Source organism: Sorangium sp. So ce296 (assembly GCF_051529605.1).
Classification (GTDB): Bacteria; Myxococcota_A; Polyangia; order Polyangiales; family Polyangiaceae; genus Sorangium; species Sorangium cellulosum_D.
Map to the genome: position 1 here is coordinate 3,282,774 of NZ_CP150325.1, position 115,343 is coordinate 3,398,116.

71 protein-coding genes (1 of these 71 only partly in view) are annotated in these 115,343 nt (G+C 70.8%); 27 read left to right on the forward strand and 44 right to left on the reverse strand.

From position 1 onward, the window contains the following. A protein-coding gene (locus tag WME98_RS12400; RefSeq protein WP_061629806.1) for a hypothetical protein crosses the window boundary here: on the reverse strand, window positions 1-214 show its 5' portion. The gene continues 155 nt to the left of window position 1, outside the view; only the first 214 of its 369 coding nucleotides appear in the window; it begins with the start codon at window positions 212-214; its stop codon lies beyond the left edge, outside the window. 221 nt (window positions 215-435) lie between these two features. Here WME98_RS12400 and WME98_RS12405 point away from each other — a divergent pair, with 221 nt between their 5' ends. From WME98_RS12405 to WME98_RS12425, 5 genes are all read left to right on the forward strand, one after another. Continuing rightward, on the forward strand, window positions 436-2,340 hold the full coding sequence (locus tag WME98_RS12405; RefSeq protein WP_437951518.1) for a chloride channel protein: 1,905 nt from the start codon (window positions 436-438) through the stop codon (window positions 2,338-2,340). A 465-nt stretch (window positions 2,341-2,805) separates the two neighbouring features. Continuing rightward, window positions 2,806-3,273: a response regulator gene (locus WME98_RS12410; RefSeq protein WP_020740151.1), complete on the forward strand. Its 468-nt coding sequence runs from the start codon at window positions 2,806-2,808 to the stop codon at window positions 3,271-3,273. Window positions 3,274-3,328: 55 nt separating this feature from the next. Next, window positions 3,329-4,957 carry a circularly permuted type 2 ATP-grasp protein gene (locus tag WME98_RS12415; RefSeq protein ID WP_437951519.1) on the forward strand — a complete coding sequence of 543 codons (1,629 nt, stop codon included), beginning with the start codon at window positions 3,329-3,331 and terminating at the stop codon, window positions 4,955-4,957. Next, complete coding sequence (locus WME98_RS12420) at window positions 4,954-5,988, forward strand: alpha-E domain-containing protein (protein WP_437333515.1); 1,035 nt, start codon at window positions 4,954-4,956, stop codon at window positions 5,986-5,988. The genes WME98_RS12415 and WME98_RS12420 overlap by 4 nt, the downstream gene beginning before the upstream one ends. 21 nt (window positions 5,989-6,009) lie before the next feature. After that, complete coding sequence (locus WME98_RS12425; protein WP_437951520.1) at window positions 6,010-7,755, forward strand: class II glutamine amidotransferase; 1,746 nt, start codon at window positions 6,010-6,012, stop codon at window positions 7,753-7,755. Window positions 7,756-7,794: 39 nt separating this feature from the next. Here the strand turns inward: WME98_RS12425 and WME98_RS12430 are convergent, their stop codons facing one another. From WME98_RS12430 to WME98_RS12440, 3 genes are all read right to left on the reverse strand, one after another. Further along, a complete protein-coding gene (locus WME98_RS12430) occupies window positions 7,795-9,921 on the reverse strand; it encodes a glycosyl hydrolase (RefSeq protein WP_437951521.1) in 2,127 nt (708 codons plus the stop codon). Between the two features lie 373 nt (window positions 9,922-10,294). Further along, window positions 10,295-10,882 carry a peroxiredoxin gene (locus tag WME98_RS12435; RefSeq protein WP_437951522.1) on the reverse strand — a complete coding sequence of 196 codons (588 nt, stop codon included), beginning with the start codon at window positions 10,880-10,882 and terminating at the stop codon, window positions 10,295-10,297. Window positions 10,883-11,054: 172 nt separating this feature from the next. Further along, window positions 11,055-11,918, reverse strand: coding sequence for a DUF2515 family protein (locus WME98_RS12440; RefSeq protein ID WP_437951523.1), 864 nt, complete (start codon window positions 11,916-11,918; stop codon window positions 11,055-11,057). Window positions 11,919-12,180: 262 nt separating this feature from the next. On the opposite strand from WME98_RS12440, the gene WME98_RS12445 reads away from it, so the two are divergent. From WME98_RS12445 to WME98_RS12460, 4 genes are all read left to right on the forward strand, one after another. Beyond that, window positions 12,181-13,365 carry a thiolase family protein gene (locus WME98_RS12445; RefSeq protein ID WP_437951524.1) on the forward strand — a complete coding sequence of 395 codons (1,185 nt, stop codon included), beginning with the start codon at window positions 12,181-12,183 and terminating at the stop codon, window positions 13,363-13,365. Then, complete coding sequence (locus WME98_RS12450; RefSeq protein ID WP_437951525.1) at window positions 13,362-14,237, forward strand: MBL fold metallo-hydrolase; 876 nt, start codon at window positions 13,362-13,364, stop codon at window positions 14,235-14,237. Before WME98_RS12445 ends, WME98_RS12450 begins: the two co-directional genes overlap by 4 nt. Before the next feature lie 868 nt (window positions 14,238-15,105). Further along, window positions 15,106-16,050: a hypothetical protein gene (locus WME98_RS12455; protein ID WP_437951526.1), complete on the forward strand. Its 945-nt coding sequence runs from the start codon at window positions 15,106-15,108 to the stop codon at window positions 16,048-16,050. An 88-nt stretch (window positions 16,051-16,138) separates the two neighbouring features. After that, entirely contained in the window at window positions 16,139-16,225 is an 87-nt protein-coding gene (locus tag WME98_RS12460) for a hypothetical protein (RefSeq protein WP_437953975.1), read from the forward strand. A gap of 28 nt (window positions 16,226-16,253) precedes the next feature. On the opposite strand, the gene WME98_RS12465 is transcribed toward WME98_RS12460, so the two are convergent. Both WME98_RS12465 and WME98_RS12470 read right to left on the reverse strand, forming a co-directional pair. Beyond that, window positions 16,254-16,976 (reverse strand): hypothetical protein, encoded by a 723-nt coding sequence (locus tag WME98_RS12465; RefSeq protein WP_437951527.1) that lies wholly within the window; start codon window positions 16,974-16,976, stop codon window positions 16,254-16,256. Between the two features lie 221 nt (window positions 16,977-17,197). After that, a complete protein-coding gene (locus WME98_RS12470) occupies window positions 17,198-18,568 on the reverse strand; it encodes a hypothetical protein (RefSeq protein ID WP_437951528.1) in 1,371 nt (456 codons plus the stop codon). Window positions 18,569-18,909: 341 nt separating this feature from the next. Between WME98_RS12470 and WME98_RS12475 the strand changes: the two genes are divergently transcribed. Genes WME98_RS12475 through WME98_RS12485 form a run of 3 tightly spaced genes read left to right on the forward strand, consistent with a single transcriptional unit; the run spans window position 18,910 to window position 22,191 of the window. Beyond that, window positions 18,910-19,284, forward strand: coding sequence for a HEPN domain-containing protein (locus WME98_RS12475; protein ID WP_437951529.1), 375 nt, complete (start codon window positions 18,910-18,912; stop codon window positions 19,282-19,284). Between the two features lie 13 nt (window positions 19,285-19,297). After that, a complete protein-coding gene (locus WME98_RS12480) occupies window positions 19,298-20,692 on the forward strand; it encodes a tyrosine-protein kinase family protein (RefSeq protein ID WP_437951530.1) in 1,395 nt (464 codons plus the stop codon). Next, window positions 20,689-22,191, forward strand: a complete 1,503-nt coding sequence (locus WME98_RS12485; protein WP_061626476.1) for a hypothetical protein — start codon at window positions 20,689-20,691, stop codon at window positions 22,189-22,191. Before WME98_RS12480 ends, WME98_RS12485 begins: the two co-directional genes overlap by 4 nt. Window positions 22,192-22,506: 315 nt before the next feature. Here WME98_RS12485 and WME98_RS12490 read toward each other — a convergent pair whose 3' ends face one another. From WME98_RS12490 to WME98_RS12500, 3 genes are read right to left on the reverse strand one after another with little or no spacing between them, the layout of a single operon-like run. Then, complete coding sequence (locus WME98_RS12490) at window positions 22,507-24,078, reverse strand: hypothetical protein (protein WP_437951531.1); 1,572 nt, start codon at window positions 24,076-24,078, stop codon at window positions 22,507-22,509. 37 nt (window positions 24,079-24,115) lie between these two features. Next, on the reverse strand, window positions 24,116-25,771 hold the full coding sequence (locus WME98_RS12495; protein ID WP_437951532.1) for a hypothetical protein: 1,656 nt from the start codon (window positions 25,769-25,771) through the stop codon (window positions 24,116-24,118). Window positions 25,772-25,788: 17 nt separating this feature from the next. After that, on the reverse strand, window positions 25,789-26,901 hold the full coding sequence (locus WME98_RS12500) for a PEGA domain-containing protein (RefSeq protein ID WP_437951533.1): 1,113 nt from the start codon (window positions 26,899-26,901) through the stop codon (window positions 25,789-25,791). Between the two features lie 216 nt (window positions 26,902-27,117). Here WME98_RS12500 and WME98_RS12505 point away from each other — a divergent pair, with 216 nt between their 5' ends. The 3 genes from WME98_RS12505 (at window position 27,118) to WME98_RS12515 (ending at window position 29,239) form a co-directional block, all read left to right on the forward strand. Then, window positions 27,118-28,218 carry an RNA polymerase sigma factor gene (locus tag WME98_RS12505; protein ID WP_437951534.1) on the forward strand — a complete coding sequence of 367 codons (1,101 nt, stop codon included), beginning with the start codon at window positions 27,118-27,120 and terminating at the stop codon, window positions 28,216-28,218. A 71-nt stretch (window positions 28,219-28,289) separates the two neighbouring features. Continuing rightward, window positions 28,290-28,820, forward strand: a complete 531-nt coding sequence (locus WME98_RS12510; protein WP_437951535.1) for an RNA polymerase sigma factor — start codon at window positions 28,290-28,292, stop codon at window positions 28,818-28,820. Between the two features lie 101 nt (window positions 28,821-28,921). Next, the gene (locus WME98_RS12515) at window positions 28,922-29,239 is read left to right on the forward strand and encodes a putative quinol monooxygenase (protein ID WP_437951536.1); all 318 of its coding nucleotides are present in this window, start codon (window positions 28,922-28,924) and stop codon (window positions 29,237-29,239) included. On the opposite strand, the gene WME98_RS12520 is transcribed toward WME98_RS12515, so the two are convergent. The 3 genes from WME98_RS12520 to WME98_RS12530 form a co-directional block, all read right to left on the reverse strand. Continuing rightward, window positions 29,220-30,122 carry a LysR family transcriptional regulator gene (locus tag WME98_RS12520; RefSeq protein ID WP_437951537.1) on the reverse strand — a complete coding sequence of 301 codons (903 nt, stop codon included), beginning with the start codon at window positions 30,120-30,122 and terminating at the stop codon, window positions 29,220-29,222. The genes WME98_RS12515 and WME98_RS12520 overlap by 20 nt on opposite strands. A 73-nt stretch (window positions 30,123-30,195) precedes the next feature. Continuing rightward, window positions 30,196-30,996, reverse strand: coding sequence for a hypothetical protein (locus WME98_RS12525; protein WP_437951538.1), 801 nt, complete (start codon window positions 30,994-30,996; stop codon window positions 30,196-30,198). Between the two features lie 291 nt (window positions 30,997-31,287). Continuing rightward, window positions 31,288-35,289 carry a protein kinase domain-containing protein gene (locus WME98_RS12530; protein WP_437951539.1) on the reverse strand — a complete coding sequence of 1,334 codons (4,002 nt, stop codon included), beginning with the start codon at window positions 35,287-35,289 and terminating at the stop codon, window positions 31,288-31,290. A gap of 1,063 nt (window positions 35,290-36,352) precedes the next feature. Here WME98_RS12530 and WME98_RS12535 point away from each other — a divergent pair. Next, window positions 36,353-36,754, forward strand: coding sequence for a hypothetical protein (locus WME98_RS12535; RefSeq protein ID WP_437333541.1), 402 nt, complete (start codon window positions 36,353-36,355; stop codon window positions 36,752-36,754). Between the two features lie 265 nt (window positions 36,755-37,019). Here the strand turns inward: WME98_RS12535 and WME98_RS12540 are convergent, their stop codons facing one another. From WME98_RS12540 to WME98_RS12610, 15 genes are all read right to left on the reverse strand, one after another. Further along, entirely contained in the window at window positions 37,020-37,856 is an 837-nt protein-coding gene (locus tag WME98_RS12540) for a LamG domain-containing protein (RefSeq protein ID WP_437951540.1), read from the reverse strand. A 344-nt stretch (window positions 37,857-38,200) separates the two neighbouring features. Then, window positions 38,201-39,058 (reverse strand): cyanophycinase, encoded by an 858-nt coding sequence (locus WME98_RS12545; RefSeq protein ID WP_437951541.1) that lies wholly within the window; start codon window positions 39,056-39,058, stop codon window positions 38,201-38,203. After that, the gene (gene iadA, locus WME98_RS12550) at window positions 39,033-40,187 is read right to left on the reverse strand and encodes a beta-aspartyl-peptidase (protein ID WP_437951542.1); all 1,155 of its coding nucleotides are present in this window, start codon (window positions 40,185-40,187) and stop codon (window positions 39,033-39,035) included. Before iadA ends, WME98_RS12545 begins: the two co-directional genes overlap by 26 nt. After that, window positions 40,187-42,871 carry a cyanophycin synthetase gene (gene cphA / locus WME98_RS12555; protein ID WP_437951543.1) on the reverse strand — a complete coding sequence of 895 codons (2,685 nt, stop codon included), beginning with the start codon at window positions 42,869-42,871 and terminating at the stop codon, window positions 40,187-40,189. Before cphA ends, iadA begins: the two co-directional genes overlap by 1 nt. A gap of 24 nt (window positions 42,872-42,895) precedes the next feature. Next, entirely contained in the window at window positions 42,896-43,705 is an 810-nt protein-coding gene (locus tag WME98_RS12560) for a cyanophycinase (RefSeq protein ID WP_437951544.1), read from the reverse strand. 363 nt (window positions 43,706-44,068) lie between these two features. After that, on the reverse strand, window positions 44,069-44,941 hold the full coding sequence (locus WME98_RS12565; RefSeq protein ID WP_437951545.1) for a DNA-formamidopyrimidine glycosylase family protein: 873 nt from the start codon (window positions 44,939-44,941) through the stop codon (window positions 44,069-44,071). 78 nt (window positions 44,942-45,019) lie between these two features. Beyond that, a complete protein-coding gene (locus tag WME98_RS12570; protein WP_437951546.1) occupies window positions 45,020-47,788 on the reverse strand; it encodes a hypothetical protein in 2,769 nt (922 codons plus the stop codon). A gap of 39 nt (window positions 47,789-47,827) precedes the next feature. Beyond that, window positions 47,828-49,276, reverse strand: coding sequence for a pectinesterase family protein (locus tag WME98_RS12575; protein WP_437951547.1), 1,449 nt, complete (start codon window positions 49,274-49,276; stop codon window positions 47,828-47,830). A 187-nt stretch (window positions 49,277-49,463) separates the two neighbouring features. After that, on the reverse strand, window positions 49,464-50,228 hold the full coding sequence (locus WME98_RS12580; protein ID WP_437951548.1) for a phytanoyl-CoA dioxygenase family protein: 765 nt from the start codon (window positions 50,226-50,228) through the stop codon (window positions 49,464-49,466). Then, window positions 50,225-50,524, reverse strand: coding sequence for a hypothetical protein (locus WME98_RS12585; protein ID WP_437951549.1), 300 nt, complete (start codon window positions 50,522-50,524; stop codon window positions 50,225-50,227). Before WME98_RS12585 ends, WME98_RS12580 begins: the two co-directional genes overlap by 4 nt. Window positions 50,525-51,516: 992 nt before the next feature. Further along, window positions 51,517-52,311: a caspase family protein gene (locus WME98_RS12590; protein WP_437951550.1), complete on the reverse strand. Its 795-nt coding sequence runs from the start codon at window positions 52,309-52,311 to the stop codon at window positions 51,517-51,519. Next, window positions 52,308-53,075 (reverse strand): DUF4384 domain-containing protein, encoded by a 768-nt coding sequence (locus WME98_RS12595; RefSeq protein WP_437951551.1) that lies wholly within the window; start codon window positions 53,073-53,075, stop codon window positions 52,308-52,310. The genes WME98_RS12590 and WME98_RS12595 overlap by 4 nt, the downstream gene beginning before the upstream one ends. A 530-nt stretch (window positions 53,076-53,605) precedes the next feature. Continuing rightward, entirely contained in the window at window positions 53,606-54,745 is a 1,140-nt protein-coding gene (locus tag WME98_RS12600; RefSeq protein ID WP_437951552.1) for a PAS domain-containing protein, read from the reverse strand. A 340-nt stretch (window positions 54,746-55,085) separates the two neighbouring features. Then, entirely contained in the window at window positions 55,086-55,796 is a 711-nt protein-coding gene (locus WME98_RS12605; protein ID WP_437951553.1) for a hypothetical protein, read from the reverse strand. 332 nt (window positions 55,797-56,128) lie between these two features. Further along, on the reverse strand, window positions 56,129-57,049 hold the full coding sequence (locus WME98_RS12610; protein ID WP_437951554.1) for a LysR substrate-binding domain-containing protein: 921 nt from the start codon (window positions 57,047-57,049) through the stop codon (window positions 56,129-56,131). A 90-nt stretch (window positions 57,050-57,139) separates the two neighbouring features. On the opposite strand from WME98_RS12610, the gene WME98_RS12615 reads away from it, so the two are divergent. Then, entirely contained in the window at window positions 57,140-58,033 is an 894-nt protein-coding gene (locus WME98_RS12615; protein ID WP_437951555.1) for an SDR family oxidoreductase, read from the forward strand. Window positions 58,034-58,078: 45 nt separating this feature from the next. Here WME98_RS12615 and WME98_RS12620 read toward each other — a convergent pair whose 3' ends face one another. Both WME98_RS12620 and WME98_RS12625 read right to left on the reverse strand, forming a co-directional pair. Then, the gene (locus WME98_RS12620; protein ID WP_437951556.1) at window positions 58,079-58,603 is read right to left on the reverse strand and encodes a hypothetical protein; all 525 of its coding nucleotides are present in this window, start codon (window positions 58,601-58,603) and stop codon (window positions 58,079-58,081) included. Then, entirely contained in the window at window positions 58,600-59,907 is a 1,308-nt protein-coding gene (locus WME98_RS12625; protein ID WP_437951557.1) for an AAA family ATPase, read from the reverse strand. Before WME98_RS12625 ends, WME98_RS12620 begins: the two co-directional genes overlap by 4 nt. 178 nt (window positions 59,908-60,085) lie before the next feature. Here WME98_RS12625 and WME98_RS12630 point away from each other — a divergent pair, with 178 nt between their 5' ends. Both WME98_RS12630 and WME98_RS12635 read left to right on the forward strand, forming a co-directional pair. After that, entirely contained in the window at window positions 60,086-61,423 is a 1,338-nt protein-coding gene (locus WME98_RS12630) for a DNA polymerase beta superfamily protein (protein ID WP_437951558.1), read from the forward strand. Beyond that, entirely contained in the window at window positions 61,420-62,199 is a 780-nt protein-coding gene (locus tag WME98_RS12635; RefSeq protein ID WP_437951559.1) for a nucleotidyltransferase domain-containing protein, read from the forward strand. The genes WME98_RS12630 and WME98_RS12635 overlap by 4 nt, the downstream gene beginning before the upstream one ends. Before the next feature lie 136 nt (window positions 62,200-62,335). Here the strand turns inward: WME98_RS12635 and WME98_RS12640 are convergent, their stop codons facing one another. The 10 genes from WME98_RS12640 to rtcR all read right to left on the reverse strand — a co-directional run bounded on the left by WME98_RS12640 (window position 62,336) and on the right by rtcR (window position 76,697). Next, window positions 62,336-64,117, reverse strand: coding sequence for a serine/threonine protein kinase (locus WME98_RS12640; RefSeq protein WP_437951560.1), 1,782 nt, complete (start codon window positions 64,115-64,117; stop codon window positions 62,336-62,338). A 222-nt stretch (window positions 64,118-64,339) separates the two neighbouring features. Further along, window positions 64,340-64,936: a TIGR00725 family protein gene (locus WME98_RS12645; protein ID WP_437333568.1), complete on the reverse strand. Its 597-nt coding sequence runs from the start codon at window positions 64,934-64,936 to the stop codon at window positions 64,340-64,342. 135 nt (window positions 64,937-65,071) lie between these two features. Beyond that, complete coding sequence (locus tag WME98_RS12650; RefSeq protein WP_437951561.1) at window positions 65,072-66,385, reverse strand: SGNH/GDSL hydrolase family protein; 1,314 nt, start codon at window positions 66,383-66,385, stop codon at window positions 65,072-65,074. A 546-nt stretch (window positions 66,386-66,931) separates the two neighbouring features. After that, window positions 66,932-67,999: a ChaN family lipoprotein gene (locus WME98_RS12655; RefSeq protein WP_437951562.1), complete on the reverse strand. Its 1,068-nt coding sequence runs from the start codon at window positions 67,997-67,999 to the stop codon at window positions 66,932-66,934. Between the two features lie 50 nt (window positions 68,000-68,049). Beyond that, window positions 68,050-68,532, reverse strand: a complete 483-nt coding sequence (locus WME98_RS12660; RefSeq protein WP_437951563.1) for a hypothetical protein — start codon at window positions 68,530-68,532, stop codon at window positions 68,050-68,052. 221 nt (window positions 68,533-68,753) lie between these two features. After that, window positions 68,754-69,911, reverse strand: coding sequence for a hypothetical protein (locus WME98_RS12665; protein ID WP_437951564.1), 1,158 nt, complete (start codon window positions 69,909-69,911; stop codon window positions 68,754-68,756). Between the two features lie 536 nt (window positions 69,912-70,447). Next, a complete protein-coding gene (locus WME98_RS12670; protein WP_437951565.1) occupies window positions 70,448-72,238 on the reverse strand; it encodes a tetratricopeptide repeat protein in 1,791 nt (596 codons plus the stop codon). A gap of 3 nt (window positions 72,239-72,241) precedes the next feature. Then, window positions 72,242-72,823 carry a 4Fe-4S single cluster domain-containing protein gene (locus WME98_RS12675; RefSeq protein WP_437951566.1) on the reverse strand — a complete coding sequence of 194 codons (582 nt, stop codon included), beginning with the start codon at window positions 72,821-72,823 and terminating at the stop codon, window positions 72,242-72,244. Window positions 72,824-72,831: 8 nt separating this feature from the next. Next, window positions 72,832-74,178 (reverse strand): hypothetical protein, encoded by a 1,347-nt coding sequence (locus WME98_RS12680; RefSeq protein ID WP_437951567.1) that lies wholly within the window; start codon window positions 74,176-74,178, stop codon window positions 72,832-72,834. Window positions 74,179-75,056: 878 nt separating this feature from the next. Beyond that, complete coding sequence (gene rtcR, locus WME98_RS12685) at window positions 75,057-76,697, reverse strand: RNA repair transcriptional activator RtcR (protein ID WP_437951568.1); 1,641 nt, start codon at window positions 76,695-76,697, stop codon at window positions 75,057-75,059. A gap of 233 nt (window positions 76,698-76,930) precedes the next feature. On the opposite strand from rtcR, the gene WME98_RS12690 reads away from it, so the two are divergent. From WME98_RS12690 to WME98_RS12705, 4 genes are all read left to right on the forward strand, one after another. After that, on the forward strand, window positions 76,931-78,157 hold the full coding sequence (locus WME98_RS12690; protein WP_437951569.1) for an RtcB family protein: 1,227 nt from the start codon (window positions 76,931-76,933) through the stop codon (window positions 78,155-78,157). 49 nt (window positions 78,158-78,206) lie between these two features. Continuing rightward, window positions 78,207-79,226 carry an RNA 3'-terminal phosphate cyclase gene (rtcA, locus tag WME98_RS12695; protein ID WP_437951570.1) on the forward strand — a complete coding sequence of 340 codons (1,020 nt, stop codon included), beginning with the start codon at window positions 78,207-78,209 and terminating at the stop codon, window positions 79,224-79,226. 234 nt (window positions 79,227-79,460) lie between these two features. Beyond that, window positions 79,461-80,396 (forward strand): ornithine carbamoyltransferase, encoded by a 936-nt coding sequence (gene argF, locus WME98_RS12700; protein WP_437951571.1) that lies wholly within the window; start codon window positions 79,461-79,463, stop codon window positions 80,394-80,396. A gap of 605 nt (window positions 80,397-81,001) precedes the next feature. Next, a complete protein-coding gene (locus WME98_RS12705) occupies window positions 81,002-82,141 on the forward strand; it encodes a BON domain-containing protein (RefSeq protein WP_437951572.1) in 1,140 nt (379 codons plus the stop codon). Between the two features lie 66 nt (window positions 82,142-82,207). Here WME98_RS12705 and WME98_RS12710 read toward each other — a convergent pair whose 3' ends face one another. Continuing rightward, a complete protein-coding gene (locus WME98_RS12710; RefSeq protein ID WP_437951573.1) occupies window positions 82,208-84,667 on the reverse strand; it encodes a PAS domain-containing protein in 2,460 nt (819 codons plus the stop codon). A 274-nt stretch (window positions 84,668-84,941) separates the two neighbouring features. On the opposite strand from WME98_RS12710, the gene WME98_RS12715 reads away from it, so the two are divergent. Next, window positions 84,942-85,502, forward strand: a complete 561-nt coding sequence (locus WME98_RS12715; RefSeq protein ID WP_437951574.1) for a hypothetical protein — start codon at window positions 84,942-84,944, stop codon at window positions 85,500-85,502. 185 nt (window positions 85,503-85,687) lie between these two features. Here the strand turns inward: WME98_RS12715 and WME98_RS12720 are convergent, their stop codons facing one another. The 3 genes from WME98_RS12720 to WME98_RS12730 all read right to left on the reverse strand — a co-directional run bounded on the left by WME98_RS12720 (window position 85,688) and on the right by WME98_RS12730 (window position 89,982). Beyond that, entirely contained in the window at window positions 85,688-87,382 is a 1,695-nt protein-coding gene (locus tag WME98_RS12720) for an MYXO-CTERM sorting domain-containing protein (protein WP_437951575.1), read from the reverse strand. Window positions 87,383-87,838: 456 nt separating this feature from the next. Then, window positions 87,839-88,960 carry a DUF4419 domain-containing protein gene (locus tag WME98_RS12725; RefSeq protein ID WP_437951576.1) on the reverse strand — a complete coding sequence of 374 codons (1,122 nt, stop codon included), beginning with the start codon at window positions 88,958-88,960 and terminating at the stop codon, window positions 87,839-87,841. 539 nt (window positions 88,961-89,499) lie between these two features. After that, a complete protein-coding gene (locus WME98_RS12730) occupies window positions 89,500-89,982 on the reverse strand; it encodes a hypothetical protein (protein WP_437951577.1) in 483 nt (160 codons plus the stop codon). Window positions 89,983-91,333: 1,351 nt separating this feature from the next. Here WME98_RS12730 and WME98_RS12735 point away from each other — a divergent pair. Further along, window positions 91,334-112,888, forward strand: coding sequence for a hypothetical protein (locus tag WME98_RS12735; protein WP_437951578.1), 21,555 nt, complete (start codon window positions 91,334-91,336; stop codon window positions 112,886-112,888). Here the strand turns inward: WME98_RS12735 and WME98_RS12740 are convergent. After that, window positions 112,885-113,688, reverse strand: a complete 804-nt coding sequence (locus WME98_RS12740; RefSeq protein WP_437951579.1) for a helix-turn-helix transcriptional regulator — start codon at window positions 113,686-113,688, stop codon at window positions 112,885-112,887. The genes WME98_RS12735 and WME98_RS12740 overlap by 4 nt on opposite strands. A gap of 72 nt (window positions 113,689-113,760) precedes the next feature. Between WME98_RS12740 and WME98_RS12745 the strand changes: the two genes are divergently transcribed. After that, complete coding sequence (locus WME98_RS12745) at window positions 113,761-114,645, forward strand: SDR family oxidoreductase (protein ID WP_437951580.1); 885 nt, start codon at window positions 113,761-113,763, stop codon at window positions 114,643-114,645. 74 nt (window positions 114,646-114,719) lie between these two features. Further along, entirely contained in the window at window positions 114,720-115,319 is a 600-nt protein-coding gene (locus WME98_RS12750; protein ID WP_437951581.1) for a hypothetical protein, read from the forward strand. Window positions 115,320-115,343 lie beyond the last annotated feature (24 nt).

Sequence of the window (115,343 nt, forward strand, 5' to 3'; positions counted from 1 at the left end):
TCTTGCCCTGCACGTAGTCCGCGTCGATCAGCGGCCCCAGCGCGCCCGTCAGGATCTCGGCCGCCAGGTCCAGCGCCACCACGGGCGTGACCACCGTCTCGGCCGTCGTGCGGACGCTCTCGTCCGTCGTCTGGACCGCCGCGTCGCCCATCGCGACGCTCTCGTCTCCGGTGATGAGGGTGCCGTACTCGACGGTGATCCGATCGGTCGTCATGACTCCACCTCGTCCGCGCCCGGAACGGTCCGCAGACCGGACCCGCACGGCCTTCCTTCCACGCTATGGAGCGGTGGAGCGCCGATCGGAAGCCGACGACAGGGCGCCCACGCCGGAGAAGTCGCTCCCGGCGGCGATTTCAGGCGGCAACCCGCGGCCAGATCAGGGAAGCTACCGCCCCTGCCAGGCCCAGCGGCGGGGGGACGCTGGCCCCCGAGATCATGATGTCATCCCCCGAGGACCACCACGCTTCACGCCCGAGCCGCATCGGGGCGGCGGTGCGCACGCCGATCCCCAGGGCGCAGGGGCTCATCGCGTTCCAGCTCGTCGGTCGGGTGCTGCTCCACGCGATCCTCGTCGGCGTGGCGGCCGGCATCGCCGGCTCGCTGTTCTTCGCCGCCCTCGAGCTCGCCGAGCACGAGCTCCTCGTCGCGCCCACCGGCTATAGGCCGCTCCGCGCGAAGGGCGAGGCGGTGCTCACCGGCGTGCACACCGGGCCGTTCCGGCCGTGGCTCGTCTGCCTCGTGCCGGCCCTCGGCGCCCTCGTCGGCGGGCTGCTCACGGCCAAGCTCGCGCCCGAGACCCGCGGCGGCGGCAGCGACGCGTTCATCAACGCGTTCCACCGGCTCGGCGGCAACATGCGCCGCCGCGTCCCGATGGTGAAGGCGATCGCCTCGATCTTCACGCTCGGCTCGGGCGGCTCCGGCGGGCGCGAGGGGCCGACGATGCAGATCGGCGGCGCGATCGGCTCGATCATCGGGCGCGCCCTCCGGGTGGGCGCGCGCGAGCGGCGGATCCTGCTCATCGCGGGCGCGGCCGCGGGCATGTCGGCCGTGTTCCGGACCCCGCTCGGGGCCGCGCTCCTCGCCGTCGAGGTGCTGCACCGCGACGACTTCGAGGCCGACGCGCTCGTGCCGTCCATCCTCGCCAGCGTCGTCTCGTACTCGGTCTTCATCTACTTCTTCGGCGAGTCGACCCTCTTCGCGCACGCGCCCCGCTACCCGTTCATCCCGGCCCACCTCCCGATCTACGCCGCGCTCGCGCTCGTGGTCTCGCTCGTGGCCACGGTGTTCCTCCGGACGCTGCACACCGTGGAGCACACGATGCACCAGATCCGGCTGCCGATCTGGGCGAAGCCCGCGCTCGGCGGCCTCGCGCTCGGCGCGCTCGTGGCCCCGCTGCTGATGCTCCTCGGGCCGCGCTTCGACCGGCCGGGGCAAGGGTTCGGCCTGCTGGGCGCGGGGTACGGGGCGGCCCAGGTCGCGATCACCGGGGCCTCGTGGATGCCCAGCGGGTGGACGGGGGTGCAGCTGCTGCTCGTGCTGCTCGCGACGAAGATCGTCGCGACCTCGCTCACCGTGGGCTCGGGCGGCAGCGCCGGCGACTTCGGCCCGTCGCTCGTGCTCGGCGCGCTCACCGGCGGGGCGTTCGGGCGCGCGGCGGAGCTCCTCCTCGGCGACCCGCGCATCGACCCCGGCGCGTTCGCGCTCGTCGGGATGGGCACGTTCTACGGCGGCATCGCGCACGTGCCGATCGCCTCGCTCGTCATGGTCTGCGAGCTCGCCGGCAGCTACGACCTGCTCGTGCCGCTCATGCTGTGCGAGGGCATCGCCTTCGTGGCGCTGCGGCACAGCACCCTGTACCGCGCGCAGGTCGCGACGAAGCGCGAGTCCCCGGCGCACCGCGACGAGCTCATCGTCGACGTGCTCCGCAGCATCCGCGTCGCCGACATCGTCATCCGCAGCCGCCCGTTCGTGTCGTTCGAGGCGCGGACGCCCGCGGCGGTCGTGGTCGAGCGCATCGCGGCGTGCGAGTGGCAGGACACCTTCCCGGTGCTCTCCGAGGAGGGCAAGGTCATCGGGACCATCGACGCCGAGATCCTCCGCGCCACCGCGATGAGCCCCGAGCTGTCGGGGCTCGCGATCGCGCACGACATGATGGCGAGCCCCGCCTCGGTCAGCGAGACCGCGGACCTGCACCGCGCGCTCCAGGTGCTGCTGGAGCTCCGCGTGCGCGAGCTCCTGGTCACCGACGGCGACGGCAAGATCGTCGGCATCCTGGACGAGTCCGACGTCACGCGCGCTTACCACGACGCCACGGCGCAGCTCGAAGGTACGGCGCAGTAGGAGCCGCGCGCGTCGACGGCCCGGCGCGCGTCGTGGGCGTCCTCCGCGCGCGTCATGGGCGTCGGCCGCGCGCGTCATGGGCGTCAGCCGCGCGTCATGGGCGTCAGCCGCGCGCGTCATGGGCGTCCTCCGCACGCGTCACGGGCGTCCTCCGCGCGCGGCGCGAATACCGGCCGAACGCGTCGGCCGGGGCGCGCTCCCCCGGGAAAGGCAAGTTTTCGGCGCCCGCGGGCCTCGCCGCGAACGCCCGGGCTTCACGTGCGCGCGGGCGGGCGGATGTCCTGGTCGCGCCGCGCCGGCGATCGCGGTCTCGGGCGCAATGCCCACGCGCAGGTCCGCCGCCCGTTTCGGGAGTCTCCTGAGCTTTCAATCTTGGATTCCACGCAGCGACGGAACCAGGGGCGTGGGGGATACTCTGGTTCATCCCTGGAATTCGATCCGGAGAGCGCGCAGGGGAGAGTGGGCATGCTGGTCGATACGCTCGGAGGTCGGACGGTGCGGCGCAACGCAGAGGTACGAACACGCTCGAGCGCGCCGAACAGCCGCGCCAAGCTCGTGGTTGTCGTCGACGATGAGCCCAGCATCCAGGAGGTCGTGAGCATGATCCTGGAGAGCGAGGGCGGCTACGAGGTGCGCTGCGCCTCGAACGGGGAGGAGGCGCTGGCGCTGCTCGACCAGATCGCGCCGCCGGACCTGCTCGTCGTCGACATCATGATGCCGGTGATGGACGGCTGGGGCCTGCTCACGGCGCTCCGGCACAACGAGAAGACGGCGCGTATACCAGTCATTGTTTCATCCGCGTCTTCAAAACATGACGCGACGAGCCTCGGTGTCGCTCGCGTGCTCCCCAAGCCGATCGACTACGACGCCTTCCTGGCCGCGGTCGACGAGCTCACGCACTGCCGGGAGCGCCAAATCCTCGGCGCCGAGTAGCCTCCGCCGCTCACGAAGCGCGCGCTTCATCCAATCGAAACAATCGAAACCGCAAATGGCCCATGGACCTCGAGGGCCGTCCAGCGGTAGCTTCACCTCAGTGTTGTTAGAGACCCCGGGTGCCGGCCTCTTCGCCGGCTACGCTCCCCTCCCCGGCGCCTACGACGAGCTGTTTGGCCGAGACGGCGCCCCACGACCCGAGTTCCTGCGCACTGCCACGCTCCTCGGCGCGTTCGCGCCGAGCGAGTTCGCGCGCGCGCAGCAGCTCGCGGAGCTCGCCCTGCTCAACCAGGGCGTCACCTTCTCGGTCTACGCGGACCAGCGCGGCGCGGAGAAGATCTTCCCGCTCTGCCTCATCCCCCGGATGCTCTCCGCGGCCGACTGGGCCCACATGGAGCGCGGCCTCGAGCAGCGGGTCCGCGCGCTCGGCCTGTTCCTCGACGACGTCTACGGGGACCAGCGCATCCTGAAGGACGAGCGCGTCCCCCGGGACCTCGTGCTCGGCTCGGGGCAGTACCTGAAGCAGGTCCACGGCCTGCGGCCCCCGGGCGGGGTGCGCATCCACATCGCGGGCGTCGACATCATCCGCGATCCGGCCGGGACCTTCCGCGTCCTCGAGGACAACCTCCGCACCCCGTCCGGCGTGTCCTACGTCCTGGAGAACCGGCTCATCAGCAAGCGCGTGCTGCCGCACCTGCTCGACAAGGGGCGCGTCCAGCGGGTCGACCATTACCCGGCCCGGCTCGCCGAGACGCTGCGCTCGGTGTCGCCCGTGAGCCCGAGCGGCACGAGCGCGGTCGTGCTCACGCCGGGGCCGTACAACTCGGCGTATTTCGAGCACAGCTTCCTCGCGCGCACGATGGGGCTCGAGCTCGTCCAGGCGCCCGACCTCTTCGTCGATCAGGACCAGGTCTTCGTCCGGACGACGCGCGGCCCGCGCCGGGTCCACGTCATCTACCGCCGCATCGACGAGGCGTTCCTCGACCCCGAGGCCTTCCGCCCCGACAGCCTGCTCGGCGTGCGCGGCCTGATGCGCGCCTACGCCGCCGGCAACGTCGCGCTCGCGAACGCGCCCGGCAACGGCGTGGCCGACGACAAGGCCGTGTACCCCTTCGTGCCCGAGATGATCCGCTACTACCTCGGCGAGGAGCCGATCCTCGAGCAGGTCCCCACCTACCTGTGCATGCGCGACGACGATCGCCGCTACGTGCTCGAGCACCTCCACGAGCTGGTCGTCAAGGCGGTCGACGAGGCCGGCGGCTACGGCATGCTCATGGGCCCGCAGTCGACCGCCGCGCAGCGCGAGGAGTTCCGCGCGCGCATCGAGGCGACGCCGCGCCGCTACATCGCGCAGCACCGGGTCGAGCTGTCGACGAGCCCCACCTGGGACCCGGCCGCCAGGGTCGCGGTCCCGCGCCGGCTCGACCTCCGCCCGTACGTGCTGACGGGCCGCGACGGCCCGTGGGTGCTGCCGGGCGGGCTCACGCGCGTCGCCCTCGTGGCCGGCTCGTACGTCGTCAACTCCAGCCAGGGCGGGGGCTCGAAGGACACCTGGGTCCTGAAGGGCCCGGGGGACGGCGCGGAGCGGCCCCCGTCGGTCGGCGCCGCGGGCCCCGCGCCCGAGGCCGCGAGCAACGGCGCGTCCGGCGCGCCGCCCCCGTCCGACCCCACGGAGGCCCCGTGATCTCCCGCGTCGCCGATCACTGTTTCTGGTTCGGCCGCTACCTCGAGCGGACCGAGAGCGTGGCCCGGATCCTCGCCGTCACGCAGAACCTCGCGCTCGACGCCGAGCTCTCGCCGCAGCAGTGCTGGCTGCCGGTCATCATCGTGGCCGGGCAGAAGGCGCACTTCGCCGAGGTGCACGGCGAGGACGCCGCGGCCGACGGCGAGCTCGTGCAGCGCTACATGAGCCTCGACGAGGACAACCCGACGAGCCTCCGCATCTCGAGCTCCGCGGCGCGCTACAACGCGCGGTCGATCCGCGAGGTCGTCAGCCTCGAGGCGTGGGAGACCGTCAACGAGCTCCACCTCTGGATGAACAGCGACCAGGCGCTGGAGGAGTTCAGGTCGAGCCGCTACGCCTTCTACCGGCGCGTGCGGCAGCTCACCCAGCTCTGCCTCGGGCTCACCCAGAGCACGATGCTCCACGACACGCCGCTCGACTTCATCTGGCTCGGCGTGCTGATCGAGCGCGTCGGGCAGACCGCGCGCACGCTCGACGTCCACCATCACGCCCTGACCGCCGTGGAGCAGCCGACGTCCGCCAGAAGCGGCGCGGGGCAGGGCGGCGCGCCCCGGCGCCACCGGGTGGTGGAGACGGCGCTCTGGCTCTCGCTCCTCCGCGCCTGCTCCGGGTTCGAGCCGTTCATGAAGCTGCACCAGGGTCAGGTGAACCCGCAGGCGGTCGCACAGTTCCTCCTCTTCGAGCCCCGCTTCCCGCGCTCGATCCGGCACTGCGTGCACGCGGCGTTCGCCCGGCTCTGCGAGATCCGGCCGCCGGAGAGCGCGACGCTGCCCGGGGGCGAGAGCCTCACGCGGCTGCACCTCCTGCACCAGTGGGTCGCCGACAGGGCGGGCGAGCCGTTCGATCCGCTCGCGGTCCACGCGGCGCTCACCCATGTGGTCGACGAGACAGCCACGATCTGCGACGGTATCGGTCGCGAGCTGCTCGGTTACGGGCCGCCCGACAGCAGTCCCTCCGGAACGAGCCAGTAGCCAAGACCCGCCGACGTATCCATGCCGAACCTCCTCGCGATGTCGTTCGAGGGCGAGCTCGCCCCGTGCTTCGATCTCACGTGCCTGCGCCCCGGGGGCAAGCTGCCCGACGGCTGGGGCATCGGCTACTACCCGGGCGGCGAGCCGAGCGCCACGGTGCTCAAGGAGCCGGCGCCGCCGCAGGGGAGCATCCGCAGCGAGCTCGTGAAGGCGTGGGAGCACCTCGAGTCGTCGCTGCTCGTGCTGCACATCCGCACGGCGACGTGGGGCAGCATCAACGACGCCAACACGCAGCCGTTCAGCCGGAGCTGGGGCGGGCGCGACTGGCTGTTCGCGCACAGCGGCAGCCTGGTCGACCGCATCGAGGTCGATCCGAAGTCGCTCTTCCAGCCGGTGGGGTCGACGGACACGGAGCTCATCCTGTGCGAGCTGCTCCGCTGGATGGCGTCGGAGGGCCTCCGGAGCCTCGGCGACATCGATCCGGCGGTCCTGCGCGACTGGTTCGACGAGATGAACGAGCACGGCCCGCTCACGTCGGTGCTGGCCGACGGCCGCGACCTCGTCGTCTACGCGGATCGCGATCGCGAGGGGGACGCGTTCCTGTGGGAGGTGCTGCCGCCGTACGAGCGGCTCGCGTTCGGGGACGAGGACCTCGAGGTCGATCTCAGCCGCCGGGGGGTCAAGAGCCGCAAGGGCGTCATCGTCTCGTCGGAGGAGCTCAAGGTCCACGCGGGGGCGCAGCCCGCGACCTGGACGCGCGTCCCGCCGGGCCACCTCGTGGTGCTGCGGCAGGGCGCGCTGCGGGCCAGGGCGACCCCGCGCACCGATGGCCGTCGGCCGTCGCCGTCGGCGCCGCCGCTCTCGTCGCGCCCGGTCCGCCGCCCGACGCACGCGCCGATCCGCCGCTTCCAGGTGGTGCACCGCACGGCGTACCACTACGCGACCGCGGTCGAGCGCAGCACGCACCTCCTGCGGCTGACGCCGGCGCACGACCGGCTGCAGGCGCTGCTCCACAACGAGATCAACCTGTCGGTCGAGGGCCAGCAGCGCGATTACGACGACGTCTTCGGCAACCGCGCGCGGCGGGTGCTGCTCGACACGCCGTTCAAGGAGCTCATCATCGAGTCGAAGTCGCGGGTGGAGCTGCTCGACACCGATCCGCTGAGCTTCCGCCCGCTGCGCGCCCGCTCGACGATCCCGCTCGTGTGGATGCCGTGGCAGCGGCAGATCCTGCAGCCGTTCCTCCTGCCGCCGGAGCTGGCGGAGAGCGAGCTCGCGGAGCTCATCGAGTACGCGATGACGTTCGTCGAGCGGAACGACTACGACCTGCTCGACACGCTGCTCGACCTGAACGCGTCGATCTTCCAGGAGTACGAGTACAAGCAGGGGGCGACGAACGTGTTCACGACGGCGTTCGACGTGTACGCGAACCGCCGCGGCGTGTGCCAGGATTTCACGAACCTGTTCATCTGCCTGACGCGGCTGCTCGGCGTTCCGTCGCGCTACGTGTGCGGGTACATCTACACGGGGCCGAAGCACGAGAACCACCGGCAGAGCGAGGCGTCGCACGCCTGGGTGCAGGTGTACCTGCCGGAGATCGGCTGGAAGGGCTTCGACCCGACGAACGGGATCCTGACCCAGACCGAGCACATCCGCGTCGCCGTCGGGCGCAACTACATGGACGCGACGCCGACCTCGGGCACCATCTTCGTCGGGGGTGGTGCGGAGCGCCTCGAGGTCGACGTGCGGGTCGAGCCGATCGATTGAGGGAGAGCGCGGCTCAGGGCCGCTCGGGGAGAGCGCGGCTCAGGGCCGCGTGGCGATCCAGTAGAGGAGCGCCGTCCGGCTGAGGCCGTCGTCGAGCGCGGTCTGCTCCTGCGCCTCCTCCCAGGCCGCCTCCTTGTCGATGGTCGCGTGCGCCGCGATGAGGAAGGCGTTCCACGGGTCCTCCGCGCCCTTCGAGACAGCCTCCATCGCCGGCCACGCGTAGCTGATCCACGCCTTCGAGATCAGCGACTCCGAGATCGGCGTGATCGGGAGCAGCTGGATGCCATAGACGTACTCCGGGTTCTCCCCGAACCACGTCCCGAAGTCGGCCTTCGTGGACCAGAGGACGCCGACGGCGCCGTTCTCCTTGAAGGGCACGTCGTAGACGGTGCCGTTCGAGGTGATCTGCCAGTAGGTCTGCGCGGAGGCCGTCTCCATGGCGAGGAGCACCCGGCCGATGTTCTTCACGTCGTCGTTATCGAGCGCCTCGCCGAGCAGCTTCAGGCTGTACCAGGCGTTGACGGCCTCGGACGTCGACTCCTGGTTGCGGCCGTCCGCGAACGGGAACAGCCCCGAAGCCCACGAGTGCCCCCTGAACCAATCCATGTGGCGGAACGGGGTGAAATGCGGGTCCTTCGCGCTCGGGTTCGCGATGTCGCGGACGAGCCAGAGCACCTTGTCGGCGTACTCGTCGCGCCAGTCCGCGTCGGACTTCGCCAGGACGGCCGCGGCATAGAGGAAGTAGCCGTAGTGGAAGTGGTGATCGTTGTAATACCCCTGGCCGAAGTCGGCGGTCTCGCTCTCCAGGCCCTTGGTCGTCACGATGCCGCCCCAGGACGTGTCGTAGACGAAGGGGTTCTCGTTCTCGCCGTTGAGCCACGGGTTGAGCTGCGACTTGAGCCGCGCCCTGAGCTCCTCGGCGAGGTCCTCCTTCGCGACCGACTCGGCGATCTGCGCGAGGCGCGCGAGCTTCGCGATCTGCTTGCCCCCGAAATAGGGATCCACGCCGGCGACGTCCTGAGCGGGGGTGAACGACCGCTCCTCCTCGAGCGCGTCCGCGACGATCTCGCTCCAGTCGTCCGAGACGCGGCGCGGCGAGTCCCAGCCGATCGTGCTGAGCGGGTACACGAGCTCCCAGCTCGCCCCGGAGATGCCCTTCATCTCGCCGATCACGGTCGGGTACGCGATGTCCGCGCCCTTCACCTTCTCGAGCCGCTCCAGGTGGTGCGGCAGGGCCATGGTCAGGAGATCGCCCTCGCCCTCCGTCTTCCAGACGAAGCGCACCGAGGCGGTGTCCTCGGTGACCGTCGCCTCGACGTCGCCGCCGACCGGGATGGCGGCGGCGTGCTTGTCGAGCTCCGCCTCCGCGTTCGGCCCCGGCACGAGCGCGAGGCGGAGCGAGCCCTCGTACGGCGCGCGCGCCACCATGGAGAGCGCGTCCCACTCGAGGGTGATCTCGGGGAACGCGTAGAGGACCCACGTCTGGCCGTTGTTGAGCGAGATCTCGAATCGATCGCCCGTGACCTCGGTCGGGCTCGTCGACTCGCCGTTCACCGCGGTGATCGCCACGCCGTCGCCGGCGCGCACGGAGGGGCGGAGCCCGGCGTACGTGGTCGTGACATAGGGCATCCCGTAGACGATGGGCGCGGTCATGGTGCCGCCCTGCGCCTTCCACTCCACGGTGACCGAGAGCAGGTCGGACGACGTGACCGCGTGGCCGGAGAAGGCCTCGCGCGCGCTGAGGCCGAGGTGCGAGACGTCCGCCGTCGTGACAGCCTTGCTCGCCACCGCGACGTCCGGCCGGGCGATCGACAGCCCCTGTCCGAGCGCCTTGAGGTCGTACGGCGCGGCGTTGATCCGCTGATCGCCCGCGCCGAGCACGAAGTTCATCCAGGTGGCGTTCGTGGGGAGCGGGGCCTTCAGGCGGGACAGGGCGTCGATCGGCTCGAGCGCGTGCGCCGACTGCTCGAACTCCGGCTCGACCTTCGACAGCGGCTTGTCGCGATCGAGCTCCCACGTCTCGACCATCACGCCGCCGGCGCCGCCGTCGCCCCCTCCGCCGCCTCCCCCGCCGTCATTGTTGGTCGGCGGGGGCGGCGGGGTCTCGTCGTCGCCGCAGGCGGCGATGGCGCACAGGCAGCTCAGCAACGTGAAAGTCCGTAGCATCGGATGCTTCAACATCATTCTCTTGCTCCCTCGCTCCAGCGCTCATCGCTCCACCTGATGTGAAGCGGATCGAGAGATGAGCCCTGGTGTCGTGGTAATTTCATCGATCTGCAAGCAACGGAGCAAGATTCTTTCACGAAGCGCCGGGCCCGTCCAGCCTGGCGAGCTCGGCGGACGCCGCGCGCGAAGCCGTCGCGACCTCATCAATCCGGCGATCGCCGTCCCACAGGCCGCGAATCGCTACGTCATTGTCCGACGGTCGCGATCGCGCCCGCCAGGAGGTGAGCTCGCATGAAGGCGGTAAACTAGCAAGTTTGTTGATATTTCTTCGCACATCCCCGCCCTCGTGTCCCCGCCCGCGTCGGGCGGCGCGTCACCGGGGCTTGGCAGCGGGCTTTGCGGGCGCCTTGGCGGCGGCCTTCTTCGCGGGCGCCTTGGCGGCGCTCTTCGCGGCTGCGCTCTTCGAGGCGTCGCGGCGCGCGGGCGGCGCCTCGTGCGCGTCGCCGCCGCGCACGAGCGCGAGCACGGCGTCGGCGTGGCCGTCGACCTTCACGCCGCTGAAGACGTGCTTCACCTTGCGGTCGGGACCGATGATGAACGTGCTCCGGATCGTGCCCGTCACCTTCTTGCCGTACATCGTCTTTTCGCCGTAGGCGCCGTAGGCGTTGTGCGCGACGAGGTCCGGATCGCTGAGGAGCGTCACCCCGAGATCGTATTTGTCCCTGAACTTCCGGTGGCGATCGACGGAGTCGCGGGAGACGCCGAGCACGACGGCGCCGGCCTCGGCGAACGCGTCGAGCCCGGCGGAGAAGGCCTGGGCCTCCCGCGTGCAGCCCGGGGTGTCGTCCTTCGGATAGAAGTAGAGGACGACCGTCTTGCCCGGGAAATCGGCGAGGCCAACCTCCTTGCCGCTGTCGCTTTCGAGGGAGAAATCCGGGGCACGGTCGCCTACATTCACCATCGCTCGCTCGCTCCTTGTCTGATCGGGCGCAGGGAGGACTGACCCCCTCCGGCGCCGCGGCGGGCACGATACACGCGGCGTCGCCGGCGCACCACAGAGCTGCCCCGGGACCGCGCCCGCGGCCGGTCCGAGGCGGCGAGTCGGCGAGGCCTCGGCCCCCGAGGCGCGGGCGTCAGGGCCAGCCCGGATCCGGCTCCGGCGGAGCGTGGATTCCGTCCCAGAGCGCCCGCACGGCGGGCGCGGGCCACGCCTCCCGGAGCCGCGGCCGCGGCGGGCCGCCCCACGGCGCCCACGAGCCGTCGTGCGGGTGCCGACGCGCCCACTCGTACATCGCGTCGCGCGCGGCGCGGTCCGCCATGGCGCCGTAGATGCGCATCCCGGCGGCGATGCGCCGGTCGAGGGACGCGAAGCCGCCGACCCGGATCGGCGCCCGCGCGCACGGCAGCACGACCGGGGTCTCCTGCCCCAGCGCCTCGGCGAGCGCGAGGAGCGCCCGCGCGTTGGAGAACCGGGGGTGGTGCACGACGCGGCGCTCGATGACGTTCTGCTCGTTGGTCACGAGATCTCGCACGAGGGCGCGCTCGAGCGCGCCGTGCGGCTGGCCGGCCCGCCGCGCGGCCTCGTGCCTGGCCCACGCGTCGCGGATGAACTGCGAGCACCGGCCCGGCGGGAGCTCGGCGCTCTGCCCGAGCAGGTGGTGGAGCACATGATACCAGGCGTCGAAGAAGATGAGGTGATTGGCGCGCTCCAGGAACAGGAAGCTCTCCCGCAGCGCCGACGGCGCGATCGCGCCGTCGCCGCGGTCCAGGGCCGCCGCGATCTCGGTCATCAGGGCGCCCGCGTTGCGCGACACGAGGTGCGCCATGAGCAGCCAGGGCAGATCCGGCGGATGGGCGCGGGTGAGCGCGTAGAGCTCCAGGTAGCTCTCCGTGCGCGCCACATTGTCGACGTTTCGCGCGTCGAGCTCGTCGAGCAGCGCCGCGAGGCGCGCTGTGCCGACGCGGCCCGACGCTTCCGAGCACACCGTCTCGACCATGCCGGGCGCTCTGCATGAGGCCGGCCACGTCGACTCCGCGGCTTTCCGGGTTTCCCGTGTAGGGGAGAGCCCGGCCGGCGGGGAGCGCCGAGGGCGAGATGTGGCGACGCGAACGGCGCCGGGCGGCGCGGCGGAGGAGCGCCCTGGGCCGGCTTGCCGCAGCGGGGCCGCCGAGGTACCAACAGGCACATTCGCACGACGCGCCGGACCGCGTCATCGCGCGTCGTCGAAGGAGACGACACCAGCGCCGCCGGAGGAGATCATGACCCTACCCGTCCCCGTGTACATCGTCGCAGCGGCCCGGACGCCGATCGGCGCGTTTCAGGGAGCGCTCTCGCCCTTGCCCGCCCCCCGCCTGGGCGAGGTCGCCATCCGGGCGGCCCTCGAGCGGGCGAGCCTCTCTCCCGATGCCGTGGGGGAGGTCTTCCTGGGCAACGTCCTGTCCGCCGGCATCGGGCAGGCTCCGGCCCGGCAGGCCGCCATCTATGCCGGCATCCCGAGCAAGGTCCCGGCCACCACGGTGAGCAAGGTGTGCGGCTCGGGGCTCCAGGCGGTCATCTTCGGCGCGAAGACGGTGGCGCTCGGCGACGCGGACGTGGTGGTCGCCGGCGGCATGGAGTCGATGTCGAACGTGCCTTACTACCTCCCGCAGGCGCGCTCCGGCTACCGCATGGGCGACGGCAAGCTCGTGGACGGGATGATCCACGACGGCCTCTGGGACCCGTACGGCAACTTCCACATGGGCACGGCGGGCGAGGCGTGCGCCAAGGAGCACGGCTTCTCGCGCGAGGCGCAGGACGAGTACGCGAAGGAGAGCTTCCGCCGGGCGCTCGCGGCGCAGCGCGAGGGGCTGTTCGCCGCGGAGATCGCGCCCGTCGCCGTCCCGCAGAAGAAGGGCGACGCGGTGGTCGTGAAGGACGACGAGGGCCCGCCGGCCGGCAAGCCCGAGAAGTTCGCCTCGCTGAAGCCCGCCTTCCAGAAGGACGGGACGATCACCGCGGCCAACGCCTCGTCGATCAACGACGGCGCGAGCGCGCTCGTCCTGGCGAGCGAGCGGGCCGTGAAGGAGCACAAGCTCACGCCGCTCGCGCGGATCGTCGGCTACGGCGGCGCCGCGCAGGCGCCCGAGTGGTTCACCACGGCGCCGGCCGCGGCGATCGCGAACACCACGAAGAAGCTCGGCCTGACGACGGACCAGATCGACCTCTACGAGGTGAACGAGGCGTTCGCGGTGGTGGCGCTCGCCGTGAACAAGCTCGCCGGGATCGACGCCCAGCGGGTCAACGTCCGCGGCGGCGCGGTCGCGCTCGGCCACCCGATCGGCGCGAGCGGGGCGCGCATCCTGACGACGCTGCTCTACGCCATGAAGGACCGGGGCGCGAAGCGCGGGCTCGCCACGCTGTGCATCGGCGGCGGCGAGGCGCTCGCGGTCGTCGTGGAGCGGTGATCCGGCCGCGGGCCATCGCGGCGGGCGCGGAGGCGTTCGCCGCGCGCACGCCGACGCTGCCGCCGGCGACCCACACGAACAGCTACGCCCTCGGCGGCCGCGAGGTGCTGCTCGTCGAGCCGGCCACGCCCTACGAGGACGAGCGCCGCGCGTGGCTCGCGTGGGCGCGCGGCCTCGCCTCGCAGGGGCGGTCGATCGTGGCGATCGCGGTGACCCACCACCACGCCGACCACGTGGGGGGCGCGCGCTTCTTCGCGGCCGAGCTCGGGGTGCCGATCTGGGCGCACGCCGAGGCGGCCTCGCGCCTCCCGGGCGTCGCGATCGCGCGCCGCCTCTCGGACGGGGAGGTGGTGCGGCTCGACGGGCCGGCGCCGACGGCGCTGCGCGTGCTCCACACGCCGGGGCACGCCCCCGATCACCTCTGCTTCCTCGACGAGGCCGAGGGGGTCCTGGTCTGCGGCGACATGGTGGCCGGCGTGGGGACGATCCTCATCGATCCCCGGGAGGGCGACATGGCGGAGTACCTCGCGCAGCTCGAGCGGCTCGCGGCGCTCGGCGCCCGGGTCGCCCTGCCGGCGCACGGCGAGCCGATCGACGCGCCCGAGGCGCTGTTCCGGCGCTACATCGCGCACCGGCTCGGGAGGGAGCAGCTGGTGGCCGCGGCGCTCGAGGGGGCCGGCGCGGGCGGCGATGGCGGCGATGGCGGCGCGACGCTCGAGGAGCTCCTGCCGGTCGCCTACGCGGACACGGCGCCCCTCCTCTGGCCGCTCGCGCGGCTGAGCCTCGAAGCTCACCTGATCAAACTGGAGCGCGAGGGGCGGGCCGTGCGCCGCGAGGACCGGTGGCGGCGCGCTGGGGCGACGCGCGCATGACGCATAGCGGCGGAGCCCGCGCTTCGTCCCGCCCGTCGCCGCGCTTGCTGTACGATGCCGGTGATCTCTGCCTGGCAGGCCAGGGCTCTTGCGCTCGAGAGAGATGGGATATCGCCGTGTAGAGAGCGATATCGACGCTGGCCCTCTTCGATCGAGATAGTACCGCATCGCCTGAGCCCATCCCTGGTTGCGCGGGAGTGGTTGCGCGGGAGGTCTTGCCGAGCTGCCCGGCCCGAGGAGCCCCTGTTCGTCGCGGAACCAGGGGCGAATTTGGGGTACGCAGCGCCTTCATCACGACATGCCGCCTCTGCGCCGTGACCATCCCCTGCGACATGACACGCAGGCACAGTGCCATGACACGCAGGCACAGCGCCATGGCACGCAGGCACGGTGCCATGGCACGCAGGCACAGTGCCATGGCGCTGTGACGGCAAATCTGCGAGCTCATACCAACGGACGGCGCCGCGATCCTGGACGGCGCGCGATGGAGGTGGCTCGCCTTGGCTGCATTCACGGCGTCTCGGCGCGACGAGAGCCCAGCTCGGCGCCGCAGCGGGTGCATGAACGTGAGCGGGTCCGATCTGGCATGCTCGCTGCACCAGGGGCGCTGCCTCGCGGGTCCGCGGCTGGCAAGACAGCATCTCGGCTTCACTAGGTAGCAGGGCACAAGGGTGCGCCGACGATGCCGGGGGCTGTCCACCCGATGACCGACAAGGCACGTACGCTGAACGTGAGGGCGTGCGCGGCCGAGCGCGGCGAGCTCGGCAGACCAGCGCCACGACGGAGCCCGCCCCAAGCGAGGGCCACGCCATCCGTCGAGCTCGGCGCGCGCTTCCATCTCCAATGTCCGAACCATGAGACAAATACAATGAAGACCAATTCCATCCTGACCGCTTCGATCCTCCGTCGCCTTGTCTGTGCCAGCTCCGCGTTGCTCCTGGGTGCGCTCTCTCTCGGGTGCGTCGCTGCCCCAGGGAGCGACGCGGAGGCGGGGGAGATGGTGGGCGAGGCCGCAGACGCGCTGACCGGGTATGGTTTCTGGGGCACGTCAAACGATGCGAATGTGGACATGGGGCTGACATCCGCTGGCACCTGCGTCCTCAGCGGCGTCGCAGGGAACCTCAGCAGGGGTTTCCAGTGGTATCTGCACGACGAAGAGACGGTGGCCGCCGTGAAGAGAAGCGGAGGAAAAAACTGGCTCGTCGTGCACCAAGGCTCCGTTGACCGCGTTAACCCACCGTACGGCCTCGGCAACGATCTTGCCGCCCATGCCACGTGTTTCCCCACCACCACGAACGTGCAGACCGCGCACTGGGAAGCCAACGTCAACGACTACAATGGCATGCCAGGACCCGTCAAGATCGCCGATTCGGATCCCAACGGCCGCCGGCGATGCTTCATCAGCGGCCTCAGCGGCGTTGAGGGTGCGTGGGATCACAGCTGGAACTTCGCCCGCGTGCAAGAGTATGCGGCTGACTTCACTCATCCGACGGCTGGATGGTATCTCGAAGGCTACCTCTTCTCGAGCGACGTCGACGGATCGACGCCGGGGATCGACGCCACGTGCGTCGACTTCCCCGAAGGAACAGTGTTCAACTCGGGTGATGTGGTTTCTAGTGCAGGGCAGACGACCACCGCGACGATCACCTCGGGCACGGGTACCAAGGCGTGCGGTCTCACCCTCATCGTCGGCCCGCTCAATCACGACAGCTACACCGATGGCGTCCTGATCCACCAGCCCGTGGCGCCTAGCACGCAGTGGACGATTGTCGCCAAGAACGGCGCGGATGGCGCTTATACGTGCGCGAAGTGATCTTCGAGGGGCGAACGCTCGCGCGCGGACACGGCGCCCCTCGTCTGGCCGATCGCGCGGCTGAGCGCTCGAAGCGCACCTGATCAAGCTGGAGCGCGAGGGGCGGGCCGTGCGCCGCGACGGCCGATGGCGGCCGGCGGCGGGCCATGACGCCAGGCGGGCGGCGCGGGCATGACGCCCGGCCGCGCGGCCTGACGGAGGGCTCACTTCGCGGCGGCGGCGTCCCTCGTCGCGCGCTGGGCGTCGCGCTCGCGCTGCCGCTCGGCGACCCGGCGCGCCCGCTCGGAGCGCTCCGAGGCGATCTGGCTCGGGGACTTGGTGCCCGCCTTGATGGACTGGGCGGCCCAGAACTTCGCGGCCTCCTTGCTCGACATGGCGCACTCCTCGCCCTCGTTGCAGGCCATGCGGGGGCTCTGCCGCTGCGCGGCGTCCCGCGGCGCGGCCGCGCGCTCCTTCCCCTGCGCGGCCGGCGCCCCGGCCGACCGACCGGCCCACGCGCGGCGCGCCCCGGCGCTCGAGGCGGTGCACTCCCCCGCGTCGCTGCAGCGCATGCGCGACTCGGCCTTGCTCCTGAGCGGCGACGGCTGCGCCGCCCTGCGCCCCGCCGCATCGGCGCGCGCCTCCGCGCGGCTCCTGTGGATCGCCGCGCGGGAGGGGCAGTCCACGCCGGTGTCCGAGCAGCGGATCCGCTCCTGCGCGTGCCCGCGGGCGACGCGGACCGGCTCGGGGCGCTCGGCGCGCGCGTGCCGCCCGGCGGCCTGCTCCCGCGGCGCGCGGTGGTGATAGACCCGATCGACCAGGTCGCCGCGCGACCTGAGGACCTGGAGGTGCCGCGGCTCGCGCGGAGCGCGGCTGCCCTCGGCGAACGCCACCCCGGCGCACAGGGACACCGCGACGAGGGTGGAAACCATTGCGGATATTTTCATTGGTGCTCCTCGCTCTCCACGCAGCGTGGGTGGACGACCCACGTCGTTTCCGGCGAGCACGCCATGCTCGCGGGTGCTCGCCCGCCGAGATCGAGGCGCAAGCAAGAGAGGCACCAGCACGGAAGTACAGGAAATTATGCGATTCTCGGCGGGACCGTCACATCGCTAACGCCGCTGGGCGCGCGCGGGACGAGGCGGCGTACCGGCGGCTCAGGTCGGGCTCACAGGGGCACGGGCGCGTCGGCCTTCGTCGCGCGGCGCTTGGCCTCGGCCCGGCGCCGCCGCTCGTAGGCGCTCGTCGACTCGCGCACGATGTCCGGCCGGTCCCGGAACACGAACCGCGCCGCCGCGCGCACCGTCGATATCCGCGTGTTCAGGAGCCCGATCACCTTGTTGCGGAGGACGAGCGCGTCGCGCGCCTTTTCACCGAGCCCGGCGCTCTGGGTGACGTGCGCCCGGAGCGCGGCCGCGAGGTCCTTGGCCTCATCGAGCATGGCCGCGTCGAACCCGCCGAGGCCGTCCATCGCCTCGCGGTGGGGCGCCGCGAGGGCGGCGTAGTCGTCGAGGGCCAGCGCGAGCGCGTCGGCGGTGGCGGGGTCGTCCGCGTGGGCCTGTCCGAGCTTGGCGAGTCTCCTGTCGTTCTCGTCCTCGACGCCGTCGTCGAACAGCCATTCGAGCGTCGCGGTGATCTCGTCGAGGACGACCTGTCCGCGCTCGAAGGGGCTCGCCTTCTTCGGGTCCACGGCGAGCAGGTAGCGCGTGCCCGCCTCCACGGCGGCGCGCTGGAGCGAGAGGATCTCCTCGCTGGTCTTCGCGGTCAGGGCGTTTGCGTTCTTCTTCTTGCTCGCCGCCATTTCGAGGCCGCGGCGCACCACCTTTCCGTCCTTCACCTCCGGCTTCCAGTAGGCCTTGTGGAACCTCGCGACGTCGACCGCCTCGCCGAACAGCACGTGAAGCGGCACGGAGAGGGAGAGCTCGCCGTCTCCCGGAGCGGCGAGCGCCTCGTTCATCCACAGGTCCAGATCGGTCTTGGCTTTGGGCATCGGAATCTCCTGATGTACCGAGTGGGGTTGTTCATGGGGAATGACGTTCTCCCCGAGCGTTCCTCGGTTAACGACGTCCGCGAGGAGCGACAAGAGGTCGAGACGGGGTGGCGCGGGCAAAGCAAGAAGTTGGCGAGCGTGATGAGGGGATGATGTGAAGGAGCGATGAAGGAATCCAGCGATGGTGTCCAGGAACCGCTCTGCCCCGTCCAGGAACCGCTCCGCCTCGTCCAGGAACCGATCTGCCTCGTCCAGGAACCGATCTGCCGCGTCCAGGAACCGCTCCGCCGCGTCCAGGAACCGATCTGCCGCGTCCAGGAACCGATCTGCCGCGTCCAGGAACCGCTCCGCCTCGTCCAGGAACCGCTCCGCCTCGTCCAGGAACCGCTCCGCCTCGTCCAGGAACCGATCTGCCGCGTCCAGGAACCGCTCCGCCGCGTCCAGGAACCGCTCCGCCTCGTCCAGGAACCGCTCCGCCTCGTCCAGGAACCGCTCCGCCTCGTCCAGGAACCGCTCCGCCTCGTCCAGGAACCGCTCCGCCTCGTCCAAGAACCCGGCGGCGTCGTCCAGGAAGCGAGCGGTGGCATCGCGGGCCCAGCGGAGGTGCGAGGCGCCAGAGCCAAGCCGGGCGAGGCGTGCGGTCGTAAATAAGGTGGTCCGGGAGTGTCGGGCGAAGATGCAAGCGAAACTTGAAGGCGATCTTGGCGTGTACGAGGAGACGCGGCCGCGACTCCGGAGCGCGGGACCCCGGTGGGCGGGGCCTCGGGCGGGACGGAGAGCGCGGCGACTCGCATCCGGGGCGCGCCTGCGGTATGAGCACGTGCGACATGCCCCCGCCCCAAGGAGACAACTTCGCTGCCGCAGCCCGGAGGCACCTCGTTGACAGCGCGGTGCTCTTCGAGCGGCAACGCTGGGACGGCGCCGTCTACCTGTCGGGTTACGTCGCCGAGTGCTCGCTGAAACTCCTCGTCGAGAGATGGCTGCTCGTGGTCGGCAGCGAGTTCTCCCACCGGCTAGGGAAGCTCGAAGCGGCGGCTTCCGGTGCCAGGGGGTTCGAGCTGCTGGTGGCCCTGTCGCCTGCGATGCGCCCCCTGCGCCTGTGGCGGACGATCGCAGGGACCGTGCTCGACCAGGACCATCCTGACCGGCGCTATTTCACCGACGGTTGGACCGCCCACGAGGCGGAGAGCGCATTGGAACTGGCTTCAGAAGTGTACCAAAGAACCGTTGCCGAAGACGTGCTCGACGGCAGGATATCGTTCTAGGCAGGTGATCGGCATGATGTTTCGTGACGTCCTCCCGGCGACTGTGAATGAGCTACGTAGTCTCGCCGTGCTCGCGCAGCGTCACGAGGTCACAGTCGTCCGCGACGTCGAAGGACGCATACGAATCATCCTTGGCACCCACGATCCAGCGACCGCTCCGCTCCCCGACCAGCCCACGCTGCAGGCGATGGCGGCGGCTCTCGGCGCACGCCTGGGAGCGTGGCTATCCGCCGCGCCCATCTGGCTGGACAGTGCTCCTCATCCCAAGAAGAAAATGGAGCCGGAGAAGAGGGCGGAAAATCTCGCGCTCCAGCTGGCTCGTACGTATCGAGTCCCCGCGCCCTGGGCCTCCCAGGCCAGTGATCCTTCCTGGTTTCTCCTCGAGCGCCATGCAGCGAAGCGAGCCTGGGTTGGCGAGGTGGAGCCGAACCCCCCGTGGACCATCGGGGAAGTGGACAGCTCCCAGAAGCCTCCAGTCCTGACGTTCTTCTCACACAAAGGGGGTGTGGGGCGGTCGACGGCGCTCGTGGCGACGGCGCTCCACCTGGCGCGCGCAGGCAAGAAGGTCGCCGTCGTGGACCTCGACATCGAGGCGCCCGGCCTCGCGTCCCTCGTTCTTCCCGGCGAGCCATCCGCCGGCGCCCTCGACTACCTCGTCGATGGCGGCGCCGCGACGGGGACCAGGGTGAGCGATGTAACCTCGTTCGTCTCGGACACGAGCTTCGTCGAATCCGGTCCAGGTTTGCAGGTGGTCTCGGCGGGGCCGGTCGACGATGCTTTCCTGGAGATGCTGGCCCGGATCGACCTCCAGGACGCCGCGGCAAGCAGCGCGCTGGCAGGCCGGATTCGCCAGCTCTTCCTCGATCTCAACGCGTCGAGCGTGGACAGCCCTCCTGGCCTCGGCCCGTTCGATTTCATCTTGGTCGATGCGCGCGCCGGCCTGCACGAGGTGGCCGGGCTCATGCTGGCAGGTCTTTCCCACGGAGCGGTGGTCGTCGCGACCGGCTCGCCGCAGAGCTGGATGGGGGTCAAGCGGGTCGCGCGCATTCTGTCGGCTCCCTACGTACGCAGCGGGAGGGATCCCCGACCTCTGCTCCTGGTCCATGGCATGGCACCTTCCGCGACAGACCCGAGGCACGAGATGGAGACCAAGGAGTTTCGCACAAAGGCCTATGACGAGCTGTGCGCGGACTACTACCCGAACGATCAGATTCCCGACCAGAACGACCCCGAGAGGCCGCACTGGCCGGTCGTCATCCCGTGGAGCACGGATCTGCGCGGCGGCGGCGGGCTCCTCACGCCTCCTATCATCGAAGTGCTGATGGGCAAGCCGTACCGCGAGCTCGCCGTGCGGCTAGGTAGGCTGTTCGGGCGGAGCCTCAGGTGGAGCGGGGAGGGTGCATCATGATGGGGCCGATACACCTCCCGTGGTCGGAGCGTGAGCCGATCCTGGCCGCTCTGGAGGCGATCGCGCCAGGGGATGGACAGGCGGAGCATGAGTCGAACGACCCGAAGACCTTGCTGCGGTTCTTCCTCCCCACGCCGTCGTTCCGCAGGGCGCTGGATCCCAATGCGATCCTCATCCTGGGAGAACGGGGGGCGGGTAAGACCGAGCTGTTCCGTGTCCTCGGTACCGGTCAGGGATTTGCGGCGCTGAGCGCCATTCGGCCCGGGGAAGAGCTTCGGCTCATCGCCGGCTTCGGCCGGGTTCTGCAGCAGCAGACCGATCAGCCCTCGGCGGCGTCGGTTCAGAACCTCATCGATCACGACGACGCAATCAAGTGGCGAGCGTTCTGGCTGGGGATGCTGGCGGCCCGGCTCCTAGCCCAGGGCGAATCGCTGGATCTGCCCGCGAACGTCGCGACGGCCCTGCGGAGTCCCGCTCGCCTCGATGGGTGGCTCCCCGAGGTGCTCCGGGACTTCGATCCGGTCCTGTCGGCGCTGGACGGGCTCGACATGCGGCTCCGGGAGCGCGCGCACACCATCGTCGTTGCCTATGACGAGGTGGATCGCATTGTTCCCAGCTATGCCGGTCTGTTTCCTCCCCTACGCACCCTCCTCGCGCTATGGCTCGACTGGTGGCGGCGTTGGGAGCGCCTCCGGCCCAAGATCATCCTCCGTACGGATCTCTGGGAGTCGCGGCTGCTGGCGTTCCCGGATGCCTCGAAGCTGGCTGCTCACCGTGTCGAACTGACATGGCAGCGGCTGTGGCTCTACCAGATGCTGGTTAAGCGAATGCTGAACCAAGGCGTCGCGCTCGCCAACTTCGTTCGTGATGGCTCCCGGCGCTTCGGGTATCCGCTCGAAGAGCAGCACGATCCTTTGCTCGGAGCCATACCGGCGCTGGACGAGGATGCCTTCGCGGCGATCGTAGCCGCGCTGGTAGGTGAGTACATGGGCGCCAATCCACGCAAGGGCTATAGCTACTGGTGGATTCCGAACCATGTCGCCGACGCCCGTGGTCGAGCGCTCCCCCGTCCCTTCCTCCAGCTCATTGCGCTCGCCGCTCGCTCTGCGAGGGAGCGGGCAGCGCGCTCCGGCGAGGAGATAGGGCCGCTGCTTGTCCCTTCGGATTTCTTCGAGGGCATGCCGCACGCTAGCGAGATTCGATTGAAGGAGCTGGAGGAGCAGCGGGTATGGCTGGAGCCGATACGCCGTGCGTTCGAGGGGGGCACCGTCCCGATGGATCGAGCGGAGGTCATCGAGAGGCTGGGGGCGATCCCGTGGCCGCCAGAGGATGATCTGCGCGCTCCGCCGACGACGGATCCTGAGCGTCTGCTCCACGACTACCTAGGGCCGATGGGGTTGATAGAGATGCGCGTGGACGGGAGGATCAACGTTCCTGATATCTATCGCCACGCGTTGGATCTGCGGCGCAAGGGAGGAATCGCCCGTCGGCCCACGTAACGGTCGGGCGCCAGCATGGTGAGACGACCACTGCAGCCCTGAGGCGAACGCGCCGGCTCTTCATCCTTCGTTCGCGCCGACGTGCTCGTCGGACCGTCGCCCTCCCGCAGCCGCCAGCGTCGCCCGGAGAACTGCTTCGCGCTCTACCCCGCACGCCGCGCGAGCCTCGGCGCGCACCCCGCTCCGCTCCCATCGCACCCCCCACTGGGGGCCGAGCCACGCTCGTCGCCGCCGCATCTCATCGCGACGGGAACAGGTAACCGGTGCCGCCGGTGGGTCGGGTGCCCTTGGCTGGACGCTTGACGCCCAGGTGGCTCACTCGGGGAAGCGCAATGTCTCGACCGCGACGCCGTCCTCGCCCCAGGTCGCGGCATCCGCGGGGTTGCCGATGCCGCCCGCGCCTGGCTGGCCGAGCTCGAACGTGACGTTCTCCAGCACGAGCTCGGTATCGTCGAGGTGGGCGATGCCGATGGAGTCCCCGCCGCGCCCGCCGCCGCCATAACCGCCCGGGCCCCCCAAGCCGCCGGCGCCGCCGTTGCACGCGCGGTCGTACCCGTTGGGCGAGTAGGCGCCGCCCCCGCCGCGCCCCCCGCGGCCGCCGCTCCGAGGCTCCCCGCCGTCCGCGCCAGGCATGGCCGAAGCCGTGACGATCCGGCTGCCGCGCACCGTGACCTTGGCGTGGAGCGCGAGGATCCCGATGCTCGGCGTGCCATTGCCGCCGCCCTTCCCGCCCTTGCCGCCGCAGCCGCCGCCGCCGCCCGAGCCTCCGGACGGCCCCGATCGGGAGGCCGCGCCGCAGAGGGCGGCGCTCCCGCGAAGACCGCCGCCGCCGCCGCCCCCCTGGCCCGGCGCCCCCCTGCGTCCGTCCCCGGCCCGGGCGCCAATCCAGCCCTCCTCGCCGAGACGCCCGATGCCCTGGCCCGGCGCCCCGTCGACGCCCGGCGCGCCGCTTCGCCCCTGCTCCCCGTCCCCGCAGCGGCCATCGCCGCCGTCTCCGATGCCCCCGGCGCCCCGGGGATAGGGATCCTCGGGATCGGGGCTCGGCGCGGGCGCACCGTCGCCGCCGTCGCCGCCTCCGGCGATCCCGCCGTCGCCGCCCTTGCCGCCCATCGACACGGCGCCGTCGTCGCACGGGCTCATCACCGGAGCCCCGCCGGCCGCGGGGGTCGCGGCGCAGCCCTCCCCACCGCCGTTGCCGTCCGCGCCGTCGGGCGCCAGCGGAAACTGCGGCGCGTCCTCGCCGCCCTCCGTCCTGAAGCTGTACTGCCCCTCGATCCCGCCACGAACGATCTCCACGGCGGTACCGGACCGAACGAAGAGCCCGACCTCGTTTCCGCTGTCCAATCGGACGTCGACGAGCGTGGACACGCCGTCGGCGGCCCCTGTGTCGCCGGGGCTCGCGGGCTCGATGGTCAGCGCGATGGTCCCCTTGCGCGTCGTCTGGAGGATTGCATCGTTGAGGTCGCGGGTGCCGGGGATCGCGGTCCCCCGCTTCCAGTCGTTCAAGCAGTTGAAGCCCCCCACGATATCGACGCCGGAGGGCAGCTTGATCTCGCCGTCATGCGCGCCGCAGAAGAACACGCGACCGCGCCCCGTGCGCGCGAGCTCGATGCCGCGCGGCAGGGTCCGCACCGGCGCGTCCCGCGTGCCGGGATGTGCATCGTCGCCCACGAAAAAGTGGACGAACACGCCGCAGCCGGCCTCCGGCTGGTCGGCGGTGAGGTGCGCGCGACAGACCGACTCCGGCGGAGGAGCAGGCGCGCACGACGTCGCGCCGCCGCACGGCGGAGGGCGCTCCTCGTCCTCATAGGGACCGAGATCGATCCCGCACGCCGCCGCCGCGAGCGGCACCAGCAGAAGCAGTCGTTGGGCTTCAACCATCCTCATGGTGCCTCTCGATGTCGTGCGCCGTGCGTGGGAATCTTCATCGCGGTGGCTCCTCGGCGTGGGCCGCCGCAGCGAACACGACCCAGGTTTCCGATTTACCCTGCCCACCCTCGCCCTCGTCCTCGCGGATAGCCCCCCCGGGGCCGCCGTTGCCAGGGCCTCCGAGCACGAAATTCGGATGTCGTTCAAAGCTCACGTTGGTGATGCCCACGGTGGCAACGCCGATCGAGTGTCCACCCAGGCCACCCCCGCCGTTGCCACCGTTGCCGCCGTTGCCGCCATGTCCCCCGTCGCATGCATGCCAAGCCGTATAGTTTAGATATTCGCCACCATCGCCACCCGCCGCGCCCCTGCCACCGAGCTGGCCTGTCCCGCCGGCCCCGCCATTGCCACCTCGGCCGGTCACCACCGTACCGGCCTCGACCGTGATCTCGGCACCCCCCAGCGCCACGATTCCGATGCTCGAGCCCCCGTAGCCCCCTCCCTGGCCCGCCTTTCCACCACAGCCGCCGCTGCCTCCGGAGCCGCCGGCAGCGCCGCCCACAGGAGCGCCGGGACGGCACTGGATCATGTCGACCCTCGATCGACTACCGCCGCCGCCCCCGCCGCCCCGGCCGATGCCCCCGAGGGCGCCATCGGCACCTCGAACGCCCACCCACCCGGTCACGTCGAGGCTGCCAAGGCCGCTCGCACCGGGGCCATGCCGGCCGGGCTCACCGTCCGCGCCCGGCGCTCCGGCCGTGCATCGCGCGCTGCTCGCGCCGAGCCCCCCCTCGCCGGACATCGGATTCGCCGCCGAGGAAGGCGCGCCCGGCTCGCCGCCGCCACCTTCCTCGACGTACCCATCGCCGCCCTGCCCGCCGGTGGACTCGATGCCACCATCGCACTCGGTGACGACGGATGACGCGCCCGTCGCGACCTCCGCCGTGCACGCGTTCACCCCATCCTTCCCGTACTCCCCGTCCTTCGCCCGGAGGCGCGGAGCGTCCTCCCCCGGCTCCCCGTCCCGCCCGTCGGCCGCGTGGACGTGGCTCTCCACCACCCGGACCTTCGCCCCCTGGCTCAAGATCATCCCGATCGACGACTTCCCGTCGCTCGCCGACCCCGCGGCGGCCACGACCCGGACCCCGAACACCGTCGACCTCGCCCCTCCCCCGTCGAGGACCCGGACCGGGACCCCCGCCGGCCCCGGGGCGATGGTGGTCAGCTGGTCGGCCCCCCCGAACGACCACCCGAACGACCAGTCCCCGTCGGCGCAGCGGCGGCCCCCCCAGAGGTCCACGCCCGAGGGCAGCACGACCGCCTCCTCGAACGTCTCGCCGCACGCGTACACGCGCCGGGTCGGCGCCTCCCCGTCGCGCCGCCCGCCCGCGGCGAGCACGATGGCGCGCTGCAAGGTCTTCACGGGCCTCTCCCGCGTACCCGGGTTGCGGTCGTCGCCCTGCGCGCGCACGAACACCCCGCAAACGTCCAGCGCCGGCGCCCTCCCGGGATCGCCGTCGCACGGCGAGGCCGCCGGCGGCGGCGCCGGCGGGGCGGGCTCGTCGCAGGTCTGCTCTTCCCAGCAGTGGTTCCCCAGGTACATGCACCCCGAGACCACGCTCGCGCCGCACGCGCCCAGCGCAGCGATCGCGAGCGACACCGCGACCCTCCGCGCCGCCCTGGCCCGCCTCACGCTCGCCTCGCCATCCATGCCGGTCTCCAAGCCCCTCACCACACCCCCACCGCCACCAGGCCGACCTGCTGCGCCGTCATCGCCGGGACGACCTGAAAACCGCTGCGCGCCGGCGTCGATCGCAGCCACGAGAAGTCCACGAAGAACGACGCGGCGGTCACCGCGCCGACCACGGCCCCCGTCGCGACCAGGGCCGTTCCGACGGCGCCGGACAGATCGCGCTGCTCCCGCATGCGGCGGAGCTCCGGGCACGCCGAGGGCTGCGGCGCTGCGCTGCACGCGCCCGAGGTCCACGCCGGATCCCGGTGGAGGCCGTCGATGCGCTCGTCGAGGTCCCCGTCGAGGCGGTTCGCCCGGAGCATGAACACCGCCCCCGTCGACACGGTGGCCGCCGCGACGGCGATCCCCGCGATCCGCAGCGTCCCCGGCCACGACGCCCACGGCCCCGGCGCCGCCGGCGGCGCGTCCGAGGCCGCCGCCGGGGCGACCGGTGCGCTCCGCGTCGCGCCCGGCTCCGGTGCGCGCGCGGGCGCATCGGCCGCGCGCGCGAGCTGCAGCGCCGCGCCGACCGTCATCCCCGCAGCGACCTCGAGCCGCTGCGAGGCCTCCCCATACCCCGACAGCCGAGCCCGAAGCGTGTACGCCCCCGGTTCGACGAACAGCTCGTGGGCCGCGGCGCCCGTGCCGATGGGCTTCCCGTCCACGAGGATGTCGGCGTCCGGCGGGGAGGCTGCAACGTAGACCCTCCCGACGCGCTCGACGGCCCCGTTGAACGCACGCGTGAACCTGCGAAGGAGCTCCTGATCCAGGGCGGCGTCGTGCTCGAGGCTCTGCCCGAGGTGCTCGGCGGCCTCCCGGTGCTTGCCCTGCTCCAGCTCGCAGAGCCCCAGATACCCGAGCACCTCGGCACGCTGCGCCGCGGGCATCCAGGCGGCGCCGGGCACCGCCAGGACGGCTTCGAAGCTCGCCTCCGCCTCGGCCCACCGCCGCGCGAAGAAGGCACGCCGGGCCTGCTGGTGCGCGTTCGTCGCCGCGCTCTCCGCCGCCCTCGAGCCCTCGGGCGCCGGCTGCGCGCGCGCGAGCCCGACGCCGCTGCCCAGCGCGACGAGACAGCAAATCCCGCCCACGACCGAGCGCAAGCGCATCATGCGGCCGACTGTACCGACGAAGCCGCCTGCACAGCAACGGCGCTTGCACGCCGAGCGCCGCGCTTTGCATGACAAATCCGACGCCACGCTCGTAACGTATTCCACCGAGACGCCACCCGGTCGTCATCCCCGCGTGGGCGCACCTTCGCGCACCGTTTCTTCGTCGCGCCGGTCGATTGGGTCACCTCTTTCCGGGCCTGAATCATCTGGACGTGCATGGACGTGACCACCTCGACGAGCCTGGACGTCACAGCCCCTTGTCCGCTCGGTTCCGACCGCTTCCGCCGGCTCGCGCGCGCCATGCGCGTGCCGGCTCAGGACATCGACGACGTCGTCCAGCAGGCGTGGCTTCGCATCCTGGAGAACCGCGCGCGCGTCGGCCTGGCGAGGGACGCGGCGGCATATGCGGACCAGATCGTCAGAAACGAGGCGCGCACCAGCCGGCGGCGAGCGCGCCGCCGGGAAGAGGTGATCACACCGCTCCAGGGCGCAGAGCCTTCAGACGAGCGACCGGGCCCGGAAGCCTCCGTGATCGCCCGCCAGCGGACTGCCGTCCTCTGGCAGTTCATCGACAAGCTCGACGACGCGCGCCGCACGGTCTTCGTCGAGCACGAGCTCCTGGGCCGGACGCTCGCCGAGATCGCCTTGGCGTACGCGCTCTCGGAGAACACCGTCAAGTCACGGCTGGCCGCCGCCTGGGATAGCGTCGAGCAGGAGAGGGCGCGCTGGCAGGCAGAGCAGCGGCGACGCGGGCAGGCCACGGTGCCGTGCGTGGTGCCGTTCTTCTCCGGTACCTGGCTTCACGACGCCTTGCGCGGGCTGGGTCGGTTCAAGCTGCATGGGGCGGCGGCAGCGGCGCTCGTGCTCGGGGCGGGCGCCGCCTGGCCCGGTCCGGCGGCTGGCTCCACCGAAGCGCCCTTGCTCGCCGCCTCGGGGCGCGCGCAGCCCGCGGTCGAGATCCCGGCTGGGCCTGCTGACGCGCGCGGCGTGGGGCCGGGAGGGCCCGAGAGCGCGAGCGGGCGTGAGGCCGTCACGGCCTCGGCCGTATCCGCCGATCAGGGCAGCTCCACGACAGCCCGCGCGGTATCCGCCGCAGTCGAGAGGTCGTCCCGGGGAGGCACCGGCGCGGCGCATACTCGGATCGACCCGAGGCTCGAGCGCGCGCGAGCGATGCTCGATCTCGGGACCACCGAAGGACAGCTCTCGGCGTGCCGTCTCCTGCACGAGCACCGCGAGCGTCGCGGTCGCGGAGAGCACGCCGCGGAGCGCGACGCGCTCCTCCGGCGGGCGCGCTGCGAGCGCCACGGGTCGCTCTGAGCACAGGAGTGTTCGCGAGGCCCGCGGCAACGTCGTAATCCGTCACGATAGGCTTGCGTCGAGCCGCCGCCATGCTGGACATCGACTCCATCGCCCGGCACACGGCGACCATCGACGATGTATTGCGGCGCTGGCGCATACCGAGCAGGGATCGCGCGGACATCGCCCAGGAGGTGCTGATCGGGGCCTGGCGAAGCATGCGCGCCGGGCGGTTCCAGCCGCGGCCGGGGGTCCCGGACGCCGTGGCCTTGAAGCGATGGATCGTCGGCATCAGCTGGCGCCATGCTTCCCATTACGCGACGCGCGCGCACCGGCGGTACGAGGTCCTCGTGCCGAGCGCGGGTCGCCTCTGCCAGGATCACGCGCCCGCGCCGCTCGAGCAGGTCGAGGCCCGGAAAGCGCTGGACGATCTGAGACGCGTCGACCCCAGGTTTCGAGCCGTCCTCGCCCTCACGGCGCAGGGATACACGATCGCGGAGATCGGGCATAACGAGAACACGGTCTCGAATCGTCTGCGGCTCGGCCGGCTGTGGTTCCGGCGCGTACGCCGGAGGTGGCGGAGGCTGGCGCAGGATCGCCGGGAGCACCATCCACGGCGCTGATGGATCCATCCAGAACATCGAATGGTCGGCCGGACGCGCGCCCATCATATCCCTCCTCAACGAAGCGCGGCGCGCCATGCGCCGCCGAAGAGGAGATCCCCATGACCGCTGACCCCACGAAGACCGTGATGCTCTCCCTCCTGGCCCGCATCGAGGCCAAGCCCGGCAAGGAGGCCGAGGTCGAGGCGCTCCTCCGCTCCGCCGTCGGCCTCGCGGCCGAGGAGCCGCGGACGGTGCACTGGTTCGCGCTGCGCATCGGGCCGTCGACGTTCGGCATCTTCGACACCTTCGCGGACGAGGTAGGGCGCAAGGAGCACCTCGCGGGCCGCATCGCGGCCGCGCTCATGGCAAAGGCAGAAGAGCTGCTCGCCGCCGCGCCCGTCATCGAGCACGTCGACATCATCGCCGCGAAGGTTTGACCGGCCGCGGCCGGGCAGCGCGCGCCAGCAGCGTGTCCCAGAAGAGCTGCAAGACCGGCGCCGGCGTGCGATCGCCCGAGCGCACCAGCGCGATGGTGCGCCCGAGGGCGGGGTCCACGAGCGGGCGCTGCGACGCCTCCGCCAGGAGCAGCGAGTGCTCCGGCATGAAGGCGAAGCCCAGCCCCGCGTGCACAAGGCTCTGGACCCAGTCCTCCCGATCGGTCCGGTAGGCCGCATACAGGTCCACGCGCCGCGCGGCGCACACGCCCGCGACCTGCTCGCGCATCTCGCACGCGAGCCGATCGAGGTAGGGCTCGCCGTCCAGGTCCTCGAGCCGCAGGCCCTCGCGCGCGGCCAGGCGGTGGCCGGGCGGGAGGACCACGACGTAGCGCTCCTCGTAGAGGGGCGCCACCACGCACCACTCCGGGACAGCGTCGCCGAGGTTCGAGACGATGACGTCGACCTCGGCCTCCTCCAGCCGCCGCAGGAGCTCGCCCTGCGTGGTCACCGCGATCTCCAGCTCCACCCCAGGCGCCTCCGCGCGGAACGCCGCCAGCGAGCCCGCGAGCCGCGCGGGCCCGATGGTGCAGAGGATGCCCACCCGGAGCGGCACCTGCTTGAGGCGCCGGTGGTTCTCCGCGATCACCTGCACGGCCTGCATGTCGTCTCGCAGCCGCAGAAACCGCGGCAGCACGCCCTGCCCCAGCGCGGTGAGCTTGGCGCCGCCGCGCTCGCGCAGGAGGAGCGGCCCGCCGAGCTCCTCCTCGAGCTTCTTGATGGCGGCCGTGAGCGCGGGTTGCGAGACCGAGCACCGCTCGGCCGCGCGCGTGAAGCTGCGCGTCTCGATCACCGCCAGGAAATACCGGACCTGATGGGTCTCCATGGCCGCGCATCTTCGCCCGGTGACGCCGCCCGCGCCATCCGTCGCGACCGCCCTCGCGCCGCGAGGGCAGCGGTCACCTCAGCCCGGTCGTGATCACATACCGCGTCTTGCCCGACTCCGGATCACGGCAGTCCTTGTAATACTGTCCGGGCCGGTGGACCTTCCCGCAGGTGTCCTGGCAGCTCCCCACGATCTCGATCATCCCGCAGCCCTCGAGATCCCCGTCCGCGCCCGGGTGGCCGGCGGCGCAGTCGCGCCGCGCCGCGCGCGCGATCTCGACGTTCGCCTCGTTGTAACAGGCGCGCAGGTAGGGCGTCTCGGCGAAGAGGTTCCCCCAGAAGGCGCCTTCGAGGTGCGGATACGCGGAGAGCTCGTCCGACTCGACCTCGCGGCGCAGCGGGTTCTGCGGGGAGCGCATCGAGATGAGGACCGATACGCCGTAACGGTTCGTGTGGGCCGCGAGGCACGCGGAGACCATCTGCTTGCCGTCCTCGTCGAGCGGGCGCCTGTCCCACCGGTCGGCGAGGCCGAGGTGCCCGGCGTAGACCTCGTTGTGGGTCGCGCCCGCGGCGTCGGTCCACGAGAAGCGGAACGACTGGGACTCCTTGAACGCGCAGCTGACCGTGTACTTCACCAGCGTCCGGAAGAGCTCGCCGCCCACGCCGGGATCCTTGAGGGCGGAGGCCGCCTCCGGCCTCAACGCGTTGTAGCTGAGCGCGTTGTAGCTCAGCGCATTGTAGCTGAGCGCGTTGTAGCTGAGCGCATTGTAGCTGAGCGCATTGCCGCTCTCGATCGCGTCGGCGCTCGAGCCGAGCTCCTCTGCTTCACCATCCTCTTCAAACGCCAGCTCGGGCGCGACGCAGCCATTAGCCACGAGAAGGATGCCAGCGCATCCAAGTACCGCCTTGATGTTCACGTGATGAGACCTCGGTAGCGGGCCAAGGGGAGCGCTCACGCTCCCCGATCGCAGCACGCCCTCCGGCCGTCGCTCAACCCAGCGACGACCGGGAACTCTCCACGTCTATGGACATCGTACGGCGATTCACGTCGTCTGTCAGCCCTTAAATCGACGTCCCTTGCAGATTCACCCGTGGGAAAGCGGCGCGTAGTTGAGCGTACTTGAGCGCAGTTGAGCGTAGTTGAGCGTAGTTCCGTTCAGCTGCGCTCAGTTCCGACCCGTCCCGACCCACTGCGCCGCGAGCTCCAGGGTGCGGGCGTTGTCCGGGACGTGGGAGAGAAAGCGCCTGCGCCACTCGGGGTCGCGGACGCTCTCGGCCCGGCCGAGCAGCCTGTCGCGCGCCGAGGAGATGGCGACCGCGGCGCGGGCCGCGTCGCCGACCGCGGAGAACGCCTCGGCGTGGACCAGCCGGATCATCGACTCGCCCTCCTCGAGCCCGCCGAGCGACTCGAGCGCCGCCAGGGCCTCGCCGGCGGCCGCGAGCGCCTCGGCCGCGCGCCCCAGCCCGATCAGCGCCCGGGCGCGGATCGCCGTGGCCGCGACGCGCAGCGGCGACGCGCTCTCCAGCGCCTCGGCGTGGCGCGCCTCGCGCTCGGCGCCCGCGAAATCGCCGCCGAGCAGGGCGATCTTCGCCAGGTAGGAGCGCGACACCACCTCGGCGCGCGGGTCGCCGAGCCGCTGGCTCGACGCGAGGGCCGCCTCCTCGACGGCCCGCGCCTCGGCGAGCCTGCCGCGGTAGGCGAGGACCTGCCCGAGGCTGGCCTGCGCCGCCGCCATGGCCTCGTGGAGGCCCATCCGCTCCGCGGCTTCCATCACGGAGCGGAGCGCCGCCTCGGCGCCCCCGAAATCGCCGAGCTCGCCGTAGCAGTAGCCCAGGTTCGCGCGGGTCATGCACGCGTTGCGCCGGTCGCCGACCTGCTCGAACGCCGCGAGCGCGGCCTCCAGGCCGGTGGCGCAGGCGCCGGGATCGCCCCCGCTCATGGCGCGGAAGGCGCGCGCCTGGTGCAGCCCCGCGACCACCTCGGCGCCCGTCCCGGCGCCGGTCGCCGCGCCGTCGGAGAGCGCGCGCTCCACCTCCGCGATGAGCGCGTCGACCACCGCGGGCCGCCCGGCGAAGGCCAGCGTCGAGGCGCCCGCGCAGAGGCACGTGCTCCTCGCGCTCTCCGCGCCCGGGAGCGCGGGCGCGCCGATCGCCGCGCCCATCCAGCGCTCCACGCGGTCGAAGCCGCCCAGCTTGCTCGCCGCCGCGACCACCTGCGCGACGGCCGTGAACCACGGCGCCGAGCCGGGGGTGAGGTGCTCCACCGCCGCCGTGCCCCGCTCCTCGGCGAGCGCGAGATCGCCCCGCCACACGTGCGCCTCGGCCTGGACCAGACGGAGCGCCCCCACCACCGCGGGCTCCGGCGCGCACGCGAGCCCGCGCTCGGCCCGCGCGATCGCCGCGCCGAGATCGTTGCCCTCCAGGGCGTGCTGCGCCGCGCGCAGGTACGCCGCCGCGGCGCGCGCGGGCACGGCGCCGCGCTCGAAGTGCTCGGCGAGCGCCATGGCGTCGGGCTCGCCCGCGCCCTCCAGCCAGTCGCCCGCCAGCGCGTGGCCGAGCCGCCGGTCGGCCTCGGTCAGCATGCCGTACGCGGCCTCGCGCACGAGCGCGTGGCGGAAGCGGTACTCGACCTCGCCCCGCAGCCGCCCGGGGCCGCGCCGGTGGATCACCTCGCGCTTCTCCAGCTCGGAGAGCCAGCGCGTGACCCCGGCGCCGCCGAGCAGCGCGCTCACCCCGCTCGGCCAGAACGCCTGGCCGAAGACGCTCGCCGCCCGCAGCACGCGCCGCGCCTCCGCGTCGAGCGCCTCGATGCGCGCCTGCACCATCGCCAGCACCGTCTCGGGCAGGTCCGCGCCGTGGCCGGCCGCCACCGCCCGGACCTGCTCTTCGAGGTAGAACGGGTTGCCGTCGGCCCGGTCCACCAGCGTGGCCACGAGCTCCGCGCTCACCTCGTCGCCGAGCGCCGCGCGAACGAGCCGCTCGCTCGCCCGCCGCGTGAGCGGCGGCAGCATCAGCTGGTTGCCGAACCTCCCCTTCGCGAGCGCGGGGAAGATCTCGTGCACCTCGGGGCGCCCCAGCCCGAGGACGAGGAACGGCAGGTCCTTCAGGCTCCGGAGCGCCGCCTCCACCATCGTCAGCGTGGGCAGGTCGCCCCACTGGAGGTCCTCGAGGATGAGCACCACCGGCTGCTTCGCGCACTCGGCCCGGATGAACTCCTCCCACGACAGCCGCAGCTGATCGCCCATCAGCAGCCGGTTGCGCCGCGCGGCGCCGACCTGGATGTCGTCGTCCGGGAACGGCGCGCCCACGAGCTCGCCGAGGAAGGCGCTGACCCGCCCCACGTCGAGCTCCAGGTGGCGCTCGACCCGCGCCCGCACCTTGCGCCGCCGCTCCTCGAGCGGCTCGCCGTCGACGATGCCCATCACGCCGCGAAGCGCGCGCGAGAGCAGCCCGAACGCCGAGCCCGAGCTCATCGGGTCGCCCTGCCCGAACCACACCTCGACCCGCTCCGCGCTCTCGCCGTGGGCTCCGTCGGGACCGTGGGCTCCGCTCTCGCCGTGGGCCCCGTTCGCGCCGTCGGCCCCGCGCTCGCCGTGTCCGCCTCGCGCGCCGCGCGCCGACATCTTGGCGAGGAACTCCTGCCGCAGCCGCGACTTGCCCATGCCCGCCGCCGCGACCACCAGCATCGCGCCCGCGGTCGACTCCTCGATGCTCCGCTCGAGCTCCGCGGTCAGCACCGCGAGCTCCCGATCCCGACCGACGCACGCCACCGGCTTGCCCAGCAGCGCCGGCGCGGTCGCCACCTTGTGGTCGTCGCGCGCCCCGTGCAGGAAGCGCGCGCCCCCCTCGCGGCTCGTCTCGAACCGCCCGCCGAGCAGCCCCGCCGTCACGTCGTCGATGCGCACCGCGGCCGAGGGCGCCGGCTCGCCCCGCGCCGGCAGCAGCTGCACCGCCCGGTCGATGAGCTCCCCCATCGGGATGCGCGACGTGAGCTCCGCCCGCCCCGTGACGAGCGAGACCGGCGCGCCGCCGAGCAGCGCGCGCAGCGCGAGCGCGCAGCGGGCCGCCTGCGCCGCGAGATCGGTCGCCGCCTCGGCGCTCGTCAGCACCACGAGCGGCGAGCGGGCGTCGATGAGCTCGATCTGGCCCTGGTAGCGCGCCGCGAGCGCGCGCAGCTCCTCGGCGCGCCCGAGCGCCCGCGCCTGCTCCTCCTCGTGCGAGCGCGTCTCGTCGTCCGGCTCCGAGCGCTCGTGCGCGAGCACGAGGCACGTGACGCGCCGCTCGCTGCTCGTGAGCTCCAGCACGCGCACCGGCGCGGCGGGCTCGCCCCCGGCCGCCGCGCCGGCGCTGCGGAGATCGATCGCGCCGAGCGCCTCGGCGACGGCCGCGCCGTCGCGGGGCCGATGGTCCGGCTGCTTCGCGAGCATGCTGGCGCAGAGCGCGTCGAGCTGCGCCGGCAGCTCGGGGCGGAGCTCGTGGAGGTGCGGCGGCTCGTCGAGGAGCACCTTGACCAGCACGGCGAGCGCGCCGACGCCCTGGAACGCGGCGCGCCCGGTGAGGCACTTGAAGAGCACGCAGCCGAGCGCGAACACGTCGGCTCGAGCGTCGACGCTCCGCTCGCCGCGCGCCTGCTCGGGCGCCATGTACTCCGGGGTCCCGAGGACGGTGCCCGGCATCGTGAGCTGCTGGTCGATCCGGAAGCGCGCGATCCCGAAATCGAGCACCATCACCCGGTCGAGCCGCCCGTCGGCGAGGAGCAGGTTGCTCGGCTTGAGATCGCGGTGCACGACGCCCTGCCGGTGGAGGGCGCCGAGCGTGCCGGCGACCCGGGCGACGACATCGACGCTCTCGGCGGCGGTGAGGCCCCTCTGCACCATGCGCTCGGCGAGCGTCTCGCCGGAGAGCCACTCCATCACCAGATACGGCTTGCCGCCCGCCGTGAGGCCGTGAGCGATGTACCGGACCACACCGGGGATGCGCAGCGCCGAGAGCGCCTCGACCTCGCAGGAGAAGCGGCGCTGCTCGCCCTTGCCGGCGCGGCGAAGCACCTTGAGAGCCACCGTGTCGCCGCTCTCCAGGTCGCGCGCCCGGTAGACGTGACCCATCCCACCGGAGCCGGCGAGGCCCTCGATCTCGAACCGCTCGTCGACGATCTCTCCCACGCGCATCAGCGGCCGTGGATCCAGCGATATCACGCGCGAGGCTCGCTTCGCTGTAGGGCATGCCTGCTTTCGCGACGGCGGGTGGGCGAGCGACCGACATGCGGAGTCAGCGCGTCTGCCCGGCGCGGAGCGTCATCGCGACCCGGCGCGCCTCGCTACGTAAGACAGCTCATGATTCCTCCCGCGATCAGCCTGGGTGAAGCGGTCATTGGCCAGAGAGGTCGCTGACCAAGGTGGGAAGGCGAGAGGATGATCCGGGTTTTCTCCCTACCTTCCCGCCGTCGCGTCCCGCGGACGGCGCGATCGCGCTGCGGACGCGACGGCGTCGGGTGACGTCGCGCGATGTCGCGAGACGCCCTCGTCGCGAGGAGCGCGCGCCCGGGAGAGGCATTCCGTTCGGGCAGCACGTTTTTTTCCAGGAAAAGCGCCGGTGAGCGTGGCCCGCCAACGCGCAGGCCCGCAACCAGGTTGACGGCGCTGTGGCCCGTGCATGGAAAATTCGCTGCAACTGGAACCTGCGGCCGCCGTCGGCGCGCGGGTTGCTGCCGCCGAGTCGGAGCACCAGGAGATGGCCTCCCGCGGCACGGCCGGCGATCCAGCAGCAACCCCGGCGACGCCCCGTCGGGCGCCCCGGACCGCGCCCCGCATCGCCGAGGGCCGCCCCTGGCGGACGGGCTCACCGGAGCGCTCGGACGCGCCCCGCCGGGCGTACCGCCGCTCGGCGCCCCCCGGCAGGCGCCTCGTGTGCACCGAGGGCGACCGCCGGGCACCCCCGCGGGCGCCTCCACGGTTGCATCTTTAGTAAAATTATTTACTATCGCTTCTCGCGGACAGCCTGAGTGAGATGGCGGGCGAACACCATGAGTAAAGTTTTCCCCCGGAGGCGTTATCTGCACCGATGATGCTCGCGAACTCGATCGGTGATTGAAGTTTTTGCCCCCTGACCTCGTCTGCGCCCCGTTGGTGTTCGCAGGCTCGCTCGGCGGCTGGGTGTGCATTGACATCCAGCCATGGAGCTGCGATGTATGGGCTGAGCTTGCCCTTACCTGACAGGAGACGTCGGATGTCGATGAGCATGAAGCTGATGAGTGCCGTGTTGATGAGCGTCGGCATTGGCTTTGCGGGCGCTGCGTGGGCCGCGGGTGGGGCTGCGGATGTCCCCGCTTCTGTTGCCGAGGGGAAGGATTTCGGTTGCGGTGCAAAGGGACAGAAGGCCTGTCCGATGCAGGGCTGGATGAAGACGGTCATGCAGTCCGCGACCACGAGCGGCGACGGCGCCAAGATCGCGTCGGCGCTGGACTACGTCGCGTCGAAGCCGCCGCCCGGGATGCCCAAGTGGGTCGCCATCTCGAAGGAAGGCGCGGAGAAGGCCAAGAAGGGCGACATCGACGGCGCCAAGGCGAGCTGCAAGGCCTGCCACGATCTGTACAAGGCGGAGTACAAGGCGAAGCTCCGCGACGCCGCCTTCTGAGGCGTCTCTCTCTTCCTTACCCTCGCCTCTCCCTCCTCTACCCCTCGCGCCTGGCGCGCGATCTCCTGCCGCCCTGGCCGCAACCGCTCGCCAGGGCGCGCCGCAACCGCCGTCCCCCGAAACGCTGCTCGACCCGCCCTGGCCGCCAATCGGCCGGGGCTCGGTCCACGGGCGCGGGCCGACGCTGCCCCCGTCGCCGCTGCGCCCCGCGCCGCTGCTCCGCCGAGCGCGCGGCCCGCGCCGCTCAGCGCGCGGCCCGCGCCGCTCAGCAGGCTTTGCCGCCGGCGGCCGCGCAGATCTCCTCGGGCGCGAGCGTCCGGCCAAAAACGCGGAGGCTGTCGAGCAGGCCATCGAACTCGTCTCCGCCCGAGGGCTCTTCCGAGCCGATGAAGATGGGCTGTTCGCCCGAGGCGAGCACCGCTCCTGCGGAGCTCCGGTCGATCTCGACGCCGTTCACGTAGAGGCTCTGCGTCTGACCGTCGGAGAGACACGCGATGTGCGTCCACTCCCCGGGAACGACGGCATAAGGCACGTTCCGCTCGACCCCCATGGTGCAGCGGATCTCCCCGCCCGCCATCAGGAAGATCGAGGGCTTCCCGCCGCTGTCGATCACGGCGTACCGCCCGTGCTTCGGCAGGGAGGCCGGGTTGATCCAGACATCGATGGTCATCGCGGGGGCCGCCCACGCGGCGTCGTGGCGAAACCGGAGGCTGCTCCTCCGCGTCACCCGGAGCGCCTGGCCGCCCTTGCCGGGCTCGTAACTCAGGTTCTCCGCCTCCTCTGGCTTGAAGCGATGCTGCGAGCCGTCGCCGGGATCCCCCTCGAACGCGAAGCACGCGATCAGCGACGGATCCGCCGCGTCGCACAGCGCGGCCGGCTCCGCCGCGGGCTCCTCGACCGGCTCTTCCGCGGGCTCCTCGGCGGGGACATCGACAGGGTCCTCGGCGGGCGCGTCCACCGGCGGCCCCTCGGCGGGGGCTTCACCGATGTCGCCGGCGGGCTCCTCGACGGGTTGCTCCGGTCCAGGCTCGGCCCGCTCTGGCTGGCGTGTGCCCCTCGCGTCGAGGGCGCAGCCTGGCACCGACAGCAGCAGAGCGGCCATGCCGGCCAAACAACGTGGTGAAAAGCGAGAGGAATAAGCCATGCTGCGTCTCCTGCGGCCAGCAGCCTATCCCAAAAGGCCGCGCCATGTCACCGAGAGTCGCGCGAGGCTCGAGAGCCCAAAGCCGTGCCTCGGAGCGTCGAGAGCATAACTTTTCATCGTCATTCCGAGAGGGCCCATGTGCTTTGACGCGGACGCGGCGCGCAACGGGCGAGGGGCCGTGAACCGTAGAGGGGCGCGCCCCGAGCGGTCGCGCGGACAGGCGATCGTCGAGGACAGCGTGATCCGCGACAGGCCCGCGGGCGCCACCGTAGAATTCGCGATGAAGCGCAACGGGCCTTGCATCATCGAGGCTGTCCGGGCGCCGGGCGCCCGCTCTCGAGATCGAGCGAGTCCCCCGCGCTCAGCACGTGGAGCCGCACGTCAAAGAGGCTGAGCACGCGATCGCCCTCCTCCTCGCCGATGTTCGTGTGGCTGAGATTGCGCCCGTCGACGACGTAGACTGCGCCCGTTCCCAACGCGCGCAGGCGGCGATCCGGCTCGATCGCGGCGGCGGTGTCCTCGTCGATGCCGATCCCGAGCAAGCGGGGGTTATGGGCGACGGCGCCGAGCAGACGGCCGAGCCTGCCGCGCTGGGCGAAGTGCTGGTCCACGAGGAGATCGCGCACCAGCCCGAGGCCGGGCGCCATGCGCACGGCGCCGCGCACCCTCGCGGACTCCTCGCCCGCCCCGCCCACGAGCATCGTCTCGCTCATGACCGAGGCGCCGGCCGAGGTGCCCGCGATGGTGCCGCCGCGTCGGTACACCGCGCAGATCGCGTCGGCGATGCGGCTGCCCCCGAGCTTGCTCGTGATCTTGAGCTGATCGCCCCCGGTGAAGAACACGCACCCCGCCCCCTCGAGCATCCCCAGCCAGCGCGCCTCGCCGGCGTCGCCGCGCTGGGCGATATCGAGGTGCGCGACCTCGGCCGCGCCGAGCGCCCGGAAGACCCGCTCGTACTCGACCCAGAGCTCGCCGGCGACGTCGCTCGCGACCGTGGCCACCACGATCGGCCGCCCGCCGGCGCGCGCCACCACGTCGCGCAGGATCTCCCGCTCACCCTCCTTGTCTTCGTGTCCTCCGATGAGCACCAGCGCGCCGCGCGGCCCGCCCGCCGGAGGCTCCCTGTCCGGCCCGTCAGCGTTCCCTTTGCTTCCGACCATGCAGCTCGACCTTTCGATTGCTCCGCTCGAGGAACCGCTCGGTGACCGAAAGGCGCCCCGCCTTGACCATCCGACGCCCCCGCGCGACCACCTCGACGATCTCCAGGGATCCCTGCTCGAGCACGACCACGTCCGCGTCGTGGCCGGCCCGCAGCGCCCCTTTCCTCGGCAACTTCAGGATCCGCGCCGTGTTCGACGTGACGAGCGGCAGCGCGCGCTCCAGGGGAAAGCCGTGCTCCCGCACCACCTCGCGCAGCTGCTCGAACAGCGTGCGCGGGCTCGGGATCGAGGCGTCCGACGAGACCGTCAGTCGGGCGAGGTCGCCGCCCTCCTCGCAGAAGAAGCGCAGCCACCGGCCGAGGTCCTCCTCGACGGTGTCGACGTCGACCGTGACCCCCTGCCGCGTGAGCGCGACGGCCTCACGCATCAGGCCCTCGTCGCGCTCGACGTGCGTCGGGTAGAGCCACCCCGGCTCGACGTCGTGCTCGGCGATGAGCCGGCGCAGAGGCTCGAGCCGCCTCGGCCCGTCGCCCACGTGGAGGTGGGTGATCCCCGCCTTGCCGGTGAGGATGCCCCCCGCGTACGCGTCGCTCGCGAGCCGCGCGAGCTCGGCGAGCGACGGCTCGGTGCTGCGGAGATCCGAGATCGCCACCTCGCCGGCCCCGATGACCTCGTCGACGAGGAGCATGTCGCGGCGCACCGTCCCCGTGAGGGTGACGGGCGGCACGTCGTAGCCGCCCGAGTAGAGGTACGCCGACAGCCCCTCTTCCTTGAACGCCCTGGCCTTCGCCAAGAGGCCCGTCATGGTCTTTGTCGTCGTGTCGACGCCGAGGCACCCCACCACCGTGGTGATGCCCGCCGTCACCACCTCGTGCAGCGCGATCTCGGGCGTCTGCGACGCGAACCCGCGCTCGCCGCTGCCGCCGAGCAGGTGCTCGTGCGGATCGAGCAGCCCGGGGATGACCACGCAGCCGCGCGCGTCGATCACCTCGACGTCGACCCCCAGCGCGGCCAGCGCTCGGCCGTCGACCGGGCCCACCTTGAGGATGCGGTCGCCGGCGAGGAGCACCGCCGCGGCGCCGATCGGCTCCGGCGCGAGGACCTCCCCGCCCTCGATGAGCACGAGCATCAGACGGCCAGGAGCGCGTCCTCGCGGCGGCGCGCGCGGAGCCGGGTCCCGGACCGGAGCTCGGGCACCGCGTTGACCGCGACCGCCCCCATCCGGGTGAGCATCTCTTCCATCGCGGGCGCCTCCTCGGTGAACAGCACGATGACCTCGCCCGGCTCCGCGGTGGCGAGCGCGTGCTCGATCGCCTCGTGCTCGTCCAGGATGACCTCGCACGCCTGCTTGGGCCGCACCTCCGCCACGACCCGCTGCACGAGCGCCGGGAGCTCCCCGGGCGCGCGGCCCCGGCGGTCGCCGTCGTCCTTGGCGAGGATGCGGTGGAAGCCGCCCTTGGCGATCTCGCAGGCGCACGCCTCGAGCAACGCGTTCGAGCGGTCGCCGGGCAGGCTCACGATGGCCGTGAGCCGCCGCCCCTCCCACTGGGTCGCGAGCGCGCACGTCGCCTGGAAGGCGCCGGGGTTGTGGCCGTAGTCGACGAGCACGTAGTTGTCGTCGAGCTGGTAGAGGTTCATGCGGCCACGGTTCTTGCCGCACGCGTCGAAGGTCCGGAGGGCGCTCTGGATGGCGTCGACCGGCACCCCCTGGGCGCGGCACGCGGCGATCGCCGCCATCGCGTTCTGGACCTGGAAGAGCGCCGCGCCCGCGAAGGTCGCCGGGATCTCCGCCGCTCCGACGATGTGGCGCTCGCGGGTGCCCTTGAGCTCCACGATGGATCCGTTCTTCAGCGTGTAGCCCGTCCCGCCCTGGGCGACGTGGGCGCGCAGGACGGCGTTCGACGGATCGAGCGCGAAGAACACGATGGCGCGCGACAGCTTCGTCATGCGGCGGTGCTGCGGGACGGCGGCGAGCAGCGGGTCCTCCGCGTTGAGCACCAGGGTCCCGCCCTCGCGCACCCGCTCGGCGACGACCATCTTGATCCAGAGGAGATCATCGACGCTCTCGATGCCGTCCTGGCCCAGGTGATCCGGCGAGAGGTTGGTCATGATCGCGACGTCGGACCAGTCGTAGCCGAGCCCCCGCCGGACGATGCCGCCGCGGGCCGTCTCGAGCACCGCGACATCCACCGTGGGGTCGAACAGGATCGCGCGGGCGGACCCGGCCCCCGTGGTGTCGCCCGCCTCGATGCAGCGGCCGCCGACGTAGATGCCCTCGGTGGTGGTCATTCCCACCGTGGCGCCCGTCGCCCCGAGGATGTGCCCCACCATGCGCGTGGTCGTGGTCTTGCCGTTGGTGCCCGTGATCGAGAGGATGGGAATGCGCGACGGCGCGCCCGGCGGATAGAGCATCTCGACGATGGCGCCGCCCACGTCCCTCGGCTTCCCCTCGCTCGGGTGCTCGTGCATGCGGATGCCCGGGGCGGCGTTCAGCTCGATGATCGCGCCGCGGCCGAGGGGCTTCGCGATGTCCTCGGCCACGAGGTCGATCCCGCAGATATCGAGATCGATGGCCCGCGCCGCGCGCTCGCAGAGGCGGGCCGTGTCGGGGTGGATCTCGTCGGTGACGTCGCGCGCGATGCCGCCGGTCGACAGGTTGACGCTCTCGCGCAGGAAGAACCGCTCGCCGCGCGCCGGCACCTCGTCGAGGGAGCGCCCCTGCTTCGCGAGGCAGGCGCGCACCACGTCGTCGACCACGATCTTCGTGAGGACGCCGTTGTGCCCGTCCGCGCGGAGCGGGTTCTCGTTCTCCAGGGCGATGAGCTCTGCCACGGTGCGCTGCCCGTCGCCCACCACGTGGGCCGGCAGCCGCTCGCTCGCCGCGACCACCCGCCCGTTCACCACGAGGACGCGGTAGTTGCGCCCGCTCACCATCTCCTCGACGAGGACGCGGGGGCGGTGGGCGCGGGCGATCTCGAACGCCTCGCGCACCTGCGCCTCGGTCCAGAGGTTCAGCGACACGCCCTTGCCCTGGTTGCCGTCGAGCGGCTTGACCACGACGGGCGCGCGCAGCTCGCCGAGCGCCCGGGCCGCCTCGCCCGCCGTCCTCACCACGATCCCGCGCGGCGTCGGCACCCCGGCGCGCGCGAGGAGCTCCTTGGTGAGCTGCTTGTCGCCGGCGATCTCGACGGCGACGAAGCTCGTGGTGGAGCAGGTGGTGGCCTGCACGAAGCGCCGGTGCTTGCCGTAGCCGAACACGAGGAGGCTCTCGTCGTTGAGGCGCGACCAGGGGATACCGCGCTTCTCGGCCGCCTTGACCACGGCGCGCGTGCTCGGCCCGAGCGCCGTCTCCTCGGCCACCCGCGCCGCCTCTCTGACCTTCGCGTCCACGTCGAACGGCCCGCCCTCGAGCACGGCGGTGACGAGCTCGAAGGCCGCCTCGAGCAGGAGCCGCATGGCGGCCTCGTTCTCGAACTCGACGACGACGTCGTAGAGCCCGGGCGCGCCGGCGTAGACCGTCTTGCCGTAGGTCACGCCGATGCCGGCCGGCCCGCTCAGCTCCAGCGCGACGTGCTCGACGATGTGGCCCCAGTAGGTGCCTTCCCGGAGCCGCTCGACGAAGCCGCCCGGCTTCCCGCGCGAGCAGTGGTGCTCGCCGAGGCCCGGCAGGAGGGCGAGCAACCGGTCGACGAAGCCGGGCACCTCGGCGCTGCTCGTCTCGGCGAGGTCCTCGAGATCGAGGGTCATGCGGAGGACTGGCCAGCTGGCGAACACGTTCGGCCCGTGGAGCGTACGGAGGGTGATGATGCGCATGGGTCTAGCTCGGCTGTGTGGGTGTCAGTCAGCAGCGATGATCGGTCTTCTCTCGAGCAGATCGAAGCTCCGTCCGTGAGGGAGCGAGTGCAGGGTGACCCCGGAGAGCGTGATGCAGCCTCCCGGTCCGGTGTCCACGGCGTCGTTGAAGGAGGCGCAGCCGGCGTCGACGATGGTGACGGCGCCGCTCCCGATCACGGTGGCGCGGTGCCCCTCGACGGCGATGGCGGTGTCCTCGTCGATGCCGACGCCGAGATAATGGGGGAACAGCCCGATGACGGACAGGAGCCGGCCGATGCGGCCGCGCTGGGCGAAGTGCTGATCGATGATGACCCCGGGCAGGAGCTCGAGGCCCGGGCCGGTGCGCACCGCGCCCGCCCGCGGGGATCGGGTCTCGCCCTCGACGATCATGGTCGACGACATGACCGCGGCGCCGGCGCTGGTGCCCCCGACGACCATCCCTTCCGCGCAGCGCCGGTGGAGCATCGTGTCGACCCCGGTGCCGCCGAGTCGGTTCATGATCCGGAGCTGATCGCCGCCCGTGAAGAAGGTGCCGGTCGCCCGCTCGATCTGCCGCATGGCCGCCTCGTTGCGCGCGTCGTCGCGGGCAGCGATGGTGAGCACGGTGACCTCCGATGCCCCGAGTTGCTGGAAGATGTTCTGGTAGAGCTCGCCGACCACCTCGGGCGTCTCGCTGGCCGAGGGGATGATCACGATACAGGCGTCCTGACCGCCCGCGAGGCGCACGAACTCGCGCAGGATGGCGCGCTCCCCCTCCTTGTCCTCGGCGCCGCCGATGGCCAACAGGCGCGGAAAGCTCGTCGCGGGGACCATGTCCAGGAGCTCACCGGCCCTCGCAACCCCCGGGCCAGGCAGTCGATGCCTCGTTTCTTGCGTGTTTCAATGGGGTGGCTCGATCTGCACCATGGCAAATTGCCACAGGGTGGTCGATTGCCCCTCTCCGCTTCAGCTGAGGCTGGCGCTCTGGTTCCTTTGCAGACCTCGGCGCCGCACGGCTGACTGCCGATCTCCTGCTCGACCTCCTGCGTTGGCTCTCGCCGCCTGCCGGAGAAGGTCGAGAGCCCCTCACGCCGGGATCGCGGGTGAGGATGCGCCGTCGCGCGCAGGGTCGAGCGCAGCGTCGCGCGCGTGGAGGCGCGCGCGACGAGCGACCTCGCGCGCCGCCGCCACCCCGCCTCAGCCCGGCGTGCGCCTGGCGCGCCGGAGATCCGCGGCCGCGCCCTTCCCCTCCTCCGGCTGGCAGGTCGGACAGTAGATCGCGTCGTACCCGTGGACGCTCGCGCGGCGGAGCTTGTCGCCGCAGCGCGGGCACGGCTGGCCCGGGCGCCCGCGGACCTTGAGGAAGTCGCGGAGCTTCTCGTCGAGCGCCGGCGCCCGCCGGGCGATGGTCCGGGTCGCGTCGCCGAGCACATGGGCGATCGCCGCGTGCAGGCGGTCGAGCTCCTCCTCGGAGAGGGCCTTGACCGTGGCCTTCGGGTGGATCTGCGCCTCGAAGAGCACCTCGTCGGCGTACGCGTTCCCCAGCGAGTCGAGCGCCGCCTTGTCCATCAGGAAGTCCTTGACCAGGCCGCGCCGCCCGCACGCAGCGGCGCGGAACGCCTCCTGCGTGAACACCCGCGGATCGAGGACGTCGAGGCCCACGCGCTCGAGCCCGGGGATCTTGTCGTATTCGCCCCGCGCGAGCACGTAGACCTTGCTCATCTCCACCTCGTCGCGGACCCTGAGCTCACGCCCGTCCTTCAGGGTCAGCGAGAACGCGAGATCGGTCGGGACCCGCGTCTCGCCCGGCAGCGTGATCGAGAACCGCCCCGCCAGCATCGGGGCGACCACGAGATCGAGCGCCCGCGCGCCGGCGAGCTCGAAGACCACGGCGTGCGCCCGCCGCGTCACGCGCCGGATCTCCGCGCCCGGCAGGAGGGCGTCGAGGCGCTCCGGGAGCAGGACGCGCAGCACCACCGGGCTGTCGGCCCGGGCCGCGGCCACGGCCGCGCCCGCGAGCTCGCGCGCGAGGATCGGGACGACGTACTCCAGGTCGGGTCGCTCCGGCACGACCCCAGAATACCCATCTCGCCGCGGAGGTCGCGTGCGACCTCCGGTCGGGCGCAAAGAAATGAGGCGGCGCGCGGCTCAGGCGCTGATCCGCGGAGCCTGCTCGCCGCGCGCGGCCTCCCGCCCCTCGCCCTCCTCCGGCTGCCGATCGCCGTACGCCGCGAGATCCCGGCCGCGCGCGAGCGCGTACACGGCGCGGATCCGCGCCGCCGCGAGGGCAGGCCCCGGCTCCGGGTTGAGGAGCACGGCGCCGTCGTCGAGCTCCAGCGCCATCGGGATCACGCCCCGAGGCTCGAGCGCCGCCCGGAGCTCCTCGAAGGCGATCGGGCCGTTCACCCGCTCCCCGCGGCCGGGCGGCGGCGCCTCGACGCGCACGAGATCCTGACCGCCCTCGCCGAGGAGCTCATCGTAAAGGGTCGTTACTCCCGGCACGAAGGCGCTGTGGACCATGAAATAGTTCTTGATGCGCTCGGTGCTGACGAGGCTGAGCCGCAGCCGATCGGGCCCGGCGAAGCCGCACTTGCCGGCGTCGAGGAGGCTCCGGACGTGCTCGCCCTTGGCCACCGAGGAGAACTCCGCGAGCACGTGCAGCCGCGCGCCGTGCGCGAGCTCGCCGCTCTCCAGCGCCCGCGCGAAGCGGATGAGCCGCATCGCCGTGCGCGCGTCGCGGTCGAGCCCCTCGGGCTCGCTCAGGAACACCGCGGCGGAGGCCGGCGCCCCGCGCGCCGCGCAGCGCACGGCGAGCGACGCGAGGTCGTGCCCGTGCTGCGTGTACACCGTGGCGCTGCCGCCGCGCGGGAGGGCGAGCCTGGCCCCGACCTGGCCCGGCGGCGCGCCGTCCGGCGCGGGCGCGACGCCGAGCGAGGCGAGCCGATCGGCGAGCGGCATCCGCTCGTCGCCGCGCTCGCCGAGGACCAGCGTCACCTCGATCCCCGGGACGAACTGCGCGAGCGCGTGCAAGAGCGACGGCAGCGCGGGGCTGTACCCGACGATGAGCACCCGATCGAGGCGGCTCCGGCGCGGCGAGAGCGTCGCCGCCCACGCCCGCGTCGCCCCTGCGTCGTCCGCCGCCCCTGAGTCGTCCGCCGCCGCCCGCGCGCCGCCCGCGCGCGCCCCCGCGCCGTCCGCGCGCGCCCCCGCGCCGTCCGCGCGCGCCCCTGCGCCGTCCGCCGCCTCGACGGGCGCGATCCCCCGGCCCATCAGCAGCTCTCGCCCGTAGCGCCGGAGCGGCGCGTAGGTGGCCGACACGCCGATGAGCCCCCGGAGCCGCCGCGCCGGCACCCGGCCCGCCCGCGCGCCGAGCGCCCACGCCGGCGACCCCTCGGGCGGGTCGAGCAGCGGGTTCAGCCACTGCACGAGCCCCTCCGTCGACACGAGCTCGCCCGCGCGGCGCTCCGGCGCCGCGTCGCCGAGGAAGACGCCCGCGAGGATGACGTTGTTCTGGCAGGCCGCGCGCGCCATGCGCGAGAACGAGATCTCGCCGCCCGGCCCCTCGCCGAGCGCGGCGACGGCGCGGACCGCCTCCTCGCCGAGGAAGATGTGCGTGTAGAACTCCGACCCGTCGGCGGTCATGAGGTCGGTGTAGAGCGCCTCCACGCCCGGCGTGATCAGGTGCTGGCACAGGAAGAAGCCGAGGAACCGCTGCATGTCGAGCGGATAGGTCCCCGGCCCGCCCACCGCCTGGAGGAGATCGCGGTTCTTGCTCTCCTGCACCTCGACGAACACGTGGCCGCGCCGGTTCTGCGTCCGGAACGAGGAGAGGGCCATCGCCGTCACGGCGTCGGCGTCGGGCCCGGCGTCGGGCCGCGCGAGGATCAGCGCCCGCTTCGCCCCGGCCGCGCCGACGAGGCCGAGCGCCTCGGGCTGCGCGCTGTCCCCCGTGCGGTAGGCCACCCAGCGCATCCTCGGCGCGTAGAGGTACGCGGGCGGGTCGTCCTCGGTGCCGAGCAGCGCCATCCGCGGCAGCGCGTGCCGCGTCGGCGGGGGGCCGCGGCGGACGAGCCACACCCAGAGCTCCGAGAGCCGGATGCTGCGCAGCGCCCGGTGGCGCTCGTACAGCCGGACGAACTCCTGCACCAGCATCTCCGCCTCGTGCACCGGCCCGATCACGAGCGCGTGCCCGGCGTAGCCGACCGGCCGCCGCCGCGCCGCGCGCACGACCTGATCGACCACGTTGGCGCCGATGCCGATGATGAACGACGTGATGAAGACGCCCACCATCGTGAGGCCGAGCGACAGGACCGCGACGACCGGGTGCACGTGGAGGTTCGCGACGAGGTTGTCGGCGCTCTCCAGCTGCCGGAACGACCACCAGATCCGGTCGAAGAAGGTGGTGTCGGGGACCGGGCCGCGGCCGTCGTAGTCGTGGGAGATCGCGAGGTGGCTGAGCAGCACCGAGGCGCCGAACGCGAGCCCCCAGACGGCCAGCGTGACGAGCCCGAACTGCTCGAGCAGCTCGCGCCGCGTCATGATCGCGTAGAGGTCGATCGCGATCTCGCGCGTGAAGCGCAGGAGCAAGAAGAGCCGCGTGAGCCGCAGCACCGGCAGGGCGTGGGCCGCGTGCGCGTCGAGGAGCCGCTCGAGCGGCAGGAAGCTGAGCCAGGCGATGACGTCGAAGGCGAAGAGCACGACGTCGAGGCGCGATCGCTCGCGCCCGCGCTGCCGGAGGAGGGCGGCGCGAAGGAGGAGCTCCACGCCGAAGATCCCCAGGAAGTACGGGCGGAGCTCGTCTTCGAGGCCCTGGATGGGCAGGACCGAGACGAGGATCAGGAGCGAGAGCGCGGCCTTGACGGGGCGGGTCTCCAGCCCGCTGGCGAGGCGGAGGAGCAGGGGCTGGCGGGGCGCCATGGGCGCGAGGATAAAGGAAACGCGCCCTCGCGCGGCCGCTCAGGGCGCGGCGCTGCCCGGACCGGCGTTGGCGTGCTCGTAGAAGCGGTTCGCGGGGTAGGCGCCCGCCGTGGAGCTGTAGGGGCGATCGACGGTCGAGGCGTGCCAGGGAGCCTCCGCGTGGATGTGGGGGCCGAGGGTCGAATTCCGGATGACCGCGTGGCCGTTCGGGTAGGCGCCGCTCGCGACGTTCGCGGCGTACGTCGTGAGGTCGCTCTGCCCCTCGTCCCAGGCCCGGCCGAGGTAGACGAGCCCGCCCGGCGTGCCGGCTTCGGCGGTCAGCTCGCTGTCGATGATGAGGATGCCGTGGTCGTTGCGGGCGTCCGTGCTTGGAGCGACGATGTACCCGCCCTTGCCGCCTTGGCGCGCGGTCAGATACCTGATCGTGCAGCCGTCGAGCACGAAGGTGCCGCGGCCGAAGATGAAGTCCACGTCGCCCTCCACGTGGCAACCCTTGAAGTACGCGCGCGACACGGTCCCTGCGTTCGGCGTCTTCACGTAGAGCGTGTCTTGATTGCCGAGCAGGCGCACATTCTCGAAGATCAGCCGGTCGGCCTGCGTCATCAGCGCGACGGCCTGCGTGCCGCCGCCCGACACGGCGCCCTCGTCGGTGTCGTTCGCGATGGTGAGGTTCTTGGCCCGAAACTCGTTGGCGTACGCGGCGAAGGTCGCGCTGCCGCTGGTCCCGTAGGTCGTCCCGCTCAGGTTCGGGTTGCAGGGGTTCGCGGGGGAGCCCGCCTGCTTGGCCTTGCCGTTGTAGTTGTTGTACGCGATGACCGTCCGGCTGGCGTCGGAGCTCTTGCTGTACAGCGTGATCGGCGGGGCCGACGCCGGCACACAGACCACCTCGCGGTAAGCGCCGGCCGCGACCTCGATGTAGATGCGGCTCGTCCCGCCGGCGGCCACGGCAGCGTCGATCGCGGACTGCACCGTCCTGTGGGAGCCCCCGCTCGCGGCGACCCTGTACGTGGGCGTGAAGCCGTCGACATCGCCCGCGCCCGCGGTGGGATCCCAGCGGTCGGTCGCGAGGCCCGACGCGAGATCGCCGGCCTTCTCGAGGTGCTTCAGGACGGTATGGCTCGCCGCCTGCGCGCTCGTGAGCTGCGGTCGCGTCGCGGTGCTTGCCGCGGAGCCGCCCGCGCCGGAGCTGCCCGCGCCGGAGCCGCCCGCGCCGGAGCCGCCCGCGCCGGAGCCGCCTGCGCCGGCGCCGCCTGCGCCGGCGCCGCCCGATCCGGTCATGTCGCCCGTGGAGCTGCTCACGGGGCCAGCGCCCCCGTCCGACGAGCCGCCTGCGCCGGTGACGCCGCCGGAGGACGAGCTGCTGGAGGCGGCCGGAGTGGCTGGACCTCCGCCCGAGGAAGACGCGTCTGTCGGGCCCCCGCCGCTCGAATCGTCGCCGCCGCACGCGGGGAGGCCGAGCGCGACGAGCACGAGAGGGAGCGAGAGCATCCGACGGGAGTTGCCGGTCATATTCACCGTTCGACCTTGCCTTTGCCGAGGTTGAGAGGATCTCTGGCGCTGCAAGACACACACCACGCGGCGCGACGCCGCGCGGGGCCGCCCGCTGTGTCAACTCCGGGTTGACACAGTTGACAGCCGCGCGTGACAGCGCCGCCGGCGCGCGTCGCGGCGCGTCTCATGTCCCCGGCGGCGCCCAGCGGCGCACGGTCGCACGGCCGAACGCGTAGAGGGCGTCGAGCGTGCGGCGCGGAGGCTCGCGGCGGTACGTCGCGCGGTGGATCGACCACGCGTGAAAGACGCACGCATCCCCGGCGCGCAGGGCGACGCGCACGGCGTTCGGCATGTCCGGCGTGGTCCGATCGGCGCCTCGGCGGATCCGGAGCTCGTCCGGGGTGTCCCAGCGGGCGTGGGAGCCGGGGACGATCTCGAGCCGGTCGTCGTCTTCGATCGCCACCCGGAAGTGCACCGACGTGGTCGTCGCGACGACCGCGCGCTCGACCTCCGGGTCGACCTGGCCGAACTGGCTGTCTCGATGCCAGTCCCCATCCCAGTCGCGCCTGGTCGGCTCGTGGTAGTAGTGCGCGTCCTTCAGGCGCGGCGTGTCCGCCTCCCCCGGGCGCGCCAGCCCGGAGAGCAGCTCGCAGACGCGCGGGGAGCCGACGAACGCGGCGATGAGCTCCAGCGCGCGCGGGTCGTCCTGGAAGCAGACCATGCCGTCGGTGAGGAGCGAGATCCTCGGGGTCGAGTGACCCGTCTCCTGGGAGAGCGCTCTCGTGCGCAGGAGCGCTGCGTCGCACGCGCGACGGAGCTCGGCGCGCCCGTCGGCGTCGAGGAAGGCGGGCACGACGAAGAAGCCGCGCGCGCGGAAGGTGTCCAGTCGATCTCTCGTTGACGTGTTCATCATGACCTCGCGGCGATCGAGCTCGCGAAGATCACTCAATGGACGGTCCGAGACCCACGCATCGCCAGCGCGACGAGGGGATCGTGGGGAAACGGCCGCGGGCGATGAGGGCTCGAGACGACGAGACACGCGAGCCTCCCCGCGATCTCGAACGTCGCGAGCGCGGCCGGCGCGCCGAAGTACTCGATCGGCACGAGATCGACGCCGCGCGCGGGCGCCGGTGCGGAGCGCTCGTCGAGGATCCGCGCAAGGGCCCTCTGGTAGCTCTCGCCGGTCCTGGCCATCCTGGCCCGAACGTCCGCGCGCAGCTTCTTGTGGTGGTGACGGTTCCCCATCGGGCCTGTCCAGGTGATCTGCCGAGATCGATCCTTGTCGGCCGGCACCGACGGAAAGCGGCAGCATCACGAGCCAGGACCCCGAAGGGCAGCGCCCTCTTCGCCCCTCGCGCGAGCCGTGCCGGCGGCAGGCGAGGAGCCGGGCTCGGAGCAGCCCGATAGGCGCAGTATTCGCCGGACCGATGCCGCTGTCAACGCACGTCAGAGGCTCGCGCCGATGCCCGCCCGGAGCCGGGCGGCCAAGGCAGGGGCCATCTCGGCCTCCTCGCCGCCCGCGCGTCGCTGCTTGAGGACGTACGTCTGTGCTCCCCCTTCGAGGTGGAGGTAAAGCCCTCGGGCGAGGTCGACGGTGACGCCCGCGCCAGCGCCGAAGGCGCCCGCGAGGCCGTGGCGGTCGGGGGCGTGCCCGCGCGTCTCGAACCGCTGCCTCAGGATGGCGAGGCCGAGATCCACGCCGACGCCGAGGGTGATCACGGGGAGATCCCAAGCGCGGGACAGGCGCACGTCCAAGCCGAGCTCGTCGTTGCGCGCCGTGAGGTGCTCGTTCTGGAATCCGCTGCGACACGCGCTGAGCCGGGGCGCGACGCCGATGTGCTGGAGCTCGATGCCGTAGCCGAGGAAGCCGCCGTGACAGAGCGAGTCTCCCTCGACGAGGGGCGTCCTGAGCTGATAGCCGGCCACGGGCCCGTGCGCGACCTCGCGGACCCCGCCGCCCTTGCGCACGAGCCGCGCGAACATGACGCGGCTCAGCCGCTCGTCGCCCACGTCGATCGTCTGCCCGGCCTCGGCCTCGATCGCCCCTTCGAGGAGGAAATCGGGGCCTCGACCTCGCACGAAGTAACGGCCAGGCCGGAGGCTGACTGTCCGCGTCGCGTCGTTCGTCCCCACCTCGGCCGCCACCGAGCCCTCGCTGGCGTCTCGCATCACGAGGTACGACCTGCCGCGCGGGAACCGGAGCACGCTCCGCAGCGACGCGTGGACCGGCAGCTCCGTCAAGATGAGCTTGCCCTGCCCGCGGAAGTCGTAACGGAAGGTGGGGTGTTGCGCGCCGGCCCACGTGCGGCTCGTGGCGCGCAGCGTGCTCTCGTACGCGTGGCGGTACGCCTCCTCGAGCGACACGGCCCCGTCGCGATCCGCGTCGGCCGTCCCGAGCAGCCCGAGACGAGCGCGTGGGTGAAGAACGACCCTTTGAGCTCATCGGACTCCTGGGCGTCCTCGTTTCCGGAGCTCGACGTGAGGGTCACCATCCCTTGCCCGGCGAGCCGCTGGTCCAGCTTGATGACGAACGGGGGCGCGCTCGTGCCGCCCTTGACGCGCGTCAGCGCCCCCGAGCGGCACGAGTCGACGATCAGCAGCCGCGCCGAGGCCGCCGAGCCGCGGACGAGCTGCTCGAACTCGGTCAGCGAGAGCGGCGTCGGCCCGAGGTGAAGGGCGTTCGCGTCGGCGTGTCCGGAGTAGTAGACGAGGTAGAGGACATCGGTGTCAGGGCTCGACACGGCCGCGCGGACGCGGTCGTTCATCGCAATGAGCGTGCGCCGCACGGTGTCCGCGCGCTCGCTCCGCAGGAGCACCAGGTTCGCCGGGGGGAAGCCGCCGAGGTCCTTGAGGACATCGACCATCTTCGCCGCGTCGTCCTCCGCGTAGCGGAGCTCCACCTCGCCCTTCTCCCCGGCGTTGTTGCCGATGAGCACCGCGAAGCGCTCGATACGGGCCTCGGCGGGGGCCGCCCAGGCGGCGGCGAGACCACACGCTGCGGCGGCGAGCCCCGCGAGGCGACCGAGGCTCACGGCGATCCCGCGACCTTCTCCGCCGTGAGCATGTCGACGTCGCAGCCCGGCGGGGCCGAGAGCGCGTCGGGGTTCGCCGCGAGCGCGGCCCGGAGCGGCTCGACCGCGATCGCCTCGGCGCAGAACACCCCGTAGATCCGCTCGGTGCCGAGCGTGCCGTCGAGCACGGTGCTCTGCGGCAGGGGCGCTTCCCGGCCAGGCTCGATCCGCGCGGCGAGCGGGCCGCTCGGGTAATACACGCTCACCTGCGACGCCCCGTCGACGCTCAGGATCGCGAGGTACCGCGCCTCGGCGCTCGTGGTCGTGAACTGGAGCGCGTCGCCGGGAAGGAGCCGCTGTCCCGCGCCGCCGGGCAGGACCTGCTCACCGCGCTTCACGTAGAAGCCGAGTCGCTCTCCTCCCTTGATGCGCTCTTTGGGGATCTCCACGTCTGCTCCCCCCGGCGCCGCGTTGAAGCGGAAGAAGAGGAGCACCGCCGCCGCGGCTGCGAGCGCGCTCGCCGCCGCGGGCGCCAGCCATCGGCGCCGCGGGCGCGCTTCGGCCACGGAGCGGCCCGCCGTGGCGCCTCGATCGAGCCGCAGCGGCGGCGCCGACGCCGCGAACGAGGCGCGCGCCGCCTCCATCTCGGAGAGCCGCGCCGAGCACCGCGAACAGCCTGCCACGTGCGCGCTCGCCTCCTGCGCCGCGGCCGCGTCGAGCTGGCCCGCCATGAGCTCGTCGAGCTTCAGCTCCGAGAGGCACCCTCCGGGTCGCGCTGGCGTCATGGACTCGAACTCCCTTCTCTCATCCGGTCGGAGAGCGTGGCCTTGAGCCGCTCCAGCAGATTGCCGACGTGCCGACGGGAACAACCCATCACGCGCGCGCAAACGAGAGGATCGAACAAAGCTGCATGACACTTCTCCTTGGTAAAAGGACAACGAGCGATGGTGAACGCGCGGGCTCGCCGTCCGCGAGAGGGCGATGCGCGCAACGCTGCCATCGCCGCCGTGGGGCGGTCGTGTCGCCGGAGCTCTCGTGGACGGACGGCGAGGCGCCCGCCATCCCACGGCGCGGCGCCCGGGAAGGAACCGGTTGTCGCTGGCCCCTTCAACCTGGGTAGACCGCAGGGGGCCCGGTTCGGGCACGGATCGATGTCAATTCTTGCCGTTTTGTTGTCGCTATATTTTTGCGGCCGAGCGCCGTGTGCGCCGGAGGGGGTCGCGATGCGCGCGTCCTCGGCGCTGCGGCGGTGAGCGGCGTGCGAAGCCCGCTCGCGGAGGGCCGGCGTCGAGCGCGCCCTCCCCGGCGGGGTCGCTCACCGCGCGCGGACCGGCCTGCCGCCGCGCGCTCGCTCCTCGCCCACCATGCGCCCGATGCAGTGCTTGAGGCCCGCCTGGAGGTCGGAGAGCGTCGTGATCTCGGCGAGGTCGAGCCCGAGCGAGACGACCGTCTGGGCGACGCTCGGCCGGATCCCGGTGATGATCCCCTCGGCGCCGAGGAGCCGGATCGCGCGGACGAGATCGACGAGGTAGCTCGCGGTCTTTGTGTCGACCGCCTCGACCCCGGTCAGGTCGAGGAGCGCGAAGCGGGCCTGGGTGCGCACGACGGCCTGGAGGAGGCTGTCCATCACCTCCGCGGTCCTCGCGCTGTCGACCACGCCGATCATCGGGAGCGCCAGCACGCCGTTCCACACCTGGAGGATGGGGGTCGAGAGCTGGCGGATGACCTGCTGCTGCCGCTCGATCAGCGCGAGCCGATCGCGGAGCTCCAGCTCCGCGCGCCGCGACTCGGTGAGATCGAGGGAGATGCCGACCACGGCGCCCACCTCACCGCGCTCGTCCTCGATCGGGACGAACCAGTTCTCGAGGGGTTTGCCGTTGGCTTCCGAGACGATGTGGAGCTGCTCCCCGCGGAGGGCGCGGCGCAGCCCCTCGGTCTCGTGCTCCTTGTAGACGTCGAAGACGCTCCGTCCGATGAGCTGGCCTGGCTTCACGCCTGTCCCCGAGAGGCCCTTGCCGTCCAGGTAGGTGAACACGCCGCGGCCATCGGAGGCCCAGACGATGATCTTGAGGTTGTCGACGAGGGCGCGGAGGATCGCCTGCTGCTCGACCTTTCGCCGGGACGCCTCGACCTCGGAGGTCACGTCGCGGCCGATGCACAGCACGCCGGCCGGCGCTCCGCCGGGATCGAGCACGCGGTGGTGAGCCCACGCGCACGCCACGTGGCTGCCGTCGCTCCGGGTGTGGCGCAGGCGCCGTTCCCCGCTGTCCTCGTCGAGCAGGCGCCGCCATACGCCCTCGTCCTCGGGCGTGGGGAGGAGCTCGGCGATGGGTCGGCCGACGGCTTCCTGCCTCGGGACGCCGAGCAGCCGCGCGGCGCTCTCGTTCCATTCCGTGATCGCGAGATCCAGGCCGTACTCGACCACCGCGAGCGGCGATCGGGCGAGCGTGTGCACGTGTTCCCTCATCGTCAGGAGCGCCGTCCGCCGGGTGCCGGCAGCTTCGGCTGCGCGCCAGCGTAACCCTGGGCACCGTTGGCAGATCAAGCCCCGATGGAGGGCTGCGCGGGCGAGGAGACCACTTCTCGGCACGGCGCCCCCGCTCGTCCGACAACGTGCGCGGGGCGCGGCGCCGAGGGGGCCCGGCGCCGCGCGACGAGCAGCGGCGCCTCGCGCCTACGGGGTTTCGGAGCCAGGGACGAGCGTGGGAGGGGCAGAGCTCCCGAGGGCGGCCAGCGGCGTCGCTGCGCGTTCGAGGCCAGCGTCGATCGCCGCTGCCGCGGCGGGAGCCGTCGCGTTACGGCGAGCCGCCGCCGACCTCGGCAGAGCCAGCGTCGCCACCGGAGCCACCCGCGCCCGAGGTCCCCGGCCAGGAGCCGCCCACGCCGACGGTGGAGGTCTCGAAGCCACCCGCGCCGCCGGTGCCCCCTTGGCCGTAGTAGTATTCGCTCGGGTCTTCGTAGACGTCGATGTTGATGTTCAGCTTGCCGTTGAGCCACAGCGCGCGGTCCCCGATGCCGAACTGATACTGAGCCCAGGTCGTCGACTGCGGCGAGACGTAGGTGTAGACCGTCTGCGACGACAGCAGCGTGGCCTCCACCTCCGTTGCGGTCCCGCCTTCGATCTTCTCGAAGCTCCAGCCCGGAAGCAGGGTGACGTTGTACCCGCCCTGCTCGATATCGACGAGGATGGAGCTCGCGTCGGGATCTTCGTCCTCGCTATTGACCGTCAGGACAAGGTTGCCGGGATACGAGGCACCGCCGCCGCTGGTGACGACGCCCACGCCCACGTTCTCGTCGTAGTAGTAGTAGTAGCCGCTCCGGATCTCGAACGTGGCATTGCGCAGCCGATACTGCGCTCCGGACGGCGCCTCCGCCGCGAGCGGCAAGCTGATCGAGCCGAACGCGTCGTCGTCGTTGCCAGCCTGCGCGGTGCAACCGCCGAGCCCGGCCACGAGCGCCATGCCGGCCACCGCAAGCGCCCCAAATCCCCTGAACGTCTTCATCATTCTTCTAGCCTCCCAACAAGCTACCGGTCGGGACCAGCAGTCGCGTGTGCCGCGGTCTGCCGCAGTCCCGAGTACGGCCACTGGTAAGAGCAATTCGTGAACCAACCTGAAATCGCGGGATATCGGCACTCCCTTCGTGGGCCTGTGGCCAGTATGGCTCAACTTGGCTCAGCCAGCTTGTGCCAGCGCCGCGCGGGTCGCCCAACCCGGGTCAGCCCAACCCGGGTCAGCCCAACCCGGGTCGCCGCGGGTCGCCCAACCCGGGTCAGCCCAACCCGGGTCGCCGCGGGTCGCCCAACCCGGGTCGCCACCGGGTAGCCCAGCCTGGCTCGCTAGCCCTCGCCCGCGCGCCCCCCACGTACCGTCAGCCGTACGCGCAGCGCCTCCACCACATGATCCCGCAGGGCAGCGGTCTTCTTCGCCAGGTGCCGGCCGCTCGGGAACACCAGGAACACGCCGCCCATCGGCATCGTCCAGCGCGGGAGCACGCGGACGAGCGCTCCGTTGAGCACGTCCTGCTGCGCCAGGAACGCGGGGAGCAGGCCAATCCCGACGCCATGGCGCACCGCCTCGCGCGCGAAGAACCCGTCGTCCGCGAGCAGCCGGACCCGGAGCCGCGCACGGGCGCGCGACGCCTCGTCGCGCCCAAACGGGCTCGTCCCCGCGAGCGCGACGCAGTCGTGCTCCGCGAGCTCGTCCAGCGTCCGCGGCGTCCCCCGCGCGGCCAGGTACGCAGGCGAGGCATAGAGCTGCATGTCCAGATCGCCCACCTTGCGCGCAACCAGCGTCGAGTCCCGGGGCTTCTTCCCAAGGAACCGAAACGCAGCGTCGTACCCCTCCTTCACCAGATCCACGGGCCGGCTCGACAGGTGCATCTCCACCGCGATGCGCGGGTAGCGACGGCAGAAGCCGGCGAGGATCTCCGCCAGCACCTCGGTCCCAAAGTCCGCCGTCGCGGTGAGGCGCAGCAAGCCCGACGGCTCGTCCGCGAGCTCCGGGAGGCCGTCGATCGCCTCCGTCAGCGCCTTGAGCCGCGAGCCGAGCCGATCGATGAGCGCCTGCCCCGCCGTCGTGAGCGCCACGCTGCGCGTCGTCCGCTGCAAGAGCCGCACGCCGAGCGACGCCTCCAGCGACGCGATGCCCCGGCTGACCGTCGACTTGGGCACACCCAGCCGGCGCGCCGCCGCCGTAAAGCTCGCCGTCTCGGCGACCGCCGCGAAGACAGAGAGGTGGTTCAGGTCCATTGTTCCCATTTCGGAACATATTGACCAATATTTGCTCGTTGAACCAGATCCGAGACAGACCCAACATCCGCTCAACCTCTTCAACAAGGAGCCCTCACCGTGTCTCAGCCTCTCCTCGTTACCGGCGCCGGCGGCCAGCTCGGGCGGCGCGTCGTCGATCTCCTGCTCGCGCAGGGCGCGGGCCCCCTCATCGCCACGACCCGGCACCCGGAGGCGCTTGGCGAGCTCCGCGGCCGCGGCGTCGAGGTGCGGCGCGCCGACTTCGACGCTCCCGCCTCGCTCGCGGAGGCGTTCGCCGGCGCGGCGCGGATGCTGCTCATCAGCACCGACGCGCTGGATCGACCTGGCCGGCGCATCGCGCAGCACCGGAGCGCGATCCAGGCCGCGGCGAAGGCGGGCGTGCGGCACGTGGTCTACACGTCGTTGACCAACCCCGGGCCGGGCTCGCCGATCACGATCGCGCCCGACCACCAGGCCACCGAGGACGCGCTCGCGGAGAGCGGGCTCGGCGCCACCGTCCTGCGCAACAATCTCTACGCCGACTTCCTCGTGGCCTCGCTGCGGCGCGCGCTCACGACAGGCCAGCTCGTCGCCGCGGCCGGCGACGGCAAGGCCGGCTACGTCACGCGCGAGGACTGCGCCCGCGCTGCGGCAGCGGCGCTGTCGGGCGATTTCGACGGCAAGCGCGTGCTCGACATCACCGGTCCCACCGCCGTCTCTCAGGGCGAGATCGCCCGCATCGCCTCGGAGCTCACGGGCAAGCCGATCGCCTACGTCCACGTCCCGCGCGAGGCGCTGGAGCAGGGCATGCAACAGGCCGGCGTGCCCGCCAAGGCAGCCACCCTGCTCGCCTCCTTCGACGAGGCGATCGCGCGCGGCACGCTGGATGTGGCCACGAACGCGGTAGAGGAGCTCACCGGAAGGCCCGCCGAGGACGTGCGGAGCTTCCTCGCCCGCCACAAGGCCGCTCTGCTCGCGCCGGTCGGGCTGTGATATCGCCGCCGATCTTGCGTCGGTCGGCCAACCTGAGGGGACCCCTCAACCTCGGTCGGGTCGCTGACCCATCCGCGCGCCCAGACCACAAAGCGCCATCTCCAGGACATTCTTCGGATCGGACTCCGCTTCTGGATCATGAGGCAGCAGCGGTGCCCGGTCGGTCTCGAAGATCCGGCAGAACGCCTCGGGATCGGCCAGCATCCAGGCCTCGGTCTCCCGCACCGGCACGCAGGACGCCGCAGCGAGATCGGGGCGCGCGCGCCGCGCACGGGCGAGGCCTGGCTCGATCCGCTCGCGCCGCACCTCCTCGGGCGCGCCCGCGCCGTCGCTGTGCACGATGAACAGGTTGCACTCGCTCCAGCTCTCCTCGATCGCGGCGGCGATTCGCTCTTCCCGGCTCGCTCCGCGCATTCGGCGCGGCTCGCTGATGCGCCGGGCGTCATCCATGTAGAAGCCGCCCTTGCAGGTCTCGACGGCGAGCGACGGCAGGATCCGGTTGATCAGGTTGCAGAGGAACCGGTCGTCGGTGGGGCCCTCGGCGTAAACCCCCGCGCACAACCAGATCACGCCTCGTCCTCCGGGCGCGCGGCGTCCAGGATGCGCTCGATCTCCCGCCGGGAGACCGTGCTCGGATCCCGCTCCGGGCCGTCGGAAGCGCGCACGTGGCGCATGCGCGTGGAGCGGAGCTCGTCTCCCCGCCGGACGAGATCGGCGAAGACGAGCGACTCGGGTCTTCCGTGCAGCGCGGCGAGGATCGCCGGTGAGTGGCTCGTGAGCAGCACCTGCGGCGGGAGGATGTCGCCCTTGGGCGTGGTCGCGTCGACGAGCTTGTCGATGAGCGCCCTCAGCCGGCCGGGATAGATGCCATTCTCCGGTTCCTCCACGGCGATCGACGCGCCGGGCGGCGCGCCGCGCAGGAGCGTGAGCAATGCCATGAGGCGCAATGTGCCGTCCGAGAGGACGCGGGCGGGCACGCGGGCGGCGTCCGTGAACTCCATTTCCAGCCGGAGCTCCTCGTCGGCTGGAACTACCTCGAACGAGCGAAAACCCGGGATGAGCTCCGCGAGATCGGCCCGGATCTGAGCGCGCACCTCGGGGGCCAAGGCGGCAAGCGCCGTCGGAAGGTTGGAGCCGTCGGCGGCGAGGGCCGCGCCTGCGGCCCGATCGCTGGAGAGGCGAAGCTTGGAAGGCTCGAAGTGAATGACGCGTACCCCGCTGAGTTCCTTTGCGACCCTGCCGATCAGGTTCCCGGAGCGTGTGCCTGTCAGCAAGCCGCTGTGCGGGAGGTGGCCGCAGAAGCTGGGGTTCCACTCCGCCCCGAAATCATTCCAACGAATCACCCGAGAGTCCGGTCCGGTGGGGGGCCTCGTACCCTCTAGCTTGAAAACACTTTCACCGGGCTTGATGCTCGAAACGTTGTAACGGGCCAGCGGCAGCAGCGCCGGATGCCGCGCGATCCACGTGTCCGCGGCTGGATTATCGAGGCAAACGAGGCGTTGTCCATCAATGGTGACATCTTCGATCCCTGAAGAAAGAACGGTGCGCCCGATCTCGGTACTGAGGAGCACCCTCGTCACAGACGGCTTTTCCCCGAAACGATCGCTGTCTGCTCCGAGGAGCATCTCCACACTGATCGTGATCCGCTCCGCCGCTCCGTCTCGCAGACGCGAGAACTGATCCCGGATCGCGCCGCGACCGCTCTTCAGCGCCTCGGTGACGCTGGTCTGCGCGAGCCGCGACAGGAGGTGCAGCGCGTCGAGCAGGTTCGATTTGCCCGCGCCGTTGGGACCCACGATCGCCGTCAGCGGCTCCAGGTCCAGCGCGAAGCCGCGGAGCGACTTGAACCCATCGATCTCGATCCGCGTGATCATCGCCGGACACCGTACCGCAGCCGCCCCCCCGGCGCAGCGGCCCATGCAGCAGGACCCACCGGCCATCAGGGCCCGCCGCGCCCGACTCCTCTCGGGCGGCCTCCGCAGAGCGCGATGGCCGCGCCGTACGTCCCGCACGAGCCCGCTCGGCCCCGCCCCCGCATGGTAGCGTCCTCTCATGGAGCTCCGCCTGCGCGGCCTCACCCATCTCGATCCGCTTGCGGTCCCCCTGCCCCACGGCACCGAGGTGACCACCCGCGTCGACCGCCTCCTCGGCGAGCGCCGCGTCCCGCAGGGCGCCGTCGGGCGCGTCGTCGCCTCGGCGGGCGCGGAGCTCGACGTCATGATCGTCGGCGTCGGCGTCGTCCGCTACCGCCGCGACGAGCTCGTCCCGCGCAAGGCCGGACAGGTGCGGCACGCGGAGCGGCGCAGCGCCGCGTGGGACGCGCTCCGGCCCGCCGTCGTCCTCGAGGCCGTCGTGGGGTCGCGCGCGTGGGGGCTCGCCCACGAGGGGTCCGACACCGACCGGCGCGGCGTCTTCGCCCTCCCGTTCCCCTGGACCACCGGCCTCGCCGAGCCGCCGCGGGACCTCGTGAGCGCCGACGGCAGCGCCTCGTACTGGGAGGTCGAGAAGGCCATCCGGCAGGCCCTGCGCGCCGATCCGAACACCCTCGAGCTGCTCTTCGTCCGCACCGCAGAGGCGCGCGACGAGATCGGCGCGTGGATCCTCGAGGCGCGCACCGCGTTCGTGTCGTCGGCCATCTACGGCAGCTTCGGCCGCTACGCGCTCTCGCAGCTCAAGCGGCTCTCGCAGGCGCACCGGCTCGCCGAGCACCGGGAGCGCGTGCTCGACTGGCTCGCGGACGACCCGTCGCTGTCGCTCGACGACGTCGCCCGGAAGCTCGCCGCCATCAGCCCGCGCGCCGCGCCCACCGAGGCCGACCGCGAGCTCCAGGCGAAGGAGCACATCAAGCAGCTCTACCGCTCGCTCCACGACCAGGGCCTCCTGCCCGCGCGCGACTTCGCCTCGCTCGCCGCCTTCGCCCGCGAGGGCCGGACCTCGCTCGACCTGTCCCGCGATCTCCGCCCCAAGAACGCCTACAACCTCGTGCGCCTCATCGCGACCGCCATCCGCTGGCTGCGCGACGGCGAGATCGACCTGGCCGTGCAGGGCGAGCTGCGCGAGACGCTCCTCGCCATCAAGGCCGGCGCCTGGCCGCTCGACCGGACGATCGCGCTCGCCGAGGCGATGACGCCCGAGCTGGAGGCCGCCCGGCTCGCGACGAAGCTGCCCCAGCACCCCGACGTGCCCCGCGCCGACGCGCTCCTCCGGCGCGTCCGCGAGGAGGTCGCGAGGCGCCACCTGGCCGCGGCGCCGGGCCCGCTCGGCAAGGACGCGCCCCCCGCGCCCGTCGCCGTCTGGGACGACGGGGGTGCGGGCGTCGCGCGCGGCGCCGGCGAAGACGGCGAGGGCGACGGCGGCGACGGCGGCGACGAGAGAAAGGACGACGCATGAACACGCAGGTGCTCGAAGCACATCAGCAGGAGGTCGTGGCGCGCGTCATCGCCGAGGAGGAGGCGAAGCGGCCGCACCTCGTCATCGCCCTGAGCGGCGCGCACGCGTACGGCTTCCCCTCCCCGGACAGCGATGTCGACCTCAAGGCGGTGCACGTCGAGCCGACCGCGCGGCTGCTCGGCCTGCTCCGCGGCGGCGCGAGCCCCACGCGCATGGAGGTCATCGACGGGGTCGAGATCGACTACACGTCGAACGAGATCCACCCCGTGCTCCTCGGCGTGCTCCAGGGCAACGGCAACTACATCGAGCGGATCCTCGGCTCCCTCCAGCTCCACGTCGATCCGGATCTCGCCTCGCTCCGCCCGCTCGTCGCCGAGGCCCTCTCGCGGCGGATCTTCCGCCATTACGTCGGCTTCGCCACGAGCCAGCTCCGCGCCTGGGAGGCGGGCGGCCGCACGTCGGCGAAGCAGCTGCTCTACGTCCTCCGGACCGCGCTGACCGGCGCCCACGCGCTCCGGACAGGCGAGATCGTCACCGACGTGACCGCGCTGCTCGATCTCTACGGCTTCAGCGCCGCGCGCGAGCTGATCGAGGCCAAGCGGGCCGGCGAGAAGTCGACGCTCTCCGCCGAGGCCGCCGGCCGCTGGGCAGAGCAGATCTCCCGGGCCTTCACGACGCTGGAGGCAGCCCACGATCGCGCCGTGCTGCCGGAGGAGCCGCGCAACCAGGACGACCTCGACGACTGGCTGCTCACGCTGCGCAAGGCGCGGCTCTGAGGCGCGGAGGGAGCTTGAATCGGTGCACCTGCGGATGTGCACCTTGTCCGTCGCCTGGACATCGACATCGAGGACGGGTCGAGGCGACGGGCGCGATGATCACCGCTGCGCCGCAGCCCCACGCGCTGTCCACGCCTCACCGCGGCAGCGAGCAGCCGTCCCCGCACGCCATGCGGCCGTCGCTGCACCGCTTCGCCGGCCCCTGCCCCTGGCACGTGATCGGGCACCCTCGTCCGGTAGCGGTGCACGACACCGCGCACGACCCCGTGCAGGTCACCTCGCACAGGCCGACCTGATTGCACCTCACCACGCTCCCGTCTCCGACGACGGGGACGCACTTGCCCGCGTTCTCGCAGGTATACGAGCACCCCGCGCCGCAGGTCGCCTGGCACGTCTCGACATGACGGCAGTCGACGGCGCAGGCATCCGCACACCGCGTGTCGCACGCCTTGCTGTGATCGCAGGAGGACCGGCAGTCGCCGGCGCAGCGGCTCTCGCAGACGTCGCGCTCGGAGCAGCTCGGCCTGCAGCCGGGCGCGTCGCCACAGGTGAGCTGGCAGCTCTTTGGCACGTTTCCCGGCGTGCCGGGCGCGCAGGTGCAGGGCACGCCCGGCTGGCAGCCGCCGGGGTCGGTCGCGCGCGCCAGGGAGCTCGCGGCGCGGGGGATGTCCTTGAGGGACACCGACGTCGGCGCGCCGCTGCCGGGAGCGTCGCCGGCGCCCTGGCCGCGCGAGCGAAGGAGCAGCAGCGCTGCCCCGAGGCCGACGAAGAAGAGGAGCACCGCCGCCCCGACCACGATGGCGAGCTGTGGCGGCGCAGCCGGCGCGCGCGGCCCTGGCGCGGCGCGCGCCCCCGCCGGCGGCTGGCTCGGCAGCGCCGCAGCCGGCACGGCCGGCGCGGCGATGGGCGCGGCCGGCGCCGCCGTGGCCGGCGGGATCGCGCCGGGCAGCGGCGCCCCGCTCGGCGGTCCACCCGGCATGCCCCGGCCGTGCGCGCGCGTGCGCGCCTCGCCCTCGGCCGCCCCCGCCGTCGCGAAGGGGGGATCCTCGCCCCGGCGCACGGCGCGCACGTCGGCGAGCATCGTTTGCGCGTTCGGGTAGCGCCGCTCGACCTGGAAGGCGAGCGCGCGGTCCACGACCCGCGCGACCCGCGGATCTACGCCGGGCGCCATGGTCGAGAGCGGCGGCGCCGGCGTCGTGCTCATCTTGATGAGGAGCTCTCCCTCGGTGAGCCCGTCCGCGTCGTGGAGCCGCCGGTTCGCGAGCAGCGTGAACATCGTCGCGCCCACCGCGTAGAGGTCGGCCCGCCCGTCCACGTCCCTCCCCAGGATCTGCTCCGGCGCCATGTAGCTCGTCGTGCCCAGCACCGCGCCCGTCCGCGTCTTCAGGCCGGCGCCGCCCTGCTTCATGCGCGCGATCCCGAAATCGAGCACCTTGAGCCGCCCGTCGCGCGTCACGAAGAGGTTGTCCGGCTTGATGTCCCGATGGACGATCCCGGCGTCGTGCGCGGCCCGGAGGACCTCGAGCAGCGTGTCCACGTGGGCGAGGATCTCGGGCAACGAGACGCTGCCGAGCCGCAACGCGCGCTCGCGCAGGCTCTCGCCCTCGAGCAGCTCCATCACCAGGAACGGCTCTCCCTGCTCGGTCACGTCGATGTCGAGGACCTGCACCGCGGCCGGGTGACCGAGGCGCGTGGCGGCGAGCGCCTCCTGCTCGAAGCGGGCGCGGAGCTCGCGGGACACGGCGCCCTCCGGGTGCAGGATCTTGATGGCCACGCGGTGCCCCACGTGATGGGTGGCCGCGTAGACGGCCGCCATCCCGCCCGCCCCGATCAGCGCGTCGAGCCGCCACTTGCCGTGGAGGGTCGCCCCGACGCGGGCTCTCAGCCGCCGAGTCTCTTCCTCTTCCGCTTCCGACATCGGCGCCGAGCCTAGCACGGGCCGCCTCGCGGCCGGCTCGACCGCCACGCCGGGATGGCCCGGAGTCACTGGCCCTCTTCGCTCATCGACGCTCGCGCATCGCGGCCCGCTCCCCGATCGCGTGAGGCGCGCGCCCCGCTCTCCAGAGCGATCACCTCATGCGCGCTGCCGCCAGGGTGCTTGTCGTCACCTGCGCTCGGCGCGCGCGCCCGCGGAGGTGGCTCAGACCCGGCCGCCGCCGCCGGCGCGGCCGCGGCCCACGACGTCCCACGCCGCCGCGACCGCCTCTTCCGCGGTCGCGACCGACGCGATGCGGTCCGAGCGCCGGTCGTCCACGCGCCCTCCGGCGAGCTGCCTCGCCCAGCCGCCGCTCGTCGCGAGCGCGAGCATCGGCTTGCCGAGCTGCCAGGCGACGGCGATCTCGCTCAGCGTGCCCGCGCCCCCGCCGACCACCACGACGACGTCCGCCGCCGCGACGACCAGGATGTTGCGCCCGATCTGCATGCCGGTCGGGATGACGATGTCCACGTACGGGTTGGCCGCGGACGCCTCGTACCCGGGCAGGAGCCCCACGATGTCGCCGTCGCGCCAGGTCGTCGCCTCGCGCCCGCCGCGCGAGACGGCGGCCATCACGCCCCCGAGCCCGCCGGTCACCAGCCGGAACCCCGCCTCGACGGCGCGGCGACCGAGCTCGACGCACACGGCCTCGGTCGCCGCGTCCAGCGCCAGGCCGTTGCCGATCACCGCCATCACGGGGCGGCGCGGCACGTAGGGAGCGATGTCCCGCTTCGTGTCCTCGTCTTCCCGATCGTCGTCCATCACGGCTCCGCTCCGGCGCCCGGGGGACGACGCGTCACGTGGCGCTCGGCCCGGTCGCGAGGCGCATCCTGTCGCTTCCCGCGCAGCGTGGCAAGATCGCTCACCTCGGCGCGCCGGCCGCCTCGGTGACGCGCCCTACTGCTGGCCGGAGTAGAGGCCGTCCACGGCCTCGGCCCAGAGCTTGTTCATGGCGACGCACCCGGCGGCATCCGGGTGCACCTGATCTCTCAGCTGCTCGGGGTGATCCTCGAACCACGCATACAGATCCGGCCCTGGGGGGAGGGCGTTTTCGGCCGTGAGCTCGTCGATCGCCTGGTTGAACACGCCGAGCGCGTCGTGGTGGCCGTCAGGCGAGAACGGGATGCGCGCGAGCACCGGAACGCGGCCCGCCGCCTGGATCTTGTCGATGAGCTCCTGCAGGTTCGACTTGAAGGTGCTCGGGTCGGTCTGGTCCCAGGAGTCGTTGGTGCCGTAGCCGATGGCGAAGAAGTGGTAATCGGGGTTCATCTCCAGGACGTCATCGATGCGATCGAGCGCGCTGGGGCGGTCCGTGCTCTTCGTGAGCTCGCCCCCGATGCCGCCGTTGATCATCGCGGGGTAGTTGGGCTCGTGCGCTGCGTGCACGTTCTCCGCGAAGCTCGGCTGCGTGGCCGGCGTGTCGCGGTCGTAGGCGAACGCCGTGATGCTGTCGCCGAGGAAGAACCACGTGTCCTCCGCGCCGTTCGAGATGTCGTGCACGTCGATCTCGTCGAGCTGGACGCCGGTGTCGTCGGACGTCGCGGGGGCCGCGGTCACGACGAGCCGGACCCAGCTCTGGCCGCTGAAGTCGAAGCTGTGAGCGCGCGTGCGGACCGGGTTGTCGGTCACCTCGGCGACGCTCTTCCAGGTGCCGTCCGAGCCGTTCGTGGAGTCGCTCGATGTCTCCACGCGGTAGGCGCCCGGCGCCCCGTATTGCACGTCCGTGTAGTTGTAGTTGTACGACGCCGTCCAGCTCAGGAGCAGCCGATCGTACCCGTCGCCGACCTGGATGGCGATCCAGGCCGGCGCGCCCGCGGTGGGCTTGCCCGCGATCCAGGTCCCCGCCGACCTGTACTTGCCGTCGTTGATGACCGACGCCGTTCCCCTCGAGGCGAAGGCGGGCTTGCCGCGCGAGATGATGGGGTTGGGCGTGATCCCCGACGCGGAGGGACCGCCGCCGGCGCCACCGTCGCCGCCGTCGCCGCCGCTGCCGCCGCCACCGGTGCTCCCGGAGCCGCCGGTGCCGCCGCCCGCGCCGCCGCTTCCCTGGGCGGAGGTGCTCCCCGAGCTCCCGGAGCTCGCGGACGCGCCCCCTGTGCCCCCGGAGCTCGCGGACGCGCCGCCGTCATCGTCCGAGCAGGCCGGCAGGAGCGCGACCGTCCCAAGCGCAAGAACCAGGAAGGCTGACTGTTGGATTGAACGCAAAGCCATCGAAACTGACCTCCAGGGCCGGGCACTCTGGGGCATTGGGGCGTCACGATCAACAGCGGAGTCGACCTCCGCCATCAAGAAGATGAACCGGTAAAGTTTCACGGACTGGGCGACGGTGACGGAAGCCTCGACCCAGCGCCCGCAGGGCGCAGTCATCTACTGCACCGGTAAATCTACAGAGACAACGTTCGCTGCGAGGGTCGGAGGGCATCGGTAGACTCTCGGGCAGTTACGATCATGGTGGTTGTTCAAGCGACGTGCCTGGCTCATGCGATGGCTCCCGCACGGGTCGAGCAGCCGCGTCCCACCCAGTCAATTCGGGCACCCTCGTGGATCGGTCACATCGTGAGCCTTCCGGTGCGCTGCGGCGCACGCCCCTGGGCTTGCAGCCACACCTCGATGCCGCGCGGGGATACGCGCCGCGTGCCCGGCGGGCCGGGGCGTGGGACGGGCGGGCGGGCCGTCGCCAGCCGGAGGCTGCACGGATCCACGGCTGCCGGCGCGCAGCCTTCCTGGCGCGAGGATCCGTCGCAGCCAGAGGCGCCGTCAGCGCGCCCGGAACGCGGCGCACGGATCTCCGTCCGACACGCGCGGCGTGAACCACACGAAATCGAACGGCAGCGTCGCCGTCGAGAACTGCGCGGCGTACCGGGTGGGCTCCTGCACGCCGCGCTGCACCTGCAAGAACGCCAGGCTCAGCACCTCCGCGCCGGGCGCCTCGAGCGATAGCCAGTACGGCACACCGCGGTCGCGCCGCGCGTGACCCGCGCCGGCGATCAACACGGCGCCGCCGGCCTCCGCGCGCACCATGGCCTGCGCCAGCTGGGCGTCGCGCGCGCGTTGCGCGAGCGCCATCGTCGGGATCAGCCGCTCGGGCAGGTGCCCGCAGTGCGAGTCGCGGAGCTCCTGCTCCAGCGACTCCTGCTCGGCGGCCGGGAGCGGCTGCTCGAGCCGCAGCTCGGCCGCCCGCTCGGGCGAGATGCCCTGCAGGCCTTGCCGCGCGAGCGCCCGCGCCTCCTCCTGCGCCACGTTGCCGCCCACGATCGGCAACCCGAAGCGAAAGGCGACGTCGAAGATCGGCAGGTACTCCGAATAGGGCGGCCAGCTCGTCCTCTCCCAGCCGATCCACGCGCCGAAGCCGGCGGCCTCTCGCCGCGTCGCCGTGTAGCCCGCGATGGCCGGCTGCTGCTGCGCCTCCAGCATCTCGAACACCACCCGCGGGCGCCGCCCTCCTGCCGCCACCTGCTCCAGCACGCGCGCCTGGAGCCGATGGTGGTCCGGGTTGTCGTGCCGCTCGCCGAGCAACACGAACCGCGCGGCGGCGAGCCGCGGCGTGAGCGCAGCGACGTCGACGAACGCGCCCCCCTTCACGTCCCATAGCTTGCCGACGAGCGCGTGATCGCGATCGAGCGCCGACCGCCATGGCTCCGCGCCGCCCGGCGGCGCCTTCGCGTGCGCAGCGCCGCCGCTCGGCGCCGCCGGAGCGCGCGCGGGCGGCGAGGGCGAACAGGCGAGCAGCATCGCCGCGCAAGCGACGCCGGCGAGACGGCGCGCGCGCGGCAGCGGAGACCGTCGGGCGGCGTCGAGCGAGCACATCAGCTTCGGTGTCGGCATGGTCGTTCCGGTGGCCACGCCAGCGTAGCAGCTCGATCGCGCGCTTCCCCCTACCCGCCCTCCGCTACCACCTCGCTCCAGTCGATCTCGAACCGCGCCAGGTACTTCCGCAGCCGGTCCGCGTCGTTGACGCTCTTCTTCTTCGCCCGCGACGCCGCGAACAGCACCCGCCCCGCCTCCGACAGCGATCGCGCGCTCTTCAATACCCGCAGCACCTCGGCGAGCTGCACCCGGTCGAACGGATCGAGCGCCGCCGCCCGCCGCGCGCCGAGCGCCGCGACCAAGAGGTCCTCCCCGCCCTCCCCCGCTCCCGCGCCGCCCGCCGCCGGCGCCCGCCGCCACGCCTCGGCCAGCCGCGCGATCTCCTCCTCCACGATCGGCAGCCCGATGCGCCCCCCGGGCGCGAGCGTCGCCATCCGCGTCACGGCCGCGTTGAAGTCGCGGAAGTTGCCGGGCCACAGCGCCTCCCGCGACGTCGCGAACCGGAGGAACCGCTCGCGCGCGTCGTCACGACCAGCAACCGGGTCGTGCATTTGTGCTGTGTCCTTGTCTGCGCGATGTACGCCGACCCACGTACGGCCTGTACGGCTCCGGGTCGAGCTGGAGCTGGATGACGATCCTCGTCGTGCCCTTGCGCGCCCGAGTACGACGGCGGGCCGAGGCATGACTCGGGATGCAGAGCGTGAGTAAAATCACTGTCGCTTGACAACACCCTTGGGCACGATTCATTGCTCGACGGTTCGTCTGCGCGAGCTCATTCGCCCAGCAAGGTCATCAGCGGCGCGAGCTCGGCGGCGATCTCGTTCCCCGGAGGCAGGCGATATGCAGCAGCCAACGTTCGCACCAGAGCTCTGTGGAATCCCTTCTCGCCGAGAGCGGATGCGAGCCGACGGAGCACCGGCGGATCCGGATCACGGCCCAGAAAGCGTGCGATCGACCGCGGATGCTCCACCTCTGGGATCGTCCGGGCCGAACCCCTCGAGATGGCGCGAACATGGGCGGCGATCGTTCTCGGCCGATCCAGACGTAATGCGCTCCGAAACAACCGTGCAGTCTTGGAGCCAGCGGGTCTTTGGGCAGACCAACTCTCGCGCATGACCTGTTGAACAGCGGCGCGCATAGCCGTCGACAGCCTACAAAGAAACCTCGCCCTGAGAGCCCAGCATCGGGCACCGAACAGCTTACCGATGGGCCCAGCTACAGAGCGCGTAGCGCCCGATGCAACGGGGATGTCCACGTCGCCTTCCGCTCCCAGCCAGCGAAGCTCGAGGGCCACACGCACGGCCGCGAGCGCCCAGGCGAGCTCTGAAGCGCTCTCCTCCACAGAGCGAGACGGCTCGTCCATCGCGAGCAAAATCGACTGTATGACGGAAAGCCCAACACTCGCCTCCAGCTCCCAGATCCGCGAGATCATCCGCCGGCGGAACGTCAGATCTCCAGCCCGCTTTATCAACTCTAGTAGCTCCTCGCATCGACGACCCTGTTTATGTGCATCCTGCACACAGTCCAGCACAAGGTCGGCAATGACACAATCTCGTATCGTCGCCATGTCGAGTCGCTCCACGCCGGAGTCCGAGCGCATGGTCGACCAAAGGCAGCGGAGCTGCTCGCCGTTCAGGAGACGAGCATCGCCGACGAGGCCATCGGGTACCATCTTCGTCAAAAACCACTTGGCCAGCTTGTCGTCCGAAGCGACGGACGATGGCGCGCCCTCCCCGATGCTGACCTCTATGGTGCCCGTGGGTACAGGTCCATCCGCGATATGAAATACCCCAAGACGAGGCCTTCGCGCGGGCAACGACCTCAGTCCGACCCCGATCGACATGCCACCACCGACGTCAGGTGGGAATAGATCAAGCAGAACCACGCAGAACGTCAGCTCGTTCGCCCCGCGTCTGGGCACGACGATCACAGTTCGCTCTTGCAGAAGCGCGACCCAAGCTTGGCACAAAGCGCCCATCTCCGGCCACATCGGAGCGCTCGTCGTTGACGGAGAGAAGTCCTCCAACGTTCCTCGACATCCAAACGACGGCAATGCATGAAGCATAGAACGCACATCGATGCCATGTTGACTGCTCATGGACGATGAGACGACAGCGAACGCGCGCTCGATATGCGATCTTGCTCGCGCGGCAGGGGTGACCCTACGAGTCATGAAAGCGAGATACCCGAGACATTGATCGGACACGACAAGCGGCGTCAAGACGCAGCTCACCGACTTTTCTGCGGTATCCCACCGATCGGCCTCCTGGAGGCACTGCCGCTCGAGGTCCTTTCCGAGGCCCACGCTGCGCGCGACGATCTCGTAGCCGTCAGATCCATATCCTAGCAGGAACCGATGAACCATCCTATCGACCATGACTGTTCGCGCACCATCAGACCGAGCATCACCATTCGCACACACCACTCACGCAGTCAGCAGGACGAACCCATCCTTCAAGCAAGCTCTCATGGACGGCAGCGTAGACGCTCGCTCTCGTCTTCGCAGTTTTCCAATGCACGCCGCACGATCTCCTGCTCGCGCTCGGCGATGGACTTTTCATAATACTCACGCGCCACGTCCCAATCTCCCTCCTCAGCCGCAATACGGCCCATGTTGTAGAGCAGGGACGCCTTCCACCATCGCGATGGGCTGTTCCCCAGCCCCGCCGAACACGCCGCTTTCGCATAAGAAAGACGGAGGTCCTTGAGATGCTCATAGCAGCGATCGCTCCACCCCTTCCCTCCCTCGAGGTCCTCGAAGTTCACATCCTCAGGTGCAGGCGCGGGGAGAAAAGTGACGACGTTTCGATGCATCCAGCCTGTGATCGAAGCCCCGTTGCGCGCATGAGATACATGCAGCCAGACGCTGTCAGATGAGCGCTCGAGCACGCTGAGGCGCGTCCCGGGGCTGATTCCGTTTAGACCTTGATCGATCTCCTCAACGGGATCGGCCCCCAGAGCAGGTGCCTGCCGGAGCATCCCGCCCCTGAACCGGCGTGCCACCTCTGCAGGTTGGCCGCGTACCTGCTGTGCCTCCTTGCTCGGCGATCCACGCTCGGCAGGTTTGCGCGGCTCTTGCGCTGGGCCACCTGCCTGGTCCACGGGACCCGTACCAGGACGTGGTTGTTCCTTCGAATTGCCGTCCAACGAGGAAACTGGAGGCGCATCGGCAGCAGCAGTTCGCTCGACGGAGGGCCGAAGAGTTGCGTACTCGGAGTTCCGTCTTTGTTGGCCGTTGCTCAGCATGGCAGCAACTATCACAGTGACGACCACGGCGAGCACGAATCCCAAAGCTCGCAAACTCGAACCGCGCATTTCATTAGCACGGCCCTCCGCGTCACGGCGCCCCCTTTCGGCTGCCATGATCTGGCGCCCAATCATCTGGTCTACCAGATAAGCGAACCCGATCACTGGGCTATGATGACCGAGAGATGCATCCCTGTTGGAAGCTGCGAAATTATAGAATTGATAAGAACGATACCGCTCGCGCATCCACTGCGAGACGTGTTCGAAGATACCCGACACATCCCGATCTATCTCCTCATAAACTCTCATTCTGGCATTTATGCTCTCCGGGTTGGTCCACGTATTCGGCTCGGGCCAGGCAGCCCGATACCTATGATACAGCCGGCTCTTGGCCTCCTCATGACCGGCGTCGGTGTCTCCGAGAAATACCAAATCCGCGAACCCCATCTGAACTGCAAAGGGAATCGTGGCCGCCGAAACCCTTAGCCGGCTCAGCGCTTGTTCGCAAAACGCCATGGCACTGTCAATTCGCTCTCGCACCTCCTCGATATGGGGCACCGATGGCTGCGGATGATCATCAAACGGCTTAAATTGTTCTTGATACAGCCTGAGGCGGCTTGGATGTACGAAGCCAGCGCGCGGCACCGCCTCGCTTTGTTTCAGCGCGGGCGGAGGAACGCAGATGAGGACAGCACCGATACGCCCTGCCACTTGCTCGAGTTGCTCACGGTACGTTCCCGCCATCTCATTGCGCGGATTTACTATCTCACCAGGAACATCGAGCACGCGGACGTAACGATCATCGATTTTGATTCGGTACTCCTCGATTCTGGATGTCGCCTCCGGCGACTTCGTGTCGATCTGCAGCTTCACGGCTACGTTGTCGCGGATCTCCTCCATGCGCAGATGAAGGTTCCAGCTCGCTCTCGTGCTCGACTTGCCGGACATGCGGCGAGCAACAAGGAGTATGGCCGGTTCCTCGTCGCGGTTTATGATAGGAGTACCACTCATGGCTCATCCAACGACACCACGCCAGAGCCCCTCGAGCAGCGAGATCGCAAACCCGGTCATTCGAACCCGCTCACCTCTTCCGATCCATTCGGCGCTCGGGATCCCGTCGAGATCACCCGGAGCAATTCGATCAGTCAAAAAGTGCAATCGCTGGTTGCGAGAGCCACGGAGCGTGAGGCGGCTCGCCTCTTCCGCTTTATAGGGTCCGTCGATCAGCAGATCCACTTCACGTAGCAGGAGCTTGCTGTGAGGCACAACTCCGTCTTCGAGTTGCTCTCGCGTGTAGCCCGAGAACGCTACCACGTCAGATCCATCGGAGCGCAGGATGCGGCAGACCGCGGCCAGAGCCCTGGCCTGCTCGAAAGGCTCGCCGCCGCTCAGTGTTACACCCCGCAAGCTGGGTGTAGATCTGTACCAGCGCACGACCGACTCAGTATCGCACACGCGCACCGGTCTTGCCGACCAGGTGTGTGGGTTGTGGCAGCCAGGGCAATGGATGGAACATCCCTGAACCCAGAGGACCGCTCGGGCCCCCGGACCGTTGGCGAACGAAGGTGCAACAGCATCAGCCAGGTTCAATAACATGTCGTCCCTCACTGAGCCTTGCGCCCGACCGATACCGTCTCGTGGACCACATCGGGGTCTTCGACGGACGTCGACGAGCACGTCATCGGCAGCGCGAGTTCGATGCCGTCCTCGGCATACAGATGCACCTCTCCGCCTTGCTTGCGTAAAGCCGTCAGCCAACGGTCGTATCCGCCGTGCACGCACGCGGGGCCGTCCAACTCCTCGGGACCTCTGATCTGCGTCAGCTCCTCGTCTAGCAGGCTATGCCACTTGGCAGACACCTGAGCTATCGACGCCAGCACGCCGTGCTCGTTGTGCAGTTCAGCGGTCCAAGCACCGAGCGCTTCGTTGTAAGTAGCAGGGGTCGAGCTGAGCCTTGCAGCCTCCCCTCCGCGCAACAGGACCTCCACGATTGACCGTGCGTGTTCTGCGAGGAATTCGTTCAAATTCGCCAGTATTGGAGCCGCGCCACGCCAGTCATCCGAAGCTAGAACATCATGGAGCTTGTAGATCTCCGCTGAGAAGCCCGGCCACCAAGCCTCCAGGCGCTGCGACCAGGCTGGCTGCGCGAGCGTATGGATCACCTCCTCCAGCCGCACCCGACGCGCGGCGAGGTGCAGTTCGAGATACGACGCGCGTAGAATCTGGACAGCAGAGCGGACAGCTGATATACGCGCTGGATCCGGAGCGCGAAGGAATGCCTCTACTTTCTGCCTGGCGACCTTCACGTCTCGATCGAGCTGCACTTCGGCGATCTCGCACGCCTCGACGAACCCGGTAGCGCTCTCCGCGGCGCGAATACAGCCATCCAGCGCCTGCAATGTCGCCTTGTCGCAACACCACCGGGAGACGGCTCTCTCCAGCGCAGCGACGTCCTCTGCCTTCGAAAATTCAACCTGCATTCGTTGTCGAACCGAGAGGAGATCAGGGAACGTGTTGGACAGCGCCGCTCCGATCCGATCGGTCAGGCAGGTCATGCTCTTTACCATTCGCGTCTGTGCCTGTAGATCCGCCACGGAAGCAGATCCTTCGAGAACGGCGGTGGCCTCTCCCAGCGCGTTGCCGACACAGGGCAGATTGATCGCAGCGAGCCGTCGTTCCAAGATCTGGATCTCGGTGGACAGATCCTTACGGGCGCCCTCGAGGGCGAGCCGTTCGGCCTCACGGCGCGCGCGCTCCTCCGCTGCCCGGCGCGCGCGCTCCTCGGCCTCACGGCGCGCGCGCTCTTCCGCTGCCCGGCGCGCACGCTCTTCCGCTGCCCGGCGCGCGCGCTCCTCGGCCTCACGGCGCGCACGCTCCTCGGCCTCACGGCGCGCGCGCTCCTCGGCCTCACGGCGCGCACGCTCTTCCGCTGCACGCTGCAGCCACTCCATCTCGACTCGGTGGTTCCTTACTGTGGCGCACTTGTTCCCGCTCATTGCTCCGGGCCCTCATCGGCATCAGGCGACGGAACCGCCTTCGCCGGCTCAGCGTTCTCATCTTCAAGCACCCAGTCCACCAACGAACCGCGCTGGTTGGCCCTTGGTTGCGTGACCTCTGGCCCAGCGACACGCTCCGCACGAGGCGTTGCAGCCGCCTGCGGCGGCCGCCGAGGTCCCTGCTCCCCGCCAACCACCGGGCGAGGCTGTCGGGCCCCGGTGGCGGCTGCTGGCTGCGATGGCGACCTTTTGGGCGGCGGGTTCTGCCGCTGATACTCGAAGGCGGGCGGCTCTCCCATTCTGAGCCGGTCCCAGCACCGCTCGATCTGGGAAGCAAATTTCTCGCGAATGCTGGTCCTGTCTTGCTCGTCGAGACGGGCCCCGCGGTGCCGCGCCTGCCATCCCTCGACCAGGGTGTCCGCCAGCTTTTCAGGAGAGTGTCGTCGATCGAGATGGAACTCGCAGACCGCAGTGAGGTCACCCACCCGGACTGTGACATACATATGCGTGGCCTCCTCGCAGGCGCAGCCCTGGCCGGGAGCGTGTCATTCCTGATTATCAGGTGAACCCGATGTCCTGTCTACCCGATCCATCCACTCGATGTTGATTGACCCATGGACGGACGCCGTCGATGCCTGAGTCTCCATGCAGGTGGGCCCCTGTGAGCGATGCTCTTCTTGTGCTCACACGGACCGCTCAGGCGGCTCGGCTATCGTCGCGCTCTGCGGGTACCTGGAGCTTCGGACGCCAAGATCGCTGCGCTGGAGCTCACCGTCGCGAACCGTCCGTTCCTGCATACCTGGACGCGCTCATCCGCTCCGCTGCTGGCTATGCTACCCGCCCTCCGCTACCACCTCGCTCCAGTCGATCTCGAACCGCGCCAGGTACTTCCGCAGCCGGTCCGCGTCGTTGACGCTCTTCTTCTTCGCCCGCGACGCCGCGAACAGCACCCGCCCCGCCTCCGACAGCGATCGCGCGCTCTTCAATACCCGCAGCACCTCGGCGAGCTGCACCCGGTCGAACGGATCGAGCGCCGCCGCCCGCCGCGCGCCGAGCGCCGCGACCAAGAGGTCCTCCCCGCCCTCCCCCGCTCCCGCGCCGCCCGCGCCCCCAGCCGCCGGCGCCCGCCGCCACGCCTCGGCCAGCCGCGCGATCTCCTCCTCCACGATCGGCAGCCCGATGCGCCCCCCGGGCGCGAGCGTCGCCATCCGCGTCACGGCCGCGTTGAAGTCGCGGAAGTTGCCGGGCCACATCGCCTCCCGCGACGTCGCGAACCGGAGGAACCGCTCGCGCGCGTCGCGGCTCATCGTGATCCGCACGCCGAGCAGCCGCGCCGAGGCGTCGAGCTCGTAATCGAGGTTCGGCTCGATGTCCTCGACCCGATCCCGGAGCCCCGGCAGCCGGAAGGTCCACAGGTTGATCCGCGCCAGGAGATCCTCCCGGAAGCGCCCCGCCGCGACCTCCAGCGACAGATCGCGGTTCGTGCCGGCAAGGAGCTGGAACTCGCTCCGCACCTCGCGGTCGGAGCCGACCGGCAAGAACGCCTTCTCCTCGATCGCGCGCAGCAGCATCGCCTGCTCGTCCGCGCCGAGCTCGCCGATCTCGTCGAGGAACAGCACCCCCTCGTGCGCCTTGCGCAGCAGGCCCGGGCGGTCCTTGAGCGCGCCCGTGAACGCGCCCTTCGTGTGCCCGAACAGCGCCGACATCGCCCCGTCGCCGCGGATCGTCGCGCAGTTCAGATCCACGAAGTCGCCGCTCACCTGCCGGCGGCCCTTCTTGAGATCGTAGATCTTCCGCGCGAGCTGCGATTTGCCCGCCCCCGTCGGGCCCATGAGCAAGATCGGCGCGCGCGACGCGATCGCCACGTGCTCGATCCGCTCGATCAGCCGGTTGTATCCCGCGTTGCGCGTCTCGATACCGCTCTTCAAGAACGACACCGCCTCGCGCTGCTCCTTCTGGAAGCGCGAGGCGATGCGGTCGTACTTCGAGAGGTCGAGATCGATGATCGTGAACGACCCGGCCGCGAGCTCCGCCCGGTCGCGCTTCGGCGGCGACGTCTGGATGAGCCGGCCGGGCAAATAACGCGACTCGGTGAGCAGAAACAGGCAGATCTGCGCGACGTGCGTGCCCGTCGTGATGTGGATGAGGTACTCCTCCCGGTCCGGCGCGAACGGGTACGCCCGCGCGAAGTCGTGCAGCGCGCCGTACACCGCCTCGAAGTCCCACGGGTCGTCCAGCTCGAGCACGTGACCGCGGATGTCCGTCTCCGGCGAGACGTGCCGCACATCGCCCATCACCGTCTCGGCCAGCCCGTCGAACCGGCGCTGGTAGAGCAGCTCGAACCGGTCGACGATCAGGTCCTCGTGCTGGCAGAGCGCCACGCTCGGACGCCACCGCGACCAGCGCTCCGGCGTCTTGCCGGTGTCCAGCGTCGGGCCGAGCATGCCGAGGACCACCGTGGATTTGCGCGTCATAGAAGCTTCTCTAGACGCTTTATACATCCAGATAAGCGCCGCGGCCAGCGCCCTCCGATCGCCGGGATTTCGGGTGGCACGCGCCGTGCGATACGTGGACGTCGGACGTCGGACGTCGGACGCCGGAACACCGGAGTGCCGGAACGCCTGAACCGAACGACGCAGGCGTGACCCAACCATCACCGAACCCGGGGCGCGCGTCGGACGGCGCGCCCCTTCCCGGAGATCCTGCCATGGAGCGAAGCTACAACGTCATCCCCACCGACTCGGGCGTGCCCATCAAGGCGTGGACCGTCGGCGTGCCGTTCGAGCCCGCCGCCGAGGCGCAGCTCAAGAACATCGCCGCGCTGCCGTTCATCCACAAGTGGATCGCCGTCATGCCCGACGCCCACCAGGGCATCGGCGCGACGGTGGGGAGCGTCGTCGCGACGCACGGCGCGGTCATCCCGGCGGCCGTCGGCGTCGATATCGGCTGCGGGATGATGGCGGCGCGCACGAGCCTCCGCGCGTCGGACCTGCCGGACTCGCTGCGCGCGCTCCGGACCGCCATCGAGGAGGCGGTGCCGCACGGCCGCACCGACAACGGCGGGAAGAACGACCGCGGCGCGTGGCGCTCGCCCCCGCCGGCCCAGCTCGAGGCGTGGGCCGCGCTCGAGCCGCGGTACCGGCAGATCGTCGAGAAGCACCCGCGCCTCGGGCGCGGCTCGGCCATCGAGCACCTCGGCACGCTCGGGACCGGCAACCACTTCATCGAGCTCTGCCTCGACGAGGACGACCGCGTCTGGGTGATGCTGCACAGCGGATCGCGCGGGGTCGGCAACCGCGTCGGGAGCTACTTCATCGAGCTCGCCAAGCAGGAGATGAGGCGCTTCTTCGTGAACCTGCCCGACGCGAACCTCGCCTACCTGCCGGAGGGGACGAGGCACTACCACGACTACATGCAGGCGGTGTCGTGGGCGCAGGACTTCGCGGCCGTGAACCGGGAGCTGATGATGGCGCAGGTGGTGGGCGCGCTCCGCGCGTCGGGCGAGCTGCCGCCCTTCGACGCGGCCGTCGAGGCGGTGAACTGCCACCACAACTACGTGGCGCGAGAGCACCACTACGGAAAGGACGTCCTCGTGACGCGCAAGGGCGCCGTGCGCGCGCGGGCGGGCGATCTCGGGATCATCCCGGGCAGCATGGGCGCGCGCTCATTCATCGTCCGCGGGCTCGGCAACCCGGAGAGCTTCTGCAGCTCGAGCCACGGCGCCGGCCGCGTGATGTCGCGGACCGAGGCGCGCCGCCGCTTCAGCGTCGCCGAGCACGAGGCCGCGACCGCCGGCGTCGAGTGCCGCAAGGACGAGGCCGTGATCGACGAGACGCCGGCGGCGTACAAGCCGATCGACGACGTGATGCGGGCGCAGCGCGACCTCGTCGAGATCGTGCACACGCTGCGGCAGGTCGTGTGCGTGAAGGGGTGAGCCGCGGCCCGGGGTCGTGGTATCGGTCGTCCAGGGAGAGTCGACTGCCATGCTGACCATCGATGGATCCGTCGGAGAGGGAGGGGGCCAGATCCTCCGCACGACGCTCTGCCTCTCGCTGATCACGCAGACGCCCGTCCGGATCACCTCGATCCGCAAGGGCCGCGCGCGCCCGGGGCTGATGCGGCAGCACCTCACCTCGGTCCAGGCCGCCGCCCAGGTCGGCCGCGCCGAGGTGTCGGGCGCCGCGCTCGGCTCGCAGGAGATCGTCTTCCGGCCGACGGCGATCGTGCCCGGCGAACACACGTTCCGGGTCGGCAGCGCGGGGAGCACGACGCTCGTGCTGCAGACCGTCCTGCCGGCGCTGCTCCGCGCGCCCGCGCCGTCGACGCTCACGCTCGAGGGCGGCACGCACAACCCCATGGCGCCGCCGTTCGATTTCCTGGACCTCGCCTACCTGCCGCTCGTGCGGCGGATGGGGCCGGACGTCACCGCCACGCTGGTGACGCCCGGCTTCTATCCCGCGGGCGGCGGGCTCGCCCGCGTCTCGATCGCGCCCTCGCCCGCGCTCGCGCCGCTCGAGCTGCTCTCGCGCGGGGAGATCCGCGGCCGGAGGGCGGTGGCGACGGTGTCGAACCTCCCGAGCTCCGTCGCGATGCGCGAGCTCGGCGCGGCGGCGGCGGTGCTCGGCTGGGAGCCGGCCTGCTTCAAGCCGAACGTGCTGACGGGCGGCCACGGCCCGGGCAACGTGATCACGATCGCCGTCGAGAGCGAGCACGTGACCGAGGTCTTCACCGGGTTCGGCGAGAAGGGCGTTCGCGCGGAGTCGGTCGCCGCGAAGGCCGCCGAGGAGGCGCGCGATTACCTCGCGGCGGGCGTGCCGGTGGGCGAGCACCTGGCCGATCAGCTGCTCTTGCCCATCGCCCTCGCGGGGCGCGGCGCCTTCCGGACCGTCCGCCCCTCGTCGCACACGACGACCCACCTCGAGCTGCTGCGCGATCTCCTCGGCATCCGCGCGTCGGTGGAGCAGGTCTCCGAGCATGCGTGGCAAATCGAGATCGGGCGTTGAGCGCCGGGCGGCTCGACAGACGACATCGGTCGCCGCAGCGAGGTTCGCCGTCTCCAGGCGCAGGATGGGAACTCACCACCAGACAGCCATGAAGCTGCTCGGCGCCCCCGGGCGCGATTGACGGCGGCGTCCCGGTCGTGCCACATCACGGCGGGCGCGCGGCGCGCTCGTCGCGGGCTCCTCCGCGGCGGGAGGGCGCGCGCCCCGGACGGCAGCGACGCGGAAGGCGAGACAATGGCGAAGCGCGACTACCTCAAGATCACGGACATGACCCTGGCCGAAGCGCACCGCGTGCTCAGGCTCGCCGCGCGCCTGAAGGAGGAGCCGAAGGGGCGGCGCGCGACGCTGCTCGCCGGCAGGTCGGTCGCGGTCGTGCTGGAGAAGGCGAGCACCCGCACGCGCGTGTCGTTCGAGGTCGGGATCGCGCAGCTCGGCGCCCAGCCGGTCGTGCTGAGCACCCAGGGCAGCCAGCTCGCGCGCGGCGAGCCGATCCGCGACACGGCCCGCGTGCTCGCCCGGTACTGCGACGCGATCGCGTTCCGAACGTCGTCGACCGCGCGCCTGCTCGAGATGGCCGAGGCGAGCGTGCCGGTGATCAACGCGCTCTCGGACGACGGGCACCCGGTGCAGGTGCTCAGCGACATCTTCACGATCGAGGAGGCGCTCGCGGCGGGCGGGGACAGGACCGGCATCGCCGGCCGGCGCATCGCGTTCCTCGGCGACTGCTCGAGCAACATGGCGCGCTCGTGGCTCGAGGCGGCGCCGCTCTTCGACTTCCACCTCGTGCTCGCCGGGCCCGAGGGGTACATGCCGCCCGCGGACGAGGTCGCGCGGGCGCGGGCGACAGGCCACGTCACCCTCGTGAACGACCCGCGCGAAGGCGCGGCGGGGGCAGACGTGGTGAACACCGATGTGTGGGCGAGCATGGGCCAGGAGGGCGAGGCGGAGCGGCGCCGCGCCGCGTTCGCCGGCTGGACGGTGGACGCCGGGGTGATGGGCAAGGCCGCGCCGCACGCGCTCGTGCTCCACTGCCTGCCGGCGCACCGGGGCGAGGAGATCGACGACGAGACGCTGGAGGGGCCGCGCTCGCGCGTGTGGGACCAGGCCGAGAACCGGCTGCACGTGCAGAAGGCGCTGATGCTCTGGCTGCTCGGCGTCGAGCTGGCCTGAGGCTCGGAACAGACGGAATCTGACCGCCGTCAAACGGAGGTCAGGCGGAGTCAGGCGGAGAGAGAGCAGGAGTGTCATCCAGCCCTCCCCTCCGCCGTCATGAGCGGGGCACCGACGCAATAGGCAGTCGGGAACAGCCCTAGGTTCGACGCGCGCCGACAGGCGAGCTCTTGCGCGGCCTCATCCGACGTGACCCGACGCGACGCTCCAACGCGCTGCCGCGCTCGACGCGCCGCTCCCAGCCGGGCCACATGCGCGGAATGATCCGCTCGACCGATGTGTTCGATCGTGCATGCGGCGAGTTCGTTCATGGTGAACACGCCGCCGGACTCTGGTGGGCAATCTCGCAGCGGCCATGTGGTCTCACCCGATACCGCACGATGTGACCGCGATGGGCGATCTCATCTGTGCTTGAGACCACATCGCTCGTTTCGGGATCGCCCCGGGGGACGACGAAGGGTTCTCCCCGATTGCGACTCGGGCCGCTGCGCTCCACTGTGGTGGTCCACGCGATGAGCTGTGCCAGGGTCGCTGTGAGCAGCGTCGCGGCGCGTGGTTGAACCACATTTGACGTTGTTTCACAACGCAACGAAGGAGTTGCCACCATGCGAAATCGATTCGACAGGGACATGGATTACGGTCGAGACGAGCGCGGCTGGGATGAGCGCCAAGGACAGGGAGGGAGCTGGGACGAGCGCCAGGCACAAGGCAGCAGGTGGGACGAGCGCCAGGGACAGGGCGGAGGCTGGGACGAGCGCTACGGCCGGCCCCGGGGCAGCTTCCAGGAGCGCAGCTGGTCGCGCGACGAGCACCGCACCTCGGGCTACGACCAGGACCGCGACCACGGGCGCGCGATGCAGCGCGGCTACGGCGGCGAGCATACCTACGACCAGGGCCGCTTCTCCGGTCGCGACGGCGGCTTCGACCGCGACTACAACCGCAACTTCGGCGGCGGCTATGGCCGCGACTACCGCGGCGAGCACGAGGGCAGCTTCGGCGGCGGGTACGGCCGCGACTACCGCGGCGAGCACGACGGCAGCTTCGGCGGCTACGGCCGCGACTACCGCGGCGACTACAACCGCAGCTTCGGTGGCGAGTACAACAGGAGCTTCGGCGGCGGGTACGGCCGCGACTACCGCGGCGAGCACGAGGGCAGCTTCGGCGGCGGGTACGGCCGCGATTACCGCGGCGACTACAACCGCGGCTTCGGCAGCCCCTACGGCCGCGACGACAACCGCGGCTGGGGCCGCGACGACAACCGCGGCTGGGGCCGCGATCAGGACCGCGAATACGGCCAGGACTTCGTTCGCACGGTCCGCGACGCGGGCCGCTCCGCGATGCAGAACGTCAGCGGCGCGCTGAGCAACATCGGAGAGCGCGTGCGCAGCGCGCTCGGCCGCGGGCCCAAGGGCTACAAGCGGTCCGACGAGCGCATCCGCGAAGATGTCTGCGAGCTGCTCTCGGATCGCGACGATATCGATGTCAGCGAGGTCACTGTCCGTGTTCAGAACAGCGAGGTCACGCTGGAGGGTACGGTCAGCGAGCGCCACCACAGGCGCCTCATCGAGCAGATCGCCGAGAACGTCCGCGGCGTGGAGGACGTGCACAACCAGATCCGCATCAAGCGGGCCGCCGAGACGACGACCGCGACGACCGCGACGACGGGCATGACCGGCGCGACGGCCTCGACGGGCGCGCAGCAGAGCGCGTCTCGCCCCATGGCGAACGACGTCGCCCATCGCTGACCTCGCCCGGCAACCGCGACGGCAGGACCAGCGCAGCGCCAGCGCCGGGCGCTGGGCCTCGCCGGCTCACGGCCGGCCGGCGAGCTCCACGACCACCTTCACCAGGCCGGCGGGGTCGATCGGCTTGGCGACGTGCTTCTGGAAGCCGGCCGAGAGGGCCCTCCTCTGGTCCTCGATCCGCGCATAGGCGGTCAGGGCCACCGCGGGGATCCCCCGGATCTCGGCCCGGCCCGCCGCGCGCACCTGCCGTATCAGCGTGTAGCCGCTCTCCCCCGGCATGCCGATGTCGCTCACCAGCACATCGGGCCTCAGCCGCTCCAGGACGCCCATGGCCTCGCCCATCGAGCCCGCCGTGGTGACCTGCGCGCCCGCGCCCTCCAGCAGGAACGCGATCATCTCGCGGGCGTCCGGCTCGTCGTCGACGAGGAGGACGTGGAGGCCGCAGAGCGGCGCCGGCTCCCCCTCCTCGAGCGCGACGCGCCACGGCGCGGGCGGCGGCTCCTCGCGCGCGCTGGAGGGCGCCGCGTTCAGGGGGAGCATCACCGTGAACGTGGCGCCGCTTCCCTCGCCCTGGCTCTCCGCGTCCACCGTGCCCCCGTGCAGCTCGACGAGGTGGCGGACGATGGCGAGCCCCAGGCCGAGGCCGCCGTGCGCCCTCGTCGGCGAGGAGTCGCCCTGGCGGAAGCGGTCGAAGACATACGGCAAGAACGACCTGGCGATGCCCTTGCCGTTGTCGGTGACCGCGATCACGACCTGCGCGTCGCTCCGGCCCACCCGGACCGTCACCCGACCTCGCTTCGGGGTGAACTTGACCGCGTTGGAGAGCAGATTCCACATGACCTGCTGGAGGCGGTCCGGATCGCCGCTCATCTCGTCGGGCGCGTCGTCGAGCTCGACGCAGATCTCGATGTCCTTCGCCCTCGCCGTGGGCGTGAGGGTGTCCACGGCGGCCTCGACGACGGCCGCGAGGTCGACCGCGGCCGTGTTCAGCCGCAGCTTGCCGGTGATGATCCGGGAGACCGTGAGGATGTCGTCGACGATCTGCGCCTGCGCGTGGGCGTTCCGCTCGATGGCCGCCATCCCCTGCTTCACGCGGTCCGGGCCGAGCTCCCGCTCCTTGATCAGCCGCGCCCAGCCCAGGATCGCGGTGAGCGGCGTCCGCAGCTCGTGAGAGACGGTCGCGAGGAACTCGTCCTTCATGCGGTTCGCGTCCTCGGCCCGGAGGCGATCCTTCTCCGACTGGGCGAGCGCCTGCTGCTCGCGGCGGAGCAGGTCCGCGCGCTCTCGCTCGAGCTGCTTCAGCTCGGTGATGTCGACGACGGCGCCCGTCAAGAACAGCGGCGAGCCGCCCCGATCGACGATGAGCCGCCCGCGGTCGTGGACCCACCGGATCGCCCCGTCGGGGCGGACGATGCGATGGATCATGTCGTAGACGTGCTGTTCCCGGAGGGCCCGCTGGTGCGCCGCGGCCACCGCGTCGCGGTCCTCCGGGTGCACGCGGCTCAGCCAGTCGTCCATCGGCTGCGTCGTCTCGCGCTCTTCCAGGCCGAGGATGCGGTTGAGGCTCGCGTCCCTCGTATCGGAGAGGGTGGTGAGGTCGATCCTCCACGTGCCCACGTCCGCCGCCCACGTCGCGAGCCGGAGCCGGTCCTCTCGATCCTGGAGCGCGCTCTCGATCCGGAACCGCTCGCTCAGGTCGACCGTCAAGCCCACCATGCGGATCGGCGCGCCGCGCGCGTCGCGGAGCACGGCCCCGCGATCGAACACGTGGGCGACGGAGCCGTCGCCGCGGTAGATGCGGTACTGGTCCGACCAGCTGTCGCCGCTGCCGCGGAGGAGCTCCTCGAAGCCGCGCGCCACGCGATCGCGATCCTCGGGCAGCAGGCGGGTGAACCACCAGGCGCCCGTGGGCGACGTCTGCTCGGGAGCGTAGCGGAAGACCTCATGAAAGGTCTCGTTGCGCTCGACCTGGTCCGTCCGGAGGTCCCAGTCCCAGATCGGGTCCTTGACCGCTCGCGCGAGGAGGCGATAGCGCTCGCGCTGTACGTCCTCCAGGCGCGCGTCGAGCTCGACCGCGGCGGCCTCGCCAGCGCGCTCGCCGACGCCCTCGGGCTCGGGAGGCGCCTGCCCGTCCGCGCTGGCGAGCGCCACCGCGGCCTGATCCGCGAGCGCCGCGAGCAACCAGGCATCCTCGTCCGAGGCCTGAAGGAAGCGCTCGACCGCGAGCACGCCGGAGATGCGGTCGCGGAGGACCAAGGGGGCGGCGACGACATGGGCCGACCCGTGCAGCGCGCGCGCGACCCCCTCGTCGAAGCTCGGCAGCGGGCGGCCGCGGAGCTCGGCGACCAGCGCCGGGTCGAGCCCCAGCGAGGACCGGACGACCGGCCGCCCCTCGTCGTCGTTCAGGATCAACACGGCCCTGCCGGCGCCCCCCAGCTGCCGCGCCGCCGAGAGGACGGTCTCCTGGATCTCGCGCGCGGAGCGCGCCACCGCGAGCGCGCGACCGGCCTCGGTCAGCACACGCACCTGCGACCGAGATCTGCTCTCGAGATCGACCACGGAGGGACGGGCCTCGGCCGGATAATACGGGAATTCTCGCCGATGGTGGATGTGCATCCCTGACCGGAGCAGCCGAGCACGCTCGGCGCACGGCGCAGCCACGCCAGGGCGCGAGCGGGCGGTGTATACCTCTTGTGAAACTGTAATAGGAGCGTGCGGACATGCGCGCCAGCCAGGCCGAGGACAAGCGTGCGCACAAAACTTGGCCCTGGATCCGGATTCCTGCGCAAACGCGCGCTGCGTGGAATTCCGCGACATCCCGCCGGAGCTCCTCCTGGCCGTGGCCGGCGCGGCGCTCTTCTTCGGGCTGGTCCAGACGCTCCGGCTCGCGTGGCGGAGCGCCCGGCAGCGGCGCCGGATCGAGCGCTGCCGGGAGCAGGGCGCCGCGGGGGAGGCGCGCGCCGAGGCGCTCCTCCGCGAGCTCGGGTACACGATCGTTGGCCGGCAGGTCGCGGTCTCCTATGGAGTCCAGATCGACGGCGAGCCGTTCACCGTCGGGCTCCGCGCGGACTACCTCGTGGCGCACGGCCAGAGGCGGTATGTCGCCGAGGTGAAGACAGGCCGGCTCGCGCCGCGCATCGACACGCCGGCCACGCGGCGGCAGCTGCTCGAGTACCGGCTCGCGTTCGACGTCGACGGGGTGCTCCTGGTCGACGCGGAGTCCCGGCGGGTGCGGTCGGTGGTGTTCCCGCTGCCCGCCGGCGCCGCGGGGCGCGAGCCCCCCGGCGCGCGCATCGCGTGGTTCCTCGCGGCGGTCGTGGCGGGCCTCGTGGCCGCGATGGCGGCGCGCGCCGGCGGGTGACGCGGGGCCTCCGTCCTCGTCCCCCGTCCCCCGTCTGCGTCTGGCCTCCGCGTGCGCGTGCGCGTGCGCGCTGACTCCGGGGAATCGCGCACGCGCACGCGCACGAAGGACGCGCACGGAAGACGGAAGACGGAAGACGGAAGACGGAAGACGGAAGACCGTGTCAGTCCCGGCTGAGGACCGCGCTAGCGCGCGGCGCGCGGACGGCGCCGGCGGCCGGCGAGGAGGAAGAGACCGAGGCCGAGCAGGCCGAGGCGGGCCGGCGAGCCCTCGGACGTCGCGCCCGCGCGGCAGGCGCAGGACGAGTCGGGCTTGGGAACGAAGCCGCTGTCCCCGCCGCCCGCGCCAGCGCCAGCGCCAGCGCCCGAGGTCAGATCCGGCGGCTCGTCCAGGAACAGGCCGCCTCCGTCCTGGCCCCCGCTCGAGGCCGTGACGCCGCCGTTGATCGGCGGGTCGCCGCAGAACCCGCGGGCGCACGGCGCGTTGCCGGGGCAGACGACGCCCGCGCACGCGTCGGTGCAGCTCCCGCCGATGCAGAGCTGCCCTTCAGCGCAGGTCACGCCCTTGCACCCGACGTCGACGCAGCGGCCGTCGTCCCCGCACGTCTTGCCGTCGGGGCAGGTGCGGCAGCCGCAGTTCGACTGGCAGATGCCGCGCTCGCAGACCGCGCCGTCCTCGCACTCGATCTGGGCGCAGAGATCCACGCACCGCCCGAGCTGGCACTCCTGGTTCGCCGGGCAGATGACGCCGTCGCACCCGCCCACGCAGGAGCCGCCGACACAGACCTGTCCGCCCTCGCACACCACGCCCACGCACGCCTCCTCCACGCAGAGGCCCTCCTCGCAGACCAAGCCCTGGTCGCAGACGACCTCGCCGCGGCCGCAGTAGGGCACGCACGACCCGCGGTTGCACACGAGCCCCTCCGCGCAGAGGCCCTCGCCGTTGTCGACCTCGCCGTCGCAGTCGTTGTCGATGTTGTCGCAGCGCTCGCTCTGCTCGCCGGGCTCGAGGACCCTCAGGCACTCGGTGTCGCCCTCGGTCGCGCACCCCGTCCTCCCCACGGCGCACGCGCCCTGCAGCCCCGTGTCGCAGATCTGGCCGCCGCCCTGGCAGGTCACTCCCGTGATGTAATAGACGAAGTCGTTGAAGTCGCCGTCGTTCTCGTACCCGCCCTGGCTCCCCTTCCAGCTCGTCGGGGTCACGGGCAGGTCCTCGAAGGCGACATAGAACGCGTCGGGCGAGGCCGTCGACGTGTAGATCAGCGTCGTCACCCACGGCTCGTTCGGCGTGCAGCTCGTGCAGACCGTGTTGAGCTCGCGCTGCGAGAACTTCGTCTGCGTGCAGTAGGTGCCCGCCTTGCCGATGAGCGCGAAGCCGACGAGGCCGCCCTGGTACCGCGCGTCGTTGCGGATGTCGGCCGCCGAGAACTGGGTCGGCGTCCAGTCGTGCTGCCCCGCCTGGGTCGTCATCATCGTGGCCAGCGGGCAGAAGTCGTTGTCCTCGCACCGGAACGCCACAGACGTGTCCGCGGGGATCAGCTCGTAGATCTGGTTGTCCGGCGGGCGCACGCCGCTCGCCGTCGCGTTGTACCAGCCGAACGCGACCTTGCACCCGCCCCCGCGCAGCACCAGCTCTCCCGTGAACCCGCAGAGCGGCGAAAAGACGCCTGGCTCCGTGCTCGCGTCCGCCACGGGATCGATGTCCTCCCCCCGGTACATGAAGAGCCCATCGAGCGTGACGGCGTTCTCCGGGAACCCGCGGCCCCGCACGAGGCCGAGCTCGGCCTCTCTGACCGGCGTGGGAAGCCGTGTGCCGTCCAGCTGCTCCACCGCGGCGCTCGCGGGTACAGCCCCCGCGAGCGGCGCGAGCAAGAGGGACAAAGAGAGCGCGGCTCGTACCGCGCGTCGGCGAGAACCCATGAAGTAAGGCGTTTGCGGCATGTGCGCCACTGTACACCTCCTCGTGCGCGCTGGGAGCAGATGATTCCATAACTCCGCACCATCAAAATGTTGCAGCCCAGTTGTTCCCACGCCGCCGTGCGCGCCTGTTTTGACGCACGCTGTCACCGCGGCGCATGGAGTCGCGCTGGCTGTCAGGAGCGTTTTCTGCTGCCGTTCCGGGCTGGGAGGCAACAGCCTACTTGACGCTCTCCCGCGGCGCGGCGGGGGGAGTTGCGGCGGAGCGCGGACTGCGTCGTCTCGGCGTTTGGCGCGACCTGAGGCTCCGCGTCGTGCCCGAGGCGCGGGCCTGGCTGGCCGACGCGAGGTTCGATCCGAGGCGCGGGGCGCGGCTGCGGCGGGGCGGGCGCGGCCCTCGCCGAGCGGCTGCCGCCGCGCTCAGCGCGCTTCGGCGGGCGGTTCGGCCGCGGGCCCGGGCTCGCCGTGGATGACGGCCCACACGAACTCCGGGATGAGCGCGAACGAGTGCTGGTCCTGCGTGACGCCGATGAGACCGCTGATGAACTCCAGGGCGTGCTCCTGGCGCTGCTCGTCGATGAACCGCAAGGGCGCGCTGGTCAGCCCGGGCGGGAGCCGGGCGAGCCCGGGCCCTTCCGGCTTCGCCAGCGCGGCGAGCGGGTTGCGCCTGTCCTCCGCGGCCCGCCACCGCTCGAGCCAGCCGTCGAGGGCCGTGTTCGGAACGAAGTGGTCGGCAGGCCAGGCGCGCAGGTAGGGGAAGAGCACGTGGATCCACCCGGTGAGCTCGTCCGCGGCGTTCTCGTAGCGGAAGAAGGCGCGCCAGAACGCCGGATCCTGACGGCCCTCCGCCGCGGCGACGATCTGGTCGAGCACCGGCAGGAGGACGTGAGTCCAGCGCTCCGCGCCGAACGGGGCGAACGCCGCCGCGCGGTGGCGCACCCAGCGCCAGTCGTCCGCCGTGCCGAGCAGGTAGACGCGCGGGATTCCAGCGTTCGGAAAGCTCATGTCCGCGGGGAAGGGCGGCTGCCACTCGAAGTGCGGCACGAACGGCGTCATGACCGTGAGCTCCGACGCCACGCGCTCCACCGGCCCCGTGGTCGAGAAGCTGGCTGTCACGAGCTCCCGCAGCGTGCCGACCCGCGCGGCGATCTGGGCGGAGAGGTCCGAGAACGCGACGGGCCACGGGTTCACCTGACCGAGCGTGAAATCCGGCCGGTCGATCCTCAGCTCGAAGTCGCCGTCCTCGAGGAGGACCTGGCGCCGCTGCTCCTCGTTCGCGGCGACGTGGAGCGTGAACCCCCGGGCCAGGCAGAACCAGACCACGTCGGGCGAGAGCACGAGGGGGTAGCGCTGGGTGAAGGCCATGTACGCCGCCTGGACGAGCGGGTGCACGTCCGTGCGTCCGACGATGGGCAGGCGATGGCGGTACGCGGCCTCGACGGGGGAGACGAGCAGGCTCTGCACCGTCGATTCCTCGTCGAACGCGGGCAGCGGCGCCGTCGCAGGCTCGAAGTCGGTGACGACGATGGTCGTGATGCTCATGGATCCTCGCTCTCCTGGCCCTGCGCGACGGCTTCATGGGCCAGCGCTGCCGCTCCAACCTCGTACACAAGAGCGCCGCGCGAGACAACTCGCCTCGGCGGCGGGCGCACAGCGAGCCGGCTCAACCTTGGATTCGCGCCGACAGCCCTCGATAGCCGCCGGGCGCGCCGACGCGCGACTGTGCGGCCGGCGCCTGAAGCGCGTGAAGGGGAAGGCAAAACAATTCGCTCACACGAGAATATTACAGCTTCATCGTTGCACCGATGGATGCATTCGAGAGATAGATTACCTGCTCGGCGGGTTGGCCGCAATCAAGGCGCCTGTCGCGCGTCGCCCTGAACGCATGCCGGGATCCGCGGCGGCGTTTCGACGGGCGAACGCCGCAATGGGGCGCGCCGTTGCGGATCCGAGGTGCGGGGATCGCCGATCCTGACGCGGCTCCGAAGCGGTGCGCAGCGGGCGGCGCAGGAATGCCATGGCACGGGATATCCCGCCGCGAGGCGCGGGGGCGAGGCGCTTGGCAACGCATGATTTTCGCGTCAATCATGGCCCATGAGGTCCTCGCGGAGCCGTTCGCCGTCGCCAGTCACCGGGGTCCGGTCGGGGCTGGGCAACCAGATCAAGGGCTCAGGCCGTTTCACCCACCCCTCGGCCGGCAGCAGCACCCCGTCCAGCAGCACGGCCGTGCCCGACGCCGTGAACCAGGCCGCGGCCCCGAAACCGACCCCGAAGCCGGGCGCCTTCTCCGGCTGGGATCCCGTCACGCGGAAGAGCGTGAGCCAAACGAGCTCGCCCGGCCCGACGAACACGACGACCACGTCTTCGGGAAGCCAGTTCGGGAGCACGACGGGCGGGAACAATGGTTCCCATGTCGGCCAGGGGCCTACCACGGCGCCGAGCTCGCCCACCGCGACGCCCAGGCCGCCCTCTCCGGTCAACGTGCCTCCGAACCCGAGCGCGATGCCGGGCGGCGGCGGCTCGCAGTCCCCTGAGCTCCCCGGCTCCAGGACGCCCCCTGCCACCGCTGGAAGCCCGCAGACCCCGGTCAGGCCTCAATCCTCGCCTGCCGGCCTTCCCCAGGGCTCCACGCCGCGCCTCAACCCGCAGCCTCAGACTCTCGGCAATACCGCCACCCCGCCGCAGGCCCCCCAGACCCCGGTCAGACCTCAATCCTCGCCTGCCGGCCTTCCCCAGGGCTCCACGCCGCGCCCCAACCCGCAGCCTCAGACTCTCGGCAATACCGCCACCCCGCCGCAGGCCCCCCAGACCCCGGTCAGACCTCAATCCTCGCCTGCCGGCGGCGGCCTTCCCCAGGGCTCCACGCAACCCACAACCCCATCATCGCAGCTCCCGGGCAATGCTCCCCAGGGGAACACGAGCGCAACGACGCAGGGAGGCACGCCCCCCAAGCCCGGCGAGACGTCCCCAACCGCGCCACCGAAGGAGGTCACCGCCAAGGACAACACGTCCGCTCAGACCTCCCCCAAGCCCGGCGATACCGGCGGCAAGAGCTCCCCCACGCAACAGCCCGCTTCCCCCGCGCAGGGCAAGCCCGCGACGGCGCAGGGAGGCACGCCCCCCAAGCCCGGCGAGACGTCCCCAACCGCGCCACCGAAGGAGGTCACCGCCAAGGACAACACGTCCGCTCAGACCTCCCCCAAGCCCGGCGATACCGGCGGCAAGAGCTCCCCCACGCAACAGCCCGCTTCCCCCGCGCAGGGCAAGCCCGCGACGGCGCAGGGAGGCACGCCCCCCAAGCCCGGCGAGACGTCCCCAACCGCGCCACCGAAGGAGGTCACCGCCAAGGACAATACGTCCGCTCAGACCTCCCCCAAGCCCGGCGATACCGGCGGCAAGAGCTCCCCCACGCAAAAGCCCACTTCCCCCGCGCAGGGCAAGCCCGCGACCACGCAGGGAGGCACGACCCCCAAGCCCGGCGAGACGTCCCCGACCGCGCCACCGAAGGAGGTCGCCGCCAAGGACAACCCGTCAGCTCAGACCTCCCCCAAGACCGACGAGACCGGCGGCAAGAGCACCCCCACGCAAAAGCCCACTTCCCCCGCGCAGGGCAAGCCCGCGACGGCGCAGGGAGGCACCCCGCCCAAGCCCGGCGAGACGTCCGAAAAGGCGCCCGCGAAAGAGGCCGCCGCCAAGGACAACCCGTCAGCTCAGACCTCCCCCAAGACCGGCGATACCGGCGGCAAGAGCCCCCCCACGCAAAAGCCCGCTTCCGCCGCGCAGGGCACGTCCACCAGCCCCTCGACGTCGACGTCACAGCCCGCTGGGCAGGGCTCCAAGCAGCCGGGGCGCGATCGCCCGGGACCGCAGCCGGGAAGCTCGTCCACCACGACTGCCCCAGAGAAGGACGGCGAGGTGACGTGGATCGCGGCCAATGCCGTCAAGATTAGCAAGTGGAGGACTGCCACCGGGAGACGAAGCCGCCGAGAGGCAAAGCAAGCCCTCCCGAAGCTCGCCGGCCCGCTGACCCACGGCGGCTTCCCCACCGATCCCGCGGACGCGAAGAAGAAGATCGGGAAGCGCTTTCCCAAGGGGCGGCTGTTCAGCGACGCCGAGTGGGACGCCTTCAAGGAGCTCTCCTCGACCCCGGAGGGACAGACCTGGCTCAAAGCCTCGGGCATGCTCCCCCACAACCAGATCGAGGAGTACCTGTCGAACGGCAACCCCGAGAAGTTCCGCGGCTTCCACAAGCTCCACAAGCCGAGCAAAGTCGTGCTCGCCAGCTACGTCTCGCGCCAGATGAACAGCGGCGAGGACGGCAAGCGCTTCGAGGGCACGCCTCCGGCGGCGGTGGCCCTGTCCATGGAGGCGAGACACACGACCGACCCGGCGAGAAGGGACGAGCTCAAGAAGCAGATCGATCAGGGCATCGCCAAGGAATGGGCCAAGACGTTCGAGCATACGGAGCCCAACGACGACGCGAACACGGCCATGGACCGGGGCGCCGTGCTGGCTCCGAAGACGCTCAAGGACACCTTGACGCGCGCAGAGCCCAAGTCCCTCCCGAAGGACGAGGCCCTCGCCCGGCACCGGCAGGCGATCGAGGTGCTCAAGAACACCTTCCACCTGCTCCAGGCCGGCGCCGAGATCTACGACGCCGGCTCGAAGAGCCATGTCCCGCTCCGGGACGTGCCGGTCGCCAAGCTCCTGTCGCACGGCGGCCGCGTCAACATCCAGGTCCCCGCGGGCAGCCCGCCCTACGCGCTGACGGAGTTCCTCGGCATCACCGACGACAAGGGCAACCCCAAGACCGGCGTGTTCAAGCGCGACTACGGGACGCATCACGTCGCGCTCAGCAACGGCAAATTCAAGGAGGAGGGCGGACGCGGCGCCATGGTGAAGTCCAAGCTCGACGACACCGAGCTCTACGGCATGAACCCCACCATCGGCGGGCTCGGCCTCAAGGACTTCAACGGCGACGTCATCCTGCCCGACGGCGCTCACGGCCACCTGTTCATTGGCTACCGCCCGCCCAAGCCGGGCAGGTCTGGCGCGCTCCAGATCGGCCTCGAGACCACCGGCCCGGGCGCGCCAAGCACCGTCGGCTACGTCCACAACTGGCGCTCCACCGAGAAGACCGCCAACCCCATCTCCAGCGTCGGCGGCCTCAAGCAGGACAAGATCGGCGACGAGAAGGGCAAGAACGCCCGCACCGTGAACCTGGGCAAGCTCGGGGCCGATTGGAGAGGGGTCCTCCAGGGCCGAGCGGACCAGTTCGCGCATGACGTGGCGGAAAACCCGACAGAGGCGATCAAGAATCTCGTCGGTCCACGCGAAATTCCGCCGCAGGACACCGAGGAGACCGCGGCGCGCGCCCCCGACGAGGCTTCTGACGGGTCTCCCGACGAGTCATCCGACGAGTCGTCCGACGACGGGTCGGATCGGTCCGAGCGAGGTTCGCGGGGCGGTGATCGCCGCGATCCGCCGGGGGACGCAGCGTCCGACCCGAAGCGAGGCGCAGAGGACCCCGGGCAGGGCGGCTCGGATCAGCGGCAGCGCGGGGCCGAGCAAGCCCCCAAGGGCAAGGCGCCCCGCGAGATGCCCGGTGACGCGCCGGAGCAGATGACGGCCAAGACGCCGGAGGCCTCGAGCCCTCGCCCGGAAGCTGGAGCGACGCAGAGCGCGCCAGGGAAGGCGCCGGAGAGGCCTGGTCAGCCTCGGCTGGAGACGACCTCGCCGCCGCCCGCGCCGCGCACCGTCAAGCCGACGGCCATCACCTCGGGGATGCAGGCGCCGCTCGCGCCGCCCGCGCCCCCCAAGGCCGGGTGGCTCGGCAAGAAGCTCGGCACCGGAGGACACGGGCTCGGCGGGATGGTCTCCAACAAGGGGGCAGCGGATCGCGAGCAGGCGCTGGCGGACCAGTACGAGCTGCAGGTCGGACCGGACAGCGACGGCGCCGACGACACGCACTTCTCGCACAAGATGCTCGACCACATCGAGAAGGCCCTCGGTGACCTGCCGCCCGAGCACATCACCGGCAGCCCGACGCTGCGGAAGATCATCCGCGACCTCTCCTCGGAGCAAGCGGCGAGCGCGTACGACGAGCTCACCGACACCATCAACATCGTCAATCCCCCGAAGGTCCCCACCTTCATCTACAGCCGGCTCAACCGGCGCTGGAGCTGGCAGCGAAAGCGGATGGATCGCGGCGCCATCCGGGACTACGACGGCGTCGACAAGGAGCAGGACAAGGCGCTCGGCATCACCGACAAGCGCCACGTCATGGGCGGCGTGTCCGACGTGCTCGCCAACGGCAACCTGCTCAAGTGGACGATGCGCCACGAGGTCGCCCACTCCATCGACAAGCTTGTCGACTGGAGGAGCCTCGCCGGCGAAGACCGGTTCGGCGGCTGGAAGGTGCACTCCGACACGCGGGACGTCGAGCAGGTCGCCCGCGCCATCCTCGACAAGGCGGGCATCACCGACGATGAGGCGAACAGCGAGACCGACGGGGTCTCCCTGCTCAAGACCTTCGCCTCCTTCCTCCATCCGCCCTCGCGGCGCGAGGACATGGCTCCCCTGGAGGAGTTTCCCGCGGAGATCGCCTCCGAGAATCCTGACCTGAAGAAGAAGCTCGACAAGGCCGTCGACACCGTCAAGATCGCCATGGCCCAGCCCTGGACGCTGGACGACGGTGGGGCCTCGAAGCTGGAGGTCGACGGCCGTATCTACCACGTCGACCAGCACAACAACTGGGTCAGCTACAACGCCGACGCCCGCAACAACGCCGTCTCCAACTACCAGTTCTCCACGCCCGCGGAGTGGTTCGCCGAGACCTACGCGGCCAACTACGACCCGAACCCCGCGCCGAAGGCGCAGCTGACCCAGGCGGTGCGCGACTTCTTCGAGAACGAGCTCTCGGACCTCGTCAACAGTGGGCGCGAGCGATGGCAACGCATCAACGAGAACACCCGGGACGCCGAGCAGAGCACCGGGAACCAGCCGCCCGCGGGGAGCTCCGCGAACCCCAGCGCGGCGAGCCCCAGCGCGATCACCGCGGGCTTTGCCGGGGACATCACGACCGGAGCTCGTTCCGGCGATTCGAGCGCGGCGAGCTCGCCCCGCGACACTACGGGCGGCTCCCAGGACAGCTCACCTCGTGACGCCTCGGGCGCCCCCCAGGACGGCGCGGCCCGGGAGACCGACGGCGCGCGCGAGAGCCTGGGCAACACCCAGGCCGCCCTGCAGACGCTCGTCGACGCCAGCAAAACCTGGTCGCATCCGGCCACCGCCGCGGACAAGCGGGACGCCAAGAAGCTCCTTGGCGACCTCATGCGCTCTCAGGGCGTGGACAGGTCGCTCGTCGACAGGCTCGCGGAGCTCATCGACGACCCCGACTCCCTCTCCCACGACCAGTTCGCCATCTGCACGCTGCAAAGCGTGCTCCGCACGCAGCTCACGTCCGACCTGTCCGGCTTCGCGCGCGTGGTCGCGGCCGAGTTCACCGGCAAGCTCTTCGATCGGGAGGGCAAGCAGATCGCCGACTTCTCGCTCGACAAGCAGGGCGAAGACAGCACGACGACGCGCTTCCAGACGCCCGACGATCCCATCCAAAGCGTCATCCGCGGCGAGTTCCCGCTGAAGGGCGCCCCCATCGGCAACAAGCTGCTCCGGAACGGCGTCAAGAAGGCCGGGGCCAAGCGCTACGACGTCAAGAGCAAGGGGCGCGCCTGGTCCGACAAGCACGTCCTCGATTACCTCCTGGCCCGGGGCATGGGCAAGATGCTGAGCACGCTCGCCCCCGACCAGTACCAGGCCGACGCCGACTACACCGCCGGCGTCGTCCCCGGCTACCTCGACAAGGCGCCCACGCGGCACAAGGGCGCCACAGGCCCGTCCAAGAAGCGCGGCGATCTGCAGCTCTCGGCCGATTCGCTGGTGACGCTCTTCACCTCGATCCTCGGCGGCGACGCCCAGACCATGGTGGCCGAGGACAATTACGACGTACGCCGCATCAACGACGCGCTCGCGAGGCCCGAGCAGGCGCCGTTCGCCCTGGCCACGTTCCTCGACGGCCAGGGGCTCGTCGAGCGCGCGGCGCAGTTCGCGAAGGATCCTACCACGGTCAAGCCGTTCGACAAGGCGGTCACGAGCCGCACGTCGAGCCCGCACCAGGTCATCATCGACGGCAAGATCACCGAGGACGGCGACCATTACGTCGTCCCGCTGCACACCTGGCAGCAGCGCTTCTCCATCAAGGTGAAGAAGGACGTCCTGCCGTCGCTCTTCCCGGTCTTCACCTACGGAACCTATCTCCCGTCGCAAGCGCCTGCTGCGAACGACACGACCAGCGACAACGCGCCGGAGAGCAGCCCGTGGAGCAGGCTCACCACGGGGGGCGGCGACCCGCTCGGCACCGGAGGACGCGGGCTCGGCGGGCTGTTCTCCAACAAGGGGGCAGCGGAGCGCGAGCAGGCGCTGGCGGACCAGTACGAGCTGCAGATCGGCCCGGGCGAGGGCGCCGCCGGCAAGCACTTCTCGCACAAGATGCTCGACCGCATCGAGAAGATCCTCGGCGAGCTGCCGCCGGATCACGTCACCGGCAATCCGACGCTGCGGGCCATCATCCGCGACCTCTCCTCGGAGCGATCGGCGAGCGAGTACGACGAGCTCACCGACACCATCAACATCGTCAATCCCAAGCTCAAGAACATCGAGGTGCCCAGCTGGCTGTACAGCCGGCTCAACCGGGGGGTGAGCTGGCAGCGATACCTCATGGATCGCGGCGCCAAGGCGGACTACGACGGCATCAGCAAGGACCAGGACAAGGCGCTCGGCATCACCGGACGCCGCCAGGTCATGGGCGGCGTGTCCGACGCGCTCGCCAACGGCAACCTGATCAAGTGGACGATGCGCCACGAGATCGCCCACTCCATCGACAAGCTTGTCGACTGGAGGAGCCTCGCCGGCGAAGACCGGTTCGGCGGCTGGAAGGTGCACTCCGACACGCGGGACACCGAGCAGGTCGCCCGCGCCATCTTCGACAAGGCGGGCATCACCGATGACGAGGCGAACCGCGAGACCGACGGGGTCTCCCTGCTCAAGGCCTTCGCCTCCTTCCTCCATCCGCCCTCGCGGCGCGAGGACATGGCTCCCCTGGAGGAGTTTCCCGCGGAGGCCGCCCCCGAGGATGCAGGCCTGAGAAACAAGCTCGATAAGGCCGTCCGCACCGTCAAGATCGCCATGGCCCAGCCCTGGACCCTGGTCGACGGCGGAGCCACGGAGCTGGAGGTCGACGGCCGTATCTACCACGTCGACCAGTACGACAACTGGGTCAGCTATAACGCCGACGCGCGCAACAACGCCGTCTCCAACTACCAGTTCTCCACGCCCGCGGAGTGGTTCGCCGAGACCTACGCGTCCTACTACGACCCCGACCCCGCGCCGAAGGCGCGGCTGACCCAGGACGTGCGCGACTTCTTCGAGAGCGAGCTCCCGGACCTCGTCAACAGTGGGCGCGAGCGATGGCAACGCATCAACGAGAACACCCGGAACGCCGAGCAGAGCACCGGGACGCAGCCGCCCGCGGGGAGCGCAGCGAGCGCCATCACCAGCGGGCACAACCCTGCCGCAAGCGACGACCCGGGCAAGCCCCAGGAGGCGTCGCGGGACAGCGCTCCTCGAGTTCCACCCCGGGACGCCCCGGCGAACACGCTCGCCGGGAACAACCCCGCTTCGAACACCGGGGACAGGGCGGCCGACCCGCAAGCGCAGCTCGACGAGATCGAGGAAGCGCCGGAGCCGCCGTCGGAGAGAGCGCCGGATCCGGAGACCGCCACCCCGGTCGAGGAGGTGACCTGGATCGTCGACAAGGCCGTCAAGAACACCATCTGGCGCACCGACACGGGCATGAGGCGCCGCGATCGCGCCAAGCACGGTCTGTCCGCGATCCAAGGCCCGCTGAGCAGCAGCGGCTTTAACCCCGATCCCGCGACGGCCAAGGTGCAGCTCGGAGGCCGCTTCCCCAGGGGGCCGCTGCTCAGCGACGCCGAGTGGAGCGCCTTCGAGCAGCTCTCCTCCACCCCTCAGGGCCAGACCTGGCTCAACGCCTCGGGCCTGCTCACGCACGAGCAGGTCGAGCAGTACCTGTCGGGCGACCCGAGCCAAAACCCCGAGCAGTTCCGCGGCTTCGAGAAGCTCCACGACGGGAGCAAGCTCGTGCTCGCCAGCTACGTCTCGCGCCAGATGAAGAGCGGCGAGGCCGGCAAGCGCTTCGAGGGCACCCCGCCCGCGGCGGCGGCTCTGTCCATGGAGGCGAGGCACACGACCGACCCGGCCAGGCGAGAGGAGCTCAAGAGGCTCATCGACCGAAGCATGGTGGAGGAATGGTCGAAGACCCTCGAGTACACCGAGCCCAACGACGCCGCGACCGAGGCCATCAACAAGGGCGCCGTGCTCGCGCCCAAGACGCTCCTCAACACCCTCACCTTCACCAAGGGTAAGAAGCTCTCGAAGGACGAGGTCGTCAAGCGGCACGGGCAGTCGCTCAAGGTCCTCAAGAACATCTTCCACCTGCTCCAGGAAGGCGCAGAGATCTACGACGGCGCCTCCAAGAGCTATGTCCCGGTGGACGACGTGCCCGTCGCCAAGCTCCTGTCCCACGGCGGCCGCGTCAACGTCCAGATCCCCGCCGGCAGCGCGCCCTACGCGCTCATGGAGCACCTCGGCATCACCGACAAGAACGGCAAGCCAACGGCCGGCGTGTTCAAGCGCTTCGTCGGCACCCACCACACCTCGTTCGAAGGGGGCAAGCTCAAGGAGCAAGGCGGCCAGGGCGCCGCCCTCCTCGCCAAGCTCGATGACACCGAGCTCTATGGCATCAACCTCGCCGTCGGCGGCCTCGGCCTCAAGGACTTCAACGGCGACGTCATCCTCCCCGACGGCGCTCACGGCCACATGTTCATCGGCTATCGCCCGCCCAAGAAGAACAGGCCCGGCGCGCTCCAGATCGGCATGGAGACCACCGGCCCGGGTGCGCCAAGCACCGTCGGCTACGTCCACAACTGGCGCTCCACCGAGAAGACCGCCAACCCCATCACCAGCGTCGGTGGCCTCAAGCTGGACAAGATCGGCGACGCGAGCACAAAGAACGCGCGCACCGTCGACCTCGGAAAGCTCGGCAGCGACTGGGCAAAGACCCTCAGGGACCGCGCCGAGCGGTTCGAGCAAGAGCTGGAGCAACGAGGGAAAGACGCCCTCCACGAGCTCCTCGGCCCCCGCACACAGCCGCCTCAGGAGCTCCAGGACGGGTCGGGAGGCTCCGAGCAAGCCCCCCGGGACGGCGAGCGCCGAGATCCGCCCGGTGAGCAAGGCGATTCGCAGCCGCCGGCACGGCGCTCCGGGAACCCGGCCACCGCCATCACCTCGGGGATGCAGGCGCCGGTCAGGCCGCCCGCGGCCGGCGCGGAGAGCTCCGCCGCAGGCTCCGCGACCGCGGGCCCGGGGACGGAGCAGCCGTCGCGAGCGCCCACCAACGTGGGGTGGCTCGGCAAGAAGCTCGGCACCGGCGGACACGGGTACGCCGGGATGCGCCGCAACGAGGGGGCCGCGGATCGCGAGCAGGCCCTGGCGGACCAGTACGAGCTGCAGATCGGACCGGACGACGGCGCCGACGACGCGCACTTCTCGCACAAGATGCTCGATCATATCGAGAAGGCGCTCGGTGATCTGCCGCCCGAGCACATCACCGGCAGCCCGACGCTGCGGAAGATCATCCGCGACCTCTCCTCGAAGGAAGCGGCGAGCGCGTACGACGAGCTCACCGACACCATCAACATCGTCAATCCCCCGAAGGTCCGCACCTTCATCTACAGCCGGCTCAACCGGCGCTGGAACTGGCAGCGAAAGCGGATGGATCGCGGCGCCATCCGGGACTACGACGGCGTCGACAAGGAGGAGGACAGGGCGCTCGGCATCACCGAAGACCGCCACGTCATGGGCGGCGTGTCCGACGTGCTCGCCAATGGCAACCTGATCAAGTGGACCATGCGCCACGAGGTCGCCCACTCCGTCGACAAGCTGATCGACTGGAAGACGACCCTCGCCGGGGATGACCGGTTCGGCGGCTGGAAGGTCCACTCCGACACGCGGGACCTCGAGGAGGTCGCCCGCGCCATGTTCGCGAAGGCGGGCATCACCGACGCGGAGGCGGCGCACCAGACCGACGGCTTCTCCCTGCTCCAGCGCTTCACCTCCGTCCTCGATCCCGCCGCGCGGCGCGAGGACATGGCGCCCCTGGAGGAGTTTCCCGCGGAGGTCGCCTCCGGCGACCCAGACCTGAAGAAGAAGCTCGACAAGGCCGTTGGCACCGTCAAGTTCGCCATGGCCCAGCCCTGGACGCTGGACGACGGCGGGGCCTCGAAGCTGGCCGTCGGCGGCCGCATCTACCATGTCGACCAGTACAACAACTGGGTCAGCTACCGCCAAAGCGCGCGCAACAACGCCGTCTCCAACTACCAGTTCTCCACGCCCGCCGAGTGGTTCGCCGAGACGTATGCGTCCTACTACGACCCGAACCCGGCGCCGAAGGCACGGCTGACCCAGGAGGTGCGCGACTTCTTCGCGAACGACCTCCCGGGCCTGATCAACCAGGGGCGAGACACGTGGGAACGCATTCGCGGCAACATCGCGCGCAGCGCCGGCAACCAGCCGCCCGCAGCGGGATCGAGCGCCATCACGACCGGCTTGAGCAACCTCGGTGACGGCCAGACCAGCGACCCCGCGGACATGCTGGCCGGGTACAACCCCGCTTCGAATACCGGGGACAGGGCAGCCGACCCGCAAGCGCAGCTCGATGCGATCGAGGAGGAGCCGGAGCCGCCGTCGGAGAGAGCGCCCGATCCGGCGACCGCCACCCCCGTCGAGGAGGTGACCTGGATCGTCGACAAGGCCGTCAAGAACACCATCTGGCGCACCGACACCGGCCTGATGAGCCGCGATCGCGCCATCCACGGTCTGTCCGCGATCCAAGGTCCGCTGAGCAGCAGCGGCTTTAACCCCGATCCCGCGACGGCCAAGGAGCAGCTCGGAGGGCGCTTCCCCGGGGGGCCGCTGCTCAGCGACGCCGAGTGGAGCGCCTTCGAGCAGCTCTCTTCCACCCCTCAGGGCCAGACCTGGCTCAACGCCTCGGGCCTGCTCACGCACGACCAGGTCGAGCAGTACCTGTCGGGCGATCTGAGCAAAAACCCCGAGCAGTTCCGCGGCTTCCATAAGCTCCACAAGGGGAGCAAGGTCGTGCTCGCCAGCTACGTCTCGCGCAAGATGAACGGCGGCGAGGCCGGCAAGCGCTTCGAGGGCACCCTGCCGGCGGCCGTGGCCCTGTCCATGGAGGCACGGCACACGACCGACCCGGCCAGGCGAGAGGAGCTCAAGCGGCTCATCGACAAGGGCATCGTGGAGGAATGGTCGAAGACCCTCGAGTACACCGAGCCCAACGACGCCGCGACCGAGGCCATCAACAAGGGCGCCGTGCTCGCGCCCAAGACGCTCCTCAACACCCTCACCTTCACCAAGGGCAAGAAGCTCTCGAAGGACGAGGTCGTCAAGCGGCACGGACAGTCGCTCAAGGTGCTCAAGAACGTCTTCCACCTGCTCCAGGAGGGCGCCGAGATCTACGACGGCGCCTCCAAGAGCTATGTCCCGGTGGACGACGTGCCCGTCGCCAAGCTCCTGTCCCACGGCGGCCGCGTCAACGTCCAGATCCCCGCCGGCAGCGCTCCCTACGCGCTCACGGAGCACCTCGGCATCACCGACAAGAACGGCAAGCCCATGCCCGGCGTGTTCAAGCGCTTCGTCGGCACCCACCACACCTCGTTCGAAGGGGGCAAGCTCAAGGAGCAAGGCGGCCAGGGCGCCGCCCTCCTCGCCAAGCTCGATGACACCGAGCTCTATGGCATCAACCTCGCCGTCGGCGGCCTCGGCCTCAAGGACTTCAACGGCGACGTCATCCTGCCCGACGGCGCCCATGGCCACATGTTCATCGGGTACCGCCCGCCCAAGAAGAACAGGCCCGGCGCGCTCCAGATCGGCATGGAGACCACCGGCCCGGGCGCGCCCAGCACCGTCGGCTACGTCCACAACTGGCGCTCCACCGAGAAGACGGCCAATCCCATCTCCAGCGTCGGCGGCCTCAAGCAGGACAAGATCGGCGACGAGAGCACCAAGAACGCCCGCACCGTCGACCTCGGCAAGCTCGGCGGCGACTGGGCAAAGACCCTCAAGGACCGCGCCGAGCGGTTTGAGCAAGAGCTGGAGCAACGAGGGAAAGACGCCCTCCACGAGCTCCTCGGCCCCCGCACCCAGCCGCCTCAGGCGCTAGAGGACGACGGCGTGGGCCGCTCGGGCGATATGCTCGCCGGAGCCGCAGCGCCGGGCGCGACCCCCTCCCCCACGCCGACCACCGCCGGAGGAGCTGCCCAGGTCGAGCCGAGCGCCCAGAACCCAGGGAAGACGCTCGACGAGCTGCTCGACGAGCTCGACGAGCAGAGCCGCGCATGGGCGCAACCGGCCACCGACGAGAACAAGAAGGACGCCAAACGGCTCCTGACCGGGCTGCTCCAGCAACAGAACGTGCGCCCCTCGGTCATCGACAGGCTGCGCGAGCTCATCGAGAACCCCGCCTCGCTCTCGCAGTCTGCCTTCACCAACTGCGCGCTCACCAGCATCCTCTACCCCACGCTGAAGGACGATCTCGCCACCACCTCCCATCTGGTCGCGGCGATCTTCACAGGCAAGCTGCTCGGCAAGTTTGCGGATTCCACCGGAGCCGCCCCCTTCCAACCGCAGGGCTCGGGCAAGGGGGCGCTCAGCGACAGCCTGGACCTCATCCGGCGCGTGATGACAGGAGATGTCCCGCAAGCGCTCGGCCCGGTTCCTACCAGGCCGCTCGTCAACGGCCTCCGGACCGCCAAGGCCAAGGGCGACAGCCTGAAGGAGGCCACGGACCGAGCGGCGGTGGAGCGCCATCTCCTCGACCATCTGCTCACCCGCGGCCTCGTCGAGATGCTCGGCCCCGGCGCCCTCGCGAAGCTCGAGCAGCAGACCGACCGCGCCAATCAACCCAGCGTCGCCGCGGCGCAGGGCGACCTGCTGGCCTCGGCGAACTCGGTCTCGAGCATCTTCAACGCGGCGCTCGGAGCGAACGCCACCGTCATGACCAAGAGCTCCCCCGGGGGCTACGACGTCACGCGCGTCAATGACGCCCTTCAGCAGGCGGACCAGGCAGGGTTTGCGATCGCCACGGTGATGGACGGCGAGGCGCTCTGGAGCGCAGCGGAGGCGCATGAGGCCAGCTCCAGGGCTCCGCACGCTCCCGTGTACGTCCCGCGGCTCGGCGAGCCCGCGACGATCGTGCCCCACCATGCCGCGATCGACGGGGAGATCAAGGACCTAGGCGACTCCTTCCTCGTGCCGCTCCAGTCCTGGGGTCGCACCTTCCCCGTCCGGGTGAACACGGAGGACATGCCGAAGGTCTTCGCGGCGATCACCTACGGCACCGCTCTCCCATCGCGAGCGCCGTCTCCGACCGCCTCCTCTCAAGAGCAAGCTCTGGCGGATGTGAAGGCAGGGTACAACCCCGCTTCGAGCAGCGGGGACAGGGCGGCCGACCCGCAAGCGCAGCTCGACGAGATCGAGGAAGAGCCGGAGCCGCCGTCGGAGAGAGCGCCGGATCCGGAGACCGCCACCCCGGTCGAGGAGGTGACCTGGATCGTCGATAAGGCCGTCAAGAACACCATCTGGCGTACCGACACGGGCATGAGGAGCCGCGATCGGGCCAAGCACGGTCTGTCTGCGATCCAAGGCCCGCTGAACCGCAGCGGCTTTAACCCCGATCCCGCGACGGCCAAGGTGCAGCTCGGAGGCCGCTTCCCCAGGGGGCCGCTGCTCAGCGACGCCGAGTGGAGCGCCTTCGAGCAGCTCTCCTCCACCCCGCAGGGCCAGACCTGGCTCAACGCCTCGGGCCTGCTCACGCACGAGCAGGTCGAGCAGTACCTGTCGGGCGATCCGAGCCAGAACCCCGAGCAGTTCCGCGGCTTCGAGAAGCTCCACGACGGGAGCAAGCTCGTGCTCGCCAGCTACGTCTCGCGCAGGATGAAGAGCGGCGAGGCAGGCAAGCGCTTCGAGGGCACCCCGCCCGCGGCGGCGGCCCTGTCCATGGAGGCGCGGCACACGACCGACCCGGCCAGGCGAGAAGAGCTCAAGAGCCTCATCGACCGAAGCATCGTGGAGGAGTGGTCCAAGACCTTCGAGTACACCGAGCCCAACGACGCGGCGACCGAGGCCATCAACAAGGGCGCCGTCCTCGCGCCCAAGTCGCTCCTCAACACCGTCACCTTCACCAAGGGCAAGGTGCTCTCGAAGGACGAGGTCGTCAAGCGACACGGGCAGTCGCTCAAGGTGCTGAAGAACATCTTCCACCTGCTCCAGGAAGGCGCCGAGATCTACGACGGCTCCTCCAAGAGCTATGTCCCGGTAGACAACGTGCCCGTCGCCAAGCTCCTGTCCCACGGCGGCCGCGTCAACGTCCAGATCCCCGCCGGCAGCGCTCCCTACGCGCTCATGGAGCACCTCGGCATCACCGACAAGAACGGTAAGCCCACCGCCGGCGTGTTCAAGCGCTTCGTCGGCACCCATCACACCTCGTTCGAAGGGGGCAAGCTCAAGGAGCAAGGCGGCCAGGGCGCCGCCCTCCTCGCCAAGCTCGATGACACCGAGCTTTACGGCATCAACCTCGCCGTCGGCGGCCTCGGCCTCAAGGACTTCAACGGCGACGTCATCCTGCCCGACGGCGCCCACGGCCACATGTTCATCGGGTACCGCCCGCCCAAGAAGAACAGGCCCGGCGCGCTCCAGATCGGCATGGAGACCACCGGCCCCGGTGCGCCAAGCACCGTCGGCTACGTCCACAACTGGCGCTCCACCGAGAAGACCGCCAACCCCATCACCAGCGTCGGTGCCCTCAAGGTGGACAAGATCGGCGACGCGAGCACCAAGAACGCCCGCACCGTCGACCTCGGAAAGCTCGGGAGCGACTGGGCAAAGACCCTCAAGGACCGCGCCGAGCGCTTCGAGCAAGAGCTCAAGCAACGAGGGAAAGACGCCCTCCACGAGCTCCTCGGCCCCCGCACACAGCCGCCTCAGGAGCTCCAGGACACCCAGCAACGCTCGGACAACGAGCCCGGTGATGACCCGGCGGACATGCTGGCCGGGTACAACCCCGCTTCGAACAGCGGGGATGCGGCGGCCGACCCTCAAGCGCAGCTCGACGAGATCGAAGAGGAGCCGGAGCCGCCGTCGGAGAGAGCGCCCGATCCGGCGACCGCCACCCCCGTCGAGGAGGTGACCTGGATCGTCGATAAGGCCGTCAAGAACACCATCTGGCGCACCGACACCGGCCTGAGGAGCCGTGATCGGGCCATCCACGGTCTGTCCGCGATCCAAGGTCCGTTGAGCAGCAGCGGCTTTAACCCCGATCCCGCGACGGCCAAGGAGCAGCTCGGAGGGCGCTTCCCCGGGGGGCCGCTGCTCAGCGACGCCGAGTGGAGCGCCTTCGAGCAGCTCTCTTCCACCCCTCAGGGCCAGACCTGGCTCAACGCCTCGGGCCTGCTCACGCACGACCAGGTCGAGCAGTACCTGTCGGGCGATCTGAGCAAAAACCCCGAGCAGTTCCGCGGCTTCCATAAGCTCCACAAGGGGAGCAAGGTCGTGCTCGCCAGCTACGTCTCGCGCAAGATCAACGGCGGCGAGGCCGGCAAGCGCTTCGAGGGCACCCTGCCGGCGGCCGTGGCCCTGTCCATGGAGGCACGGCACACGACCGACCCGGCCAGGCGAGAGGAGCTCAAGCGGCTCATCGACAAGGGCATCGTGGAGGAATGGTCGAAGACCCTCGAGTACACCGAGCCCAACGACGCCGCGACCGAGGCCATCAACAAGGGCGCCGTGCTCGCGCCCAAGTCACTCCTTAACACCCTGACCTTCACCAAGGGCAAGGTGCTCTCGAAGGACGAGGTCGTCAAGCGACACGGGCAGTCGCTCAAGGTGCTCAAGAACATCTTCCACCTGCTCCAGGAAGGCGCAGAGATCTACGACGGCTTCTCCAAGAGCTATGTCCCCGTAGACAACGTGCCCGTCGCCAAGCTCCTGTCCCACGGCGGCCGCGTCAACGTCCAGATCCCCGCCGGCAGCGCGCCCTACGCGCTCATGGAGCACCTCGGCATCACCGACAAGAACGGTAAGCCCACCGCCGGCGTGTTCAAGCGCTTCGTCGGCACCCACCACACCTCGTTCGAAGGGGGCACGCTCAAGGAGCAAGGCGGCCAGGGCGCCGCCCTCCTCGCCAAGCTCGATGACACCGAGCTCTATGGCATCAACCTCGCCGTCGGCGGCCTCGGCCTCAAGGACTTCAACGGCGACGTCATCCTGCCCGACGGCGCCCACGGCCACATGTTCCTCGGCTATCGCCCGCCCAAGAAGAACAGGCCCGGCGCGCTCCAGATCGGCATGGAGACCACCGGCCCGGGCGCGCCAAGCACCGTCGGCTACGTCCACAACTGGCGCTCCACCGAGAAGACCGCCAACCCCATCTCCAGCGTCGGCGGCCTCAAGCAGGACAAGATCGGCGACGAGAGCACCAAGAACGCCCGCACCGTCGACCTCGGAAAGCTCGGGAGCGACTGGGCAAAGACCCTCAAGGACCGCGCCGAGCGGTTCGAGCAACAGCTCAAGCAACGAGGGAAAGACGCCCTCCACGAGCTCCTCGGCCCCCGCACACAGCCGCCTCAGGAGCTCCAGGACAGCCAGCAACGCTCCGGAGATCCCGCGCGAGCTCCCCGGGACAACGCGCCCGGGAATGACCCGGACGACACGGCGCAGCGCACCGGAGCGCCGGCGAACGTGCTGGCAGGCTATAATCCCACCTTGGACGGCGAGAGCATGGCCGTCGATCCGCTGCCGCACGCCGACAGCGCACAGGTCGAGCCGCGCGCACAGAGCCAGGGCAAGACGCTCGACGAGCTGCTCCGCGCGCTCGACGAGCAGAGCCGCGCGTGGTCCGGCCCGGCGAACGACGCGCTCAGGCAACAGGTCGCGGACAGCCTGACAGGCCTGCTCGAGTCGCTGAACGTCGACCGCGCGATCGTGGACAGGCTGCGCGAGCTCATCGAGAACCCCGCGTCGCTGTCGCAATCCGCCTTCAGCAGCTGCGGCCCCAGCAGCGCCCTCTACACGATGCTGAAGGGCGATCTCGCCACCACCTCGCACCTCGTCGTCGCGCTGTTCACGGGCCGGCTGCTCGGCCGGCTCGCGCAGGCGCCCGGGGCCCGCGAGCTCGGCGCGCAGCCGAATGCGGACAGGGCGGTGCTCAGCGAAGACCTCGACATCCTCCGGCGCGTGATGACCGGAGAGATCCCGCGCGCCCTCGGCCCGGCTCCGACGCGGCCGCTCGTCAACGGGCTCAAGACGGCCGGGGCGAAGCGCGGCGGCCTGACCAAAGCGACGGACCGGCAACAGCTGGATCGCCACCTCCTCGATCACCTGCTCTCCCGAGGCCTTGTCGAGCTCCTCGGACAGGACGCCGTCGCGCAGCACGGGAAGCGAACCGACCGCGCCAAGCAGCCCGGCGTCGCGGCGGCGCAGGGCGATATGCTCCTCTCGGCGAACTCGATCGCATCCCTCATGAGCGACGCGCTCGGGGCGGAGGTCGCGGTCAAGAGCGGCGGCCTCTCCGAGGGCGACGTCGCGCGCATCAACGAGACGCTCGGGCGCACGGATCGACCCGGGTTCGCCGTGGCGACCGTCGCGAACGGCAAGGCGCTCTGGGAAGCGGCGAAGCGGCACCGCGACGGCGGCGACAAGGCGCCTCGCGCCCCCGCGACCGTCGCGCCGCTCGGCAAGGGCGAAGCCGAGAGCCGGCACCATTTCGCGATCGACGGCGAGATCACGGCCGACGGCGACGCCTTCATCGTGCCCGTCCAGACGTGGGGGCAGTCGTTCCCCATCCGGGTGGCCAAGGCCGACATGCCGAGGCTCTTCGAGGTGATCACCTTCGGGACCTACCCCCCGCCGCGCGCCCCGGACCCCAGCGCCTCCGTCGAGCAGCAAGCTCCGGCGCACCTCGCGTCGCGCGGCTCGTCCGGGACCGCACGAGAGGGCGCGGACACGGCCGACCTGCTCGCGGGAGCTCCGGTGAAGCAGGACGGAACCAGCCCCGCTCGCGGGCCTGCCGCAGCACCGGGGAGGCCCGTTCGGGGGACGACGGTCCAGGGCACGTCGTCAGGGCTGTACGAAGCCCTCCGGGAGCGCGTCCCAGACCAGCGCCTGAACGAGGTGACGGTCCTCGTCGAGGATACCATCGACGCGCGACTCCTCCCGCAGATCCTGGACATCCTGCCCATCAAGCTGCCCGCCGCCAACCGGCTCGCCGAGGAGATCGTCGCGAAGTGGCTGGTGTTCCACCCCGGCGTGCGCGACCTGCCCCCCGGCGAGCTGCAGCAGCAGCTCGCTGCGCACGTCGAGCTCGTCGTGGGCACGCTCAGGCGGGATCAGGGCCGCCGTACGATCGGCCGAAACAACGACGCCAAGGAGGACGGCAAGGCGCCGCCCGCCGCGGCGGAGTCGAGCGCCCCACAGCACGGCCCCCCCCCTGATCCGCAGAAGCACGAGAAGAAGCAGCCCAAACCGCAGAAGCAGGGCAGGTTCAAGAAGCCCGATCGCAACACCCCTGCGGAGCAGGCAATCCCCGAGTGGATCTGGGGTATGCCGCAGTACAAGGGGCTGCAGGATAAGCTGCTCGATCGCTTCACCGATGGCACGGTGCAGCGCGCGCTCAGCGAGCTCCTGGCAGAGGAGTCGTTGAGCTTGAATTCGTTCGCGCTGTTCCTGAGCGCGAAGGACAGCTCCCGCGAGAGCAAGAACGCGCCGAAGTGGTTCAAGAAGGTGCTTGAGCCGTACACAGGCGAGAAGCGCAGGCTGGCCTTCGACGTCGCCAAGGCGCTTGGCGCCCTCGACGCGATCGAGAAGATGCCGGGCGTCGATCTCCCGGCCCTGCGCGACCCGCCGCCACCGCCGACGCGCGACGAGGAGGCACCGCAGGCGGTCGCCAAGCGGGGCAAGGAGGGACGCTGGGTCACCAGCGACGAGCTCAAGATCGTCGAGCGATCGATCGGCCAGCGCGCGTTCGCCGGCATGCTCGCGCGCGCCATGGACAAGGGCAAGGTCGCCAACACCCGCGGGATCATCGAGCACCTGGTCCGCCACGCCGAGCGCCTCTCGAACCCGGCGCTGTCGCCGCCGCTCACGTCGACCTCGCTGGTGGTCGACTCCAACCTGGTCGAGGATCTCTTGACGCCGCGCGACCAGCTGTCGCCCGCCAGGAGGGACATCCGCGATCAGCTGGAGTCGTTGATCCGCGAGGAGAAGATCACGGACCTGCGCCTCGCCAATATCAACATCGGAGAGCTGTTCCAGCACGACGACATCCTCGGAAGCACGTTCACCACGTCCGATGGGACAACGACGATCCCCTGGTACGGCATCCGGCGCGACCGCGGCCAGCGCGGCGACATAGACGAGTACGACCAGGGGTTCGATGAGCTGACGAAGAAGTCGGTCGGGGAGAAGAAGGGCAGCGCCGACCGCAGCATGCTCGCCGACGCCTTCTTCTCCGAGCGCGCCAGCGAGGGCGGCGCGCCCGCGGTGCCTCATTTCGCCACCAACGATAACGGTATCCTGACGCCGCTCCTGGACTTCGCCGGGATTGACGCGGCGAAGCGCGGCGAGAAGCCGTTCGACGAATTCGTGAAGGAGAACGCCGGAGGAACTCCTTATTTCCGCCCGCGGCTCATGGACCGTGAGCTCAAGGCTCATGCGATCCTCACCCAGAAGAGGTCAGCGAACACGACGACCGAGGGCGCCACGCCCGACCCGAGCCCGCCCATCGGCGCTTCGCTCCTCGACACCCACGTCGGAAGCACCCACCGGGTCCATGACCTGATCGCGCTCATCAATACCTACGGCTTCGACGTCTACGTCGTCGGAGGCGCGGTGCGCGACGCCCTCAGCGGCATCGAGCCCAGGGACGTCGATCTCAAGACGAACATGCCCATGTGGATGCTCGAGGAGGCGCTGCAGAGCCACCCCTCGTTGAGATCCCTCTCCGTCAGCACCGTCCCCAATCTGCGCCTGCTCCAGGTCGGGAGCGGCGAAAACGTGGTGGACATCACCGCCGGCGACAGCGCCAGCGCGCTGGTCCCATTCGACGTCATGGCGGACGCGCTGAAGCGCGACTTCCGCATGAACGCGATCTACGTCGACGAGAACGGCTTCGTGGTCGACCCGATCGGCGGCATCGAGGATCAGCTCCTCGGCAGGCTGCGCTTCGTCGCCGATCCCGGCCCCCCGGCATCCGTCGAGGACCGGCAGAACGCGGTCGTCGAGCACCTGCGCCAGGCGCCGTGGAACCTCGGCCGCGCGCTCAAGTTCTACCGGCGCGGCTACGCGCTCGATCCCGAGATCCTCCACGCCCTGCTCGACAACGCCGAGAGCATCCTCGCGTCGATAAAGGACAAGTCGCTGCTCCTGCACCAGATGCGCGTGAAGTCGCCGGATGAGCTGATCGAGACCATGGAGGTGCTCGGCTTCTCCCCGGGCGCGATCCGCGAGCTCATCCCCGACGATGTGGCCGGCCGCCTCGACGACGAGAGCCTCGCCTACGAGCACGACATCCTGCCGCGCTGGCGCGACACCCCCGACGACGACGCCAGCGATTACCCGCTGGGCGCACCGGAGATGAAGGTCGATCTCGCGACCGGCCGGATCTATCAATACCGCTTCCACGCCCTGCTGCCGCCGCAGCAGCCGGACGGAGCGGAGGAGCACGTCATCATCGACCTGGACCTGAGCGACCACAACCAGGCAGGCCACAACGCGCCGCACTACCACGTCTACCGCTGGCGCGACCGCGGCGGAAAGGCCACGTGGGACAAGAAGAAGAACGGCTTCTCGGACACCGGCCAGCCGGGCCTTCCGCGGATCGACGGCGACTACTACCGCGGCCCGCAGCCGTGGCGGTTCGACGAGGAGCTCAACAGCAACAGCAGCGACTTCGTCGCGGACGCCGAAAAGCTCATCGAGGGCGCAGGCATCGAGTTCAAGATGACCGGCGACCAGATCGAGATCGGCGGGCAGGTCAAGCTGCACCGCGAGCGGCTGCGAGAGCTCCATGGCGGCGGGCAGCTCGGCAAGCTGCTCATGCTCGTCAAGAACCTGAACGACGGGATCCCCTGGTCCTCCAAGGACCAGGCCACCGTCGACCTGTCCGGCTCGCAACGCGGCCAGGAGCGGCTGCGCTTCCGGCCGCAGCTCGACCTGGTCGTGCCCTTCCTCATCGACGCCGGCATCAAAAACCCCGCCTCGATCGAGTTCTTCGCCGAGAACGGCCAGATGCGGCACGACGCGCTGCTGCGGCTCTATGACCTGGTGAGCGGCGAAGCGCGACCGGATCTGCGCGGCCCGGCGGCCACATTCGCGCTGGACGGTGCGAGGAGCTTCAACGAGTTCGTCGAGCGCTTCGAGTTCTACGTCGCCTCGATGCAGGACAACCTGAGCGGCGCGAACGTCGATGCTCTCTGGAAGGCGCAGCAGCAGGCGGCGCAGGAGGCCGGCGCCGTCGGCGACACCACGCTCGGCGAGGGTGACGATCTGCAGAAGAGGCTCGCGGCGGCGGCCGACCAGCTGCTCTTCGAGTCCGTGAGCACCGCCGCCTACCACGCCGCCAAGCACGCCGCCGACTTCCTGACGCCGGCGGAGCTGGAGGCCGCGTCACAGGCGGACGTCGTGCGGCGTTACCTCGATGCCGCGCGCGACGTGGTCCGCAACGCCACCGCCATCGAGGCGCGCACCGACGAGACCGGCGCGACCAACGTCGTGCTCTGGCACGGCGCGAAGAAGACCATCGCGCGGGTCAGGCCGGACGGCACGGCTCACCTCCTCACCAGCTACGCCCACGACCGCCGCAACATCGCGCCTGCGGCGTCCACGCCCCCGCCAATGTCGCGGCCGACGGAGACCGGCGTCCACAACATCGGCAACAGCTGCTTCCTGTCGGCCGGCCTCACGATGCTCGCGCTCACCGACGCCTACTACGATCTGTTCGCGCCGCGCGAACGCGACGAACATGACCCCCAAGGCGCCCAGCTGCGCGCCGCGGTGCGCGCTATCCTCGACCAGATCCGGGCCGGCACGCTCGTCGAGGCGGACGCGATGGAGGAGCTCGACAGGCTCCTGACCGACAGGCACGTGCTCGGTGCGTCGTCCAGAACGACGCAGCAGGATCCCAGCGAGGTCCTCTTCAGACGCCTCTTTGAGCGGGCGAGCCTCGACACCGCCGGCGTGGCCCTGGCCCAGAGGCAGCGGACCGACTGGAGGGGGGTCGAGCTGCGCGAGACGGGTGAAACGCTGCAAGATCGCACCTCGCTCGACGACAACCCCGTATGGGACTCGACGCAGCCCGAGGTCGTGATCAGCCCGCTGGTCGACGGCAGCCTCACCCTGCAGCAGGCGCTCGACGCCCATTTCGGCGCGAGCACCGTGGACGACGCGGCCGCCGTGCGCCAGGGCCGAGCGGTGAGGGGCAGTCCATCGAGGCAGCTCCTCGTCGATTCGGCCAACAACACGCCTCGGGCGATCACGATCGCTCTGCAACGCGTGGGCGTGGAGAACGAGAGCAGTATCGACGTCCCCGAGTGGCTCAGCGTCAATGGCCGCTGGTACCGCCTGAACGTGGTCGTCAATCACCACGGGCCGACGAGGGACGCGGGGCACTACACCGCGATGACGCGCAACGCGGCGACGGGGCAGTGGCAGGTACGCGACGACCGCAGGGTGTCCGACGCCGACCCGCGCGCGGCCGCCGAGCGCAGGAACCGCGGCTACCTGTTCACCTTCGAGCGCGTCGACGCGGCCCACGGGCCGGACGCGGCGGCCGAGGCCGCGGCCGCGCGGATCGTCGGTACGGCGCTGGCGCCTCTCCCGAGCGCCCCGTCCAGCTCCGCCGCGACGAGCGGCGCTGCCGAGCCCGAGAGCGGGGATCCGGCCGACCAGCTCGGCTCGTTCAGCCCCTGGAACGGCGCCTCCGAAGCGACCCAGGGCCAAGAGACCCCGCGAGCGACGGACGCGCCGGCTGCTCTCGACGCGGTGACCGTCCCCCCGGAGATCGACGCGCTGGTGCGGACGCTGGTCAAGAAGAGCGACGCGTGGTCCTCCCCGCGCACGCAGGCGGACAAGCAGGAGGCGATCGCTCTCGTGACCGAGCTCTTGCAGCAGCTCGGCATGGACGCGAAGGTCGTCGACAGGGCCGGCGAGCAAGGCAAGGACTCGCCCGATTCCGAGCACTCCACCTGCACGTGCGTCCGTTAGGTTCCGGACCGTCGGACCAGCTGCGCGACGCCGCGCGCGCTCGCCTCGTCCGCGGGTGAGAACACGAACATCGAGAGGCCGTCGCTGCCTTCGACGTGGAACACCGACGACTCGAGCACGATCTCGCCGACCTCGGGACGGACGAGTCGTTTCTGGAACCCGCCGTGCGACCGGACCTCGCCCTCGTCCCACAGGCGGCGAAAGTCGGGGCTCGTCTCCATCAATTCGTCGATCAGCGCCGTCGCCTCGTCGGATTGGCCAGCACGCGCGATGTCGACGCGAAACGACGCGAGACAGGTACGGCGAACGTCTTCGACGTGGTACACCTTGTCTTCTGAGCCCGGTTGAAAGACCCGGCGCAGCAAGTTGCGGTCGCGCTCCGGCACCGCCGCATAATCGCCGAGCACCGCGACCGACGCGCGATTCCACGCGACGATCTGGGACGTCGGCGTCTTCACGAAGGCGGGGACGGAGAGGTTGTCGAGCACGAGCTGGAGCGACGGCGTGACCGCCGCGGGCGGCGCGGGCTTGCGCGGCGGCGGACGGCCGTGCGCGAGCAGGAACAGCATCTCGCGATTCGCGTCGTCGAGCTCGAGGGCGCGGGCGAGGCGCTCGAGCACGTCGTCCGACGGCACGCCGCCGCGACCTTGTTCGAGCCACGTGTACCAGGTCACGCTCACACCGGCCCGGGTGGCGACCTCCTCGCGGCGCAACCCGGGGGTGCGCCGGCGCGCGGTGGTCGTGGGACGGACGCGCTCGCGGCGGTCGCGCAGGAACGTGGGGAGGGTGGTAGCCGCCATACCAGTATAGCTGCCCGTCTTTTCGGACGAGCGATCCGAGCGTACGGTCCTCGTATGACCAAGTCAATTCGAGTGTTCGTCACCGGCGCGACCGGCTGGATCGGCACGGCGGTGCTGAAGGAGCTGCGCGGGGCAGGCCACAGCGTCCTCGGCATGGCGCACAGCGATGCGGGCGCCGAGAAGTTGAAGGCGCAGGGCGTGGAGGTTTACCGCGGCGACATCAGGGACCCGAAGAGCCTCGTCGAGGGCGTCCGCGCGACCGATGCGACGATCCACCTGGCGTTCCACATAGATTTCTCGGACTTCCCGAGGATGTGCCAGATCGATCGCGACGCGATCGGCGCGATGCTCGACGCGATGGCGGGCACGAACAAGGCGTTCGTCGGTACGAACGGCACGCTGGTGGTTTCGAAGCCTGGCAAGGTCGCGTTCGAGGCGGACGCGTCGCCGGCGAGCTCGCCGCTCGCGATCCGGCTGCAGGCCGAACGCCTCGTGGTCGATGCTGCGAAGCGCGGCGTGCGTGGCAGCGTCATCCGGCTGGCTCCGACGGTGCACGGCGCTGGCGACAAGGGTTTCATCACAATGCTGATCAATCTCGCACGCGAGAAGAAGGCCGCTGGTTACATCGATGATGGCAATCATCACTGGCCCGCGGTGCATCGCGACGATGCGGCGCGGTTGTACCGGCTCGCCGTCGAGAGCGCGCCGCCGGGATCCGTGTTGCACGGCACCGCCGAGGAAGGCATCGCGATGCGCGCGATCGCGGAGACGATCGGCAACGGCGCCGGTGTGCCGACGAAGAGCGTGCCGGCCTCGGAGGCGGGCGCGCACTTCGGATGGATGTCGATGGTCGTCGGGCTCGACAACCGGGTCTCGAGCAAGGCGACGCGCGAGCTGCTCGGCTGGAAGCCGGAGCAGCCCGGCCTGCTCGACGACATGCGCGCGCACTATTTCTGAAAGAGGCGCGCGCACGCCTCGATGGTCGTCATGGTCCCGGGCGGATCGCGGCAGCTCTGCTACAAGCAGCCGCCATGGTCAGCACCGACGCGCAGCCCCCGAACAGCGACTACCTGGACCGGTTGATGCGAAGGAACTCCTTCGAAGCGCTGTGGCCCTTGTTCGCGAAAGCGACCAGGCCCGCCAAGGAGATGACCGAGAGCTACTCTGCCCTCTGTCATCTTCGGCCCCTCTTGACCAAGGGCCGCCCATGTCGCGTCATTCACGTCGGGGACGGGGCCCACGCGAGGACCGGGGCCCTCTTTTCGCTGAAGAGCGAGGCGGACAACATCAGCGTCGATCCGCTGCTCAACGTAGACTTGGTGGAGGCGTGGCGCGATCGCTTCGGGGTCCGGCGCCTGGCGTGGCACAAGGCCAGCATCGACGACGTCGCGGATCAGCTCAACGCCCTGCCCCCGATGCCGGTGTTCGTGACGTTCGTCCACGCCCACGTGCACATGGACCGGGTGCTCGATCGGCTGCGCTGGGACGCGGCCTTCACCCTCGCGTGTTGCTTGCCCGGCCACCAGCTCACGCAGACGCGCGTACCGCTCAAGGAGGGCATCGATCCGAGCGTGCTGTCCACGGGGCGTCGGTACCAGGTGGTGGTGAATCCCGACGCCCCGGCGTCATAGCCTCTCCAGACCATGTCACGACAG

Coding starts and splice junctions, on each gene's coding strand:
- WME98_RS12445 (WP_437951524.1), top strand. CDS start 12,181: ATGACCCTACCCGTCCCCGTGTACATCGTCGCAGCGGCCCGGACGCCG.
- WME98_RS12465 (WP_437951527.1), bottom strand. CDS start 16,976: ATGAAAATATCCGCAATGGTTTCCACCCTCGTCGCGGTGTCCCTGTGC.
- WME98_RS12575 (WP_437951547.1), bottom strand. CDS start 49,276: ATGCTCTCGCTCCCTCTCGTGCTCGTCGCGCTCGGCCTCCCCGCGTGC.
- WME98_RS12410 (WP_020740151.1), top strand. CDS start 2,806: ATGCTGGTCGATACGCTCGGAGGTCGGACGGTGCGGCGCAACGCAGAG.
- WME98_RS12570 (WP_437951546.1), bottom strand. CDS start 47,788: ATGGCGCCCCGCCAGCCCCTGCTCCTCCGCCTCGCCAGCGGGCTGGAG.
- WME98_RS12740 (WP_437951579.1), bottom strand. CDS start 113,688: ATGGCGGCTACCACCCTCCCCACGTTCCTGCGCGACCGCCGCGAGCGC.
- WME98_RS12515 (WP_437951536.1), top strand. CDS start 28,922: ATGACCGCTGACCCCACGAAGACCGTGATGCTCTCCCTCCTGGCCCGC.
- WME98_RS12405 (WP_437951518.1), top strand. CDS start 436: ATGATGTCATCCCCCGAGGACCACCACGCTTCACGCCCGAGCCGCATC.
- cphA (WP_437951543.1), bottom strand. CDS start 42,871: ATGCGCATCATCACCCTCCGTACGCTCCACGGGCCGAACGTGTTCGCC.
- WME98_RS12635 (WP_437951559.1), top strand. CDS start 61,420: ATGAACACGCAGGTGCTCGAAGCACATCAGCAGGAGGTCGTGGCGCGC.
- WME98_RS12585 (WP_437951549.1), bottom strand. CDS start 50,524: ATGGGGAACCGTCACCACCACAAGAAGCTGCGCGCGGACGTTCGGGCC.
- WME98_RS12430 (WP_437951521.1), bottom strand. CDS start 9,921: ATGCTACGGACTTTCACGTTGCTGAGCTGCCTGTGCGCCATCGCCGCC.
- WME98_RS12625 (WP_437951557.1), bottom strand. CDS start 59,907: ATGATCACGCGGATCGAGATCGATGGGTTCAAGTCGCTCCGCGGCTTC.
- WME98_RS12505 (WP_437951534.1), top strand. CDS start 27,118: ATGGACGTGACCACCTCGACGAGCCTGGACGTCACAGCCCCTTGTCCG.
- WME98_RS12435 (WP_437951522.1), bottom strand. CDS start 10,882: ATGGTGAATGTAGGCGACCGTGCCCCGGATTTCTCCCTCGAAAGCGAC.
- rtcR (WP_437951568.1), bottom strand. CDS start 76,697: ATGACGCGCAAATCCACGGTGGTCCTCGGCATGCTCGGCCCGACGCTG.
- WME98_RS12655 (WP_437951562.1), bottom strand. CDS start 67,999: ATGCCGACACCGAAGCTGATGTGCTCGCTCGACGCCGCCCGACGGTCT.
- WME98_RS12610 (WP_437951554.1), bottom strand. CDS start 57,049: ATGGGAACAATGGACCTGAACCACCTCTCTGTCTTCGCGGCGGTCGCC.
- WME98_RS12645 (WP_437333568.1), bottom strand. CDS start 64,936: ATGGACGACGATCGGGAAGACGAGGACACGAAGCGGGACATCGCTCCC.
- WME98_RS12490 (WP_437951531.1), bottom strand. CDS start 24,078: ATGAGGATGGTTGAAGCCCAACGACTGCTTCTGCTGGTGCCGCTCGCG.
- WME98_RS12705 (WP_437951572.1), top strand. CDS start 81,002: ATGCGAAATCGATTCGACAGGGACATGGATTACGGTCGAGACGAGCGC.
- WME98_RS12560 (WP_437951544.1), bottom strand. CDS start 43,705: ATGGTCCCCGCGACGAGCTTTCCGCGCCTGTTGGCCATCGGCGGCGCC.
- WME98_RS12520 (WP_437951537.1), bottom strand. CDS start 30,122: ATGGAGACCCATCAGGTCCGGTATTTCCTGGCGGTGATCGAGACGCGC.
- rtcA (WP_437951570.1), top strand. CDS start 78,207: ATGCTGACCATCGATGGATCCGTCGGAGAGGGAGGGGGCCAGATCCTC.
- WME98_RS12675 (WP_437951566.1), bottom strand. CDS start 72,823: ATGTTATTGAACCTGGCTGATGCTGTTGCACCTTCGTTCGCCAACGGT.
- WME98_RS12595 (WP_437951551.1), bottom strand. CDS start 53,075: ATGACGCCAGCGCGACCCGGAGGGTGCCTCTCGGAGCTGAAGCTCGAC.
- WME98_RS12480 (WP_437951530.1), top strand. CDS start 19,298: ATGATGTTTCGTGACGTCCTCCCGGCGACTGTGAATGAGCTACGTAGT.
- WME98_RS12660 (WP_437951563.1), bottom strand. CDS start 68,532: ATGCACGACCCGGTTGCTGGTCGTGACGACGCGCGCGAGCGGTTCCTC.
- WME98_RS12455 (WP_437951526.1), top strand. CDS start 15,106: ATGAAGACCAATTCCATCCTGACCGCTTCGATCCTCCGTCGCCTTGTC.
- WME98_RS12535 (WP_437333541.1), top strand. CDS start 36,353: ATGAGCATGAAGCTGATGAGTGCCGTGTTGATGAGCGTCGGCATTGGC.
- WME98_RS12750 (WP_437951581.1), top strand. CDS start 114,720: ATGGTCAGCACCGACGCGCAGCCCCCGAACAGCGACTACCTGGACCGG.
- WME98_RS12605 (WP_437951553.1), bottom strand. CDS start 55,796: ATGATGAAGACGTTCAGGGGATTTGGGGCGCTTGCGGTGGCCGGCATG.
- WME98_RS12680 (WP_437951567.1), bottom strand. CDS start 74,178: ATGGAGTGGCTGCAGCGTGCAGCGGAAGAGCGTGCGCGCCGTGAGGCC.
- iadA (WP_437951542.1), bottom strand. CDS start 40,187: ATGCTCGTGCTCATCGAGGGCGGGGAGGTCCTCGCGCCGGAGCCGATC.
- WME98_RS12485 (WP_061626476.1), top strand. CDS start 20,689: ATGATGGGGCCGATACACCTCCCGTGGTCGGAGCGTGAGCCGATCCTG.
- WME98_RS12540 (WP_437951540.1), bottom strand. CDS start 37,856: ATGGCCGCTCTGCTGCTGTCGGTGCCAGGCTGCGCCCTCGACGCGAGG.
- WME98_RS12690 (WP_437951569.1), top strand. CDS start 76,931: ATGGAGCGAAGCTACAACGTCATCCCCACCGACTCGGGCGTGCCCATC.
- WME98_RS12425 (WP_437951520.1), top strand. CDS start 6,010: ATGCCGAACCTCCTCGCGATGTCGTTCGAGGGCGAGCTCGCCCCGTGC.
- WME98_RS12630 (WP_437951558.1), top strand. CDS start 60,086: ATGGAGCTCCGCCTGCGCGGCCTCACCCATCTCGATCCGCTTGCGGTC.
- WME98_RS12440 (WP_437951523.1), bottom strand. CDS start 11,918: ATGGTCGAGACGGTGTGCTCGGAAGCGTCGGGCCGCGTCGGCACAGCG.
- WME98_RS12530 (WP_437951539.1), bottom strand. CDS start 35,289: ATGCGCGTGGGAGAGATCGTCGACGAGCGGTTCGAGATCGAGGGCCTC.
- WME98_RS12510 (WP_437951535.1), top strand. CDS start 28,290: ATGCTGGACATCGACTCCATCGCCCGGCACACGGCGACCATCGACGAT.
- WME98_RS12650 (WP_437951561.1), bottom strand. CDS start 66,385: ATGGCTTTGCGTTCAATCCAACAGTCAGCCTTCCTGGTTCTTGCGCTT.
- WME98_RS12670 (WP_437951565.1), bottom strand. CDS start 72,238: ATGAGTGGTACTCCTATCATAAACCGCGACGAGGAACCGGCCATACTC.
- WME98_RS12640 (WP_437951560.1), bottom strand. CDS start 64,117: ATGTCGGAAGCGGAAGAGGAAGAGACTCGGCGGCTGAGAGCCCGCGTC.
- WME98_RS12415 (WP_437951519.1), top strand. CDS start 3,329: ATGGCCCATGGACCTCGAGGGCCGTCCAGCGGTAGCTTCACCTCAGTG.
- WME98_RS12500 (WP_437951533.1), bottom strand. CDS start 26,901: ATGATGCGCTTGCGCTCGGTCGTGGGCGGGATTTGCTGTCTCGTCGCG.
- WME98_RS12545 (WP_437951541.1), bottom strand. CDS start 39,058: ATGGTCGGAAGCAAAGGGAACGCTGACGGGCCGGACAGGGAGCCTCCG.
- WME98_RS12495 (WP_437951532.1), bottom strand. CDS start 25,771: ATGGATGGCGAGGCGAGCGTGAGGCGGGCCAGGGCGGCGCGGAGGGTC.
- WME98_RS12725 (WP_437951576.1), bottom strand. CDS start 88,960: ATGAGCATCACGACCATCGTCGTCACCGACTTCGAGCCTGCGACGGCG.
- argF (WP_437951571.1), top strand. CDS start 79,461: ATGGCGAAGCGCGACTACCTCAAGATCACGGACATGACCCTGGCCGAA.